114 protein-coding genes, 1 tRNA gene and 2 riboswitches (1 of these 117 cut by a window edge) are annotated in these 112,698 nt (G+C 60.1%); of the genes, 54 read left to right on the top strand and 61 right to left on the bottom strand.

The window, feature by feature from the left end:
• The 3 genes in view from pth to PM04_RS10655 are tightly spaced (at most 18 nt apart) and all read left to right on the top strand, a layout consistent with a single transcriptional unit that may run on beyond the window.
• On the top strand, positions 1 to 451 hold the 3' portion of the coding sequence (pth, locus tag PM04_RS10665; protein ID WP_038006474.1) for an aminoacyl-tRNA hydrolase. The gene continues 242 nt to the left of window position 1, outside the view; 451 of the gene's 693 nt are visible here — the last part of the coding sequence; its start codon lies off the left edge, out of view; its stop codon occupies positions 449 to 451.
• Positions 448 to 1,494, top strand: coding sequence for a DUF2332 domain-containing protein (locus PM04_RS10660; RefSeq protein ID WP_038006472.1), 1,047 nt, complete (start codon positions 448 to 450; stop codon positions 1,492 to 1,494). Before pth ends, PM04_RS10660 begins: the two co-directional genes overlap by 4 nt.
• A gap of 18 nt (positions 1,495 to 1,512) precedes the next feature.
• The gene (locus PM04_RS10655; RefSeq protein ID WP_038006470.1) at positions 1,513 to 1,896 is read left to right on the top strand and encodes a DUF2237 family protein; all 384 of its coding nucleotides are present in this window, start codon (positions 1,513 to 1,515) and stop codon (positions 1,894 to 1,896) included.
• Positions 1,897 to 2,032: 136 nt separating this feature from the next.
• On the opposite strand, the gene trpB is transcribed toward PM04_RS10655, so the two are convergent.
• The 16 genes from trpB to PM04_RS10575 all read right to left on the bottom strand — a co-directional run bounded on the left by trpB (position 2,033) and on the right by PM04_RS10575 (position 20,272).
• Positions 2,033 to 3,265 carry a tryptophan synthase subunit beta gene (gene trpB, locus PM04_RS10650; RefSeq protein ID WP_038006468.1) on the bottom strand — a complete coding sequence of 411 codons (1,233 nt, stop codon included), beginning with the start codon at positions 3,263 to 3,265 and terminating at the stop codon, positions 2,033 to 2,035.
• A gap of 106 nt (positions 3,266 to 3,371) precedes the next feature.
• On the bottom strand, positions 3,372 to 4,019 hold the full coding sequence (locus PM04_RS10645) for a phosphoribosylanthranilate isomerase (RefSeq protein ID WP_038006466.1): 648 nt from the start codon (positions 4,017 to 4,019) through the stop codon (positions 3,372 to 3,374).
• 8 nt (positions 4,020 to 4,027) lie between these two features.
• Positions 4,028 to 4,378: a lipopolysaccharide assembly LapA domain-containing protein gene (locus tag PM04_RS10640; protein WP_038006464.1), complete on the bottom strand. Its 351-nt coding sequence runs from the start codon at positions 4,376 to 4,378 to the stop codon at positions 4,028 to 4,030.
• A gap of 3 nt (positions 4,379 to 4,381) precedes the next feature.
• The gene (gene ihfB, locus PM04_RS10635; RefSeq protein WP_038006462.1) at positions 4,382 to 4,669 is read right to left on the bottom strand and encodes an integration host factor subunit beta; all 288 of its coding nucleotides are present in this window, start codon (positions 4,667 to 4,669) and stop codon (positions 4,382 to 4,384) included.
• A 293-nt stretch (positions 4,670 to 4,962) separates the two neighbouring features.
• Positions 4,963 to 5,994 (bottom strand): fatty acid desaturase, encoded by a 1,032-nt coding sequence (locus PM04_RS10630; RefSeq protein ID WP_038006460.1) that lies wholly within the window; start codon positions 5,992 to 5,994, stop codon positions 4,963 to 4,965.
• Positions 5,995 to 6,188: 194 nt separating this feature from the next.
• A complete protein-coding gene (gene rpsA / locus PM04_RS10625; RefSeq protein WP_038006458.1) occupies positions 6,189 to 7,868 on the bottom strand; it encodes a 30S ribosomal protein S1 in 1,680 nt (559 codons plus the stop codon).
• Between the two features lie 229 nt (positions 7,869 to 8,097).
• Positions 8,098 to 9,507 (bottom strand): UDP-N-acetylmuramoyl-L-alanine--D-glutamate ligase, encoded by a 1,410-nt coding sequence (murD, locus tag PM04_RS10620; protein WP_038006456.1) that lies wholly within the window; start codon positions 9,505 to 9,507, stop codon positions 8,098 to 8,100.
• Positions 9,508 to 9,615: 108 nt separating this feature from the next.
• Positions 9,616 to 10,698: a phospho-N-acetylmuramoyl-pentapeptide-transferase gene (gene mraY, locus PM04_RS10615; RefSeq protein WP_038006454.1), complete on the bottom strand. Its 1,083-nt coding sequence runs from the start codon at positions 10,696 to 10,698 to the stop codon at positions 9,616 to 9,618.
• 5 nt (positions 10,699 to 10,703) lie between these two features.
• Complete coding sequence (murF, locus tag PM04_RS10610) at positions 10,704 to 12,119, bottom strand: UDP-N-acetylmuramoyl-tripeptide--D-alanyl-D-alanine ligase (RefSeq protein ID WP_038006452.1); 1,416 nt, start codon at positions 12,117 to 12,119, stop codon at positions 10,704 to 10,706.
• Entirely contained in the window at positions 12,116 to 13,564 is a 1,449-nt protein-coding gene (locus PM04_RS10605) for a UDP-N-acetylmuramoyl-L-alanyl-D-glutamate--2,6-diaminopimelate ligase (RefSeq protein ID WP_052068291.1), read from the bottom strand. Before PM04_RS10605 ends, murF begins: the two co-directional genes overlap by 4 nt.
• Before the next feature lie 60 nt (positions 13,565 to 13,624).
• Positions 13,625 to 15,478, bottom strand: coding sequence for a penicillin-binding protein 2 (locus PM04_RS10600; RefSeq protein ID WP_081945968.1), 1,854 nt, complete (start codon positions 15,476 to 15,478; stop codon positions 13,625 to 13,627).
• The gene (locus PM04_RS10595; RefSeq protein ID WP_072936665.1) at positions 15,475 to 15,900 is read right to left on the bottom strand and encodes a hypothetical protein; all 426 of its coding nucleotides are present in this window, start codon (positions 15,898 to 15,900) and stop codon (positions 15,475 to 15,477) included. The genes PM04_RS10600 and PM04_RS10595 overlap by 4 nt, the downstream gene beginning before the upstream one ends.
• Positions 15,901 to 15,903: 3 nt before the next feature.
• On the bottom strand, positions 15,904 to 16,875 hold the full coding sequence (gene rsmH, locus PM04_RS10590; protein ID WP_038006448.1) for a 16S rRNA (cytosine(1402)-N(4))-methyltransferase RsmH: 972 nt from the start codon (positions 16,873 to 16,875) through the stop codon (positions 15,904 to 15,906).
• A 3-nt stretch (positions 16,876 to 16,878) separates the two neighbouring features.
• Positions 16,879 to 17,325 (bottom strand): division/cell wall cluster transcriptional repressor MraZ, encoded by a 447-nt coding sequence (locus PM04_RS10585; protein WP_139278629.1) that lies wholly within the window; start codon positions 17,323 to 17,325, stop codon positions 16,879 to 16,881.
• 585 nt (positions 17,326 to 17,910) lie between these two features.
• Positions 17,911 to 18,993, bottom strand: a complete 1,083-nt coding sequence (locus PM04_RS10580) for an Mrp/NBP35 family ATP-binding protein (RefSeq protein WP_038006443.1) — start codon at positions 18,991 to 18,993, stop codon at positions 17,911 to 17,913.
• A 94-nt stretch (positions 18,994 to 19,087) separates the two neighbouring features.
• Positions 19,088 to 20,272, bottom strand: a complete 1,185-nt coding sequence (locus PM04_RS10575) for an MFS transporter (protein ID WP_152593984.1) — start codon at positions 20,270 to 20,272, stop codon at positions 19,088 to 19,090.
• Positions 20,273 to 20,436: 164 nt separating this feature from the next.
• Between PM04_RS10575 and PM04_RS10570 the strand changes: the two genes are divergently transcribed.
• Positions 20,437 to 20,667, top strand: coding sequence for a hypothetical protein (locus PM04_RS10570; protein ID WP_038006438.1), 231 nt, complete (start codon positions 20,437 to 20,439; stop codon positions 20,665 to 20,667).
• Between the two features lie 209 nt (positions 20,668 to 20,876).
• Here PM04_RS10570 and PM04_RS10565 read toward each other — a convergent pair whose 3' ends face one another.
• The gene (locus PM04_RS10565) at positions 20,877 to 21,434 is read right to left on the bottom strand and encodes a 5-formyltetrahydrofolate cyclo-ligase (RefSeq protein ID WP_038006676.1); all 558 of its coding nucleotides are present in this window, start codon (positions 21,432 to 21,434) and stop codon (positions 20,877 to 20,879) included.
• Between the two features lie 62 nt (positions 21,435 to 21,496).
• Here PM04_RS10565 and PM04_RS10560 point away from each other — a divergent pair, with 62 nt between their 5' ends.
• From PM04_RS10560 to PM04_RS10540, 5 genes are read left to right on the top strand one after another with little or no spacing between them, the layout of a single operon-like run.
• Positions 21,497 to 22,099 carry a VOC family protein gene (locus PM04_RS10560; protein WP_038006436.1) on the top strand — a complete coding sequence of 201 codons (603 nt, stop codon included), beginning with the start codon at positions 21,497 to 21,499 and terminating at the stop codon, positions 22,097 to 22,099.
• Positions 22,096 to 22,581 carry a GNAT family N-acetyltransferase gene (locus PM04_RS10555; protein WP_038006434.1) on the top strand — a complete coding sequence of 162 codons (486 nt, stop codon included), beginning with the start codon at positions 22,096 to 22,098 and terminating at the stop codon, positions 22,579 to 22,581. Before PM04_RS10560 ends, PM04_RS10555 begins: the two co-directional genes overlap by 4 nt.
• 12 nt (positions 22,582 to 22,593) lie before the next feature.
• Positions 22,594 to 23,280: a molecular chaperone DjiA gene (locus PM04_RS10550; RefSeq protein ID WP_038006432.1), complete on the top strand. Its 687-nt coding sequence runs from the start codon at positions 22,594 to 22,596 to the stop codon at positions 23,278 to 23,280.
• 3 nt (positions 23,281 to 23,283) lie between these two features.
• On the top strand, positions 23,284 to 24,282 hold the full coding sequence (locus PM04_RS10545) for an endonuclease/exonuclease/phosphatase family protein (protein WP_038006430.1): 999 nt from the start codon (positions 23,284 to 23,286) through the stop codon (positions 24,280 to 24,282).
• Between the two features lie 25 nt (positions 24,283 to 24,307).
• On the top strand, positions 24,308 to 24,661 hold the full coding sequence (locus tag PM04_RS10540) for a hypothetical protein (protein WP_038006428.1): 354 nt from the start codon (positions 24,308 to 24,310) through the stop codon (positions 24,659 to 24,661).
• A 4-nt stretch (positions 24,662 to 24,665) separates the two neighbouring features.
• Here PM04_RS10540 and bhcD read toward each other — a convergent pair whose 3' ends face one another.
• The 4 genes from bhcD to bhcA all read right to left on the bottom strand — a co-directional run bounded on the left by bhcD (position 24,666) and on the right by bhcA (position 29,049).
• Positions 24,666 to 25,631, bottom strand: coding sequence for an iminosuccinate reductase BhcD (gene bhcD, locus PM04_RS10535; protein ID WP_038006673.1), 966 nt, complete (start codon positions 25,629 to 25,631; stop codon positions 24,666 to 24,668).
• Between the two features lie 31 nt (positions 25,632 to 25,662).
• Entirely contained in the window at positions 25,663 to 26,823 is a 1,161-nt protein-coding gene (gene bhcC / locus PM04_RS10530; protein ID WP_038006426.1) for a 3-hydroxy-D-aspartate aldolase BhcC, read from the bottom strand.
• A gap of 61 nt (positions 26,824 to 26,884) precedes the next feature.
• Entirely contained in the window at positions 26,885 to 27,853 is a 969-nt protein-coding gene (gene bhcB / locus PM04_RS10525) for a beta-hydroxyaspartate dehydratase BhcB (protein WP_038006424.1), read from the bottom strand.
• A 5-nt stretch (positions 27,854 to 27,858) separates the two neighbouring features.
• Positions 27,859 to 29,049 carry an L-aspartate--glyoxylate aminotransferase BhcA gene (gene bhcA / locus PM04_RS10520; protein ID WP_038006422.1) on the bottom strand — a complete coding sequence of 397 codons (1,191 nt, stop codon included), beginning with the start codon at positions 29,047 to 29,049 and terminating at the stop codon, positions 27,859 to 27,861.
• Between the two features lie 178 nt (positions 29,050 to 29,227).
• On the opposite strand from bhcA, the gene bhcR reads away from it, so the two are divergent.
• Positions 29,228 to 30,046 carry an HTH-type transcriptional regulator BhcR gene (gene bhcR / locus PM04_RS10515; protein ID WP_038006420.1) on the top strand — a complete coding sequence of 273 codons (819 nt, stop codon included), beginning with the start codon at positions 29,228 to 29,230 and terminating at the stop codon, positions 30,044 to 30,046.
• Positions 30,047 to 30,403: 357 nt separating this feature from the next.
• A complete protein-coding gene (locus PM04_RS10510; protein WP_038006418.1) occupies positions 30,404 to 30,733 on the top strand; it encodes a TfoX/Sxy family protein in 330 nt (109 codons plus the stop codon).
• Positions 30,734 to 30,790: 57 nt separating this feature from the next.
• Here the strand turns inward: PM04_RS10510 and ndk are convergent, their stop codons facing one another.
• Positions 30,791 to 31,213, bottom strand: coding sequence for a nucleoside-diphosphate kinase (ndk, locus tag PM04_RS10505; RefSeq protein WP_038006416.1), 423 nt, complete (start codon positions 31,211 to 31,213; stop codon positions 30,791 to 30,793).
• Between the two features lie 124 nt (positions 31,214 to 31,337).
• On the opposite strand from ndk, the gene PM04_RS10500 reads away from it, so the two are divergent.
• From PM04_RS10500 to PM04_RS10490, 3 genes are read left to right on the top strand one after another with little or no spacing between them, the layout of a single operon-like run.
• Positions 31,338 to 33,197 (top strand): ABC-F family ATP-binding cassette domain-containing protein, encoded by a 1,860-nt coding sequence (locus PM04_RS10500; protein ID WP_038006670.1) that lies wholly within the window; start codon positions 31,338 to 31,340, stop codon positions 33,195 to 33,197.
• 7 nt (positions 33,198 to 33,204) lie between these two features.
• Positions 33,205 to 33,819 (top strand): MarC family protein, encoded by a 615-nt coding sequence (locus tag PM04_RS10495; RefSeq protein ID WP_038006414.1) that lies wholly within the window; start codon positions 33,205 to 33,207, stop codon positions 33,817 to 33,819.
• A 23-nt stretch (positions 33,820 to 33,842) separates the two neighbouring features.
• Positions 33,843 to 34,430: a TIGR02281 family clan AA aspartic protease gene (locus PM04_RS10490; protein ID WP_038006412.1), complete on the top strand. Its 588-nt coding sequence runs from the start codon at positions 33,843 to 33,845 to the stop codon at positions 34,428 to 34,430.
• Here the strand turns inward: PM04_RS10490 and PM04_RS10485 are convergent.
• From PM04_RS10485 to metZ, 4 genes are all read right to left on the bottom strand, one after another.
• Positions 34,427 to 35,875 carry a TrkH family potassium uptake protein gene (locus tag PM04_RS10485; RefSeq protein ID WP_052068293.1) on the bottom strand — a complete coding sequence of 483 codons (1,449 nt, stop codon included), beginning with the start codon at positions 35,873 to 35,875 and terminating at the stop codon, positions 34,427 to 34,429. The two genes, PM04_RS10490 and PM04_RS10485, sit on opposite strands and share 4 nt — an antisense overlap.
• 48 nt (positions 35,876 to 35,923) lie before the next feature.
• Positions 35,924 to 37,177, bottom strand: a complete 1,254-nt coding sequence (chrA, locus tag PM04_RS10480) for a chromate efflux transporter (protein ID WP_038006408.1) — start codon at positions 37,175 to 37,177, stop codon at positions 35,924 to 35,926.
• Positions 37,178 to 37,210: 33 nt separating this feature from the next.
• Complete coding sequence (gene folE2 / locus PM04_RS10475; RefSeq protein ID WP_038006406.1) at positions 37,211 to 38,308, bottom strand: GTP cyclohydrolase FolE2; 1,098 nt, start codon at positions 38,306 to 38,308, stop codon at positions 37,211 to 37,213.
• A 174-nt stretch (positions 38,309 to 38,482) separates the two neighbouring features.
• Entirely contained in the window at positions 38,483 to 39,694 is a 1,212-nt protein-coding gene (gene metZ / locus PM04_RS10465; RefSeq protein WP_052068294.1) for an O-succinylhomoserine sulfhydrylase, read from the bottom strand.
• A 53-nt stretch (positions 39,695 to 39,747) separates the two neighbouring features.
• Positions 39,748 to 39,824, bottom strand: a riboswitch (SAM riboswitch).
• A 118-nt stretch (positions 39,825 to 39,942) separates the two neighbouring features.
• Here metZ and PM04_RS10460 point away from each other — a divergent pair.
• From PM04_RS10460 to dtd, 8 genes are all read left to right on the top strand, one after another.
• A complete protein-coding gene (locus PM04_RS10460; RefSeq protein WP_038006403.1) occupies positions 39,943 to 40,656 on the top strand; it encodes a glutathione S-transferase N-terminal domain-containing protein in 714 nt (237 codons plus the stop codon).
• Between the two features lie 195 nt (positions 40,657 to 40,851).
• Complete coding sequence (locus tag PM04_RS10455; RefSeq protein WP_038006402.1) at positions 40,852 to 41,736, top strand: 5-bromo-4-chloroindolyl phosphate hydrolysis family protein; 885 nt, start codon at positions 40,852 to 40,854, stop codon at positions 41,734 to 41,736.
• Between the two features lie 9 nt (positions 41,737 to 41,745).
• Positions 41,746 to 42,939: a toxic anion resistance protein gene (locus PM04_RS10450; protein ID WP_038006401.1), complete on the top strand. Its 1,194-nt coding sequence runs from the start codon at positions 41,746 to 41,748 to the stop codon at positions 42,937 to 42,939.
• The gene (locus PM04_RS10445) at positions 42,936 to 43,922 is read left to right on the top strand and encodes a DUF2927 domain-containing protein (protein ID WP_052068295.1); all 987 of its coding nucleotides are present in this window, start codon (positions 42,936 to 42,938) and stop codon (positions 43,920 to 43,922) included. Before PM04_RS10450 ends, PM04_RS10445 begins: the two co-directional genes overlap by 4 nt.
• Before the next feature lie 23 nt (positions 43,923 to 43,945).
• Complete coding sequence (locus PM04_RS10440; protein WP_038006400.1) at positions 43,946 to 45,064, top strand: SPFH domain-containing protein; 1,119 nt, start codon at positions 43,946 to 43,948, stop codon at positions 45,062 to 45,064.
• 21 nt (positions 45,065 to 45,085) lie between these two features.
• Positions 45,086 to 46,180, top strand: a complete 1,095-nt coding sequence (locus PM04_RS10435) for a TFIIB-type zinc finger domain-containing protein (RefSeq protein ID WP_038006399.1) — start codon at positions 45,086 to 45,088, stop codon at positions 46,178 to 46,180.
• 3 nt (positions 46,181 to 46,183) lie between these two features.
• Positions 46,184 to 47,083 (top strand): carbohydrate kinase, encoded by a 900-nt coding sequence (locus tag PM04_RS10430; protein ID WP_038006398.1) that lies wholly within the window; start codon positions 46,184 to 46,186, stop codon positions 47,081 to 47,083.
• Complete coding sequence (gene dtd, locus PM04_RS10425) at positions 47,080 to 47,517, top strand: D-aminoacyl-tRNA deacylase (protein ID WP_038006397.1); 438 nt, start codon at positions 47,080 to 47,082, stop codon at positions 47,515 to 47,517. The genes PM04_RS10430 and dtd overlap by 4 nt, the downstream gene beginning before the upstream one ends.
• Here the strand turns inward: dtd and PM04_RS10420 are convergent.
• The 5 genes from PM04_RS10420 to otnK form a co-directional block, all read right to left on the bottom strand.
• Positions 47,495 to 49,378, bottom strand: coding sequence for a glycosyltransferase family 2 protein (locus PM04_RS10420; protein WP_052068296.1), 1,884 nt, complete (start codon positions 49,376 to 49,378; stop codon positions 47,495 to 47,497). The two genes, dtd and PM04_RS10420, sit on opposite strands and share 23 nt — an antisense overlap.
• A gap of 3 nt (positions 49,379 to 49,381) precedes the next feature.
• Complete coding sequence (locus PM04_RS10415) at positions 49,382 to 51,415, bottom strand: cellulose biosynthesis cyclic di-GMP-binding regulatory protein BcsB (protein WP_038006395.1); 2,034 nt, start codon at positions 51,413 to 51,415, stop codon at positions 49,382 to 49,384.
• A gap of 97 nt (positions 51,416 to 51,512) precedes the next feature.
• Positions 51,513 to 52,736 carry an NAD-dependent epimerase/dehydratase family protein gene (locus tag PM04_RS10410; RefSeq protein ID WP_038006393.1) on the bottom strand — a complete coding sequence of 408 codons (1,224 nt, stop codon included), beginning with the start codon at positions 52,734 to 52,736 and terminating at the stop codon, positions 51,513 to 51,515.
• Between the two features lie 204 nt (positions 52,737 to 52,940).
• Complete coding sequence (locus tag PM04_RS10405; RefSeq protein WP_038006391.1) at positions 52,941 to 53,591, bottom strand: aldolase; 651 nt, start codon at positions 53,589 to 53,591, stop codon at positions 52,941 to 52,943.
• On the bottom strand, positions 53,591 to 54,856 hold the full coding sequence (gene otnK, locus PM04_RS10400; protein WP_038006389.1) for a 3-oxo-tetronate kinase: 1,266 nt from the start codon (positions 54,854 to 54,856) through the stop codon (positions 53,591 to 53,593). Before otnK ends, PM04_RS10405 begins: the two co-directional genes overlap by 1 nt.
• A 171-nt stretch (positions 54,857 to 55,027) precedes the next feature.
• Here otnK and PM04_RS10395 point away from each other — a divergent pair, with 171 nt between their 5' ends.
• Positions 55,028 to 56,398, top strand: coding sequence for an aminotransferase (locus tag PM04_RS10395; protein ID WP_038006387.1), 1,371 nt, complete (start codon positions 55,028 to 55,030; stop codon positions 56,396 to 56,398).
• Between the two features lie 48 nt (positions 56,399 to 56,446).
• On the opposite strand, the gene phaR is transcribed toward PM04_RS10395, so the two are convergent.
• The 3 genes from phaR to PM04_RS10375 form a co-directional block, all read right to left on the bottom strand.
• Positions 56,447 to 57,019 (bottom strand): polyhydroxyalkanoate synthesis repressor PhaR, encoded by a 573-nt coding sequence (phaR, locus tag PM04_RS10390; protein ID WP_038006385.1) that lies wholly within the window; start codon positions 57,017 to 57,019, stop codon positions 56,447 to 56,449.
• 200 nt (positions 57,020 to 57,219) lie between these two features.
• The gene (locus tag PM04_RS10380) at positions 57,220 to 57,663 is read right to left on the bottom strand and encodes a hypothetical protein (protein WP_038006382.1); all 444 of its coding nucleotides are present in this window, start codon (positions 57,661 to 57,663) and stop codon (positions 57,220 to 57,222) included.
• Between the two features lie 150 nt (positions 57,664 to 57,813).
• On the bottom strand, positions 57,814 to 59,634 hold the full coding sequence (locus PM04_RS10375) for an alpha/beta hydrolase (RefSeq protein WP_038006380.1): 1,821 nt from the start codon (positions 59,632 to 59,634) through the stop codon (positions 57,814 to 57,816).
• Between the two features lie 118 nt (positions 59,635 to 59,752).
• Between PM04_RS10375 and phaZ the strand changes: the two genes are divergently transcribed.
• From phaZ to PM04_RS10345, 6 genes are all read left to right on the top strand, one after another.
• Positions 59,753 to 61,105 (top strand): polyhydroxyalkanoate depolymerase, encoded by a 1,353-nt coding sequence (phaZ, locus tag PM04_RS10370; RefSeq protein ID WP_081945969.1) that lies wholly within the window; start codon positions 59,753 to 59,755, stop codon positions 61,103 to 61,105.
• Positions 61,106 to 61,699, top strand: a complete 594-nt coding sequence (locus tag PM04_RS10365; RefSeq protein ID WP_038006378.1) for a DUF6151 family protein — start codon at positions 61,106 to 61,108, stop codon at positions 61,697 to 61,699.
• An 88-nt stretch (positions 61,700 to 61,787) separates the two neighbouring features.
• Positions 61,788 to 62,336 (top strand): hypothetical protein, encoded by a 549-nt coding sequence (locus PM04_RS17390; RefSeq protein WP_052068297.1) that lies wholly within the window; start codon positions 61,788 to 61,790, stop codon positions 62,334 to 62,336.
• Positions 62,333 to 63,082, top strand: coding sequence for an SDR family oxidoreductase (locus tag PM04_RS10355; RefSeq protein ID WP_038006376.1), 750 nt, complete (start codon positions 62,333 to 62,335; stop codon positions 63,080 to 63,082). Before PM04_RS17390 ends, PM04_RS10355 begins: the two co-directional genes overlap by 4 nt.
• Complete coding sequence (locus PM04_RS10350; protein ID WP_038006374.1) at positions 63,079 to 63,393, top strand: hypothetical protein; 315 nt, start codon at positions 63,079 to 63,081, stop codon at positions 63,391 to 63,393. Before PM04_RS10355 ends, PM04_RS10350 begins: the two co-directional genes overlap by 4 nt.
• Before the next feature lie 91 nt (positions 63,394 to 63,484).
• On the top strand, positions 63,485 to 64,471 hold the full coding sequence (locus tag PM04_RS10345; RefSeq protein WP_038006371.1) for a P1 family peptidase: 987 nt from the start codon (positions 63,485 to 63,487) through the stop codon (positions 64,469 to 64,471).
• Between the two features lie 3 nt (positions 64,472 to 64,474).
• On the opposite strand, the gene betA is transcribed toward PM04_RS10345, so the two are convergent.
• From betA to PM04_RS10320, 5 genes are all read right to left on the bottom strand, one after another.
• The gene (gene betA, locus PM04_RS10340) at positions 64,475 to 66,133 is read right to left on the bottom strand and encodes a choline dehydrogenase (RefSeq protein WP_038006370.1); all 1,659 of its coding nucleotides are present in this window, start codon (positions 66,131 to 66,133) and stop codon (positions 64,475 to 64,477) included.
• A 2-nt stretch (positions 66,134 to 66,135) separates the two neighbouring features.
• Positions 66,136 to 66,369 carry a DUF6552 family protein gene (locus PM04_RS10335; RefSeq protein WP_038006368.1) on the bottom strand — a complete coding sequence of 78 codons (234 nt, stop codon included), beginning with the start codon at positions 66,367 to 66,369 and terminating at the stop codon, positions 66,136 to 66,138.
• Positions 66,369 to 67,826: a betaine-aldehyde dehydrogenase gene (gene betB, locus PM04_RS10330; RefSeq protein ID WP_038006366.1), complete on the bottom strand. Its 1,458-nt coding sequence runs from the start codon at positions 67,824 to 67,826 to the stop codon at positions 66,369 to 66,371. Before betB ends, PM04_RS10335 begins: the two co-directional genes overlap by 1 nt.
• A gap of 3 nt (positions 67,827 to 67,829) precedes the next feature.
• Positions 67,830 to 68,807 (bottom strand): cupin domain-containing protein, encoded by a 978-nt coding sequence (locus tag PM04_RS10325; RefSeq protein WP_200880347.1) that lies wholly within the window; start codon positions 68,805 to 68,807, stop codon positions 67,830 to 67,832.
• 128 nt (positions 68,808 to 68,935) lie between these two features.
• Positions 68,936 to 69,760, bottom strand: coding sequence for a hypothetical protein (locus PM04_RS10320; RefSeq protein ID WP_152593986.1), 825 nt, complete (start codon positions 69,758 to 69,760; stop codon positions 68,936 to 68,938).
• 188 nt (positions 69,761 to 69,948) lie between these two features.
• On the opposite strand from PM04_RS10320, the gene PM04_RS10315 reads away from it, so the two are divergent.
• The 11 genes from PM04_RS10315 to PM04_RS10265 all read left to right on the top strand — a co-directional run bounded on the left by PM04_RS10315 (position 69,949) and on the right by PM04_RS10265 (position 80,845).
• Entirely contained in the window at positions 69,949 to 73,197 is a 3,249-nt protein-coding gene (locus tag PM04_RS10315) for a chemotaxis protein CheB (RefSeq protein WP_052068298.1), read from the top strand.
• Positions 73,198 to 73,263: 66 nt separating this feature from the next.
• Positions 73,264 to 73,363: riboswitch (TPP riboswitch) on the top strand.
• A gap of 70 nt (positions 73,364 to 73,433) precedes the next feature.
• The gene (gene thiD / locus PM04_RS10310; RefSeq protein ID WP_038006362.1) at positions 73,434 to 74,231 is read left to right on the top strand and encodes a bifunctional hydroxymethylpyrimidine kinase/phosphomethylpyrimidine kinase; all 798 of its coding nucleotides are present in this window, start codon (positions 73,434 to 73,436) and stop codon (positions 74,229 to 74,231) included.
• The gene (thiO, locus tag PM04_RS10305) at positions 74,232 to 75,230 is read left to right on the top strand and encodes a glycine oxidase ThiO (protein ID WP_038006361.1); all 999 of its coding nucleotides are present in this window, start codon (positions 74,232 to 74,234) and stop codon (positions 75,228 to 75,230) included.
• Complete coding sequence (gene thiS / locus PM04_RS10300; protein WP_038006360.1) at positions 75,214 to 75,411, top strand: sulfur carrier protein ThiS; 198 nt, start codon at positions 75,214 to 75,216, stop codon at positions 75,409 to 75,411. The genes thiO and thiS overlap by 17 nt, the downstream gene beginning before the upstream one ends.
• A gap of 1 nt (position 75,412) precedes the next feature.
• A complete protein-coding gene (locus PM04_RS10295) occupies positions 75,413 to 76,186 on the top strand; it encodes a thiazole synthase (RefSeq protein WP_038006359.1) in 774 nt (257 codons plus the stop codon).
• Positions 76,183 to 76,779, top strand: coding sequence for a thiamine phosphate synthase (locus PM04_RS10290; protein WP_038006358.1), 597 nt, complete (start codon positions 76,183 to 76,185; stop codon positions 76,777 to 76,779). Before PM04_RS10295 ends, PM04_RS10290 begins: the two co-directional genes overlap by 4 nt.
• A complete protein-coding gene (locus tag PM04_RS10285) occupies positions 76,776 to 77,738 on the top strand; it encodes a HesA/MoeB/ThiF family protein (protein ID WP_038006357.1) in 963 nt (320 codons plus the stop codon). Before PM04_RS10290 ends, PM04_RS10285 begins: the two co-directional genes overlap by 4 nt.
• Positions 77,735 to 78,670, top strand: coding sequence for an ABC transporter substrate-binding protein (locus PM04_RS10280; protein WP_038006356.1), 936 nt, complete (start codon positions 77,735 to 77,737; stop codon positions 78,668 to 78,670). The genes PM04_RS10285 and PM04_RS10280 overlap by 4 nt, the downstream gene beginning before the upstream one ends.
• Positions 78,667 to 79,359 carry a thiaminase II gene (tenA, locus tag PM04_RS10275; protein ID WP_038006355.1) on the top strand — a complete coding sequence of 231 codons (693 nt, stop codon included), beginning with the start codon at positions 78,667 to 78,669 and terminating at the stop codon, positions 79,357 to 79,359. The genes PM04_RS10280 and tenA overlap by 4 nt, the downstream gene beginning before the upstream one ends.
• A complete protein-coding gene (locus tag PM04_RS10270) occupies positions 79,356 to 80,099 on the top strand; it encodes an ABC transporter ATP-binding protein (protein WP_038006354.1) in 744 nt (247 codons plus the stop codon). The genes tenA and PM04_RS10270 overlap by 4 nt, the downstream gene beginning before the upstream one ends.
• Complete coding sequence (locus PM04_RS10265; protein ID WP_038006353.1) at positions 80,096 to 80,845, top strand: ABC transporter permease; 750 nt, start codon at positions 80,096 to 80,098, stop codon at positions 80,843 to 80,845. The genes PM04_RS10270 and PM04_RS10265 overlap by 4 nt, the downstream gene beginning before the upstream one ends.
• Here the strand turns inward: PM04_RS10265 and PM04_RS10260 are convergent.
• From PM04_RS10260 to PM04_RS10250, 3 genes are all read right to left on the bottom strand, one after another.
• A complete protein-coding gene (locus PM04_RS10260) occupies positions 80,842 to 81,264 on the bottom strand; it encodes a CoA-binding protein (RefSeq protein ID WP_038006351.1) in 423 nt (140 codons plus the stop codon). The two genes, PM04_RS10265 and PM04_RS10260, sit on opposite strands and share 4 nt — an antisense overlap.
• A gap of 177 nt (positions 81,265 to 81,441) precedes the next feature.
• The gene (locus PM04_RS10255) at positions 81,442 to 81,741 is read right to left on the bottom strand and encodes a hypothetical protein (protein ID WP_038006349.1); all 300 of its coding nucleotides are present in this window, start codon (positions 81,739 to 81,741) and stop codon (positions 81,442 to 81,444) included.
• 1 nt (position 81,742) lies between these two features.
• Complete coding sequence (locus tag PM04_RS10250) at positions 81,743 to 82,528, bottom strand: RNA methyltransferase (RefSeq protein ID WP_038006650.1); 786 nt, start codon at positions 82,526 to 82,528, stop codon at positions 81,743 to 81,745.
• A 137-nt stretch (positions 82,529 to 82,665) separates the two neighbouring features.
• Here PM04_RS10250 and PM04_RS17880 point away from each other — a divergent pair.
• Positions 82,666 to 82,749 (top strand) — tRNA-Tyr (locus tag PM04_RS17880).
• A 165-nt stretch (positions 82,750 to 82,914) separates the two neighbouring features.
• Here the strand turns inward: PM04_RS17880 and PM04_RS18330 are convergent.
• From PM04_RS18330 to PM04_RS10215, 8 genes are all read right to left on the bottom strand, one after another.
• Positions 82,915 to 83,040 (bottom strand): hypothetical protein, encoded by a 126-nt coding sequence (locus tag PM04_RS18330; protein WP_255347911.1) that lies wholly within the window; start codon positions 83,038 to 83,040, stop codon positions 82,915 to 82,917.
• Between the two features lie 12 nt (positions 83,041 to 83,052).
• Positions 83,053 to 84,246, bottom strand: coding sequence for a formate dehydrogenase subunit gamma (locus PM04_RS10245; protein ID WP_038006348.1), 1,194 nt, complete (start codon positions 84,244 to 84,246; stop codon positions 83,053 to 83,055).
• A 231-nt stretch (positions 84,247 to 84,477) separates the two neighbouring features.
• A complete protein-coding gene (gene fdh3B / locus PM04_RS10240; protein ID WP_038006347.1) occupies positions 84,478 to 85,071 on the bottom strand; it encodes a formate dehydrogenase FDH3 subunit beta in 594 nt (197 codons plus the stop codon).
• Positions 85,072 to 85,083: 12 nt separating this feature from the next.
• On the bottom strand, positions 85,084 to 87,981 hold the full coding sequence (locus PM04_RS10235) for a formate dehydrogenase subunit alpha (protein ID WP_038006345.1): 2,898 nt from the start codon (positions 87,979 to 87,981) through the stop codon (positions 85,084 to 85,086).
• A gap of 150 nt (positions 87,982 to 88,131) precedes the next feature.
• Complete coding sequence (locus PM04_RS10230) at positions 88,132 to 88,317, bottom strand: twin-arginine translocation signal domain-containing protein (protein ID WP_038006343.1); 186 nt, start codon at positions 88,315 to 88,317, stop codon at positions 88,132 to 88,134.
• A 70-nt stretch (positions 88,318 to 88,387) separates the two neighbouring features.
• Positions 88,388 to 88,993, bottom strand: a complete 606-nt coding sequence (locus tag PM04_RS10225; RefSeq protein WP_038006342.1) for a molecular chaperone — start codon at positions 88,991 to 88,993, stop codon at positions 88,388 to 88,390.
• A complete protein-coding gene (locus PM04_RS10220; RefSeq protein ID WP_038006340.1) occupies positions 88,993 to 89,598 on the bottom strand; it encodes a DUF3306 domain-containing protein in 606 nt (201 codons plus the stop codon). Before PM04_RS10220 ends, PM04_RS10225 begins: the two co-directional genes overlap by 1 nt.
• Complete coding sequence (locus PM04_RS10215) at positions 89,595 to 90,161, bottom strand: DUF3305 domain-containing protein (protein ID WP_038006339.1); 567 nt, start codon at positions 90,159 to 90,161, stop codon at positions 89,595 to 89,597. Before PM04_RS10215 ends, PM04_RS10220 begins: the two co-directional genes overlap by 4 nt.
• Positions 90,162 to 90,386: 225 nt before the next feature.
• Here PM04_RS10215 and PM04_RS10210 point away from each other — a divergent pair, with 225 nt between their 5' ends.
• Genes PM04_RS10210 through PM04_RS10190 form a run of 5 tightly spaced genes read left to right on the top strand, consistent with a single transcriptional unit; the run spans position 90,387 to position 94,861 of the window.
• Entirely contained in the window at positions 90,387 to 92,333 is a 1,947-nt protein-coding gene (locus PM04_RS10210) for a 4Fe-4S binding protein (RefSeq protein ID WP_038006337.1), read from the top strand.
• A 51-nt stretch (positions 92,334 to 92,384) separates the two neighbouring features.
• On the top strand, positions 92,385 to 92,573 hold the full coding sequence (locus PM04_RS10205; RefSeq protein ID WP_038006335.1) for a DUF6494 family protein: 189 nt from the start codon (positions 92,385 to 92,387) through the stop codon (positions 92,571 to 92,573).
• A 1-nt stretch (position 92,574) separates the two neighbouring features.
• Entirely contained in the window at positions 92,575 to 93,657 is a 1,083-nt protein-coding gene (locus PM04_RS10200) for an Mrp/NBP35 family ATP-binding protein (protein WP_038006333.1), read from the top strand.
• Positions 93,654 to 94,373 (top strand): biotin/lipoate--protein ligase family protein, encoded by a 720-nt coding sequence (locus tag PM04_RS10195; RefSeq protein WP_038006332.1) that lies wholly within the window; start codon positions 93,654 to 93,656, stop codon positions 94,371 to 94,373. The genes PM04_RS10200 and PM04_RS10195 overlap by 4 nt, the downstream gene beginning before the upstream one ends.
• Positions 94,370 to 94,861, top strand: coding sequence for a DUF6505 family protein (locus tag PM04_RS10190; protein WP_038006331.1), 492 nt, complete (start codon positions 94,370 to 94,372; stop codon positions 94,859 to 94,861). The genes PM04_RS10195 and PM04_RS10190 overlap by 4 nt, the downstream gene beginning before the upstream one ends.
• Positions 94,862 to 94,880: 19 nt before the next feature.
• Here PM04_RS10190 and PM04_RS10185 read toward each other — a convergent pair whose 3' ends face one another.
• Genes PM04_RS10185 through PM04_RS10175 form a run of 3 tightly spaced genes read right to left on the bottom strand, consistent with a single transcriptional unit; the run spans position 94,881 to position 97,107 of the window.
• On the bottom strand, positions 94,881 to 95,696 hold the full coding sequence (locus PM04_RS10185) for a substrate-binding domain-containing protein (protein ID WP_038006329.1): 816 nt from the start codon (positions 95,694 to 95,696) through the stop codon (positions 94,881 to 94,883).
• Positions 95,693 to 96,406 carry an ATP-binding cassette domain-containing protein gene (locus PM04_RS10180; protein ID WP_369793308.1) on the bottom strand — a complete coding sequence of 238 codons (714 nt, stop codon included), beginning with the start codon at positions 96,404 to 96,406 and terminating at the stop codon, positions 95,693 to 95,695. The genes PM04_RS10185 and PM04_RS10180 overlap by 4 nt, the downstream gene beginning before the upstream one ends.
• Positions 96,403 to 97,107 (bottom strand): ABC transporter permease, encoded by a 705-nt coding sequence (locus tag PM04_RS10175; RefSeq protein WP_038006327.1) that lies wholly within the window; start codon positions 97,105 to 97,107, stop codon positions 96,403 to 96,405. The genes PM04_RS10180 and PM04_RS10175 overlap by 4 nt, the downstream gene beginning before the upstream one ends.
• 254 nt (positions 97,108 to 97,361) lie before the next feature.
• Between PM04_RS10175 and PM04_RS10170 the strand changes: the two genes are divergently transcribed.
• The 7 genes from PM04_RS10170 to PM04_RS10140 all read left to right on the top strand — a co-directional run bounded on the left by PM04_RS10170 (position 97,362) and on the right by PM04_RS10140 (position 103,233).
• Positions 97,362 to 98,144, top strand: coding sequence for a hydroxypyruvate isomerase family protein (locus PM04_RS10170; RefSeq protein WP_038006326.1), 783 nt, complete (start codon positions 97,362 to 97,364; stop codon positions 98,142 to 98,144).
• Entirely contained in the window at positions 98,141 to 98,482 is a 342-nt protein-coding gene (locus tag PM04_RS10165) for a RidA family protein (protein WP_038006324.1), read from the top strand. The genes PM04_RS10170 and PM04_RS10165 overlap by 4 nt, the downstream gene beginning before the upstream one ends.
• A gap of 101 nt (positions 98,483 to 98,583) precedes the next feature.
• On the top strand, positions 98,584 to 99,567 hold the full coding sequence (locus tag PM04_RS10160) for a tripartite tricarboxylate transporter substrate binding protein (RefSeq protein ID WP_038006322.1): 984 nt from the start codon (positions 98,584 to 98,586) through the stop codon (positions 99,565 to 99,567).
• 78 nt (positions 99,568 to 99,645) lie between these two features.
• Positions 99,646 to 100,086 (top strand): tripartite tricarboxylate transporter TctB family protein, encoded by a 441-nt coding sequence (locus PM04_RS10155; RefSeq protein ID WP_038006320.1) that lies wholly within the window; start codon positions 99,646 to 99,648, stop codon positions 100,084 to 100,086.
• 12 nt (positions 100,087 to 100,098) lie between these two features.
• Entirely contained in the window at positions 100,099 to 101,604 is a 1,506-nt protein-coding gene (locus PM04_RS10150) for a tripartite tricarboxylate transporter permease (RefSeq protein WP_038006319.1), read from the top strand.
• Positions 101,604 to 102,941, top strand: coding sequence for an acyclic terpene utilization AtuA family protein (locus PM04_RS10145; protein WP_234702834.1), 1,338 nt, complete (start codon positions 101,604 to 101,606; stop codon positions 102,939 to 102,941). The genes PM04_RS10150 and PM04_RS10145 overlap by 1 nt, the downstream gene beginning before the upstream one ends.
• On the top strand, positions 102,934 to 103,233 hold the full coding sequence (locus PM04_RS10140) for a DUF4387 family protein (RefSeq protein WP_038006647.1): 300 nt from the start codon (positions 102,934 to 102,936) through the stop codon (positions 103,231 to 103,233). Before PM04_RS10145 ends, PM04_RS10140 begins: the two co-directional genes overlap by 8 nt.
• Position 103,234: 1 nt before the next feature.
• Here the strand turns inward: PM04_RS10140 and PM04_RS10135 are convergent, their stop codons facing one another.
• From PM04_RS10135 to PM04_RS10120, 4 genes are all read right to left on the bottom strand, one after another.
• Positions 103,235 to 104,020 (bottom strand): IclR family transcriptional regulator, encoded by a 786-nt coding sequence (locus PM04_RS10135; RefSeq protein ID WP_038006316.1) that lies wholly within the window; start codon positions 104,018 to 104,020, stop codon positions 103,235 to 103,237.
• A gap of 15 nt (positions 104,021 to 104,035) precedes the next feature.
• A complete protein-coding gene (locus PM04_RS10130; RefSeq protein ID WP_038006315.1) occupies positions 104,036 to 105,403 on the bottom strand; it encodes a TRAP transporter large permease in 1,368 nt (455 codons plus the stop codon).
• The gene (locus PM04_RS10125; protein ID WP_038006314.1) at positions 105,403 to 106,071 is read right to left on the bottom strand and encodes a TRAP transporter small permease; all 669 of its coding nucleotides are present in this window, start codon (positions 106,069 to 106,071) and stop codon (positions 105,403 to 105,405) included. The genes PM04_RS10130 and PM04_RS10125 overlap by 1 nt, the downstream gene beginning before the upstream one ends.
• A 139-nt stretch (positions 106,072 to 106,210) precedes the next feature.
• The gene (locus PM04_RS10120; RefSeq protein WP_038006313.1) at positions 106,211 to 107,440 is read right to left on the bottom strand and encodes a TRAP transporter substrate-binding protein; all 1,230 of its coding nucleotides are present in this window, start codon (positions 107,438 to 107,440) and stop codon (positions 106,211 to 106,213) included.
• Positions 107,441 to 107,571: 131 nt separating this feature from the next.
• Here PM04_RS10120 and PM04_RS10115 point away from each other — a divergent pair, with 131 nt between their 5' ends.
• Positions 107,572 to 109,170 carry a GMC family oxidoreductase gene (locus PM04_RS10115; protein ID WP_038006312.1) on the top strand — a complete coding sequence of 533 codons (1,599 nt, stop codon included), beginning with the start codon at positions 107,572 to 107,574 and terminating at the stop codon, positions 109,168 to 109,170.
• Positions 109,171 to 109,174: 4 nt separating this feature from the next.
• Here PM04_RS10115 and PM04_RS10110 read toward each other — a convergent pair whose 3' ends face one another.
• The 4 genes from PM04_RS10110 to PM04_RS10095 are packed head-to-tail and all read right to left on the bottom strand — an operon-like array spanning position 109,175 to position 112,641.
• On the bottom strand, positions 109,175 to 109,636 hold the full coding sequence (locus PM04_RS10110) for a DUF2059 domain-containing protein (protein ID WP_038006311.1): 462 nt from the start codon (positions 109,634 to 109,636) through the stop codon (positions 109,175 to 109,177).
• 42 nt (positions 109,637 to 109,678) lie between these two features.
• Positions 109,679 to 110,872: an L-2-hydroxyglutarate oxidase gene (lhgO, locus tag PM04_RS10105; RefSeq protein WP_234702835.1), complete on the bottom strand. Its 1,194-nt coding sequence runs from the start codon at positions 110,870 to 110,872 to the stop codon at positions 109,679 to 109,681.
• Complete coding sequence (locus PM04_RS10100; RefSeq protein WP_038006309.1) at positions 110,869 to 111,933, bottom strand: saccharopine dehydrogenase; 1,065 nt, start codon at positions 111,931 to 111,933, stop codon at positions 110,869 to 110,871. Before PM04_RS10100 ends, lhgO begins: the two co-directional genes overlap by 4 nt.
• A gap of 57 nt (positions 111,934 to 111,990) precedes the next feature.
• Positions 111,991 to 112,641 (bottom strand): histidine phosphatase family protein, encoded by a 651-nt coding sequence (locus tag PM04_RS10095; RefSeq protein WP_038006308.1) that lies wholly within the window; start codon positions 112,639 to 112,641, stop codon positions 111,991 to 111,993.
• Between the last annotated feature and the right edge of the window lie 57 nt (positions 112,642 to 112,698).

Below are 112,698 nucleotides of genomic sequence, written 5' to 3'. Positions count from 1 at the left end.
AGAGCCCGGTGATGTGACGGTGTTTCATGATGAGCTGGACCTTGCGCCCGGAAAAGTGCGGGTCAAGGTTGGGGGCGGACATGCGGGGCACAATGGGCTGCGGTCGATCCATCAACATATTGGGCCCGAATATGAGCGTGTGCGGATGGGGATTGGCCATCCGGGGCACAAGGACCGTGTGTCGGGCTATGTGTTGTCGGACTTTGCCAAGGCCGAGGCGGATTGGCTGGATGATGTCTTGCGTGGATGCTCCGACGGGGCGGCTGCGTTGGCGGGGGGCGATCCTGCGCGGTTCTCAAATGCGGTGGCTTTGCGTGTGGCACCGCCGCGCTCCTCAACCGGCTCGAAGCCGAAACAGGTCAGTGATGCGCCAACTGGTGTGCAAGCGAAGGCTGAGGAGGATAGCCCAAGCGCCTCTCCTTTGCAGCGGCTGATGGACCGCTTCAAGTGACACCGCTGAACGCCGCATTCGCCGCACAGGCGGCGCATTGCAGCGCATTGGGGTCGCCGTTTATGGCGCGCCTCATGACGATACTCAGCGAAAGATTAGCGCCAGAAACATCGCCTATGACGGCTAGGCTGTACGCTTGGCCGGGTGATGTGGGGCCCGCGGGAGCGTCCATTCCGTTGCGGCTGGCGGGTGGCTTGCATGCGCTTGTTTTGCGCGGGATTGCCCCGGAATTAGAGGCGGTGTACCCGCCCCACGAAGTGGCCGATAGCACGCTTTGGGCCGCTGTTTTTGCGGCACTTCAGGGGCATGATGCGTGGTTAACCGACTGGATGAAGTCTGCTCCGCAAACCAACGAAATCCGCCGTGCAGCTGTTGTAAGGGCCGCGGGCCAGTGGGCAGCCGCCCGCTTTGGCCTGCCACTGCATTTGTTGGAATTGGGCGCGAGCGCGGGTTTGAACCTGCACTGGGACGCATACGGGTTAGAGGCGCAGAATGTACGCTTTGGCCCACTAGGGGCCCCTGTTGAGTTGGCCCCCGATTGGCGCGGCGCGCTGCCGCCAAATGCAGAACCGATTGTTATGGCGCGACGAGGTGTGGACCTTGCACCACCCAACCTGCACGAGGCCGACGATCGGTTGCGACTGTTGGCTTACCTCTGGCCGGATCAGCCCGAGCGACTGACCCGCACCCGCGCGGCAATGGCGTTGCCCCCTGCCCGCGTGGACGCAGGCGATGCCGCAGATTGGATAGAGGCGCAACTGGACCTGCCCGCCCCGGCGGCTACACGGCTGATTTTTCACACGATTGCTTGGCAATATTTCCCTGCACCTGTTCAACACCGCGCGCGCATCGCGATTGAGGCTGCGGGCGAAAAGGCCACGGCTGCGGATCCGCTTATCTGGTTCACAATGGAGGCTGATGGCTCAGAGGCGCCGGGGGCCTGCCTCACGCTACGCTGCTGGCCTGGGAATGAGACTTATGCCGCCGGACGGGCATGTTTTCACGGCCGTTGGGTGGACTGGGCCCTGCCGTCGCCTACCTGAGACAAAAAAGGAAATACTATGGTAAATCAAACCGATCCATTTCCCTCGACCAACGTCTTGGGAGAGACATTGCAGGCCTGCTCACTTGACCCTGTGACCGGGTTCTATCGCAACGGGTGCTGCGATACGTCTTTGCTGGACAGAGGCAGCCATACGGTTTGTGCCGTGATGACAGATGCGTTTTTGGCCTATTCGAAATACCTTGGAAATGATCTGAGCACCCCACGCCCAGAGTTCAACTTTCCCGGTCTCAAAGCCGGTGATCAATGGTGCTTGTGCGCTACGCGGTTCATGCAGGCACACGATGAAGGCGTTGCACCGCACGTAAAACTAGCAAGCACGCACCTGGCCGCGACGGAAATCGTGCCCCTTGAGATTCTCGAAAGATATTCGATTATTTGATTTTGAAGGATTGCAACCTTGGGTTGCGCCGGTACAGTCAAAAGTATCAGCCGGGATAGCCTGGTTTGATATCTGAGGCTTGCGCCTGTTGCAGGGTCCATCACTCGCCTGAAGGACCCTGCAATTCGTTTGAAGCCTAGGCGCCGTTGTTCATTTCCATGCCCAAGGCGGCAGCTACCGTAAAGATATCCTTATCACCGCGACCGCACATGTTCATGACCAACAGGTGGTCTTTGGGCAGGGTCGGCGCAATCTTGAGGACGTGTGCTAAGGCATGAGAGGGCTCAAGCGCGGGAATAATACCCTCTTGCGCACAACACACTTGGAACGCATCCAGCGCCTCAACATCCGTGATCGACACGTATTGCGCGCGACCAATGTCATGCAGCCAAGCGTGCTCTGGTCCGATGCCGGGATAATCCAAACCCGCCGAGATCGAGAACCCTTCGAGAATTTGGCCATCGTCATCTTGCAGAAGGTATGTCCGGTTGCCGTGCAAAACGCCGGGACGTCCACCAGTAAGCGACGCGCAATGCTCCATCTTTTCGTTGACGCCTTTGCCGCCGGCCTCAACCCCGATAATCGCAACATCTTTGTCGTCGAGGAACGGGTAGAACAGGCCCATCGCGTTCGAGCCACCACCGATGGCCGCGATGATCGTGTCGGGCAGACGGCCCTCGGCTTGCATGATCTGTTCACGCGTTTCCTGACCAATAATGGCCTGAAAATCGCGAACCATGGCGGGGTACGGATGCGGCCCCGCGACGGTACCAATGCAATAGAACGTATCGGCCACGTTGGTCACCCAGTCGCGCAGCGCGTCGTTCATCGCGTCCTTGAGCGTGCCACGGCCAGAGGTCACTGGGATGACTTCTGCTCCCAAGAGCCGCATGCGGAACACGTTTGGTGCCTGACGCTCCACGTCGTGCGCACCCATGTAAACCACACACTTGAGACCAAATTTCGCGCAGACAGTCGCAGTCGCCACACCGTGCTGACCCGCGCCCGTCTCGGCGATGATACGTGTCTTGCCCATGCGACGGGCCAGAATGATCTGCCCCAAGACGTTGTTAATCTTGTGCGCGCCGGTGTGGTTCAGCTCATCCCGCTTGAGGTAAATCTTGGCCCCGCCCAGCATCTCGGTCAGCCGCTCTGCGTGATAGAGCGGGCTGGGCCGACCCACGTAATGGGTCCAAAGATGGTGCATCTCGGCCCAGAAACTGTCGTCCGTCTTGGCGTGCTCATACTGAGCTTCCAACTCTAGGATCAGCGGCATCAGCGTCTCGGATACGAAACGCCCCCCAAAGTCGCCAAAGCGACCATTTTCATCAGGTCCGGTGAAGTAGGAATTCACGAAATCTTCGGCCATGGTCGTCTCCCCGTTGCGCGTTAAATTGGGTGTAGGGCAGCGGGCACGAGGGGGCAAGGGACCAGCGGTGAACTGGCCGCAATATTCCGAAGGATTGTGCCTCGGTTTAGGCCTGTGCGGCGGCTACAAAAGCAGCGATTTGCGCGGCATCTTTGACGCCCGGGGCACTTTCGACACCGGATGATACATCCAACTGCCGGGTGCCTGTCCGCAAGACGGCTTCGGCGGCGTTGTCAGGCGTCAGCCCTCCGGCCAGCATCCATGGCACGGACCAGTACTTGCGCCCCGCAAGCAGTTGCCAATCAAACGCCAGACCATTGCCACCCGGCAGGTCCGCCCCCTTGGGCGGCTTTGCGTCGATCAATAACTGGTCGGCCACTTCGGCATAAACGTCGATCGCCGCTAAATCTTCGGGACCACCGACGCCCACGGCTTTCATTACAGGCAGACCATAGCGCGCCTTGACCTCGGCCACGCGCGCGGGGCTTTCGGAGCCGTGTAATTGCAACATATCCAGCGGCACCTCTGCGGTGATCGCGTCCAACGTGGCATCATCCGCGTTCACCACCAAGGCAACCTTGGCCAAGCCCACCGGCGCACCCAAGGCGAGGTCCCGCGCCTGAGCGATTGAAACGTTCCGCGGCGATTTGGGAAAGAAAACGAAGCCACCATAAGAGGCGCCTGCGTCTGCCACGGCAGTCACGTCCTCGGGGCGGCACAAGCCGCAGATCTTTACACGAATGTCAGTTGGCATGGCCCGGCCTAGCGCGTCCCGTCCACGATGGCCAGAACGTCATCTGCCGTCGTGCCGTCGGTCTTCTGGACTTTCTTAATCTCACGCTGAAGCTTCGCAGCTTCTTTCTTGGCGCGAGAGGCTTCTGCGCGGTGCTTGTGCTCACGCACCCACTCCCAAACAAAGCCCAAAAGCACACCCATCGCGATGCCCGCAAATATCACCGCATAGAGCGGGACTGTGACAGAGTTCGCGAAGGGCCAGAATTGCAACAATTCGCCAGGCAGCAGGTTGAGGGTCACTTCCCCCCGGTTCGCAAGCGCGATCACCAACAGGCAAATCGCGATAACGGCCAACACTGCGTAGCGGATTAGGCGCATATCTTAGTCCTCATGTCCGTTCAAACGATCGCGCAACAGCTTGCCGGTTTTGAAGAATGGCACATGCTTTTCTTCGACCTCGACGGCGTCACCGGTCCGGGGGTTACGCCCCAAACGTGCGTCGCGCTTTTTCACAGAGAACGCACCAAAGCCACGAAGCTCAACCCGATCACCCTCGGCCATAGCCTCGATGATTTCTTCGAAGATCGTGTTCACAATGCGCTCCACGTCCCGCTGGTACAGATGGGGGTTTTCATCTGCAATTTTTTGAATGAGCTCAGAGCGTATCATGTGGTGTGTCCTCCCAAAGTCACCCCAGGCGAGGTTCGATCAATAGAACCCGTCCTGCTGCAACACTTTAGACATTATTGACGTGTTAACGGAACGCCCTAATGGAAATTTAGGGCTGAAAAATTGCCGTTCCGCAGGGGTTTGCCTGCAAATACAACCACTAGGGGAGCAAATCTAGGCATCTCAGTGGACGCTGAGGCGTCAAAAGGGAGAATCACAGCCATGTGAGTCGCCCTCCAGTTCACCGCTCAGCAGGGGCCGCGCGACGACAGCGCGCAGCCCAAGGCACTTACCTAGGCGGCTGCGCGAACCTGTGCAAAGGACACAAGACGCTTCGCCTTTTCATCCCACAGGTGCAAACGCACGCAAGCTAGGCTTTCGCGGATTGTCATACGGTTGATCTCAGCCAGTTCACCGTGATCTCGGATGACTTCTGGGAGCCTGTAGAACGGGATGCGGCTATAAAGGTGATGCACGTGGTGGATGCCGATGTTCGCACTCAGCCACTGCAAAACCGGGGGCAACATGTATTGCGAGCTGCCATGCAGGGCTGCGTCGTGCAGGTCCCAGCTTTCTTCAGCTTCCCAATGTGTCGTCTCAAACTGGTGTTGGACGTAGAACAGCCAAACCCCTGCCGTTGCAGCCAGAAGTGTCGACGGCAAGAAGATCAGAACCACCGGAACGAGCCCGCCGAAATACACCAAAAGGGCAACCCAAGCGACAATCGCTAGGTTGGTGAGCATCGCGCTCACCCAGTATTTGACGTGCCCCATCAGCCCCAGTGGCAGCCGGTTTTGGATAAAGAACAAATACCCAGGCCCAAGGCAGAACAGAACAATGGGGTTCCGGTACAGACGATACATCATCCGGTTCAACGGCGGCAGCGCGTGGTATTCAGCGACCGTCAGAGTCGCGACATCCCCGATACCGCGGCGCGCAAGGTTACCTGCCGCGCTATGATGGATGGAATGCGACCGGCGCCACACATCATAAGGCGTCAGCGTAAACACCCCGATCACGCGCCCCAGCCAATCGTTTACAGTGCGGTTCGCAAAGAACGAGCCATGCCCGCAGTCGTGTTGAATACAGAACAACCGCAGCAGAAACGCGGAATTTACCAACGAAATCATCAACGTCAGCCAATAGCTGTAGGACATTGCGTACCACGCAAGAACCCACAGCATCAAAAACGGACCCACCGTCACCGCAAGTTCAAAGGAACTGCGCGACATGTTCGGCTCGCGATATTTGGCAAGTGTTTTAACCCAGTCCCGGGCCGGCTTTGTTTCGGTCTGGGGGCGCGACGTCTCAGCGGTATTTAACATGTGCCTGCTTTTTTTAGTGCTTCGGTATGCTGCATATAGCATCGATTTATTATCTAAAAGCGAATTGGCCCAGCCGCGTCAATTCATGATTGTATTCGCATCACGCACCCGCGCCGCAAATCCCTCATTTTTCAAAGAAAAAGGGCCCCGCTGTTACCAGCGGGACCCCTCTAATTTCTTCAGTCCGGTAGGACTTACTCGTCGCCCTTGAGGGCTGCGCCGAGGATATCGCCGAGCGATGCACCGGAGTCGGAGGAACCATACTGTTCGACGGCCTCTTTCTCTTCTGCGATTTCGCGGGCTTTGATCGACAGACCCAGACGACGGGACTTGTTGTCCACGTTGGTCACGCGCACGTCGAGCTTGTCGCCCACGCCGAAACGCTCAGGGCGCTGCTCAGCACGGTCACGCGACAGATCCGAGCGGCGGATGAAGGACGTCATGCCTTCGTACGCAACTTCGATGCCGCCTTCTTCGATCTTGGTCACTTCGACAGTGATGATCGAACCGCGCTTCACGCCGCCAACAGCTTCCGCAAAGGGGTCGCCATCCGCTGCTTTGATCGAGAGCGAGATGCGCTCTTTCTCAACGTCGACTTCGGACACAACTGCATTGACCATGTCGCCCTTGCGGTAATCGCCGATGACGTCTTCGCCACGGCCTTCCCACGTGAGGTCGGACAGGTGAACCATGCCGTCGATGTCGCCGGGCAGACCCACGAACAGACCGAATTCGGTGATGTTCTTGACTTCGCCTTCGACCTGCGTGCCCTCAGGGTGTGTTTCAGCGAACACTTCCCATGGGTTACGCATTGTCTGCTTGAGACCAAGCGAGACGCGACGCTTCGCGCTGTCGATTTCCAGCACCATGACTTCGACCTCTTGCGAGGTGGAGACGATCTTGCCGGGGTGGACGTTCTTCTTGGTCCAGGACATTTCGGAGACGTGCACGAGGCCTTCGACACCGGGCTCCAGCTCGACGAATGCACCGTAGTCGGTGATGTTCGTGACGCGGCCAGTGTGGTTGGATTCCAGTGGGTACTTGGCTTCCACCAGGTTCCATGGGTCCTCTTGCAACTGCTTCATGCCGAGGCTGATGCGGTGCGTGTCTTTGTTGATCTTGATGACTTGCACCTTGATCGTCTCACCGATGGAGAGCACTTCGCGTGGATCGTTCACGCGGCGCCATGCCATGTCGGTGACGTGCAGCAGGCCGTCAACGCCGCCAAGGTCGACAAATGCGCCGTACTCGGTGATGTTTTTGACGACACCATCAACCGCTTGACCTTCGGCCAAGTTGCCGATGACTTCTGCGCGCTGCTCGGCACGGGATTCTTCAAGGATTGCACGGCGCGAAACAACGATGTTGCCACGGCGACGGTCCATCTTGAGGATTTGGAACGGCTGCTTGAGACCCATCAATGGGCCAGCATCACGCACGGGGCGCACGTCAACCTGGGAGCCGGGCAGGAATGCCACTGCACCGCCGAGGTCAACCGTGAAGCCGCCTTTGACGCGACCGAAGATTGCACCTTCGACACGCTCTTCGGCGCCGTAGGCTTTCTCCAGACGATCCCAAGCTTCTTCGCGGCGCGCCATTTCGCGGGACAGAACTGCCTCACCACGAGCGTTTTCCACGGTGCGCAGGTACACTTCCACTTCGTCGCCAACAGCGACTTCGGGTGCTTCACCGGGGTTTGCGAATTCTTTGAGGTCGACGCGACCTTCCATTTTGTAGCCCACGTCGATGATGGCTTGGCCCGCTTCAACTGCGATAACCTTACCTTTGACAACAGAACCCTCTTGGGGTGTGTCAATTTCGAAGCTTTCGTTAAGGAGGGCTTCGAATTCCTCCATCATTGCATTAGTGGCCATGTGGCTCTCGGTTCCTATTCATCTGGGTTTACTGGCCGTGCGGTTGTCTCCGCCGGTCTTTGGGGTTGGTCTTGGCACCCTATACTCGTGATGCCGTTAAGATTTGACATCAGGGTGCAACGATAAATGGGCCAGAAAACTCCTGACCCAAAGACCCTCGCCGTATAGCGGCGCTAGGGATCAGGCGCAAGAGGTCCCGCGCCCGCCTTTTTGGATGGCGGATCGCGGCCTATTCGGCCTGCGGTGTTTCGCCCAAAACAAGAGCGGTAAAATGCGCGCCCCGGCGTTCAAAGCTGTCATATTGGTCAAAGCTGGCCGCTGCCGGCGCAAGGAGCACGACCTCACCCGGTTGGGCCTCGGCGCTGGCACGGGCCACTGCCGTTTCCATGTCACCACAGATATCTTGCGGCACATCCCCCAGCTGCAACGCAAACGCCGCAGCCTCCCGCCCAATGACATAGGCTTTGACGACATGACCCAGATGCGGCCTGAGAACATCAAGCCCGCCTTCCTTTTGCAGCCCACCACAAATCCAACGCACCTTTGGAAAAGCCGCAAGCGCTTGGGCGGCGGCATCAGCGTTGGTGGCCTTGCTGTCGTTAACAAAGGTCACACCGTCCCGCTGCGCGATCACCTGTGAACGGTGTGGCAGGCCCGGATAACTGTGCAGCCCCTTTTCAATGTCGCGTGGCCCAAGCCCCAACGCACGCGCAGCCGCATAGGCCGCACAAGCATTTTGATGGTTATGCGCGCCAGGCAAGCCCGCGATTTTACGCAGATCAATCGAGGCGACCTGCCGACCTTTGCGCATCTCGCTCAGGAACCCTTTGCGGGCCGTCACCGTCCACCCCGGACCGCCCAGCTTTTGGGTGTTTGAGATACGGATCACCCGATCATCAGCGGCACCTTCGGCCAGTTGCCCCGCCAAAAACAGGCCTTCTAGATCATCAACGCCAATAACGGCCCGGTCCGGCCCACCTTCGGCAAACAAACGACGCTTGGCCGCGAAATACCCGCCCATGCCGTAATGCCGATCAAGGTGATCGGGCGACAGGTTGGTAAAGACCGCAACGTCCGGTGTCAAAGAGCGCGCAAGCTCGGTTTGATAACTCGACAGCTCCAGCACAATGACCGCGCCGTCCGCGGGCGGGTCCAGATCCAACACGCCACGCCCGATGTTACCTGCCAGTTCCGCCGGGCGACCGGCCTCCGTCAGGATGTGATGGAGCAGCGCCGATGTCGTGGATTTACCGTTCGAGCCCGTGATTGCGACGACGCGAGGGGGCTGTTCCATCTCGCTCCAAGTGCCTTGCCCGAGGGAGCGGAAAAACAGGCCGATGTCATTGTCCACCGGCACCCCTGCGCGCAAGGCGTTGGCGATCGCAGGGTGCGGCGCGGGATAGAGGTGCGGAATGCCCGGTGACGTGACCAGCCAAGTCACAGCATCCAAAGCGCCCTGCTTGGACAGATCGCGCAGGACAAAGCCCTCGGCCTCTGCGGCGGCGCGCCCGGCTTCGCCGTCGTCCCACGCGATGACCTCAGCCCCCCCAGCCCGCAGCGCGCGCGCCGCAGACAGGCCCGACCGGCCAAGGCCAAGAACCGCAACCGTTTCGCCCACAAAACCAGTGACCGGGATCATGCGCGCGCACCTTTGGCTGTATTGGAAATCATGTCAGGGGACCCTCTAGATGTAGGCGCAGATTGGCCCGGGAAAGGCGTTGGATCAAGTCGGCCGCAAACGCCAATCCTAGCGGATTTTGAGCGTCGCCAAACCGATCAGCGCGAGGATCAGCGAGATGATCCAAAACCGGATCACAACCTGCGGCTCGGCCCAGCCCTTTTTCTCAAAATGGTGGTGGATCGGAGCCATCAGGAAAACGCGTTTACCGGTGCGCTTGAAGTAAAGCACTTGGATGATGACCGACAAGGCCTCAATCACGAACAGACCGCCAATGACTGCCCAGACCAGCTCATGCTTGGTGATAACGGCGATGGTTCCCAGCGCGCCACCAAGGGCCAGCGAGCCTGTGTCGCCCATGAACACGGCGGCAGGCGGGGCGTTGTACCACAAAAACCCAAGGCCCCCGCCAATCAAACCAGCGGCAAAAATCAACAACTCACCCGTGCCCGGCACATAATGCACATCAAGGTATGAGGTGAAATCGACCCGGCCGACCGCATAGGCAATCACGCCCAGCGTGCCCGCCGCAATCATCACCGGCATAATGGCAAGCCCGTCCAAACCGTCCGTCAGGTTCACCGCATTGGCGGAGCCGACGATCACGATCATCACGAATGGCACAAAGAACCAGCCAAGGTTCAAGAGCACGTCTTTGAAGACGGGCACGGCCAGATATCCCGACAGCGTTTCGGGGTGCAGCAGCATCGCGCTGACGGCTGCGACAGCGGCGATGGTAAACCCAAGCGCCAGCCTGATTTTACCAGAAACGCCCTTGGTGTTGCCCGCTGAGACCTTGGCGTAATCATCCACAAAACCAATCGCGCCAAACGCCATGGTCACCAACAGCGTGATCCAAACATAGGCATTGTCCAACCGTGCCCACATCAGCGTCGACAGGCACACCGCGCCCAAGATCAGAACGCCGCCCATCGTCGGAGTGCCCGCCTTGGCAAAGTGGCTTTCGGGGCCATCGTCGCGGATCGGTTGGCCATTGGATTGGCGGCGGCGCAGAAGGTTGATCAGCGGCCGCCCGAACAGGAACCCAAAGATGAGCGCCGTAAAGAACGCGCCCCCGGCCCGGAAGGTAATATAGCGAAACAGGTTGAAGACGTCTCCGCCGTCGGAAAACTCAGTCAACCAGAATAACATCGCATCTACCTCTTTGAATTAGCCCCTTCGGAGTGACCCAATTCCGCGATGGCGTCAACAAGAAGGGCCATATTCATGGACAAAGAGCCCTTTACCAACACGATATCGTGGGGGCCAACGAGATGATGGGCCTGCCCCGCAAGCGTGGCCGCATCTGGTGTATGCTGCCCCTGTTGATCGCCCGGCAGCTCCGCATGGAGCGCGCCCATCAACGGACCGACGCAATGAACGGTGTCGATTGCGTCCATCGCAGGGTGGCGAGCCAAGTCGGCGTGCATCGCGACTTCGGTTGGGCCAAGCTCTTTCATATCCCCAAGGATTGCGATGAGCCGCCCGCCCGGCCCCGGCGTGCTCGCCGCCAAAAGCGCAAGCCCCGCACTGACCGAGGCCGGATTGGCGTTGTAGGCGTCATCAATCAGGTCAATGCCCAGCTCTGGATGTGCCGGATCAAGCGAGACAAATATGCGCGCGCCGCGCCCCGCAGGCGGTGTCCATGAGCCAAGCGCGAGGGTGCATTGCGCCAAATCCGCCCCCGCAGCGTGGCAAGCCGCCAGAACGCTCAGCGCATTTGTACCAAAGTGTACGCCCTGCGCCGCCAATTTGAAAAGTATTTTTCCTTCAGGTGTTTGCGCAACGCAGTTAATGCCAGATTTACTCGCCGTTAGGGCGGTCAGACGCCAATTGCACCTCTCGCTTTCGCCAAAGGACACGGCCTCAGGGCCTGCGATCTGCGCCAAAATCGGGCTGACGTCCAAGTCCGCATTATAAATCGCGACGCCGCCCTCAATCAGGCCACTAAAGATTGCGGCCTTTTCACGGGCAATCCCCGGCACGCCGTCTTCAAATGCCTCTAGGTGCACAGGGCCAACCGTCGTCACGACGGCCACGTGCGGGCGGGCCAAAGCCGACAAAGGCGCGATTTCGCCGGGGTGGTTCATCCCGATCTCGATCACGGCGAAGGCGGCGTCGCGCGGCATCCGCGCCAGTGTCAGCGGCACGCCCCAATGGTTGTTATAGCTTTTCTCCGCCGCGTGAACCTTGGCCTGCGGACGCAGCGCATGGGCCATCATGTCCTTGGTCGAGGTTTTGCCAACCGACCCCGTGATCGCAATGACCTTGGCCGATGTGCGCGCCCGCGCAGCGCGCGCCAAATCCTCTAGCGCGGATTGCACATCCGCCACCAACAAAAGGGGAGCGTCATCCGCCACACCCTCTGGCACACGCGACACCAATGCCGCCCCCGCCCCTTTGCCAAGTGCATCGGCCACGAAATCATGCCCGTCGCGCGCCGCCTTGAGCGCGATGAACAAATCCCCCGGCTCAAGCGTGCGGGTATCGATCGACAGGCCGGAAACGGCCCAATCACCGCGCGCCTCGCCGCCAGTTGCGGCCGCTGCCTCTTGGGCGGTCCAAAGTGTCATGCCAGCCCCCCATCAAGCGCGGCCACCGCCACACTTGCCTGTTCCACATCATCAAACGGCAAAACGTCGTCGCCAACGATTTGTCCGGTTTCGTGCCCCTTGCCCGCGATCAACAGCGCGTCGCCGGGGCCAAGCGCATCCACGCCGCGCAGGATCGCCTCAGCCCTGTCCGCAACCTCAGTCGCCTCGGGCGCGCCTTCCATTACGGCGGCACGGATCACCCCAGGATCTTCGGAGCGTGGGTTGTCATCGGTCACAAAGACCACATCCGCATGAGCAGCGGCCGCAGCCCCCATCAAGGGCCGTTTGCCGGTATCACGGTCCCCGCCCGCGCCCACAATCGCAATGATGCGCCCCATCACGTGGGGCCGCAGTGCGCGAAGCGCGGTTTCAACGGCGTCCGGGGTATGGGCGTAATCGACAAATACCGCCGCCCCATTTCCACGCACCGCCGCCTTTTGCATCCGGCCCCGTACAGTGCCCAGCTTTGGCAAGGCTGCGAACACCTCAGCGGCGGGTTCACCACCCGCAATCACCAAAGCCGCGGCCATCAGCGCATTTGCCGCTTGGAACCCGCCAATCAGATTGAGCCGCACTTGATGCGAGGCCCCCTGCCAGTCAAACAGCACCTCTTGGCCCGTCGCATCAAACCGCTGTGCCCGCAGGCGCAGCCGTGCATCAGGCCCATGCCCGACGCCCAGAACCTCTTGGCCGCGTGCCTCAACCTGCGCGACAAGTGTCGCGACCTTTGGGTCATCAAGGTTCAAAACAGCCACGGCATTTTCGGGCAGCACCCGCATGAAAAGACCCGATTTGGCCGCGAAGTACGCGTCAAACGTGCCGTGGTAATCCAGATGATCTTGGGTGAAATTCGTAAATCCCGCCGCCGCCAAATGCACCGCATCCATGCGCCGCTGGTCCAGGCCGTGGCTTGATGCCTCCATCGCGGCGTGGGTCACGCCTGCGCGAGCCATCTCGGACAACACCCGGTGCAAGGTGATCGGTTCGGGCGTAGTGTGCACGCCGGGGGCGGAAAACGCGCCCTCAACACCGGTGGTGCCGATGTTGGCCGCTGACAGGCCCAAGGCCTCCCACAATTGGCGGGTAAAGCTTGCGACCGACGTTTTGCCATTGGTGCCGGTGATCGCGACCATCGTTTCGGGCTGGCCACCGAAAAACAGAGCCGCTGCCCCTGCAAGAACACCACGCGGGTCCTCAGCGATTACCACCGCAGGGTCATGTTCCGCGATCTCGGCGGCAGCGATCTGCGCCCCCTTCGCGTCCGTCAACACGGCCACTGCCCCCATCCGCAATGCGTATTGGATGAACGTCGCACCATGCACTCGACTGCCTGGCAATGCCGCGAACAGATGCCCCGGCTTGACCGTCCTGCTGTCTACCGAAATCCCGGTGATCACAGGGGCCGCGCCACCACGTGCCTGCATCCCTAAATCCGAGAGCCTCTTGCCCTTGTCGTGTGCCACAAGCCGCCCCTTGTCGTGCGTTCAGTTCGCCGCCACTGGTAGCGCGAATGCCCCGGAGGGTTCAATATCCGGCCGCAGCCCCAACAGGGGCGCGACGCGCGAAATAATCGCCGCAGCTACGGGCACGGCCGTCCAGCCAGCGGTGCGGCGCGGCTCGGGCCCGGTGCGATCCTCTGGCTCATCCAGTGTGACGACCAGCACATATTTCGGTTCCAGCGCAGGAAAGACCGATGCAAAGTTTGTGATCACCTTGTCTTCGTAATAGCCTCCGCGCGGATTGGGTTTGTCCGCCGTCCCGGTTTTGCCACCCACAGTATAAAGAGGCATACGCGCCATCGAGGCCGTCCCCTTTTCGCTGACAACAACGTCGCGCAGCATTTCGCGGGTCGCGGCGGACACTTCCTCCGAGATCAGGCGCTCTCCGTTTTGGGGGCCGTCTTGGCGCAGAAGCGTCGGTTTGATCAGCGTGCCCCCGTTCAGCGTGCTGGCATAGGCCGCCGCAAGGTGCAAAGGCGACGCAGACAAGCCGTGCCCATAGCTGATCGTCATCGTGTTCACTGTGCGCCACGGATTGGGCAACAGCGGCCGGCCTGTCGCGGATTCGATCAGTTCAAAATCCGTCGGTTCAAAGAACCCTAGACGACGCAGGAAATCTTGTTGCCGGTCCGGGCCGATCTCCATCGCGATCCGAGCGGTGCCGATGTTTGAAGATTTCACGATGATATCCGACACCGAGAGTTCATTGCCGTAGTTGCGATAGTCTCGAATGCGGAACCCGCCAACCCGAATGGGCCCCTTGATGTCGATGATCGTCTCGGGCGCGACCATGCCCAGTTCCATCGCCTGCGCCACTGGGAAAATCTTGAAGGTCGAGCCAAGCTCATAAACCCCCTGCACCGCGCGATTAAACGTCGGATCAAGGGATGGATCCGTACCCTGCACCGGACCGGGCCGCGCGTTGGGATCATAGTCCGGCAGGCTCGCGATTGAGATTACTTCGCCAGTGTGAATATCCATCAAAATGGCCGACGCGCCCTTGGCGTTCAGCAAGCGCATACCACCATCGAGGACTTCTTCGACGGTGTGTTGGATGGTCAGATCAAGGGATAATTCGAGCGGCTTGCCCTCATTGATCGGGTCCCGCAGGTAGGCGTCAAACGATTTTTCGATACCCGCACGGCCCACAACTTCGGCGGCGCGCACACCTTCGCGCCCGTAACCTGCGCCGCCCAAAACATGCGCGGCCAAGCGCCCGTTGGGATACAACCGCATCTCACGGGGGCCAAACAGCAGGCCCGGCTCACCCAGGTCATGGACCGCTTGCTGTTGCTCGGGCGAGATATTGCGTTTGATCCATAGAAATTTGCGGTTGCCGGTGAAGCGCTTTTGCAGGTCCTCGACATCAAGGTCGGGGAAAATCCGGCCAAGTCCCTCGGCGGCGGCAACCGGGTCGATCATGTGATGTGGCTGCGCATAAAGCGCGTTGGTGATCAGATTGGTGGCCAGCACGCGGCCGCTGCGGTCCACGATATCGGCGCGGGCGGCGGTGATCGACGCGCCGGAATTATCGGCAATGCGCGGCTCTTCGGCCTCGGTGGAGGCGATTGCCCCCATCCGGACCGCGACCACCAGAAAGCCGATAAAAAATGCCATACCCACCACGAACAACCGCGTTTCGGCGCGGGCACGCAGGGTATCACGCATGCTTTCGTGCCGGGAACGGATGTTCTCACGCTCGATCGCATCGGGGTTTTGGCCTCGGTCCCGGGCGCGCAAAATCCGCGCAAGAGGCCGCAAAGGCGTACGCCGCTCAAACGGTTCAGCCTCGGGCGTTTGCCCATGGGTGTCCCCGGCTTCGCGGCGGTCGTCGGTCATGGAAACTGCTCTGGCTGGGTCACGGGCTTTTCTGGCGCGATCAAGCGGTGATCGGCACCGTGCACTTGCTCAAGACCCGCGCGCGGCGCACTTGGGCCCGACGAATTTGCCATCAACGTTTCGACCGGTGGGGCGACGGGCGGATAGGCCACCTGCGCGATGGTCCCGAATTGATCAGCGGACAGCGGCATCAGTTCTAAACGCTCAAAGTTCATCTCAGCCAATTCACGCAATCGGTCAGGCCGGTTGAGATAGGCCCATTCGGCGCGCAAAACGGCCAACCGCTCATGCGCTTTGCCGATGTCACGTTGCAGCTGTTGAACCTCGCGGGCGGTCTGCCGGGTCTCATAGCCTTGGTGGTAGGCCCAATAGGCCAGCCCAACCACGCCTAAGATCGACAGAATGTAGAACAGCCCGCGCATCGCCTAGAGCCCCTGTGTTTCGGTAATTTTCGGCAGCGCCATCTTGGAGACATCCAGCGGCCCAGGCATTTTTTCGGTACGCTTTGCGACCCGCAACCGGGCGGAGCGGGCCCGCGGGTTGCGCGCGACTTCATCTTCACGCGGGGCGATGGCCTTGCGTGGGGTCAGGATGAACTCAGCCTCACGTGCTGCGGTCTCGGGGGCGTAGCGGCTACCGCCACCGCCCGTGTCAGAGCGTGCGGTAAAGAAGCGTTTGACCACGCGATCCTCAAGCGAATGAAACGTCACTACGGCAAGTTGACCGCCTGGCTTCAACACACGCTCAGCGGCGGCTAGGCCACGGATCAGTTCACCGAACTCATCGTTCACCGCGATGCGCAGCGCTTGGAAACTGCGAGTGGCGGGATGGCTTTGCCCGGGCTTGCTGCGCGGCAGGCATTTTTCAATTGTTTCCGCGAGTTGCGCAGTGGTCTTAAACGGGCGATCCCGCACCAAGGCGCGTGCGATGCGGCGCGCCGCGCGCTCTTCGCCATAGTGGTGCAGAATGTCGGCCAGATGGGCCTCATCGCTTTGGTCGATCAGCTCAGCCGCCGTGATCCCGTCCCGCCCCATGCGCATATCCAACGGGCCGCTGCGCATAAAGGAAAAGCCACGCTCAGCCATATCCAACTGCATGGACGACACCCCAAGGTCCAACACAACGCCGTCAACAGGCGCGCTGACCTCATCCATCTTGGAAAACACCGTCTCAACCATCTTGAGACGGTCGCCATAGTCCGCAGCCCATGGCTTGGCCATTTCAAACACCATCGGGTCACGGTCCAGCCCGATGACCTGATCGGCACCCGCCTCAAGCAAGCGGCGCGTATAGCCGCCCGCGCCGAACGTGCCATCAATCCAAACGCCCGACACGGGCGCAGTCGCCTCGATCAGGGCATCGATGAGGACGGGGATATGGGGGTCGGCAGTGGCCATGAATTACTCAGATGCGGGAGGGAGAGGGGGAAGCAACGACGCAGGATCAAATGTATCAGGCTGCGCCAAAAGCCAAGCGTCCAAATCGTTTTGGGCGGGGGCGTCGGCCTCGGGGCGCATGATCTCAAAGGTGTCGCCGGCTGCGTTGAATGCGGCACTGTCGGTGATCTCAACCCGGTCGCGCAGCTCTTTGGGCAGGGTCAGACGGCCACTGTCATCCACGGTCGTGTGGTACGTCATCTTATAGTATAGTGTATTGAGCCTGCGACGATCCTCAGACCCACGGGGCAAAAGGTCGATCTGCTTCCAGATCTCCAGCATTGCGGCGGCGGAATACGCTGTCAGGTGTTTGGCGCGGGGATCACCCCAAAAAAGGTATACGCTGGGCTGCTTGCCCTCGGACCATTCGGGATCAAGTGCCTCTAGCACACGACGATAGGGCGCAGGCACGGAAACCCGCCCCTTTGCGTCCACCTTATTGGTGGATGTCCCTGTGAACCGCCGGATCACTGTCCTCGCGCGCCCCTCAATCAAATGTTTCGGCCCGCCGGGCCTTGAATGAAAACGGCGGATTGAGCTGCTGCCACTGCCCGATCCGCCGTCACTGTCCCGTCTCCGGGTCTGACCTATGCGCTGCCACCTGGGGGGATGTCTGCTCGCTGCGCGCGGGTCTCCATTTCAGAGCGTATGGGGATTGCCTGTATGAACCTGCCTTTTGGTCTTTGGTCCTGCGATCTGCGCCGCGTTCTTGGCCCTGCTCTGCACGTATGGTGTGCCATGGAAGAGCATGCCTAATCAAGGTTTTTTATGCCAATTCTTGCCACAAAGACACACTCGCGCTTAGCGCATAGCCCATATAGTCGTATAGATCGACGGAATACCGATATGTTGTGTCCAGATGGACTCGGACGTCTGAGGTTTTTTCATCGAATTTCTACGCGCGCCCGTGGCGCGCCTGCACCGCCGCCCAAAAATGGCAAAAGCGGCAAGGTTTCCCCCGCCGCTTTTGCTGTTTGATTCGGATGTTTAGGGGCGTCAGGCCATGCCGCCATCAATCAGCCGCTTGGCCAGCGCGCCAAAGGCGTCAGCCACTGGTCCCTCGCCTGCCGCGATTGGCGTACCACCGTCGCCCGCGATGCGCGTGTCCAGATCCAACGGCAGCGCCCCTAGGTAAGGCAGACCCAAACGCTCGGCCTCAGAGGCGACACCGCCCTGCCCGAACGGATGGCTTTCGCCACCGCAGTGCGGGCAGGTGAAGGTCGACATATTCTCAATCAAGCCCAGCACCGGCGTTTTGAGCGTCGCGAACATATCAAGCGCCTTGCGCGCATCGAGAAGTGCCACGTCCTGGGGGGTTGAAACAACAACAGCCCCTGTCAGTTCGGTCTTGGTGCAAAGCGTCAACTGCACGTCGCCCGTGCCGGGCGGCAGATCGACCAACAGGACATCCAATTCGCCCCATTCGACCTGCCCCAGCATTTGTTGTAACGCGCCCATCAACATGGGCCCTCGCCAGACCACGGCCTTGTCCTCGGCCAGCATCAAGCCGATCGACATCATGGTCACCCCGTGTGCTTTGAGCGGGATGATGGTTTTGCCATCCGGAGATGCGGGGCGTTTATTGACGCCCATCATGCGCGGCTGTGAGGGGCCATAAATGTCGGCGTCCAACAAGCCGACCTTGCGCCCCTGCCGAGCCAGCGCCACCGCGAGGTTGGATGAAACCGTGGATTTACCCACCCCGCCCTTGCCCGAACCGATCGCCAAAATCCGTGCCACCCCTTTGACCCTTTGGCCGTCCTCTTGGGGTTTGGCATGCCCCCCGATCTTTAGGCTGGGCGGTGATTTTGCCTTGGCGCCCACGCCACCGGGCGCAGGGGCCGTCAGGCTAACCTGCACCGTGCCCGCGCCGGGCAAGCGTGCCACGGCGGCCTCTGCAGCTTTGCGCAGCGGCTCCATCATCTTGGCGACCTCGGCCGTGGGGGCCTCGATCACAAAGCGCACGTCGCCCCCCGCGATCCCCAGCGCGCGGATCATATCGCGGCTGATCAAGGTGCCACCGTCAGGAAGCGTAATGTCCTCAAGGGTGCGGTGGATGTCTTCTTTGGTGAGTGGCATTGCAGGCTCCGGTAACTGGCGTGCGCCTTAGGTGGGCGCGTGAAACGAAAAGACAAGAAAGTCGGCGGATTTAGCGCACGGGTTCATTGGGGGTTTAGACGCTCCGCAGGCTAAGCACAGCCATCAAAAACGCGCCAATCAGCCCCGCCCAGATCAGCGTCGCGGACAGGCCGATCAGGTCCGAGATCACCCCCAGCCCCAGCGCACCCACCGCCACAGCACCAAAGCCCACGACGACCCAAAGGCTCATGACGCGGCCCCGGAAATCATCGGGCACATTAGACTGCACCACGGATTGTAAAGTCACACCGCAGTAAGTTGAGGCAAAGCCAAGGATCATCACAACGCCCACGGCCACGTCCCAGCGTGGCACGAGGCCAATTGCACTCATTGCGCCAACACCCGCGACCAGCATGATCTTTAGGCTTGGTGTGATCCGGTCCGCCACTACACCCCAGCCCGCCGTCTTGGCCGCCGCCGCGAGCAAAGCCCCGGCACCCGCGGACGCCGTCAGCACGCCAAGGCCCGTCGGCCCACGGCCATGCACACCCTCCGCCAAGACGGGTAGAATTTCGAGAAACCCCCGCAGGATCGTCGCAAAAGCAGCCGTCAGCATGATGGCCTGCAACACCAGCGGCGCGCGCCACACATACGCAATACCATCGCCAAGGGCGCGCAGAATGCTGGGCTGTTCACTACGGGTTGGTAGGGACCGCGCCGTCAGGCCCGGCAAGACAACAATCATCGGCAGGTACAACACCGCCGCCGCCAACAGGGTCCAGCCCGGATCGGCAACCGCCAGCAACACCCCTGCCCAGACCGGGGCAATCAGACGTGCGGTGTTAAAGTTAACCGAACTCAAGGCAACGACACTGGCCACCAGATCATACGGTACAAGGCGCGGCGCCAGTGACATGCGCACCGGGTGATGCGCCGAACTAATCACCCCAATTAACAAAGCCACCACCGCCAGCGACACCAACCCAAAGCCCCACACCGCCTGCCATAGCACCGCAACGAACAACACAACTGCCATCGTCAGTGTGGTCCACCGCGCCGCGCGCAGGATATCTGCGCGGTCCACTAGCACGCCGAACACCGGCCCCGAGATTAACGTCGGCGCCATCGACAACGCGGCCACTGCACCGACATACGCGGGTGAGGCACTGACCTCCCACGCGAGCCACCCCAACGCCACTCGTTGCGCCCAAAGCGCTTGGACCGAGGCGGCCGACGCCGCGTAGTAGCGGCGGAACATGGGTGAGCGCAAAGCCTGCAAACGTGTGTTCTCCCTAAGTCAACTCAACCGAAAGTTGATCGCCCTGCAACCCATGCAATTGCTGCATAGCGGCATTCGAAAAACGTGTGTTGTGCGCCTGCAGCAATTCGGGGCATTGTCACTCCAAGGCAAGGGTGCACAACTCAGGTACGAGGATCATCACGATGGTCACTTTCAGAGAAACGCGCCCAAAGCTCTCCGGGTTTGGCGGATTTATAGCCCGCCTGTCGGAAATCGTGGCAGAGGCGCGTGTCGATTACGCACGCTGGCGTCTCTATCGCGGCAAGGTGAAAGAACTGCAAGCCCTCGGTGCGGACGACCGCAACCTGACGGGCACCAGACGCAGGAACATTCGCCGCCTCTCTCAGGTGGCCGGGAACGGTCATCAGGTCTGAGGCAACCACAGAGATACCGGGGTTCTCCTCCCATTGCCCCGGGATAGCAGCAAAGCGAGGTTCTCCTCCCTTTACCACGCGGCGCTGTACACATTTGGCCCGATTTCCTCCCATTTGGGGCCAATCGGATGGTACTCTCCCTCCTCCCTGAGGGTCCCGTCCAAACCTAAAGTGGCGACCCCTCCTCCCTGGGGTCGCCATTTTTTGATTCAGAGGCAGCGTGTTGGAGTGATCAGGGCATCCAACGGCTGATCCGTCGGCTCAAGCGGAACATGGGATACCTGTTGAGCATCATAGGCAAAACCAACCACCCGCAGCTTGGCATGAACCGCGCGCAATTTTTCCAGCGTTCGATCATAGAATCCGCCGCCATAGCCAAGGCGCCCCCGGCTCAGATCAAAGGCCACAAGCGGAACGATCACGATGTCTGGGGTCACGACCTCAGCTGATTTGGGCACCGATGCACCGAACGCGCCGGGGATCATTTCGGCCTCCGGCGACCAGCGGTGAAATACCAGCGGCAGGCCCGCCCCCTGCACCACAGGCACGCACAGCGTGTTATCTTGCGACAGTGCGGACATGGCGCTGAGCGGCGAGATTTCGGTCCGGATGGGCATGTAACCCGCGATGACGGCGCCCTTGATGGGGCCGATCCATTCCAACAACCGCGTGACGGCCGCCGCGTCATAGCCCTTGCCATGATCCTCGGCGCGTTTAGCCATGGTGGCACTGCGCAATTCGGCCTTTGCGGGCTGCTGTGATGTCATGGTCTTCTCTCCCTTGCGCCAATCTGCTTTCTCATGCCCCGACAACGTGCTTTTGTGCAACCATGCTTAGTCTTGATCATATCGCCATCACAGCCCCCGACCTTGCAACGGGTGTCGCACATACCGAAGCACAATTGGGCATGCCACTGGGCCCCGGGGGACAGCACCCCGACATGGGCACGCACAATCGCTTACTGTCGTTGGGCCCTGATTTTTATATGGAAGTCATCTCGATTGACCCCAACGCACCAGCACCCGCGCGCACCCGCTGGTTTGACCTTGATAGCGGGCCAGAGGCCCACTCGCTGAGCCATTGGATTTGCCGCACGCCCGACCTGCCCGCAGCCCTTGCGCGGGCACCTGCGGGCACAGGCACGCCCCTGTCGTTATCGCGCGCGCATTTGCGGTGGCAAATGGCCGTGCCTGACACTGGGCGTTTGCCGTTTGATGATACGCACCCGGCGTTGATTTCATGGCAAAGCGCGCCGCCCGTGCTGCCCGACAGCGGCGCGCGACTGGCAGAGTTGGTCATCACGCACCCGCAGGCCGACGCGCTGGCCGCCCAGCTGGCCCTGAACGACCCGCGCGTGCGGTTTGAAACAGGCCCGGCCAAAGCCCTGCGCGCAATCATCGACACCCCCAACGGGCAACGGGTCCTACAGTGATCCGGCGCGCGACACCCTCGGATCACGCAGCCCTTATGACGTTGATCAACGACGTGATTGCGCAGCCGCATATAACCTTTCGCGCGGCCCCCAAAACCGACGCCGAGATTGAGGCCCTTATTGCGGGGCCTGCTTGGGTCGCAGAGCGAGATGGCCATGTTGCGGGCTACGCCGCCTACGGCCCCTTTCGCGGCTCGGACGGGTATCGCCACACCGCAGAGCATTCCATCGCCATCGCGGACGCGGCACATGGGACCGGGCTGGGCCGCGCATTGATGTCCACGCTTGAGGAGGCCGCACAGCGCGATAACATACGCACCCTCGTGGCCGGAATTTCGGGCAGCAACCCGGCGGGCATCGCCTTTCACACCGCAATCGGGTTTGTCCCGGCAGGAACCTTGCCAAATGTGGGGCACAAGGCAGGCGCGTGGCATGATCTGATTTTCATGACCAAAGCCCTTGCCCCCGCCCAAGGCGCGTAGTTTCATACCGACATGTCGATTTGGTCCCGCATCGCCGACACGCTTGCCGCCCTCGCCTCTGGCGAGGGGCTGCGCGATGTGTTGGATCGCCTGCGATCCCCGCCCGAGATGTCCGTGGCCTTTACCATCGCCACAATCGCGCTGGGGGCCAAGATGGCTAAGGCCGACGGCCAAGTGACCCGCGATGAGGTCGCCGCCTTTCGCGCCGTGTTCACCATCCCGCCCTCACAGATGGATCACGCGGCGCGCGTTTTTGACCTCGCGCGCCAAGATGTGGCGGGGTTTGACGCATATGCTCGCCAAATCGCACGCATGTTCACCACCGGGTCCGAAACGCTGCGCGATCTGCTAGAGGGGTTGTTTTACATCGCCATGGCCGACGGCCAGTACCATCCGCTGGAGGATGAGTTTCTGGCCGCTGTGTCCAACATCTTTGGCCTGACAGAGCGTGAGTTTACCGCAATCCGAGCCCGTTTCGTGCCGGGCGCCGAACCTGATTGCCACGCGGTTCTGGGTGTAGACCCCGACACCCCCCTGCCCGAAATCCGTGCGGCATGGCGCGCCATGGTACGTGAAAACCACCCCGACCGGATGATGGCCCGTGGCCTGCCGGAAGAGGCGATCAAACTGGCCGAAAACCGGCTGATTGCGATCAACGCCGCGTGGGAGAAAATCTCAAACTCCCACCCCGACGCCTAAGCGATGCGGCTGGCCACTTATAACATCGAGTGGTTTTCCAACCTGTTTACCGATGCAAATAAGCCTGACCCATCTGAGGAATGGTCCGGCAGATGGAACATCACGCGCGCGGCACAACTGACGGCTTTGAAATCCGTTTTCCACGCGATGGACGCCGATGCGGTGATGGTGATCGAGGCCCCTGATCAGAGCCCCTCTCGCAATTGCACCCAAGCGCTGGAACGTTTTGCGGAATGGGCCGGGCTGCGCACCACCCGGGCCGTGACCGGGTTTGAAAGCCATACCCAGCAAGAGATCGCCCTGCTTTTCGACCCCACTGTGCTGAGCGCCCAGCATGATCCCCGCGAAAGCGAGGCCGCCCCAAGGTTTGACAAGAAATTCAAGCGCGATCTGGATGTGGACGACAGGCCCGAAACCGTCGTTTGGTCAAAACCACCCTGCGAATTGGCCCTGACAACTGCACGCGGCACGGCGCTGCGGCTGATCGGGGTGCATGCCAAATCCAAAGCCCCCCACGGCGCGCGAAATGATGCGGACGCCATGCGGCTCAGCATCGCCAACCGGCGCAAGCAGCACGCACAGTGTCTTTGGTTGCGTGCCCGGCTGGATGCGGATTTAGCAGCCGGGGAGGATATGATTGTTCTGGGTGATTTCAACGATGGCCCGGGCCTTGATCAGTTCGAAGAGCTGTTTGGCCGCTCGGGGGTTGAGATCGTTTTGGGCGCGGACGGGCCGCACCCGCTGTATGACCCCAACGCGCTGCTTCCCCTGCGACCCGGCGCGGCACAGGCCAGCTCTGCGCGCTTTTACAACAGACAAACCAAGCGCTATTTCAATGCGTTAATTGACTTCGTGATGGTGTCACAGCGCCTACGCCCGCTTACAACATGGCGCATACTTCACCCTTTTGACGACCCCGCGTGTTTTGATGATGCGGAATTACGCGATGCGCTGCTTCTTGCCTCTGACCACTTTCCGGTTGTGGTGGAAATTGACATCTGACCCACCCAGACCCACCTTTTGGGGTATGAGGCACCTTATTCTAATCGCCGCACTCAGTTGCGCCAGCCCAGCCATCGCCCAAGATGCCGACGACCCGATGCAAGAGGGGTTGGACCGTTTAAGCGAAGGCAGCCGCCTGTTGATGGAGGGATTGATGGGCGAACTGGCGCCGTTGTTGGACGACGTAGGCGAGTTGGGCGCACAGATGGCCCCCTTTGTGGAAGACTTGCGAGAGCATCTTGGCGATGCTTTTGAAGGCCTCAACGCCTATCACCCGCCCGAAATCCTGCCCAATGGCGATATTATCCTACGCAAAAAGCAAAAGACGCCCCAACCCGAAGGGGATGAGGCGCCGATTGAAGCTCCGATTGAGCTGTGAACTTTTAGAACGGCACGCGGGTCGCGACCCCGGTCTTGAGCGCCAGATCCACCACGGCCTCGGCCACCGCCAAATCCTGTAGACCCACGCCAGTGCCGTCGAACAACGTCACCTCTTCGGCTGAGGTGCGACCCGGATGGGTGCCGTTGATCACAGCGCCAATCTCGGTGATCGCGGCCTCGGTGATCAGGCCGCTTGCAATGGCGTGCTGCGCCTCACCGATGGTGGTGCTTTGGGCGATTTCATCCGTAAACACGGTCGCGCGGGCCACAAGAGCGGCCTCGACCTCTTGCTTGCCTTTGGTGTCCGTGCCCATGCAGGCAACGTGGGTGCCTGCGGTGACTTGGGCGTCCTGCAGGATGGCATCAAAGCTGGACGTGATTGAGATAATCACATCTGCTTCCGCGCCTAAACGGTCCAGATCGACCGCCTCAAACGGCAAGCCCGCCTCAGTCGCGACGGCCTCCAGCCGGCTGAGCATCTCAGGGTGGTAGTTCCAGCCGATGACCTTTTCAAACGGGCGCTGCGAAAGGGCCGCGCGCATCTGAAATGCGGACTGATGGCCTGCGCCGATCATACCCAACACTTTGCTGTCCGCGCGGGCCAGATGTTTGATCGACACCGCAGACGCGGCAGCCGTACGCAACGCAGTGAGCAGGTTGCCCCCCACCATCGCCTTGGGCCGTCCGGTATCCCGGTCAAACAGGATCACGGTGGATTGGTGGTTGGTCAGGCCCTTCGCCTCATTGCCCGGCCAATAGCCACCGGACTTGAGGCCCAGCGCCCCACCTGCCCGATCAAAGCCCGACTTAAAGCCATAAAGCGCGTCGGCATGACCAATGGCCTCGCGGATGACGGGAAAGTTGTAGGCATCTTTGCGCGCCATCGCGCCAAAAATAGCCTCAACTGCGTCAAACGCTGCCTCTGGGGTCATCAGCCCGGCGATCTCTGCCTCCGGGACGATGATGATTTCATGCGATTTCATAGGGGAGCCGTCCATTCTAGAATGCCTTCCCGCGCGCGGAGATCGGCCAAAGCGTTTCGACCTTGCCGTTGCGCACGCCAACGTACCAATCGTGGACGTTGCAAGTCGGATCACAATGACCCGGCACCAGTTTCAGCTTGTCATTGACCTTGAGCAGCCCATCGGGATCCGCCACAACGCCGTGTTCGTCCGAGCATTTGACGTATTCTACGTCATCGCGCCCAAAAATCACCGGCAGGCCGCTGTCGATGGATTGCGCCTTGAGGCCCGCATCAACAATCGCCTTATCGGCCTTTGCGTGGGACATCACGGACGTCAGGATGAACAGCGCGTTTTCCCACTCACCTTGGTCAATCCGGTTTCCATCGGCGTCCAGAATGCGGCCATAGTCCGCGTCCATAAACGCGTAAGAGCCGCATTGCAGTTCGTTATAAACGCCTGATGTGCCCTCAAAATAATAGGAGCCTGTGCCACCGCCACCAACGATATCACACTCCAGCCCCTCGGCCTTGAGCGTATCGACCGCATCCTTGACCTGTGCCACGGCGATCTCGATCTTGGCTTTGCGATCGGCGTAGCTATCCATGTGCTGCATCGCACCTTGATAGGCTTGCAGGCCCGCAAATTTCAGCCCCTCGGCGGCATCAATTGCCTTGGCGATTTCCACAACGGCGGGGGTGGTTGTCACACCACAGCGGCCCGCGCCACAGTCGATTTCCACGATGCACTCAATCTGGGTCCCATGCTTGACGGCGGCGGCAGATAGGTCCGCGACGTTGGCCACATCATCCACACAACAGATCGCACGGGCGCCCAACTTGGGCAGGCGCGCTAGGCGGTCGATCTTTTGCGGGTCGCGCACTTGGTTCGAGACCAGCACATCCTTGATCCCGCCACGGGCAAACACCTCCGCCTCGGACACCTTTTGGCAGCACACACCTACGGAGCCGCCCAAACATTCCTGTAACAGCGCCACATCAACGGATTTGTGCATCTTGCCGTGGACCCGGTGGCGCATGCCATGCGCCTTGGCCCAATCGCCCATCTTTTTGATATTCCGCTCGAGCGCGTCCAAATCCAGCACAAGACAAGGCGTTTGAATGTCCGCCTCATCCATACCGGGCAGCGCGGGCACGTCGTATCCAACCTCTAAGTCGTTTACGTTCATATCTTTCATCTGATCTCTCCCATAACTCATGACGGGTGGGCGGGGGCCGCACCCAGAAATCCACTGGTGCTCAGAGCATCCAGGGCAGTTTGTCCATATCCACGTTGCCACCGGTCACGATGACACCAACGCGTTTGCCCGCAAAGCGGTCTTTGTTCTTGAGGATCGTGGCCAGAGGCACGGCGCACGACGGCTCCATCACGATCTTCATCCGCTGCCACGTCAGCTTCATCGCATCGATAATTTCCTGCTCCGAGGCGGTTTGGATTTCGGTGACGTGGTTGCTCACGAAGTGCCAAGTCAGTTCCTTGAGAGGCACCTTCAGCCCATCGGCAATCGTGACCGGCGCATCGTCGGCAATAATGTGACCTGCTTTAAAGCTGCGATAGGCGTCATCGGCCTGCTCGGGCTCCGAGGCGATGATCTCGACCTCGGGAGCGATGTTCGACAAGGTCAGGCAGGTGCCTGAAATCATGCCACCACCACCGATGGGGGCCACCATCATATCAACGCCGCCTGTCTGCTCCATAAATTCGACCGAGCACGTGCCCTGCCCCGCAATCACGCGCGGATCATTGTATGGATGCACAAAGTTGCCACCCGTTGCGGCCTGCACTTCGGCGAACACGGCCTCTCTTGATGTGGTCGAGGGTTCGCATTCCGTGATGATCCCGCCGTACCCACGCACAGCGGCTTTTTTCGCCTCCGGCGCGGTGCGGGGCATCACAACGTTGCACGGGATGCCACGGCGGCCCGCCGCATAGGAAAGCGACAAGGCGTGGTTGCCGGAGGAATGCGTGCACACCCCCTTGGCCGCGTCTTCCTCGCTCAGTCCGAACACCGCATTCGTGGCACCGCGTACTTTGAACGCGCCCGCTTTTTGAAAGTTCTCACATTTAAAGAACAACTCCGCACCGACCAGCTCATTGAAATAGCTTGATGTCAGGACAGGCGTGCGATGGATGTGCGGTTTGATCCGCTCATGCGCGGCCTTCACATCATCGAACGTCGGGATCACAAGTTCTGCCAAGTCTTTCATCTGAATTACTCCGCCGCCATGGCCTGTTGGCGTGTCCCATGACGATACACACCCTGCGCCGCAGCAACGCCGCTGCCGAGCTGAATATCAAGCCCCAGATCCACCATACACATTTCAACTGTGGCCAAACCGCAAAGCGCTTGCGCCTCGGTCAACATGCCCAAATGGCCGATGCGGAACACTTTGCCCGCGACCTCGCCCATGCCGACGCCAAAGGCCATGTCGTAGACCTCGGCCGCGTGGGTGACGATTTCGCCCGCATCAAAGCCTTCGGGCGTGCGCACGGCGCTGACAGTGTCGGACTGCCATTCAGGCCGCTCGGCGCACAGCTCGAGACCCCAAGCGGCAACTGCGGCCCGAACCCCATCAGCAATGCGGCGGTGGCGGGCAAACACGTTTTCCAAGCCCTCTTCCAGCAGCATGTCACAGGCCAGTTTGAGGCCGTTCAAAAGGCCTACGGGCGGCGTGTAAGGATAGCCGTTCACGGCGTAGCCCTTTTGCATATCGCGCAGATCAAAGAACGTGCGGGGCAGTTTGGCCGTTGCCATCGCCCCCAAAGCCCGCTGGCTCACCCCAACGATCGCCAAGCCCGCTGGCAGCATAAAGCCCTTTTGCGAGCCGGTGACCGCGATATCCACGCCCCATGCGTCCATTTCAAAGTTCATGGACCCGATGGAGCTGACCCCATCTACCAACAACAACGCAGGGTGGGCGGATGCATCCATCGCCGCGCGCAGCCCCGCAATGTCGGACACAACGCCGGTCGCGGTCTCATTGTGGGTGGCGAGCACGGCTTTGATCCGGTGTTCAGTGTCTTGTGCCAAAACCTCGCCGTAGCGATCGACCGGCAGCCCCTGCCCCCAAGCGGTGTCCAACACAATCACATCCAGCCCGTGGCGTTCGCACATATCAATCCAACGGTGCGAGAACATACCGTTGCGACCCACCAGAACCGTATCACCGGGGCTGAGCGTGTTGGTCAGCGCCGTTTCCCAGCCGCCCGTCCCAGTCGATGGAAACACGAACACTTCAGCCGAAGTCGTCTTGAGCACCTTTTTCACGCCCTCAAGCGCGGGGTGCAGAATGTCAGCGAATGCCGCGGACCGGTGGTCCAGCGTGGGCATGTCGCAGGATTTACGCAGAACTTCGGGCATGTTCGTCGGGCCCGGAATGAAAACAGGGTTTTGGCTAATCATTGAAAATTCCTCCACTTCCCTTTCCGTTCTAAAGACCTGCACAGCATCGGTCTATTTTTTTGAAAAAGTATTTCATTTATGCGTGGTGGGAAATTATCATTCAATTTTAGAGGCTTGTATTTTTCAAATTGCGGTATACTTTTTCATTAAGCGAAAAATAATCATTGGACCCCATCAAATGAAGTCGAAACGCGGACGCCCCAAGGCCTTTCACGACACCACAGAGCAGAACACCATTCAGTCGCTGGACCGTGCCCTGCATGTAGTGAATTACGTCGCCCAAAGCCCGGATCGCAGCCTGACCGAGATCGCCACAGCCCTCGAGCAATCACCAGCCACGGTTTACCGCGTGCTGGTAACACTCGCGGGTCATCAGATGGTGGAAATGGACCCAGCCGAGCAGACTTGGCACATCGGCGCCGGTGCATTTCGGCTCGGATCCGCGTTTTTGCGGCGCAGTTCGCTGGTGGAACGGGCCCGTCCTGTTATGCGCCACCTGATGGAGCGCACCGGCGAGACCGCCAATATCGGAATTGAAAAAAACGGCCGCGTTCTGTTTTTGGGGCAAGTCGAAACACACGAAAGTATCCGAGCATTTTTTCCGCCGGGCACGCAGGCGCCGATGCACACATCGGGCATCGGCAAAGCAATCCTGTCGCATTTTGGACCGGAGCGCGTACACAAAATCTTTGAGAGTGAGGCAGAAACGTATTTCACAGCCCATTCCCTCGGGACATTAGACGCGCTGACAGATGACTTGGCGCTCACCCGGACGCGCGGGTTTGCCGTGGACAATGAGGAGCGGACATTGGGAATGCGCTGCATTGCAGCACCAATTTTCAATTCTGAGGGCGAAGCTATCGCCGGTTTGTCCATTTCGGGCCCAGTGGTGCGGATATCGCAGGACCGTGTGCCTGAGATCAGCCGCGCCGTCACCGAGGCCGCACACAAACTGACCGAAGCCATCGGTGGACCAGCCATACCGGTCGAATCGTAGGGCAACCAGCGGTTAAGATTAGGTAATATTCTGGGCACGCCGTGTGATTTAGCTGCTTGCTTTGGGCGCATCTCGCCCGAATATTGAGCATCCACACGGGGCAGAATGCGGTACTGTGCAATTGCAGCAAAATTCTGCAAAAATTATGCAGTCGCAGCATTGACCCACATGCACCGAGACCCAATATTGATGTTATCAAGCACGGAACAGCTTCTCCTCCTCCCTTGCCTGTTCTTGTGTCTTGCAGGACTACGCGGCTCCTTCGAACGCATATTGAGCGCTTCGTCGGAGCCGCATTTTTCCCCGCATCGCTATTTCAGCATTGGCAAATGTAAGTAACGGCCTCTAGGCTCACGCATGTCTACGCCTCTAACAAACCTGCCAAACATTGGCCCCGCAATGGCGGATATGTTTGTGAAAGCTGACATTCATGACGCCGAAACCTTGCGCGATATGGGCACTGATGCCGCCTACGGGGCACTCTTGCGCACTGGCAAGCGCCCACACTTCATACCGTTCTACGTGATTGAAATGGCGTTACAGGGCCGACCTTGGAACGATTGCAAAGGCCGCGAAAAGGAAGCCCTGCGCGTTCGTTTCGAAGCTGTGAAAGCCGCCAACCATGACACCGACCGCGCGGCCTTTGAGGCCATCATGGACGCCATCGGCGTGCTCGACCGACCCTAAAATGCAAAACGGCGCCCAAAGGCGCCGCTTTTATTCGGTTATAAAGCGTCAGGCGCCTTAGCCAACCAGCTCAAGACCTGAGAAGAAATATGCGATTTCTTCTGCGGCTGTGTCTTCGCCGTCGGACCCGTGAACCGAGTTTTCGCCGATCGACAGCGCGAACTCTTTGCGGATTGTGCCTTCGGCAGCTTCGGCTGGGTTTGTTGCGCCCATAACTTCGCGGTTTTTCGCGATAGCGTCTTCACCTTCGAGAACCTGAACAACGATCGGCTCAGAGATCATGAATTCACACAGTTCGCCAAAGAAGGGGCGCTCTTTGTGTACGCCGTAGAACGTCTGAGCTTGGGCCAGCGTCATTTGGATACGCTTGGATGCAACGACGCGCAGGCCAGCGGCCTCGAACTTGGCGACGATTGCGCCAGTCAAGTTGCGTTTGGTGGCGTCGGGTTTGATGATGCTAAAAGTGCGCTGAATGGCCATGGGTCATACTCCGGGGTTAATTGTCTCGCGCGCCTTAGCACTGGCGGACGCGGATGGAAAGCCAGATGAAATCACCTGCGCGCCTGCAATTGACAAGCCCACGCGCCCGCGTCACACCGCCCCCATGCTCCAAATCTCCGATCTTTCGTATTCTATCGCTGGCCGCCCCCTGTTTGAGGGCGCGACCGCGACCATTCCCGCTGGTCACAAAGTGGGCCTCGTTGGCAAAAACGGCGCGGGTAAAACCACGCTGTTTCGTTTGATCAGGGGGGAATTGGCGCTCGATTCTGGCGCGCTGTCATTGCCCAGCAAGGCCCGTATTGGCGGCGTCGCGCAGGAGGTCCCCTCCTCATCCACGTCGCTGATCGACACGGTGCTGGCCGCCGATACCGAGCGCGCGTCGCTCATGGCAGAGGCCGACACAGCGACCGACCCCGGCCGCATCGCAGAAGTCCAGGCACGTTTGGCCGACATCGATGCATGGTCCGCCGAGGCACGCGCCGCAACCATTCTGCGCGGTCTGGGCTTTTCGCCCAGCGACCAGTTGCGCCCTTGTTCGGATTATTCGGGCGGCTGGCGGATGCGCGTGGCCCTTGCGGGTGTTCTGTTTGCCCAGCCGGATTTGCTGCTGCTCGATGAGCCGACCAACTATCTCGACCTTGAGGGCGCGTTGTGGCTTGAGGCGTATCTGGCCAAATACCCCCACACAGTGCTGATCATTTCGCACGACCGCGGCCTGTTGAACCGCGCGGTTGGCGGCATTCTGCATTTGGAAAACAAAGAGCTTACCTATTACCAAGGCCCCTACGATCAGTTCGCGCGCCAACGTGCTGAGCGGTTGTTGATCCAAGCCGCAGAGGCCAAGAAACAAGCCCTGCGCCGTGACCACCTGCAAAGCTTTGTGGACCGGTTCAAGGCCAAGGCATCCAAAGCGAAACAAGCCCAGTCACGGGTCAAAATGCTGGAGAAAATGACCCCCATCACAGCGCCGGAAGAGGCGCGCCAGATGGTGTTCACTTTCCCCACACCCGAAGAGCTTTCCCCCCCGATTGTGCGGCTTGAAGGAGCCTCAACCGGGTATGGCGGCGTTGAGATTTTGCGCCGTATGGACCTGCGGATTGACCAAGATGACCGCATTGCCTTGCTGGGCAAGAATGGTGAAGGAAAATCCACACTTTCCAAGCTGTTATCCGACAAACTTAGCGTGATTGAAGGCAAGCGCACGGCGTCGTCAAAACTGCGGATCGGTTATTTCGCGCAGCACCAAGTGGATGAGCTGCACATCGAAGAAACCCCGCTTCAGCACATCCAACGTGTCCGCCCCGGCGAGATGCCGCCAAAGCTGCGCGCCCGGCTTGCGGGCTTTGGTCTCATGGCCGACCAAGCCGACACCGAGGTTGGCCGCCTATCTGGTGGGCAAAAGGCACGTCTGTCCTTGCTGCTGGCCACGATTGATGCCCCCCACCTGCTGATCCTCGATGAGCCGACAAACCACCTTGATATCGAAAGCCGCGAGGCGCTTGTTGAAGCGTTGACCGCGTATTCAGGCGCTGTGGTTTTGGTCAGCCACGACATGCACCTGCTCAGCCTTGTTGCGGACCGGCTGTGGCTCGTCAAAGACGGCAATGTCGCCCCTTATGAGGGCGATCTGGAAAGCTACCGCGCACTTTTGCTGCAAAAAGACACCAAGCCGCAAAAGCCCAACAAAACGGACAAGCCCAAGGCGCCCAAACCGTCGCGCGATCAGATCCTCGCGCTAAAGTCCGAGCTGCGCAAATGCGAAGAACGGGTCAGCAAGATTGGCCAGATGCAGGACAAACTTGCCAAAAAGCTTGCCGATCCCGCCTTGTATGAGGACGACAAAAAGGGTGAGCTGGAGACATGGAACAAGAAATACGCCGAAGTCATGGACGGGCTTGATCGTGCGGAGGCCATGTGGCTTGCGGCGCAAGAAAAGCTAGACGCCGCGCAGAAGCGCGCGTGACGGGGCCATGACCCAAGCCGAAGCCATCACAGCCTTTGTGGCATTGTTCGTCATCATCGACCCCATTGGGTTGGCCCCCTTGTTCATCGCGCTGACCCGTGGCGCGGCACCCCGTGCACGGTTCATCATCGGCGCCCGCGCTGTCGCAGTGGCTGCGGCCCTCTTGCTACTGTTCGGCCTCGCGGGTGAGGCGGTGCTTGATTTCCTTGGGATATCTTTGCCCGCATTTCAGATCGCAGGGGGCATTTTGCTGTTCCTCACTGCGCTCGACATGTTGTTCGACCGTCGCACCAAGCGGCGCGAGGATCAGGCGCATACGCTGGAAGAAGACCCCTCGATCTTTCCCCTCGCCATGCCGCTGATCGCAGGCCCCGGTGCGATTGCAACGGTGATCTTGTTGTCCGGTCAGGCGCAGGGTGATCCGCTTTATTTGGCGCAAGTCATGGGGGTCGCGGCCTTGGTTCTTGGCGGTGTTTTGCTGCTCTTTAGCCTTGCTAGCCCGGTGGAACGGCTTCTTGGACCCACTGGCATTAACGTGGTGACACGCCTTTTGGGCATGCTTTTGGCCGCACTTTCGGTGCAATTCGTGCTGAACGGCATCCTCGCCATTTGGCCAAACTGATCTGCGGCCCTATATGATGGGTCATGACTGGCGACGATATTGCAAACCTCATCTACCTGTCCGTTCTGATCCTTGTGATCGGCGGCTATTTCATTGCGGTCAGCCGCACGAACCTGCCTAAAATGCTGCAGCAAGGCGCCATTTGGGTGTTCATCTTTATCGGGGCCATCACGGTCGCGGGCCTTTGGAGCGAGATGGGCACAACGTCATTATCACGCCAATCCGTGATCCAAACGGATGGTAGCACGATCGTATCCGCCCCTAGGGATCGTGATGGCCACTACTACTTGTCGCTTATCATCAATGACGCGCCCATCCGCTTTGTTGTGGATACTGGTGCCACGGATTTGGTCCTGACTAAAGAAGACGCCGCACGCGTTGGGCTGGACCCCAAACAACTTGCCTATCTGAGTATTGCGAACACCGCGAATGGCCAAGTTCGTCTGGCCCGCGTGCGCCTAGACAGCGTGCAACTAGGTGATGTCACGGATCAAGACGTTCGCGCCGTTGTCAACGAAGGCGACATGCGGGAAAGCCTTTTGGGCATGACCTATTTGCAAAAATTCGGGCGCATTCAGATTGAGGGCAATCGCCTGACGCTGATCCGTTAACGCCGCCAGAATTGCAGCGTAAAGAGCGCGTAAACCACCATTAACTCAAGCCGTCCGACCAGCATACCTGCGGCCAACAGCCACTTGGCCGTGTCGTTGATGCTCGCAAAGGATCCCGCCGGGCCAATGGTATCCCCCAAGCCGGGGCCCACGTTCGCAAGGGCGGTCGCAGCGCCCGACAGCGAGGTCGTGAAATCAAGGCCCGTCATGCCCAGCAGCACCGACAGCACTCCGATGGACACCACAAACACGACAAAGAACGCCATGACCGAGGACAAGACATCCGGCCCCACACGCCGCCCGTCATAGCGGATCGCAAATATCCCATGGGGGGAGTGGATTTGCCGGATTTGCATCACGATAGCTTTGAACAGTAACTGGTAGCGAAAGACCTTGATCGAACACGCCGTCGACCCAGCGCAGCCGCCTATCAGCCCTGCAAAGAACAGGATCACCACCGCGAGGCTGCCCCACTGCATATAGTCCGCGCTTGCGTAGCCCGTCCCAGTTAGGATCGAGACCGAATTGAACAATGCAGCGCGAAACGCGGCCTCAGACAGTTGGCCTTGGTCCAGCAAACGCACCCCGACCATGACCGCGACCAACACCCCCGCGATCCCAAAGAACAAACGCACCTGACTGTCTTGCAACAACGGCTGCGCCGTACCGGCCGCCAATTGTACGAACCGCACAAACGGCAAAGCCGCCAGCGCCATGAAGACCACCGCCACATATTGTACCAACGGCCCAAACGCGCTGAATGAGGCATCTGTGTTCGCAAACCCGCCCGTGGCCACGGTGGTCATGGCATGGACGATGGCGTCAAACGGCTCCATGCCTGCGGCGGCATAGGCCAGCGCGCAGGCAGCCGTAATCCCAAGATAAATCACCGAAATAGAGCCCGCGATTTGCGTAGCCCTCGGTAGGATTTTACCAAACGTATCAAACCCTTCCGAGCGAAAGATCTGCATCCCCCCAATCTTGAGTTCGGGCAGGAACACCATCGCGACCACGATCACCCCGATGCCTCCAAACCACTGCAACATACCGCGCCACAACAGTAATCCCCGGGGCAATGCCTCAAGCCCTGTGAACACGGTGGAGCCGGTGGTAGTCAGTCCCGACATCGCCTCAAAGAAGGCATCCACGATGCGGGCCTCTGTGGCGCCCATCCAAAACGGCAGAGCCGCGAAAATCGGCAGGACGAACCAGACGCCCGTCGTCAGCAAAAAGGTTTGTTGCAGGGACAGGCGGGCGCGTTGCGCATTCGCACAAGCCAACGCCATGCCGACCCCGATCAAAAACGTCACGGTTGCGGACTCGAGGAAAACGATCCAATGGCCGTTTTCTTCCCACAGGTCGAGCATCATCGGCGCCAGCATCGCAAGGCCGAAGACAGCCAAAAGCTGGCCAATGACATATCCAACCGGGCGAACGTCTACCATGCGCGCAGCTTTGGGGCGGGGCCGCGAGGGTGTCAAGCCGAGGCTCTTCTAGCCGACGACCGCGCCCAAGGCCCAGCCCGCAGCAGCACAGGCAGGCAGCGCCCGCGCCAACCCCCACCCACGCCACATCATCAACACAGCCGCAAAGCCCGCCAACACAAGAGCAAGTGGCACGAACGCGGCCCAATCAGGCACCCACACCCGGACCAGCCCCCATTGCAGGCGTTCGCCGCCCGCAAACACCACATTCAGCGCGAACCACAACGATAGGTTCGCGATTACCCCGACAACGGCGGCTGACACACCCGCCAATGCGCCCTGTAATCGCGGCGCATGGGCGAGCCGTTCGATGTATGGCGCGCCCGCAAATATCCATAGAAAACAGGGGGCAAAGGTCGCCCATAGCGTAACCAAACCCGCCGCAAACCCCATGCCCCATGTCTGTGCACCCGCCATGATGCCCACAAACAGCGTCACAAGGATCAACGGGCCCGGTGTCGTCTCCGCAAGGCCCAAGCCATCGACCATTTGCGCCGCGCTCAGCCACCCCTGCCCCTCAACCGCGACCTGCGCCATATAGGCCAGCACCGCGTAGGCGCCGCCGAATGTGATGACGGCAAGCCAGCTGAAAAACACCGCAATCTCGGGCAGCACCGTCTGTGGAAATGCCAACGCGACAGCCCCAAGCGGCAAAAGCCAAACCGCCCCCCATGTGACGATGCGCACCGCGGTCCCCTGCCACGGGATGGCCGGGGATGCGGGTGCCGAAACGTCCGAGGGCGCGCACCAAATCGCCCCGACGCCCGCGGCTACGCCCAAAATCACAGGAAACGGCACTTGAAAGACGAACAGGGCCGCAAAGGCCCCGAACGCGAGCAGATAGGCCGCCGCGCTCTTCAACGCCTTGGCCGCAAGCCGCCGAAGCGCCAGCGCGACAATGACCAGAACTGCCGCCTTGATGCCCAAAAATGCAGCCTGCACGTCGGGCAGCGCGCCAAATGCAATGTAGATCGACGTCAACGCACCCACCACCACGGCCCCGGGCAGCACAAACAGCAGGCCCGCGATAACGCCGCCCAATGTGCCCCGCAGCCGCCATCCGGCATAGGTACACAGCTGCATCGCCTCCGGCCCCGGCAACATCATGCAAAAGCTTAAGGCGCGCAGAAACTCCGCCTCCGTCAGCCACTGTCGATCTTTGACAAGCGTGTCGTGCATCACCACAATCTGCGCCGCTGGCCCGCCGAACGACAACAGGCCAATGCGCAAAAAGGCCCGCGTAAGATCGGACATCGGGATCATGGCAGTATCAACGCAGCACGGCAAATGCGCCGATTAGCCGACGTGAAACAGCGATTGGAACAAGCGCGGGTCAAGCGAGCGGGCGGCGAACGTATCACCCTCCGTCAGGACCGAAATCGCGTCATGGCTATGCAAGCTCTCTTGGTGGCTGGCGACAACGCGGAAATCCCCGATGCGCGGATCGGCCTTCAGTTGCGCACAAAATGAGCGCGCCGCGTCTTCGACAAAAATCGGGTTGGCAGCGTTTAGTTCGGCAAAGGCCTGCTCATCCTCACGCTTGACCATCACTTGCGTTTCCGTGGGCACGCCCGCGCGACACATCTCGATCAGGTCCTCAAACCAAAGGCGGGATGGCCCTGTCACCTCAACGGACACACGCGCCACGGAACGTTGCGAATGGGGTGTTGCCAACTGACCACGGGCCTGACGTGCATGCTCCGATAGCTCAAGCGAGCATGGGCAGGTGCTGGAGTATACGTAATCGAGGTGCATGAATTTCTGGCGCACGCCACCAGTGTCCACGACCTCCATGGCGATGTCGTAATACTGATATCCCGACAGGCCGGACCGCAGGCTATCCACCTTCATCGGAAAGCTGAACCGCATCTGAATACGGGCGTCAAAGCTTTCGAGGTCCGTTTTGTAATCGCTCAACGCGGCTTCGATCACACCGAGCGAAAATCGCTCTTCGGAGCGGGCATAGAACGTGCGCATGATGCGCGACATGTTGATGCCCTTTTTCTCCGCCTCAAGACTGACGGACCCCGTGACCGACGTCTCAAGCGTCAGCTCGGCGCCTTCACGGGTGTGATAGCGGATCGGCAGGCGAAAGTTAGAGATACCAACGTGTTGGATCAGCGCCTTTTCCCCACGGATCAGGCTAGATGGCCCGTTTTGCAGGTCCGGAAGGGTGGCGCGGTACGCATCATCCACGCGGAAATCATCGGGATACGTGCGGCTCAAGGCCCTACCTGTAGCCTCAGCACCGGGCAAAAGCTGCGCAATTTTGGGATCAAGAGCGGCAATCTCAGCCTCAGACGCCGCAGCGGCCCAGCGCTGTAGCGTTGCAAGCGCCTCAGCGGCTTGATCATCATTCGGTTGGCGGTCAATTTCCGGTGCGTGGATGTTCATGCCATCCCCCCTTGTGGTTCGCGCGATCAGCAGTGCGGGCACCCCCCGCTTTTTGCGATGGTGTGATATATACGACCAAGTGTCAGAGTTGGTTTACAATTTTACGACACTTTTCCGAGAAAAACGCACCTTTGGCGGTATTCCCCATAAAAACAAGGGAACCCCGGTTGCGCTTTAAACCGCCTCTAACGCGCCCATAATATCCGCAATCAGGTCCTCAGTGCCCTCAAGCCCCACCGAAAGCCGCACCAAACCGTCTGTGATGCCCAAGTGCGTCCGCTGATCCACACTAAGCCGTTGGTGAGTCGTCGTGGCCGGGTGCGTCGCGATGGATTTCGCATCGCCCAAGTTGTTTGAGATAATCACGATCTCAAGCGCGTTCAGGAACCGGAAAGCCGCCTCTTTGCCGCCCTTGATATCGAGCGCCAGAACAGTGCCGCCCTTTTCCATCTGACGCATCGCAAGCGCGTGTTGCGGGTGGCTCGGCAGACCGGGGAACAAGACGTTTTCAAGGGCTGCATGCCCCTCAAGCGCCGATGCAATCGCCAACGCCGTGTCGGCTTGGGCATTCACCCGCAGGTCGATATGCTCCAACCCCTTGAGCATCACCCAGGCGTTGAACGGGCTCATCGCGCCGCCCGTATGTTTAAGATATGGCTCCGCCGTTTTGCGCACGAACTCTTGGGTGCCACAGATCACGCCCCCAAGGCAGCGCCCCTGTCCGTCGATGTGCTTGGTCGTGGAATACACAACCACATCGACGCCCATCGCCACCGAATCCTGAAAACAAGGCGTGGCAAAGACATTGTCCATCACGACAGTGGCATCATGGGCGTGCGCCAGATCACAGACCGCCTTGATATCAATGACTTCTAACGCGGGGTTCGAGATCGATTCAAAAAACACCACCTTCGTGTCCGGGCGGATCGCGGCCTGCCATGCGGCAAGGTCTGTCCCATCGACGAACGTCACCTCAACTCCAAAGCGGGTCAGGATTTCTTCGAGGATATACAAGCAGGACCCAAACAGCGCCTTGGCCGAGACCACATGATCCCCGGCTTTCAACAGGCTCATCATCGCGCCGTTCACCGCGGCCATGCCGCTGGCCGTAGCAAAGGCGTCTTCGGTGCCCTCCATCGCGGCGATCCGGTCCTCAAACATCGCGACGGTTGGGTTGCCGTAGCGGGCGTAGATGAACTCTTCACGCCCGCTTTTGATGAAGCGCGCCTCTGCTGCTTCAGCCGATGGATAGACGAAGCCTTGGGTCAGGAACATCGCCTCTGACACCTCGCCATATTGGCTGCGGCGGGTGCCTGCGTGCACAGCACGGGTACGCTTGGACAGCGCGCGTTTGGACCCTGCGGCGGTTTGAGGTGTGTCTTTCATGGCATCGCTCCTGCATCTGGCCTAAACCGGCAATTGGAGGTGCGGGTGGAGCCATCGCTCCATGACCAACCTCTTTAGCGGCATATTTATAGAGGGCCACAATCCGGTACAAATCCCCTCTCTGACCGCTGGCATAAAGCGCTGGGGCGTCGGTGTCAATTTGCCTGCAATGTCCCACTCGCACAGCACCTAGCCCTTGCGGCGCAAGTGAATTCGGGCAACCCTCCGCCCCAACAGGAGGAACTGCCATGACCACGCCCCAAGACCCGATTGAGTTGTATTTCTGGCCCACACCGAACGGTTGGAAAGTCTCTATCGCGCTGGAGGAAATGGGCCTACCCTACACGCTCAAGCTGATCAACATCGGCGCCGGTGAGCAATTTGCGCCGGAGTTCCTCAAGATTGCGCCCAACAACCGTATGCCCGCCATCGTGGACCCGCAGGGACCGGACGGCAGCCCCATCTCGATCTTCGAATCCGGCGCGATCCTGCAATACCTTGCGCGCAAAACCGGTCAATTCGGCGGCACGACCGAACGGGAACGTATTGCCGTTGAGCAATGGTTGATGTGGCAAATGGGCGGGCTGGGGCCAATGGCGGGTCAGGCGCACCACTTTATGAAATATGCCCCCGCGATGGACCCGCCCAACGACATTCCATACGCCAAAAACCGGTACGGCGCGGAAACGGCACGGCTTTATGGGGTGCTGGATCGTCAGCTTGCCAACAACCGCTACGTGGCTGGCGAGTTTTATTCGATTGCGGACATGTCAATCTGGGGGTGGGCATCCCTGTGGGAGGGGCAGCAGCAAACTCTAGACGACAAACCCCACTTTGCCCGCTGGCTCGCAGAGGTTGGCGCGCGGCCCGGTGTGATCGCAGGACGCGCACTTGCGGCCGAAAAACGCGGGGCGGCCAAAGACCTTGCACGCAGCAAGACGCTATTCAAATCGGCAAAGTGAGGGGAAAGTTGCCCACGCTACGTCACAATCGCCCGGGGGGACTCGCAAAACGGCGGCGCGCTGATTAAACTTTGTTAAGGTATTTTAAGTGGGGCGCATTATGCAGTCAGAGAGTTTGCAGAAATTCGGCTTTGTGGCGTTGATGATCCTGATGGGTTTGGCGTCATTTGGCGTGCTGGATGGGCAGATCTGATCATGGCGAAACGCTTTGGTGGAGAATTCAGCCCCGATGGGCGCAGCCAACCGGGGGCTAAGCCCAGCCCGCTGGCCAGCGTCAAGCCGAGCCGCCACAGATTGCGACTGCTGATCCTGTTCCTCCTGCCGTTACCGCTGTTGTTTCTGGGCTTGGGCAAACCACCGCTCGCGATGGCCGTCGATTTCACCGCTGCCGCCACGCTGATCCTTGCCGCTTGGCTGTTGCAAGAGGGGCTAAAAGCCGAAAACGCGTTCAATGATCGTAAAATCGCGCGCCGCCCTTCCTTTCCACGAAAAATATGCGCCAGTGTTCTAACAGGCATCGGCATCGCCTTGGCCACGATGGACGGGCTGTCTGGCATCCCCGGCGCCGCCCTTTACGGAATTGTTGGCGGAATTTTGCACAGCTTTTCGTTTGGCATCGACCCCCTGCGCGACAAAGGCATGGAGGGGATCGATACCTTTCAGACCGAGCGCGTGGCCACCGCCCTCGACAAAGCCGAGGGCTATCTGGCCGAGATGAAAGATGCCGCCCTACGCGCCGGTGATCGCGGTGTCATGGCGCGGGTGGATCGGTTTCAAACCACGGCCCGCGTGATGTTTCGCACCGTCGAAGAGGACCCGCGCGACCTATCTGCTGCACGCAAGTTTCTGGGCATCTACCTCGTGGCGGCCCGTGATGCGACGGTCAAATTCGCGGATCTGTTTGCCCAAACACGCGACGCGCAAACCTTGGCCGACTACGATGCTTTACTTACCGACCTAGAGGCCAGCTTTGAAGCCAAACGCGAAAAACTTTTAGTGGCGGATCGCAGTGATTTAGATATTGAAATTGAAGTATTACGAGACCGTCTTAAGCGTGACGGCCTACTTATTAACGATTAGGAATTTATCATGGAAAAATCAGTACACGAACAAGCAAAAGCCGCCCTCAAAGAGGTCGAAGCTATAAGTGCCGTGGTCCTGCCCGAGCCCACCGCCGAGCTGATCCCGCTAGCCACCGCCGAGGCCCCCGTGGCCGCTGACATCCGCAAGCGCATGGATGAAATCGACCTGAACAATACCGACAGCATCATCGCGTTTGGCTCTGCCGCGCAGGTTGAGCTGCAAGAAATTTCCCAAGCCATGTTGGCCGACGTCAAGAACAAGGACGTTGGCCCCGCCGGCGACAGTCTGCGGACGATGGTGACCACGATCCGGGGCTTCTCGGTGAGTGAACTGGACGTGCGGCGCAAACGTTCGTGGTGGGAACGGCTCACCGGGCGGGTCGCGCCCTTTGCCAATTTCCTTGCGCGCTATGAGGACGTGCAGGAACAGATCGACAAGATCACCGAGACCCTTGAAGGCCATGAACAGACGCTTCTGAAGGACATTAAGTCCCTCGATAAACTCTATGAAAAGACGTTGGATTTTTACCGCGAGCTCGGTCTGTATATCACCGCCGGTGAGGAGAAAATCAAAGAGCTGGACACCAACGTCATTCCTGCCAGGGCCTCTGCGGTCGCCGCCGCCGACCCCGATGACCAAATGATCCTCGCGCAGGAATTGCGCGATATCCGGGCGGCGCGCGATGATCTGGAACGCCGGGTGCATGACCTGAAACTGACCCGGCAGGTGACGATGCAATCCCTGCCCTCGATCCGGTTGGTGCAAGAAAACGACAAATCGCTGGTGACCAAGATCAACTCGACCCTCGTGAACACCGTGCCCCTATGGGAAACCCAACTGGCGCAGGCCGTCACGATCCAACGCTCCCGCGAGGCGGCCGAAGCCGTGCGCGAGGCCAACGACCTGACCAACCAACTTCTCACGCAAAACGCGGCCAACCTGCGCGAAACCAACAAAATCGTGCGTGAGGAAATGGAACGTGGTGTGTTTGATATCAACGCCGTGAAACAGGCCAATGACGATCTGGTCGCCACAATCAACGAAAGCCTCCAGATCGCGGATGAGGGCAAAGCCCGCCGCGCAGCCGCCGAAGTGGAGCTGCAAAAGATGGAGGCAGAGTTGCGCGACACGCTCGCTTCGGCCAAGGCGCGCAAGGACGGCGTGGGCGACACCGCAGGGACTTCGGTGCCCATCGAATGATCCTAACGCGCCGCTCTTTTTCGATGACCATGACGCGGCTTGCCGCGGGGTTTGGGCTATGCGCCCTGATGTGCGCCTGTGCAGTTGCCCCGCCCGAGCCGATCGCTGCCAGCCCTATGGTGGCCCCCGGCACGATCCCGGCGATCCCCGCCGTGCGCGGCCCCTCGTACGAAAGCAAATCGGCCCGCAAATATTATACCCGGATCGAAAAAGAGCAGGTTGCGCGGGGGTTGATGCGCGTGGACGGCGGTGGGCCGGATGTGCCCTATGACGCCGATGATCTGAGCCGCAATTTTGAACGCGTGGCTTTGTTCAATGAATACACACAAATCGGCGGTCGGTTTGTGGCGGCGCAAACGGCGGCTCAATTGCGCCGCTGGGAGGGTCCTGTGCGCATCGCCCTTCACTTCGGGCCAAGCTTACCAGAGGCCCAGCAGGCGCGCGACAAAACCCTTGTCCAGAACTACATCAAACGCCTTGCGCGTGTCACCGGCCACCCGATCAGCCTCGTGTCCAACCCAAAGCGCGCGAATTACCACGTGTTCGTGGTCAGCGTGGATGAACAGCGCAACCTTGGCCCTCTGATTAAGGCGGTTGAACCCAAACTGGGCGCGGCAACCATCAAGGAAATGACGAGCCTGACGCGCAACAATTTCTGCGCGGTCTATGCCTCCTCCACGCGGTCTGCGCCCTATGTCTATGCCTCAGCCATCGCCCTGATCCGGACGGAACACCCCGATCTGATGCGCGACGCGTGCTATCATGAGGAAATCGCCCAAGGCCTTGGGCTGGCCAACGACAGCCCCAAGGCACGCCCCTCTATTTTCAACGACGACGAAGAATTCGCCTTTCTGACCTCACATGATGAACGGCTTTTGAGCATTTTGTATGACCCCCGGCTTCGCCCCGGGATGACCCCTGACCAAGCCCGCCCCATCGTCGCGCGCCTTGCAAGCGAGCGTGCGCCCAGCGGCTCCATCTGATTTTCCCGCCTCAGGAGGCACGCATGCCCATTTTCGATTTTCTAAGCGGCCAGTTTATTGACGTTATTCATTGGACCGACGACAGCCGCGACACCATGGTCACCCGGTTTGAACGCGAGGGCCATGAGATCAAATACGGCGCCAAGCTGACCGTTCGCGAAGGCCAAGCCGCTGTTTTCATTCACGAAGGTCAGCTGGCCGACGTGTTTACCCCCGGGCTCTATATGCTGGAAACCAACAACATGCCGATCATGACCAGTCTTCAGCACTGGGATCACGGCTTCAAATCGCCCTTCAAGTCTGAGATTTATTTCGTCAACACCAACCGCTTTACCGACCTGAAGTGGGGCACCAAAAACCCGATCACCCTGCGCGATCCTGAGTTTGGCGCTGTGCGGTTGCGGGCCTTTGGCACCTATACCGTTAAGGTAACCGACCCTGCCCGGTTCCTGACGGAAATCGTGGGCACGGATGGCGATTTTACCACCGATGAGATTACCTTTCAGATCCGCAACATCATTGTCCAAGAAGCCTCGCGCGCGTTGGCCAGCTCGCGCATCCCGGTGCTTGATATGGCGGCCAATACCCGCGATCTGGGCAAGCTGATTGCCGAGCAGATCAGCGAAACCATCACCGGCTATGGGCTGACCCTGCCGGAGCTATACATCGAAAATGTCTCGCTTCCTGCGGCGGTGGAAAAGGCGCTTGATAAGCGGACCTCGATGGGTGTCTTGGGCGATCTTACGGAATACCAACGCTTTGCCACCGCTGAGGCGATGCAATCGGCCGCGACCACGCCGAACTCTGGCATGGGTGCGGGGCTTGGAATGGGGATGGGCATGGGCATGGGCATGGCGCAATCCATGGCCCAACCGCGCAGCGGCCCGTGGGGGGCTGTGCCGCAGGCAGCGCCACCACCGCCGCCCCCTCCGGTCGAGCATATCTGGCACATCGCCCGCAATGGCCAGACAACCGGACCGTTTTCAAAGGCAGCGATGGGCAAAATGGTGACCGAGGGCAGCCTCACTCGCGATACGCATATTTGGACACCGGGCCAAGATGGCTGGCTGCGCGCCGAGGACGTGCGCGAACTGGCGCAACTGTTTACCGTGATGCCGCCGCCTCCGCCCCCCGGCGTCTAGGGTGGCTTTACGCAGCCACACATGACTGACGTTCTCGACCACCGATTTCCCTGCGACGCCTGCGGGGCGGACCTGCGGTTTACACCCGCCGCAGGCCAATTGGTCTGTGACCACTGCGGCAATACCGCCCCGATGGAGGGTCGCCGCGTCGCGACATTGCAGGAAATCGACTTGCGCACAGGCCTCAGCCAAGGTGGCTCTGACCTGATGGAGGAAACGCGGGTTTCCACCTGCTCCAATTGTGCGGCTCAGGTCGAATTCGATCCCGACATCCATGCCGCCGAATGCCCGTTTTGCGCCACACCAGTGGTCACCGATACGGGCGCGCACCGGCATATCAAACCGGCGGGCGTCCTGCCCTTTGCACTTGAGGAAAGCGCCGCCAAAGAGGCCATGTCAGATTGGTTGGGCGGCCTTTGGTTCGCGCCGAACGGGTTGCAAGCCTATGCCCGCAAGGGGCGCAAAATGCAGGGCATCTACGTGCCCTACTGGACGTTCGATACGGATACGACGACGGATTACACGGGCCAACGCGGCACAGTTTACTATCAAACCGTGACTGTCATGCGTGATGGCAAACCTGTGCGCAAACAGGTGCCGCGCACGCGTTGGCGTACGGTCTCGGGGCGGGTGGCGCGGTTTTTTGATGATGTGCTTGTGCTGGCCTCTCGCTCGCTTCCGGCGCGGTTTACCAAGGCGCTTAGCCCGTGGGATCTGTCCGCGCTGACCCCATATACGCCCGAGTTTTTGGCCGGGTTCCGCGCCGAAGGATACACCGTCACGCTTGAGGACGGTTTCGAGGACGCCAAGCAGCAAATGGATGCCGTAATCAACCGTGACATCCGCTTTGATATCGGCGGTGACAAACAACGGATCGACCACGCCCGCACACAGATGCGCAATGTCACGTTCAAACATGTCCTGCTGCCGGTTTGGCTGGCCGCCTACAAATACAGGGGCAAAAGTTACCGCTTTGTGGTGAATGGCCAAACAGGCCGCGTGCAGGGGGAACGTCCCTATTCAGCGTGGAAAATCGGCTTTGCGGTGCTGGCCGGGCTGGTACTTGCGGCGGCAGTGGGCTACGCGATTGCCCTAAGCGAACAGGGAAGGTTTTAAGCGATGATACTTTGTGCGGGCGAAGCCTTGATCGATATGTTGCCGCGCCAGACGGCGTTGGGTGAGGCCACATTCATGCCGTGCACGGGCGGGGCTGCATTGAACATGGCGGTGGCTTTGGCACGGCTCGACACCCCGGTGTCGTTGTTCACGGGGCTTTCGACGGACATGTTCGGCAACCAGCTGCGTGCCACTTTGGCGGCGGCGGGTGTGGGTGCCCGCGCCGCGACATCTGACCGGCCAACAACGCTGGCCTTTGTCGAGCTGGTCGATGGCAGCGCGCGCTATGCGTTTTTTGATGAGAACACCGCCGGGCGGATGCTGACTGCGGATGATCTGCCCGCGCTGGACGATGTCCAAGCCGTTGCACTCGGCGGGATTTCACTGGCGGTTGAGCCGTGCGCCGACGCGTTTGAAACATTGTGCACCCGTGCCGCGCCCAACAAGCTGGTCATGATTGATCCCAACATTCGCCCCCTGTTTATCAGCGATGAGGCCCGCTACCGCGCGCGGCTGACCCGCATGATGGCTGTGGCCGATATCGTCAAGCTGTCGGACGAAGATCTGGACTGGTGGAACGGCGGTGATATCGACGCGCTTTTGGCCTCGGGCCCCAAGATGCTGGTGATGACCAAGGGCCCGGAGGGCGCTGTTGCGATCCGCGCCTCGGGAATGGTTTCGGTGCCTGCAACGCGGGTGGATGTCGTCGACACCATCGGCGCGGGCGATACGTTTAACGCGGGCTTCATGGCGGGGCTTTCGGATGCCAACGCTCTGTCCAAAGCGGCGCTGGCCACGCTAAGCGATGACACCCTCCGCAACGCTCTCACCCTTGGGGTGCAGGCAGCCGGCATCACGGTATCGCGCGCAGGCGCCAACCCGCCCCACCGGTCCGAGCTATGAGGGCCGTTGTTCAACGCGTCCGCCACGCGCAGGTTCATGTGGACGGCGCGCTGATCGGTGAATGCGGTCACGGCGTGATGATCTTGGTCTGCGCGATGCAAGGCGACACGACCGACAACGCCAATGCACTGGTCGACAAAATCGCCAAGCTGCGCATTTTCAAGGACGACGCAGGCAAAATGAACCGCTCGCTTTTGGACGCGGAGGGGAGCGCGCTTGTGATCAGCCAATTCACGCTGGCAGCCGATACATCGCGCGGCAATCGCCCCGGATTTTCAGCAGCCTCCGCCCCGGATGAGGGCGAAAAGCTGTACGAATACTTTGCCGCACAGCTCGCGGCGCAGGGGGTTCCGACACAAACCGGCCAGTTCGGCGCAGATATGGCCGTGAGCCTCGTGAATGACGGCCCCGTTACGATTCAGATTGAGCGTTAGGCGCGGGCCGTCGTCCAAACCATCCCCGGATTGTGGCCACGTCCAGCACCGGTTCATCCAGACTTTCCGCATAGCTCTTGATTGAGATTGAGAGCATGGACTCTAGCGTGAAATACGCCCGGAGGATGCGAAAGACCAAATACTCCGGCAGGTACAACAGCGCCATTGGCTTCCCGTTGATCAAACACGCGAAACATGCCACCAACGCAGGTGCGCCCACCGCAACGGCGATCACCGCCTGCACCTCAAGCGGGCGCAGCGTGTGAAACCCGCCAAAGTATTCGATCAAGCCAAACAGCACGAGCGGGACAACCATCGCACGGCGGCCAGAATTCACGAGCATATAGGGCAGAACGACCTTGCCCCGCACCGTAGCGCGCGCCGAAAAGATCAACGCTCGGCACCGCGAAGAGATATGATAGACGGATCGAAACCACCGCATTCGCTGCTCACGCATATGGTGGTATGTACCGGGCACTTCGCTTTCGAATTGCACGTCCGGGTCGCACACAAGGCGGTAGCCCAATTCCCCGATCCGCAGGGACATATCGGTGTCTTCCCCGTTCATGCCGTTCACAAAGCCACCCAGTTTGCGCGGCAATTCCGTGCGGTAGGCCGCGAACATGCCAGGCACACCGACGACGGAATTGATCGTTGTAAAGCCCACCGAATAGAAGCCATGTTTGACCAATGCCTCTAGGAACCGGGCGCGGTCGAACAGTCCTCCGCCGGGCGAAAATGGCAGCCCGCCCACCGCCCCGCAAAGAGGGTCGCGAAAGTGGCGCATGACCTTGACCAACGCATCAGGGAACATGATGGTGTCCGCATCGAGCCGGATCATATACTCGGTCTGCACCCTATCGATCGCCGCATTCAGCGCGTGGGATTTTCCGGCCCGTGTCTCCAGAAACACCTCGCCAGTCATATGCGCACACGCGCCCAGGGCGCGGTCCGCAAGGGCGTGGGTATCGTCGGTTGAGTTGTTGTTGGCGATGATCATATGCACCGCACCCGCATACTGCGCGGCGGCGGCATCGGCGGCGGCGATCACTCGCGCGATGATGTGGGCTTCGTTATGGGCGGGCACAAAGATCGTGACCGGTGGCATGAACGTCCGGTGCCTGTCGCGCAATAGCATCAGGCTGGACACCAGATAGAGCGTCACGAAAAAGCTGGGCAGAAACAGAAAAACCCCCGGCCCGATCCCGCCCAGCAGCGCAATATTGCGCAGCGCGTGCACAGCATTCAGATCCAGCAGTGTCACCCAAACCGAAAGCCCCGCGCATAGCAAGGCCACGCACCCCACGGTCGCCATGGTTTGCCAGTTGCGGCGGGTGTCGATCTCCATTGCGATGGGGGGCGGCATGCGGCCCCGTTCCAACAGCTTGAACGAATAGATCGCAAAGCCCGCAACACCCGACACAATGGCAACGACGTTGACGTGCAACGCCACGCCCAACCACAAGTGTATCACGGCTGAAGCCCCGTCGAGTAGGACACAGAACGCCAAATAGCTAAGGCACATGTCCACCATCATGCCCAGCATGTGGCTCGGGCGGCGGTCCATGAAGACAGCGAACGAGATGTAGAAGCATAGGATGAACGTCCGCACCGAAACGGTGTAGTACCCCTGATATCCTTGAAAAAAATAGATGTCGTGTTGCGGAAACAGCGCCACCAGCAAGGGGATATTTCCCAGCCCCCAAAGCGACGCGGTGGACAGGACACAAAACACCACCAACAACAGTGGTGCGCGGCTTTGAGGCACCCGATGCGAAAACTGCTTGGGCGCGCTGTCCACGGACCAAAACTCATGGGTTGAGCGTTTGGCAGGGGCATCTTTGGGGCGCTGAGCGGTCATGGTCTAGTTCACCACGGGCTTCGTGCGCGGTGTCGCGACGGTGGCCATGACCGCAGGCCCTTGCGGCTGCAATGGCCCCTGAAGCGGCGCGATCAGATGCGGGCGTATGGGGTTTGGCATGGGGACCAAATCAGGCACAGCAATCATGCTCTTTGTGGCCAAGATATCGGGCCGAGGAACCGGCCGATTGCCCGGCCCAAGCGCCCGCGGGCGGCGTGTGTGTGCAGTGGTCTTAGGGGCGAAGTTAGACGCGAGCACAGCCATCACAGGCCGCTTGGGGAATACGCCGCCAATAGACGCACCTGCACCTGCAACGGCAACAGGCGCACGAGGGGCCAAGCCGGTTGATGGCGCCAAAAGGCGCGCCACCTGCGTGCTCAGCACCACCCTTGGGGGCGTGTCAGCGGTTTGCGCAGGGTTTGCCGTTTGCGCCACAGGCCGCAAAGACACAAGCGCCGCAATCCGCCCCCCATCCGCACGGATATGTGCCCCAAGATCGGTTTCCGGCGTTATCCGCATCAAGGCGTAAGGCGCGTCCGTCTCATCGCCCAAGCGCGGCCACAACACCCACAGATCGTGGGCTCCAGCATCGCGGGCCTGCGCGACGGCCTGCCCTAAAGTATTGCGCAGAATTAACTGTACCGTTCCGGGCGCGTGCCGTTCAGAGGCTGCCCCCAGTGTCCAACGCGTCGCTGCGCCGAACGCCTCGGACAGGAACTGCACAGCACTCGTCGCCTCAGCGGCGTTGAACGCAGATGATACCACCAGCGATAGATCATCCGGCAACGCGGCACCAAAATCGGCGACGTCTGCATCCGCAGACAACGCCCCACCACGCAGGCGGGTCCCGGCCTCTAACTGGGCCATCACAGGAGTGCCCGACAAGCATGTCACCCCACTGCGCGGCTCATCATTCATGACCCGCAGCTCTAACACATTCGCATAACCCTGATGCTCCGCTGGAAGGGGCACACTGCGGGCAATCCGTGTAACGTTTTCACTGAGACGTTCGGTATGGATCGCGCGGCCATTCAAGACCACCGACAGCATCCAGCGGTCGGCCTGATCCAGACCCACAAGCGACATATCAAAATCGAAATGCGTGGGCAGCATGCCATTCGGGGTGCTGCGCAGATCATAGGGAATGCGCCAGTTGGTCCGATATTCAAAGAACTTCGCATCCCACAGGGACGAGCCCGCCGGAGGCTGCATGGGCCACTGGTGCGGCGCAGGGGCGATGGTCGCCGCGACCTGTTCATCGGCGACATCCAGATCATCCGGGCTGAGCACTACGGCACCGCCCTCTGCAGCCTGTGGTGCAACAAATTCAACATCCCCGCCCAGCGTACCTTTGTGAACTGCAAACCGCAGCATCCGCGCCATGATGTCTGGCTCAAGCCCCGCGCCCCACACAACATGCGCCGGATCGCCAGAGACCCGCATACGATCCCCAAGGGAGGTCAGAGGCGCCTCAGTCGTGATGTCCAAATGGCTTGTGGGCTCGACCCGCAGGACCATCCCGCCCGACCACCGCGCCGTACACACAGCCGTGGGAAAACGGCCATTGGCGGCAAGCGTCACCTCAACCACGGATTGGGTCAGATCGGCGGGCAAAAGGTTCAGCGTGACGCGGTGCTCGGACTTGCCTTCGGGCAAAACCAATTCACCCCGGCGCTGACCGTTAATGTTGATTTTCAGCCGGGCCACGCCCTCCTCTTGCAACTGCGCAGTCAGATCAAGCGTCAGGGTGCCGGCCTCAACTCGCGCCTCACGCGGCAGGTTAAACCGCGCGCGATGATACCCCGGTGACCCAGCCAGCGCGCCCCAAGTGTCTTCTTCGCGAACAACAATCGTATGATGACGGCTGCCGGGCCGCGCATCGCGCCCGCCCACGTCGGAGGCAAAATCGTGCAGCACACGGTCCGCCTGTGCCAATGGCCCGAGCCCACGCGAGGTCGTGTCCCGATCCGTCCACAACGCAAACTGGATCAGCCCCATCACAAGGAGCGTGAAAAGCGCTAAACCCAAAAGCCTCATCTGCGTTTCCTTTCATGCGCCTGCCAGCCCGCCCCTGCCCTGTTACGCAGAGCGTGATTGCCTGTTGGGGCAGGGCTGACAGAGCGATCCTTGGTCTCTACTCCGCCGCGATCTGACGGTGCAGTGCCTCTTCAGTGACGATCCCGGCCTTTTGTTGACCCGTCCAAGTGGAGACACACGGCACAGCGTCGACATCGAAGCGGTGCAAATATTTCTGCGCGATCTCAACGGTTTCGGCCATCAACCCTTCGCGGAGGGTTGTCGGGTTCAGCCCCAGTTTGAGAAAGCTGTCGTTGCAAACGACCAAATCGTTCTCAGCGGCCTCTTTGCGCGGATTGTCCACCATCGCAATTTGGGCCCCTGTCAGATCAGCCACCAAATGGGCCAAATCTCGTACCCGGTGCTGTTCGGTCACTTGGTTCATGATTTTGACCGGCGCGCCCTTTTGGGGGGGATGCGCCACGGCCAAAGCCACACAGCGCACCGTGTCGCGGATATGAATGAAAGCGCGCGTTTGGCCCCCGGTGCCGTGCACCGTCAACGGATGACCAACGGCCGCCTGCATCAAAAAGCGGTTCAGAACCGTGCCGTAGTCTCCGTCGTAATCAAAACGGTTGATCAGCGCGGGATGCAGACGTGTTTCATCGGTTTGCGTGCCCCAAACGATGCCTTGATGCAGGTCCGTGATCCGAATTTCATCATTACGCGCATAGAATTGAAACAGCAGCTGATCCATCGACTTAGTCATGTGATAGACCGAGCCAGGATTGGTGGGATACAGGATCTCACGCTCGGACCACTGCCCCTCATCGTTGGCGACCTTTACGGGCAGATACCCCTCGGGGATGGTAAAGCCTTCGCCCGCGTAGCCATAAACCCCCATTGTGCCGAGGTGGACAACATGCGTGTCCAACTCAAGGCCCGCGATAGCAGCCATCAGATTGTGCGTACCCCGGATATTGTTGTCCACCGTGTAGCGTTTTGCCGACACGTTTCGCATGGAATATGGGGCTGCGCGTTGTTCACCGAAATGCACAACCGTATCGGGTTTGAGCATCGCCAACAGATCCTCAAGCGCGCCATAGTCCCGCGCCACGTCGATCTGGAAAAAGTCGATCCGGTTGCCCGTGACTTCCTTCCACGCCTGAACACGCTCCGAGATATGAGCGATGGGCGTTAGGCTGGACGCGCCCAACTCTCGGTCAACCTTGCGCCGGGACAGGTTGTCCACAATCGCAACCCGATGCCCCTGTGCCGACAGGTGCAGCGCCGTAGGCCAGCCGCAAAACCCGTCTCCCCCGATAATGACTACGTTCTTCATACTGCTGCCTTTCATTGCAGAGCGCCCCCAGTGGTCAGAACATCCCTCGATGCCCTTGCTGAGATCAGTATGGTTAACGAATTTTGAATTTATTCGGCCAAACTATGGCCTTTTCAGACGCCCACGCCTCACGCCCGCCCTAATCGGGCGGCACGCACTACATGTGGGGTTTTCATTGCACCGGACGGCTAGAGGTGGACTTGATTAGTCCCAATCAACGTTAAATTTTGTCACCAATCCGTTGATTTCAGCCGCATTGAGCACCTTTGGCGACAGCCCACGGGTCAGGATTGCCAGCTTGGACGCCTCTTCCAATTCTTCCATCGCGTAGCACGCAGCCTCAAGCGATTTGCCCGCGACAACAGGACCGTGATGGGCCAAAACCACGGCTGATCGTTTGCCCGCAAGCCCGCGGATCGCGTCTCCCATGGCCGGGTCTCCAGGCATGTAATAGGGCAGCAGTTTCACCTTGCCGAGCCGCATGATCCCGTAGGCCGTCAGGGGGGGCAGCATATTGTCGGGGTCCGTTTCCGGCAAAAGCGACAACGCGACGGAATGGGTCGAATGCAGGTGCACAACCGCGCCGGTCTGCGCGGCACGTGTTTCATAGAATGCGGTGTGCAGCGGGACCTCTTTGGTGGGCGCATCACCGTCCAGGTGTCGCCCGTCCGCGTCAATCACCGACAATGTGGCGGGGTCCAACCGGCCAAAACAATGCCCCGTCGGCGTCACCAACAGGCGGCCGTCCTCTAACCGTGCCGAGATGTTGCCCGAAGACCCCGACGTCAGCCCCCGATTGAACATCGAGGCCGCGAGCGTGCATATATCTTCGCGCAGTTTGGCCTCTGCCGACATTATACGCGCTCCAAAAGCGCAAGCGCCTCTGCAAAGAAGTTGGGGCTGCCAAAGTTGCCAGACTTCAGCGTAATCGCGAGGTCTTTGTCATCACTTTTGCAGAACGTCCACGGCACGCCCGGTGCGATCTCGGGGCCAATGGCCAAGCGATCAATGTCCAGTTTGCGGGTCACAGCCCCAGAGGTTTCACCCCCCGCGACCACGATGCGCCCCACCCCAAGGTTACGTGCATCCAGCGCCAATTGCGCCAGCGCGTCCTCAACCAAAACGCCGGCACGCGCGACGCCCAATTTTTCTTGGGCCGCGGCCACTGTGGCCGGTTCCGCTGTGGCGTAGATGATCTTTGGGGCGTCAATGTCCTGCGCGGCCAACCAACGGCGCGCGGGCAGCACGCCTTCGCTGGCCAATTCCAGCGGGTCCAACCGAAAGCCCTTGGCGTGGTCCAGATAGGCGCCGACTTGCACCCGGGTCATGGCCGAACAACTGCCTGACAAAACCACCGACCCCGCGCTCAAACTGGGCGGAGTGGCGGGTGCGGCGGGACGCGAAAGCGCCCCGGCCTGCGCGTACAATTCCGGCAGGCTCTGGGCAATCGCGCTGCCCCCGGTCAACAGTGGCAGGTCATGAACGGCTGCGGATATCGCACTCAGATCCTCGGACGCGATTGCATCCATTACGACGTGAGCCACATTCGCCTCAGCCAGACGCATCATCGCGGCCTCAATCGCCTCGGCCCCGGCGCGAATGGTTGGCAGGTGAATTGCGCCGACCTCACGACGGACCTGCGGGCGCAGAAGCCGTGTGAGGGATGCGTCGCGCATAGGGGTCAGCGGGTGGTCCTTCATCGGCGACTCGCTCAGCAGCTGGTCGCCCACATGCAAGTAGCCGTTATAAACAGTCCGGCCATTTTCGGGGAACGCGGGACAATACACTGTCTGGCTCACGCCCATGTCGGTCATCAGCGCCTCGGCCACTGGGCCGATATTGCCCTGTGCCGTGCTATCAAAGGTTGAGCAATATTTCCAAAATATCCGCTCAGCCCCCGCACCGCGCAGCCACTTAAGCGCGGCGCGCGCTTGGCTGACCGCGTCTTCGCGTGGAAGGGTCCGGGACTTGAGGGCGATCACCTCAAACGGGGCCAAATCATCGGTGCTGTCTGGGATACCAATCCGCAAGTTTACTGCCACACCGGCCCGCGCCAACATGGCGGCCAAATCCGTAGCACCCGTAAAATCATCCGCAATCGCGCCAAAAAACACTGACATAAGACCCTCCCAAGGACGCACAAATTGTAGTCTGGCACGCGCCAACCACAAGCACTGTCTTTTGCTCACGCCTGCGATTGTGACAAGTGATGCAGAAATGCAAAGTCGCGTGAGATTGCTCGCGGCGCAGGTTGGGCGTAGCATCTCCGCGAATCCGATCAGGAGCGTATCATGCCCGACACCACCATTCCCCAAAGCTGGGAGGCCCGCGCTGAGGCCGCCTCATTCTTTGGTTTCACTGACCTGCCTTCGATCCATGCGCGTGGCACCGTTGTGCTGACCCACGGCACAGGGCCGTATGTCCATGACACGAACGGCAAGACATATCTGGACGCGAATTCAGGGCTTTGGAACATGGTCGCGGGGTTTGACCACCCGGGCCTAATCGAAGCCGCCCAAGCGCAATATGCCCGCTTCCCCGGCTATCACGCCTTCTTTGGACGGATGTCGGACCAAACGGTGCAACTGTCCGAAAAGCTGGTTGAGGTGTCACCCTTTGAGCGCGGCAAGGTGTTCTACACCAACTCCGGGTCTGAGGCGAATGACACAATGGTCAAAATGCTGTGGTTCCTATGGGCCGCAGAGGGCCAGCCGGAACGCCGCAAAATCCTGACCCGCAAGAACGGCTATCACGGGGTAACGGCGGTGTCGGCCTCCATGACGGGCAAGCCCTACAACTCCGTTTTCGGCCTGCCCTTGCCGGGATTTGTTCACCTCAGCTGTCCGCACTATTGGCGCGAAGGTCGCCCGAACGAAACCGAGGCCAAGTTCACCGCCCGCATGGCCCAAGAGCTAGAGGACACAATCGCGCGCGAAGGCGCCGACACTATCGCGGGGTTCTTTGCCGAGCCGGTGATGGGCGCGGGCGGCGTGATCCCCCCATCCGAGGGGTATTTTCAGGCCATCGTCCCGATCCTGCGCCGTCATGGTATCCCGATCATCAGCGATGAGGTCATTTGCGGCTTTGGCCGGACGGGCAACACATGGGGCTGTGAAACCTATGACTTTATGCCCGACGCGGTGATCTCCTCCAAAAATCTTACGGCTGGGTTCTTTCCTATGGGGGCGGTCATCTTGGGGCCTGAGCTATCCGACAGGATGCAAAATGCGGCCGAAGCGATTGAGGAATTCCCCCACGGGTTCACCGCATCCGGCCACCCTGTGGGCTGTGCCATCGCGCTCAAGGCGATTGACGTCGTAATGAACGAGGGCTTGATGGAGAACGTCCGCACCCTAACCCCTCGGTTTGAGGCCGGAATGGCCGAATTGGCCAAGCATCCTCACATCGGAGAATGGCGTGGCAAGGGGTTGATGGGGGCCCTAGAGGCTGTGCGCGACAAGGACACACGCACGCCGTTTGCCGCCGACTTGTCGATCTCAGAGCGGATCGCGAACACCTGCACCGATCACGGATTGATCTGCCGCCCCTTGGGCCAAAGCATCGTGCTGTGCCCGCCGTTCATCATGACCGACGCGCACATGGATGAGATGTTCGAAAAGCTAGAAGGCGCGCTGACCCAAGTATTCAAAGAGGTCGGCTAGCGCTGCAAAGGGGCGGATTTCGTGATCCGAAGACCGCCCCAAACCTGACTAGGTCTTGTTCATTTTGGACAGAATGGCCTGCATGTCTGCCAGTTGTTTCTTGATCGCGTCCAACTCTTCGGCGGCGCTTTCGTCCTCAGCGGCCGGTTGAGGTTTGGCCTCGGCTGCGGGTTCATCACCCGGGGTCCAGCCGCCAGTCATCGCTGCAAAAAACGCCTTTTGCTGCGCCTGCATCACTTCGAACCCCGGCATTTTGGCCAATGGGTTCATCACGCTCGCGTTCTCAATCATCTTGGACTGGCCCGAACGAAGCATATCAAAACTTTGCGCTAAGAAGTCCGGCACAACCGATTGTGCCTGCGTCGTGTAGCTGCGCACCAAGTCCGTCAGAACCGACAGCGGCAGAACGTTTTCGCCCCGGCTTTCATGCTCTGCGATGATCTGAAGAAGGTACTGGCGGCTTAGATCATCCCCGGATTTCAGGTCGACAATCTGCACTTCGCGCCCTGCACGGATAAAACCCGCGATATCCTCTAGCGTCACGTAATCGGACGTCTCGGTGTTATACAACCGACGGCTGGCATAGCGTTTGATGAGGAGCGGTTTGTCCGTTTCGGCCACGATGTGCCTCCCAGGCTTCTTTGCGGTGCAGCAACCCTACGCTGCTGCATCGCAAAAAGGCAAGCGCACAATCGATTGCCCCCAACGGGCCGCGCCGCCCGCATCTGGGCGCACAAACGAAAAAGGCGAGGTGCTAATAACACCCCGCCCCACTTTTTTTGCCGACAGGGAGGACGTCGGCAGAAGTGTTCTTGCGTCGCTTATTTAGCGGCGGCTTTTTTCGTCGCGGCGGACACGTCAGCTGTGGCTTTTTTAACAGCTGCGGTTGCGTCTTCGGTGGCTTCTTTGCCAGCAGCCAGCATCAGCTCAACAGTTTCCATCTGCACTTTTTTCGCGATTTCAGCGAAAGCAGCCATGTTTTCAGCAGCAACTTCGGCTGTCGCGGATGCGAAGTCGGTCATTGCTTTTGCGTAGTCAGCAGGCTCTTCTTTTGCAGTCGTAACTGGTGCGATTTTCGCCAGTGTTTCTTTGGTCCATTTGTTGGAAATCTCAGCGGATTTCTCAGCGGCTTCCAGAGCCAGCTTGGACATTTTTTCTGCCATGGCCGTTTGCGACTTCATCGCGTCCGTAACGGCAGCGGTGTCTACGGGGAATGAACCCATCATGTCGGTCATGTATTTTGTAAAATCTTGTGTGTTAGCCATTGTCTCTACTCCTTGAATATTCACCCGGACCACCCGAGTTATTCGCTGTGTCTGGAATATAGATACACGCTGCACTGCAGCATTTCAAGTTTTTTCTGCACCGCAGCATGCGACAAACCGACAGGCTGCGGTGCAGGGCTAATCCATCAATTATTCCGCAGGCTTAGCGACCACATATGTCCCGGGCGCTGGTCCCAAAACCTTGTGCGCGCCCTCTCCGGGCACCCGTGCCGGCACTTTTTTGCCTGACCGTTTCTTGAGCCAGCCATCCCAACGTGGCCACCAGGACCCCTCATTAAAGGTCGCGTCCTCTAACCATGCATCCGGATCATCGATCATCGGACCGTCGTTGGTATAATGGCCATACTTATTCTTGCTGGGTGGGTTCACGATGCCCGCGATGTGCCCCGATTGGGATAGAATGAACGTCTTGTTACGCGACCCCATCTGGCGAACGCCCGCATAGCTGGATTTCCACGCGGCGATGTGGTCGGTTTCACAGGCAATCGCACAAACCGGCACGGTCACATCCTTCAGTGAGAGCGTCTCACCAAAGTATTCAATCGTCCCTTCGGCAAGGCGGTTACCGGTGCACAGATCGCGCAGATATTGCACCACCATCTTGCCCGGCAGGTTGGTCCCATCCCCGTTCCAATACAGCAGATCAAAGGCGGGCGGCGCCTCGCCCAGCATGTAGCTTTTGATCGCTGGGCCATAGACAAGGTCGTTGGACCGCAGGTAGCTGAATGTGCGCGACATGAAGAATTTGCTCAGATAGCCGCGCTTTGCGGCCTCACGCTCAATCCCGCCAAGGAAATCATCATTCAAGAAAACGCCCATCTCACCGGGGTCCGAGAAATCCGTCATCGTGGTGAAAAATGTCGCGGATTTGATCGAAGTATCGCCCCGCTTTTTCATGAGCGATAGCGTCAGCGACAGCGTGGTCCCTGCAATACAATACCCAACCGCGTTGACCTCTTTTTCGCCCGTGATCTCTTTGACCACGTCAACGGCGGCCAGATACCCGTGCTCAATGTAGTCTTCCATGCTAACGTCGGCATAAGTCTCATCCGGGTTCACCCACGACACGACAAACAGCGTGTAACCCTGATCCACGATCCATTTGATCAGCGAATTCCGCTCTTTTAGGTCCAACACATAAAACTTGTTGATCCACGGCGGAAACAGGATGAGCGGGGTGCGGTGCACTTCGTCCGTTGTGGGCGCGTATTGGATCAGCTCAAACATCTTGTTGCGAAACACGACCGAGCCTTCGGTCGCGCCGATGTTTTTGCCAACCTCAAACGCCTTGCGGTCCGCAAGGCTGACGAGCCAGTCCCCATTGTTCGCCTCAATATCGGCCACAAGGTTCTCAAGCCCCTTCACAAGTGAGTCGCCCTCGGTTTCAACCGCACGCTCAAGCGCATCAGGGTTCGTCGCCAGAAAGTTGGTGGGCGAAAACAGGTCGATGATCTGTTGGCTAAAGAACTCGACCCGCGTTTTATCTGCTGGGTCCAGCCCCTCCAGGTCACGCACGATATCCGAAATCGTTTGCGAACTGATCTGATACTGCTGTTTTACAAAGTTAAAATAGGGGTGAGAGGACCACAAAGGGTTCGAAAAGCGTCGGTCCGCCGGCTGTTCATCGTGGGGCGCTTTGGGCGTGCCCTCAGCCAATGCGGTCTGCGCTTCGACAGCGTGTTTCAGGCTTTGACCCCAAAAATTAACCTGCCGCTCAATCAACTTGCCGGGGTTTGTCATCATCTCGGCCATGTAGGCCGCAGCGGCCTTGACATAGACATCATTGCCCGGTCCCTGCAGCCCCTGATCGGAGCTTTGCCGCGCCGACAAAGCAACTGCCAACCGCTTGGACAGCTCCTCCATCTTGTGGATATTCTCGTTCAAACGGGACAAAGCCGCATGATCTTGTGTGTCGCCGGTTTCGGTGTCGGCTGATGAATCGTCAGTCATGACTTGCTTTTTTTCCCCAATGCTGCGACTGCTAACTAGCAGAGCCTTGGCGAGGGGGCAAAGCGACGAATTAACCCGGGGTAAAGAAGATGGTGCCCCATAAGCCGGAGTCCCCTTGATGAAGTACCTAATTCCCTACGAAATGATGGAAACCATGCGCAACACCAACGCATGGATGGGTGCATCCGCACGGGCGATGGCCTCGTACCCCGCGCTCGCAATGGTCCCCAACCCAGCGTTCAAAATGATGGCTGCGTGGGGTGAAGTCACAGAACGCAGCTTTGACCGCATGGTCGTCAAGCCCGACTGGAATATCGGTTCCGTTGTGGGCACCGACAACCGCGACCACCTTGTGGATGTCGAAACTGCCGTGGCCAAACCCTTTGGCGACCTGATCCATTTCCAAGTGCAGGGCCGGGCCGAGATGCCCCGCAAGGTCCTGTTGGTCGCGCCCATGTCCGGCCACTACGCGACGCTCCTTCGGTCCACCGTTGTGTCCCTGCTGCCCGACGCAGAGGTCTATGTGACCGACTGGCACAATGCGCGCGATATCCCGGTGTCTGCGGGTAAATTCGATGTTGAGGATTATACCCTCTATCTCGTTGATTTCATGAAACACCTTGGCCCCGACGTGAACGTGATCGCCGTGTGCCAACCCGCCCCCCTGACGCTGGCCGCGACCGCCTACCTAGCCGAAGAAGAGCCCGCTGCGCAGCCCCGCACCCTGACCCTTATCGGCGGGCCAATCGACCCTGATGCCGCCGCAACCGACGTGACCGACTTTGGCCGCCGCGTGACGATGGGCCAGCTCGAAGAAAGCATGATCCAACGGGTCGGTTTCAAATACGCAGGCGTCGGCCGCAAGGTCTATCCCGGCCTGCTACAGCTTGCGTCCTTTATGTCGATGAACGCCGAGACCCACTCAAAAGCATTCTATAATCAGGTAATGCGTGTGGCCAACGGCGACGCCGCCGAGCATGACAAGCACAACAAGTTCTACGACGAATACCTTGCCGTGATGGACATGACCGCCGAGTTCTATCTCTCAACGGTTGAGCGTATCTTTAAGGGCCTAGAGATCGCGCAAAACAAATTCACCGTTAAGGGTAAGCGGATCGACATCGGCAAAATCACCACCGTAGCGGTAAAAACGGTAGAAGGTGGCAAAGACGACATCTCTGCCCCGGGCCAATGTGTGGCCGCCCTCGACATGCTGACCGGCTTGCCCGATAGCAAGAAAGCCTCCTACCTTGAGCCTGAGGCCGGTCACTACGGCATCTTTGCGGGCAAAAGCTGGCGCAACAACATCCGCCCGCTCGTGCTGGATTTCATCGACGCAAACGCCGCGGATGCTGCCAAGCCCGCGGCCAAGGCAAAGGCCAAATCAAAGCCCGCGCAAGCCGCAGGCAATGAGGCCACCGCCCCAGAGCCCGCAACGACCGACAAGCCGACCCTGAAGGCCGTCAAGTAAATGAGCGGCGGCCGCACTCTCCACTTCGCCTGCTCTTGCGGCGAACTGGCGGGGCGGCTGGTCGACGTGGACGCGCGCGACGGCACACACATCGTGTGCCATTGCGACGATTGCCGCGCTAATCTGGTCGCGCTGGGGCACACCGATCCCGGCGCGGAAGGTGTTGAGTTGTTTCAGACCACCCCGGACAAAATCAAAATCGATCAGGGCGGCGAAAACCTCGCGCTCCTGCGCCTGTCGCCCAAAGGGTTGATGCGCTGGTACGCCAAATGCTGCTCGACACCACTGTTCAACACCACAAACCGCCGGGGCATGGCGTTCACCGGCGTCTCTGCCGAGATCATCAAAAACCATGAGGCAGAGCTAGGCCCGGTTATCGCTCGCGGCTTTATCAAAACCCCGTCCGGCAAGGTCACACACGAAGGCCTGCGCCCAATGCTGACTTCGATGATGGGGCGGATGGGCAAATCCTGGATCAAAGGGACATGGCGTGACACGCCCTTTTTCGATGAAACCGGCACCCCCGTCCGAGAAGCCCGCGTCCTGACCCGCGAAGAACGCGCCGCCGCCTTCATGGGCCTGTCACAAACCTGATTTTGCCCGCCAAACCTGACCCACAGTTTTGCCCGATTGCCCTAAACGTGGGGCCTTGCTAGCGTGAACGGCGTAGACGGGGGGGATTATGTCCAAGCAAACACCGGGTGGTAAGATCGGCGCATTTGCCGTGTTGATGCTGTTGGCGGCCCTATCAGCAGGCGTCTTTGGCGCCGTCCACAACCAGCTTAGCTATTCTGTCGGCCCGGGCTACTTCACCGACTTCAAATTCGTTCAATTCGGAACTCCACCCGATCTTTCGCCTCGCGCTGGGGCCGCCCTCGTCGGATGGCAAGCCAGCTGGTGGATGGGCCTCATCGCAGGACTTCCGGTGCTTGGCTATGGGCTGATGCGCGCCCCCACCGCCGGCGCGCTTTGGGCAGGCGGCATCGGCGCCATCATCACCGTTATGATGACCGCCGCAATCTGCGCGCTACTGGGCTTGGGCGCGGGCTTCGCCTACGTCGCGACTGGGTTCGATCTGTTGATCCCACAGGCCAATGTCCCTGCGGCGGAGTACTTCCGCGCGGGTTTCATGCACGATGCCAGCTACTTGGGTGGCATTCTCGGCACCCTCTTCGCCTTCTTCCCAATGGTCCGCGCTACACGCTTACCCACCGCCGGAACGCCCACATGAGCGGTCGTCTCAGTGGCAAAACCGCCCTCGTCACCGGCGGCGCCTCCGGCTTTGGCGCAGGCATCGCGCGCACATTTGCCAAAGAAGGCGCGCGCGTCCTCATCGCCGACGTCAACCTCGATGGCGCACACAGCATTGCAGAACAAATCAACGGCATCGCGGCTCAGGCTGATGTGACCCTTAGTGATGATTGGACAGCCCTCCACACCCTTGTGGCACAGCACTGGGGGCCCCACCTCGACATCCTCGTTAACAACGCAGGCATCACCCACCTACCCGCCCCGATGGAGACGATAACCGAGGATGACTTCGACCGTGTCCTCGCAGTAAACGCCAAATCCGTCTACCTCAGCGCGCGCACCTTCGTCCCCGATATGAAGGCCGCAGGCACAGGCGCAATCCTCAACATTGCCTCCACCGCAGGTGTCTCGCCGCGGCCGCACCTCAATTGGTACAACGCCTCCAAGGGCTGGATGATCACAGCAACCAAGGCCATGGCCGTCGAACTCGCCCCCTTCGGCGTCCGGGTAAACTGCCTAAACCCAGTGGCAGGCGATACCCCGCTTCTGGCCAGCTTCATGGGCGAAGACACCCCCGAAATGCGCGCCAAGTTCCTCGCCACAATTCCCCTAGGTAGGTTCTCAACACCACAAGACATGGGCAACGCCGCTGCATTCCTCTGCTCCCCCGAGGCAAGCATGATCACCGGCGTCGCACTCGAAGTCGACGGAGGACGCTGCATATGAAACTCGACTGTGACATCACCCTCATGGGCGGCACCTTCGCCTCCCAACCCCTTGCCTTTGCCCACCTTTTGGACGCCGCACAGGCCCAAGGCATCAGCCTCGATCTCGACCATGTCGAAGTGATCCAATCCAACCAACCGGCCCGCCTCGCTCAGTGGTTCACGCCTGACACGTGCCAAAGCATTCCAACAGCCCAAACCCTCATCGCCTTTTTGCCCGCATCCGGCGGGCCCCTCGCTCCCACAGACCACCTGCGCCCCTTGGGCACATTCCCTGCCCAAATCACTCGCGCGCCGCTCCCCAAAGACTGACGCAAACCCCTCTTTGGTTCCGAAATATCCTCGGGGTCTGGGGGCGAGCCCCCAGTTCCGGCCTATCACCCACGACAAGGATCCGCCCATCATGCGCCCCGGCCCCAAAAACTCCATCACCGATATCCAGGGCCTCACAGTGGGCCACGCGCAGGACGCAGAGCTTAAGTCCGGAGTAACCGTCCTCCTCGGCGCGCAGCCCTTCGTAGCCTCGGTGCACGTGATGGGCGGCGCTCCCGGCACGCGCGAAACGGATCTCCTTGCACCGGATAAGATGGTGCAAGAGGTTGACGCTCTTGTGCTCTCGGGCGGTTCGGCCTTTGGCCTCGATGCCGCATCCGGCGTGGCGGACGCCCTGCGCGCAAAGGGCCGGGGCTTTGACGTGGGCGGGCAAAAGGTGCCGATTGTGCCCGGAGCGATCCTGTTTGATCTCCTTAACGGCGGCACCAAGGACTGGGCTGAAAACCCCTACAAGGCCCTCGGCCGCGCAGCCCTCAACGCCGCCTCCAATGGCCCAGTTCCCATAGGTACCGTTGGCGCAGGCACGGGCGCTACGACCCAAACGCTCAAGGGCGGCTTGGGCACGGCGTCACTTATTCTGGAATGCGGCGCGACCGTCGCAGCCCTCGTGGCGGTCAACGCATTGGGCTCTGCAACCCTACCGGGCACGCGGCACTTTTGGGCCGCCCCGTGGGAGATGGGCGCCGAATTTGGCGGCTTGGGTCAAGGTCCCCTGCCCGACCCAACCCAAGAACCCTACCCCGAGACCCGTTTGGGCGAAAACACCACCATCGCAATCGTGGCCACGGACGCGGTCCTGACCCAAGCACAGGCCCAGCGCATGGCCACAGCCGCCCATGACGGAATGGCCCGCGCGCTTGTACCCAGTCATACGCCGATGGATGGTGATCTTGTGTTTGCGGCCGCCACAGGCACGCACCCCTTGCCGGACCCAGTGTGGGATCCGCTCCGGCTGGGTCACGCGGCCGCCACATGCCTTGCGCGCGCGATTGCACGTGGCGTACACGCGGCCACGCCCGCGCCTAGCGACACGCTCCCGTGTTGGAGCAGCCTTTAGCCCCTAGCGCTGCGCGGTTTTCCAATCGGGATGCACCCAAGGCTCTGCGTTCGCGCGGGGCAGCGGGTCGCGGCCAAGAATCAAATCACTCGCCTTTTCCCCCACCATGATCGAGGGCGCATTCAGGTTGCCGTTGGTAATCCGCGGGAAAATTGAGCTGTCGACCACGCGCAAACCATCGACCCCGATCACCCGACATGCCGGATCAACTACGGCCATCGGATCATCCACCGCACCCATCTTGCAGGTGCCACAGGGGTGATAAGCGCTTTCAACGTGTTCGGCGATAAAGGCATCCAATTCGGCGTCCGTCTGCGCGGCTTCACCGGGCTGGATCTCATGCTTTACAAAGGGTTTGAACGCGTCTTGGCCAAAAATCTCTCGGGTCAGGCGGATACAGGTGCGGAAATCCTCCCAGTCTTGCGGGTCCGACATGTAGTTGAATTGGATTTTTGGCGCCTGCGCGGGATCACTGCTCGATAGCGTCACCGCCCCCCGAGAGGCAGAGCGCATTGGCCCCACATGGGCCTGAAATCCGTGCCCCTCTGCCGCGGCTTGGCCATCATAGCGCACCGCAAGGGGGAGGAAGTGATACTGAATATCAGGGTACTCAACGCCTGCGCGCGACCGAATAAACGCGGCCGACTCGAACTGGTTCGACGTGCCCAAACCCGCCTTCCACAGCAACCATTGCACCCCGATGCCCGCCTTGGACACAAGGTTCCAATACCGATACAACGTAATCGGCTTGGAGGCCGCCATTTGGATATACAACTCCAGATGGTCTTGCAGGTTTTGGCCCACCCCGGGGCGGTCCGCGACCACCTCAATCCCGTGCTCGGCCAGATGCGCCGCAGGCCCAATACCCGACAACATCAACAGCTTGGGCGAGTTGATCGAGGACGCCGACACAATCACTTCACGCCGAGCAGAGATCACTTCGATCTTCCCGCCACGCTCAATCTCAACACCAACGGCGCGGCCGTCTTCCATGATGATCCGGCGGGCCAATCCACTCACAAGGTCGCAGTTTTCGCGTTTAAGAGCGGGCCGCAGATACGCATTCGCCGCCGACCAGCGCCGGCCCTTATGCACGGTCTGCTCCATCGGGCCAAAGCCCTCTTGCTGCGCGCCGTTGTAATCACCCGTTGTCTCATAGCCCGCTTGCCGTCCCGCCTCGACAAAGGCGTGAAACAGCGGATTGCGGCGTGGCCCTCGGCTCACGTGCATCGGGCCATCCGTACCGCGCCAACTGGCGTCGCCGCCATGGCCGCCGTCGTGCCATGTCTCCATGCGTTTATAATAAGGGGCGACGTCGGCATAGGCCCAGCCTTGCGCGCCACTCTCTTCCCAATGATCAAAGTCCCGCGCGTGCCCGCGCACATAGACCATCCCGTTGATCGAGGAAGAGCCCCCGATCACCTTTCCCCTCGGGCAGGCCAGCTTGCGCCCGCCCAAATGCGGCTCCGGCTCGGACTGATAGCCCCAATCGTAGCGCGACATATTCATCGGATAGCTCAGGGCGGCGGGCATCTGAATAAACGGCCCGATATCTGTGCCGCCATATTCGATAATCAGAACGGAGGCCCCTGCCTCTGACAACCGGTACGCCATCGCGCACCCCGCCGAGCCCGCACCGACAATAACGTAGTCGGCGATCATGCTCATGCGCTCAGGTACCCGGCCACAAGCGACACGAACGCGCCCACATGCACAACCATAATGGCGCGATCCTTCCACATGACACCCACAGCGAACCACAGCGCGATGCCCACGATAAAGGCGTACACATTCCATGGCGCAAGGTTCATTCCCGTCAGCCCATAGCCCACCAATTGGACAGCCGTCGCCACCCATTTGACGGCATCAACTGGTGCAAACCGTTTCACATTTTCCATCAGTATGGGGCCTCTACATCGTTCATCGCCACATAGACCGAGCGCATCTCGGAATAGTGATCAATCGCCAGCTTTGAGTTTTCGCGCCCCACACCCGATGCTTTGGTGCCGCCAAACGGGGCCTCAACTGGCGCGAGGTTATAGGTGTTGATATAGCCTGTGCCCGCCTCTAGGGCCGCGATGACACGGTGGCCGCGCGTCAGATCCTGGGTAAACACCCCTGCGGCCAAACCAAAGGGTGTGTCGTTGGCGCGGGCAATGGCCTCGGCCTCATCCTCGAAATCCAACACCGCCATGACGGGGCCAAAGATTTCTTCGCGCGCGATGGTCATATCATCCGTGACGTCGGCAAAAACCGTGGGGGGCAGATAGAACCCCTCCTGCTCAAGCTGTTTGCCGCCGGTCACAAGGCGCGCGCCTTCGTTCAGGCCCGCGTCAATATAGCCTTCGACGATCCGCATCTGCCGTTCCGACACCATTGGGCCAAAGCTGACGTCCTCATCCATCGGGTCCCCGATCTTGGCGCCCGCGAGGCGTTCGCTGAGCCGGGTCAAAAACGCCTCCTTGATGCCCTTTTGCACGAACACGCGGGTGCCGTTGGAACAGACCTGCCCCGAGGAATAAAAGTTGCCCAATATCGCGCCGGAAACAGCGTTTTCGAGGTCTGCGTCATCGAAAATCAGCATGGGGGATTTGCCGCCCAGCTCCATCGTGACGTGCTTCATGCCCTCAGCGGCAGCAGCATAGACCTTGCGGCCCGTGGGCACCGACCCGGTGAGCGAAACCTTGGCCACGCGCGGGTCCGTCACGAGCGCACCGCCGACCTCACCCATGCCTTGGATCACGTTATAGACCCCTGCGGGCAGGCCCGCTTCGTGCAGGATTTCGGCAACCTTAAGCGCGCACAGCGGCGTCGTCTCGGAGGGTTTGAACACCATCGCGTTGCCGCAAGCCAGCGCAGGCGCGCCTTTCCAACAGGCAATCTGGGTGGGATAGTTCCATGCGCCGATCCCAACACAGACCCCCAAGGGGACGCGGCGGGTATACACAAAATCCCCCCCCGCCAGTGGGATATGTTCGCCCGTCAGGCTTCCGGCCAAGCCGCCGAAATATTCCAACGCATCCGCGCCCGAGGTCGCATCGACCACGAGGGTTTCTTGCATGGGTTTACCGGTGTCCAAGGTTTCTAGCTCGGACAGGGCGCGGTTGCGGTCGCGCATCATATCGGCCGCACGGCGCAAAATACGCCCCCGCTCTGTCCCGGTCATGGCGGCCCAGACCTTTTGGCCTGCGGCCGCGGCATCAAGGGCTGCATCAATCACCGCCGGAGTGGCCGCATGAACCTGTGCAATGACCGCTCCCGTGGCCGGATAGACCACGTCGATCAGGGTGCCTGCGGTGTCTTCTAGATAGGCGCCGTTGACGAAGTGGCTCGCGGTGGGCTGTGGGTCTTGCATATATCAGGTCCTTAACGTTGCGCCCGCTGGATCATCCGTGGCCCGCACACGATAAAGGCTCGCCTCGCCGGTGACAGCGGGGGCCACGTGGTGCAGCAAACCCGGTGGCAACAGGCACGTATCCCCGGGGTTCAGCACATCTGTGCCACCATCCCACGTCAGACGCCAGTGCCCACGCATCGGCATCAACACGGTGTGGGTATCATGGGTTTCGGCCGCGTCGGGCGCGGAGCCACGGGTCAGGAAATCAACCTCAAACCCGGGGCGGTCACGCAAGCAAGCGTCGGCGCCAATCACCTTGGCAGGCTGCCGATCCGCCAGCGCCATCAGATCCCAGTAACGCGCGACGTGATGGGGCACGACCTCAGCGGTTGTAGGCTCAGGGAAGGACTGCAATTCTGCCTCACTCAGCAGGGGCATGGGTGATACGCCCTCGGGCAAATCTTGACCCTTGTGGCTGTCATAGAGCGCGCCGTTGTCGCCCAAAACAAGCCCGTGATCCTTTGCGTCCTCAATCACTTGAGGGGCCCAAATCACACCACCGCCTGCATCATCACCGCCCAGAACGGCCATGATCATCCCGTAATCCGTGCCAATGTTTTCAAACCCGCGAAAGATGCCCGTGGGAATGTTGATGATATCACCTTCTTCAAGAACGACCTCACCGGCAGTGCCCCAACGGCCCCAGAAAAACCGCCACCGCCCCTTGAGCACAAAGAATACTTCGGCCGTGCGGTGGGAATGGAGCGAGTTGCGGCATTTGGGCGGCTGGCCCGCCGCGCCAATGTTAAAGCCCGGCGTGTCGTTGATATGCACGTGCTGGTCCGGGCTTTCGGACACACCGCCGCCGATGATCGTAAAGTTTTCTTTCTGATCAGATCCGGGGGTATGGGCGTCAATGAAGGCGGTTTTGCAGGGCCGCAACTCGCCGTAACGAACGATGCCCGCAGACATTTGCGCAGGCGAAAGAGAGGGCGTCATGAAAAAGCTCCGGCTGGGCGTGCGAAATTACACGAGGATAAACCCGACCGATTGGCAGGGCGTTGCCGGTAGATTAGCTATTTTGAGGAGCTATGCAATCGTATGCAAAAAACAATGCCGAGGGGGTATTAGTTGCCGGAGGGGCGCGCCTCAACATAGGCGATATCATCGTCGGGCTTCTGGCTGCTGGCATTAGTCTCTTTCGGAGGCGGCCCGGTTTTGGCCACGCTTGAAGCCGCATCATGCGCGTTTTGCGAAACGCCATCGGCAGGAAGTTCCGCAATCGTCTCGAAGGTCCCGCTTACGCCGACACGCGAGCGTGCGGTTGGAGCCCGCCGGGATGCCTCAAGCCGGGCGACGTGGCGTTTGATCAATTCAATCTGAAACCGCAGAGCATGGCTTTGTTCGGTCAGCTGGGCAACGACACGCTCTGCGTCCTCTTGCCCCAAAACGCCACCAACCTCGTCCAGCGCGAGGAAGTTCAGAAGCGGCATCGAAATATCCATCATGATCCGGTCCGCCAGATCCAGCGTTGCATCCGGCAAACCGTTAACCAAATCCACGTGCGGTTTGAACACGGTCGACAGGCTGCCAATAAAGGTTTTAAAACGTAGAATGATCGCCAATTTGCCATGATCGTCCTTGGACGAGATGACATGAGCATGACTGAGCAAAAGGCCCTGTTGTTCGTGCAACAACGACGGCAACGAGACGACCCCAGAGGTGCCTGAGATTTTTGCAAGGCAATTTCGAATGGTTTCGGCGATGGGGGGTTGCATCACCTCATCGATCAAGCAGGGTCGATACCAAGAGGTTCTGTTGCGGTACGAGTCGCCCAGTACCTCACACGATGCGATCCGCGGGGTGCCATCAGCCTCTACCGTCAACGACATCATGAGTTTACGACTGGTAAATGCTCGCTCTGCGATCTGGTTTGCGGATATCATCGCCACAATCCCTCCCTTCAATAGCGTTAGATTAAGACAGTATGAGTAATACGTTAATAAACTGTAAACTGTTGGCACTTTATAGTTAACAAACTGTATCCAGTAACTGCACACAGCAATACCATTACGCATTAAAATTGTTGTGTGCCGCGAGCGCTCCGCCTTAGGATGTGTTCATAAGGATTATTGTGACCATGACTTTAGACGATACTAGCCCAATGCGGGCCGTAAAAATGCTTATCGGGATAGGCTCCTCTGCGGGGGGGCTAGAAGCTGTGCGCGAATTGGTTGCGGCTTTGCCGATGGATGTGCCCGCCAGCTACGTGGTGGTGCAGCACATGTCGCCAAGCTATAAGTCGGTGATGACCGAATTGGTGGCCCGGCAAACCCAGCTAGAGGTAGAAAAGGTCACTGACGGCGTCGTACCCCGGCCGAACGTGATCTACATCACGCCCCCCAACAATGACATTATCATCGCCGATGGCAAACTGCGCCTCTTGCCTGCCAGTGTGGAACCCGCAGCGCCCAAACCCTCAGTGAACCGCTTTTTAATGAGCCTGGCCGAAAGCTATGGTGAGAACGCGATGAGTATTATCTTGTCGGGCACCGGCAGCGATGGCGCCAACGGATTGCAGGCCGTCCATGAGGCCGGGGGCATCACCATCGCGCAGGACAACGATAGTGCCAAGTACGACGGCATGCCCCGTGCGGCCGTTCAAACCGGCTGCGTTGATTTGGTTATGGAACCAAAGGATATCGGCAAACATTTGGAAAAAATCCTCGCGGTGCCGCGTGATTTTGACGGGCTTCGCTCGAACCGCGAACCCCTACAAACCAACTCAGACGTGTTGAAAATTGTGCAAGCGCGCACGCGGATGGATTTCCGTGAGTATGCGCAAACCACGGTATCGCGGCGGATTGGGCGGCGTATGATGGCTTTGGGCATTCCGACCAAAGAAGAATACGCCACTTTCCTGCGCAACACGCCCGAGGCGGTGGATGATCTATTCAAGGATCTGCTGATCTCGGTCACGCGGTTCTTTCGCGATCCGGAGGAATTTGAATCGCTGCGCCGCCTGTTGCCCGCAGTGTTGGCCACCCGCGATGTAGGTCCACTGCGGGTTTGGATTGCTGGCTGTGCCACCGGTGAGGAGGCCTATTCCGTCGTTATGATGCTGGCCGAAGCGCTTGGCGTACAAGACGACGCGCTAAAATCCCATATCCAGATTTTCGCCACAGATATTGATGTTGATGCTCTCAAAGTCGCACGACGCGGCGTCTATAACGCTAGCGTGCTTGACGATATCCCCAAGGATTTGGCCGACAAATACATCACGCAACACCCCGACGGGGTTCAAATCATTGAGCCTCTGCGCGGCGTCATTCTGTTTTCGGAACACAACGTGGCGCAGGATCCACCGTTCCAAAAAATTGACCTGCTTTGCTGCCGCAACATGATGATATATTTTGGGGCGGCTTTGCAGGCCAAGGTCATGTCGCGCTTTCACTACGCGCTCAAGGACAATGCGTTGCTGTTCGTGGGCAAGGCCGAAACGGCGGGCGGCTCGGACCATATGTTCATGCCCGACCGGACCTCTTCGCATATCTTCCGCAAACGTGGGCTGCGGCTGACGGGGGCCATGCAATACGCGTCCTATCAGGGGGAACCATCGCGGCGCAAAACCCGCACCAAGCCCGCCCCCCCACCAGAGGACGCGAAAGAGAAGGCTCTGTTCGACGGCTTGGCGCAATCGCTGGGCAAAGACGCGCTACTGGTGACCCGCGATTTCAGCATTGAACGGGTCTATGGTGACGTCAGCGGCTATGTGCAGATGACCGAGAAATCGGCGCTCAAGATGCACCTTGACCTGTTGCGCCCGCCCTTGCGGGAAGAAGCGCGGTCACTGGTGACAATTGCATTTAAAAACAACCAGCAACGGACAGGTGTGCGCCATTTGCTGGACACCTCTGGTGAGAGCGATGTGCGCCTTGATGTCTATCCCATCATCTCGGACGCGCTGGAGGAAAACGTAGCACTACTGACGTTCACCCCCGTGGAGCCGCCCGAAGAAAACGTGACCGACGGCCACCCGTCAGAACCCGAAACCAGCGTTGAGCAGCGGATCAAACTGCTGGAACGTGAGGTCGACACAACCCGCGAGGCATTGCAGCAAAGCAACGAGGAGTTGGAGAATTCCAATGACGAATTGCAATCCCTCAACGAGGAACTGCGATCCACGAACGAGGAGTTGCAAGCCACCAACGAAGAGCTGGAAACCTCCAACGAAGAGCTGCAATCAACAAACGAAGAATTAATCAGTGTTAACGAAGAGTTAGAGGTCACGGCCTCTGAATTGCGGGACCGTACCTCGGAACTGACAAGCGTGCTCGAAAACGCACCGATTGCCGTACTCGTGATGGACACGGCGCTTCAAATTACCCAAGCCACCTACAAGGCACGGGACCGATTTGGCCTGCGCCGCCCGCTCAGCACACCCCACATCAGCCAATGCACCCTGCCTGATGGCTTCCCGGCACTGGGGCCGATCTGCCTTGAATGTTTGGGCACGGGCCTTACAGACACCCGCGAATTTACCGCCGGGACCGACCGGGTTGTCCTGACCTGCGCCCCCTATTTTGACACCAACGGGCAGATCATGGGTGTGACGCTGTGTGTCTCCGAATACACTGGCCTTGCGCGGGAAATGGAAACGATCCTCGACAGTTCTCAGCTGCTCGTGATCCACCGCGACGCGAATGGTGAAATCTTGCGCCTAAGCCAGCAAGTCGCAGAAATGCTGGGCGTGGACCGCCACCAAGCTGTCGGCAAAAACGTGGCCGACGTCATGCCGCGAAAAGCCGCCAGGCGCTTTTTGGAAACGACCAAAGAGGTCCTTGAGAAGGACTCAGATGAGCCCATCCGCGAAGAAAGCGAAGTACAGTTTCACGAAGATGCCGCCCCACTCTGGCTGTCGATGGAACGGTTCCGGTTCCGGCGCGGCCCAGAGGAAGCGCCCTCTGTCATCTCGGTCGGCACGAATGTCACTGAGCGGCGGCGCGCGACTTTCCAAGCGCAATCGCGCCTCAGGCAGCTAGAACTGTTGCAAGACCTTGCCGGCATTGGATATTGGAGCCTCGATCTGGTCACCAAAAAGGTCACGTGGTCAGAAGAAGTGTATCGCATTCATGGCGAAGACCCCGAAACATACAGCCCGATGTTAGAAGAAGGCATCCAGTTCTATCACCCTGATGACGTGGCCCATGTGACCTCCTGCGTTGAGAACGCCATCAGCATGAATGAACCGTTTGATTTTCAACTGCGCATTGTCCGGCGGGATGGCACAATGGTGCCTGTCGCGGCAAAGGGGATACCCATTGCCAACGAAAAGGGCGTTGTTGATCAAATGATTGGTGTCTTCCGCGAAGTGGAAGCGCACGAATAGCCCCAGCCTGGCTGCAAAGCCACGACCGTTTGCCATTGATCCCCTGGACGGGTTGCCCTAGGTATAGAGCATCCGTCGGGGGGCCCATTGGGCTGAGAGGTGCTTGCACTGACCCGTCGAACCTGATCCGGGCAATGCCGGCGTAGGGAACGGGTACATATGGCCAGATCAATGGCCCGACACACCCACCTCCCGAACCGACCGTAACGCCCCCAATTCTTGAGGAGGCGTCGTTCATGCCCACCGCCATCGCATTGACCATCGCAGGCTCCGACAGTGGGGGCGGCGCAGGCATTCAGGCCGATCTAAAGGCGATGTCCGCGCGCGGTGTTTACGGCGCCAGCGTGATCACTGCGGTCACCGCGCAAAACACCACCTCCGTGACGGCGGTGCATGAAATCCCTGCTAATGTCGTCGCGGCCCAAATCGACGCAGTCCTCAGCGACCTTGACGTCAAAGCGATCAAACTGGGCATGCTGTTTTCCCCCGCCATCATTGACGTTGTCGCAGACCGGCTTTCGGGTTTTTCGGGGGCCATCGTGTTGGACCCGGTGATGATTGCCAAATCCGGCGACGCCCTGTTGCAAGAAGCCGCCGTAGATACGCTTTTGCGCCGCTTGATGCCGCTGGCCACTTTGGTCACACCAAATTTGCCCGAGGCCGCGCAAATGTTGGGCACCACACAGGCCACCGATCATGAAACGATGGTCGCCCAGTGCAAGGCCCTGCGGGACCTTGGACCCGGTGCCGTTTTGCTCAAAGGCGGGCACAGCACCGGCGCCACATGCACCGACCTGTTATGGAGCGATGCCGCCCCCCTGCCCCTAGAGGCCGCGCGCATCGACACCCGCAACACCCACGGCACCGGCTGCACCTATTCCGCCACCATCGCCGCCGAACTGGCCAAGGGCGCGGCCCTGACCGACGCCGTGACCACGGCGCACGCCTATCTGCACCAGGCGATTGTGGCGTCCGACACGCTTAGCATCGGGGCGGGCCACGGCCCTGTGCATCATTTCCATGAGGTCTGGTAGATGACCGAAGTCACCGTCATCGGCGCAGGTGTTGCGGGGCTTGCCGTTACACGCGCGCTCTTGGATCGCGGCGCACAGGTGCGACTGGTTGACCGCAACGGCCCACCCGGAGCACATGGCTGTTCGTGGTGGGCGGGCGGCATGCTTGCCCCGTTTTGTGAGGGCGAAAGCGCCGAAGAACCCGTCGTGCGTCTGGGCCAGCGCGCCGCCGATTGGTGGGACAAACACACTGTTCTGGTCCAGCGCCACGGCTCTTTGGTCGTGAGTGCGGCCCGTGACCATAGTGACCTCAAGCGCTTCGCCCGGCGCACAGACCATTTTCGTGAGGTTTCCGGCCCCGAAATCACGGCCCTCGAACCCGATCTGGGCACGCGGTTCAGCCGGGGCCTGTTCTTTGATACTGAGGCCCACCTCAGCCCCCGCGCGGCCCTTGCGGCCCTCTTCGAAAGCGTCACCAAGGACGGCACGCAGTTTGAGGTGGCGGAAGTAGCCCCTGAAGCACAAGACGGCCTCGTCGTGGACTGCCGGGGCTATGCCGCGCGCGACGCGACCCCGGAATTGCGCGGTGTAAAGGGCGAAATGCTCGTGCTGCGCTGCCCGGACGTCGACCTGACCCGCCCCGTGCGCCTGCTGCACCCACGTATCCCGCTGTATGTTGTGCCACGTGGCGATGGCATCTTTATGCTGGGTGCAACGATGATCGAAAGCTCTGCCAGCGACCATGTCACTGCCCGGTCCTTGCTGGAGCTGCTCAGCGCGGCCTACGCCCTCAACCCCGCCTTCGGCGAAGCCGAGGTGGTCGAGGTCGGTGTGGACCTACGCCCGGCCTTTCCCGACAACCTGCCCCGCATTCGGCGCGATGGCCCGGATGGCCGGGTGATCCGCGCCAATGGGCTGTTCCGCCACGGCTACCTGCTTGCACCCGCCTTGGGCGAGATGGTGGCCGACGTAATTTTTGAAAACGCCACTCCGGAGATGATGGATGAAGCTATTGCTTAACGGCACCCCCCGCGAGATCGACGCGCGCACGCTGACCGATGTGCTGCTCGCGGAAGGTTTGGGCACCGCCAAGGTCGCCACGGCGGTCAACGGCAGCTTTGTGCCCGCAGGGCTACGCGCCACGACCGAGCTGCGCGACGGTGACGCCGTTGAAATCGTCGCCCCCATGCAAGGAGGATAAGATGCGCGCATTTTACGGCACCCACCTTCCTAATGGGTTCATGCTGGGCACGGCGCAATATCCGTCCCCCGCCATTCTCGCGGATGCGTTCCAACGCTCAGGCGCGTCAGTGGCCACCGTATCCTTGCGCCGCGAAAGCGGTCAGGACCGCGCGGGCCAAGACTTTTGGCAGATGATCCAAGGCTTGGGCGTGCACGTCCTGCCCAACACCGCCGGATGCCACACCGTGAAAGAAGCGGTCACCACCGCCCATATGGCCCGCGAAGTGTTTGATACCAAATGGATCAAGCTTGAGGTCATCGGCGAGGAAGACACGCTACAACCCGACGTCTTTGGCTTGGTCGAGGCTGCGCGCATCCTGACCGAGGACGGCTTCCAAGTATTCCCCTACACGACCGAGGATCTTGTGGTGGCCGACCGCCTGCTGCACGCGGGCTGCGAGGTTTTGATGCCTTGGGGCGCACCCATCGGCTCGGGCAAGGGGTTGAACAACGTCTTTGGCCTGCGTGCGATGCGGGCGCATTTCCCGGACGTGCCTTTGGTGATCGACGCAGGCCTTGGCCTGCCGTCACAGGCGGCCGCCGCAATGGAAATGGGCTTTGACGCGGTCCTGTTGAACACGGCGGTAGCCAAGGCAGGCGACCCGGCCGCAATGGCGTTGGCCTTTGCACAGGCCGTCGCCGCAGGCACCCTCGCGGCTGAGGCAGACCCAATGGAACCACGCGACATGGCTGCCCCTTCGACACCCGTCATCGGAAAGGCGTTCCTGTCATGAGCCTGCCGCGATTTTACCCCATCTTTGACAGCGCCGATTGGATTGAGAGGTTGGTGCCACTCGGCATCAAACTGGTCCAGTTGCGCGTTAAGGACCGCACATTGGATGAGGTCCGCGCCGAAATCCGCCGCGCCAAAACCATCTGCGCCGCCCATGATTGCCAGCTGGTGGTGAACGACTATTGGCAGCTCGCGATTGAAGAAGGCTGCGCGTGGTTGCACCTTGGTCAAGAGGACCTCGATACCGCCGATCTGGACGCAATCCGTGCTGCAGGCTTGCGCCTTGGGCTCAGCACCCATGATGGGCCAGAGCGGCGGCGCGCCTTGGATCACAAACCAGATTATCTGGCATTAGGGCCAGTTTACCCGACGATCTTAAAGCAGATGAAGTGGGATCCCCAAGGCACCGAGCGCTTGACCCGCTGGAAATCAGAAATGGGAGACGTACCCTTGGTCGCCATCGGCGGGATGAGTGTTGAGCGCGCGCCGGGGGCCTTTGCCGCCGGGGCCGACGTCGTCTCAGCGGTGACGGACATTACCCTGAACCCCGACCCAGAGGCCCGCGTGCGCGCGTGGCTTGAGGTCGCGAAATGAGCCGCTACGCCCGCCAAATGCAATTGCCCGCCGTGGGGGCCGGCGGCCAACAGCGGCTGGCTGCGGCGTCCGTGTTGGTAGTGGGCGCAGGCGGGCTGGCCGCGCCTGTGTTGCCGCTGTTGGCGGGCGCGGGCGTGGGGCGGATCACGGTGCTGGACCCCGACACAGTCGCGCTCAGCAACTTGCACCGCCAGACATTATTTTCCGAGGCCGACGTCGGCGCCCCCAAGGCCACAATCGCCGCCGCGCGGATGCGGGCCTTGAACAGCGAGATTACGGTCACAGCTCTGCAGGACGCCTTTGCCCCCGACATGGCCCCCGCCCTGATCGCTGATCATGACATCGTGCTGGATTGCGCCGACAGCTATGCGGCAAGCTACCTCGCCTCGGACCTGTGCCTTGCAGCAGGGGTGCCTTTGATCTCAGCCTCCGTGCTGGGCCACGGCGGGTACGTCGGTGGATTTTGCGGTGGCGCGCCCAGTCTGCGCGCCGTGTTTCCAGATGCGCCCGACAGCGGCGCGTCCTGTGCAACTGCGGGCGTTATGGGCCCCGTTGTCGCGCAAATCGGTGCGATGCAGGCGCAAATGTCTCTACAGGTTTTGCTGGGTGCGGGGCCGTCTCCGCTGGGCACATTGGTACAGGTCAACACGACCGGCTGGCACCATGCGCGGATGGATTTTCACGACGCGCCGGAACCCACCCGCGCATTTGCCTTCGTCACCCCCGGCCCCAGCGACCTAATCGTTGAGCTGCGCCCCGAGGCTGAGGCCCCGACCCCGATCCACCCCAGCGCGCGGCGCACCTTGCCCGACGCGCCCGACCCACGCCGCCTTGTTTTGGCCTGTGCCACGGGATTGCGCGCTTGGCGCACCGCCGAAGAATTCTCCAAAACGTGGCCGGGCGAAATCGCCCTCGCTGCGGCCACCACAACACACGTCACTAAGGACACATCATCATGAAACACCTCCTGACAGCCGCCGCATTCTTGGCGGCAACACCTGCCGTTGCGCAGGATCAAATGACCCTCCTTCTGGACTGGTTTGTGAACCCAAACCACGGCCCCATCGTGATCGCCGAAGAGCGCGGCTACTTTGCCGATGCTGGTCTTGAGGTTGAGGTGATCCCCCCGGCGGACCCCTCGGACCCACCCAAACTGGTGGCTGCGGGTCGCGGTGATCTGGCCCTGTCCTACCAGCCGCAACTGCACCTTCAGGTCCATGAAGGCCTGCCCCTGCAACGGGTTGGCACACTGATCGCCACGCCCCTGAACTGCCTTTTGGTGCTAGAAGACAGCCCCGTCCAAACCCCCGGTGACCTAAAGGGCAAAAAGATCGGCTTTTCCGTGGGCGGCGTAGAGGAAGCCATGCTGGCTGCGATCCTCGCCGAGGACGGCGTTGCATTGGATGAAGTCGAGCTGGTCAATGTGAACTGGTCGCTGTCGCCCTCGCTGATGTCGGGTCAGGTGGATGCCGTCTTGGGCGCCTATCGGAACTTTGAGCTGAACCAGATGGATATCGAAGGCGTGGCGGGCCGCTGCTTTGCGGTTGAGGAAATCGGGCTGCCTGCCTACGACGAGCTGATCTTTGTGGCCAATCCTGACACGATGGATGCCGACAAAATCACCCGCTTCTTGGGCGCCGTGGAAAAAGCCACGCAGTACATCGTGAACCATCCCGAGGCTGCATGGGATATTTTCCGCAGTACATCCAAAGAGTTGGACGACGAACTTAACGCGCGCGCATGGGTCGATACGCTGCCCCGTTTCGCCACCCGTCCCCAAGCCATGAGCGCAGGCCGCTACGCCACATATGAGCAATTCTTGTTCGAGGCAGGCCTGATCCCCAGCGTGAACCCAGTTTCCAAACTCGCCATCGATGTGACCGCACAATGACACCAGATTACGGAAAAACCTTCAAACACTGGCGCGCAGGCGCCAGTGAGACCCCCGATGCCCCTTGGCACCAATACACGCGGCACGCCTTTGTCGAAGGTCTCCGGGATGGGTCCCTGCCACATGCGTCGTTCCTCCAATACCTCGTGCAGGACTACGTTTTCTTGGTCCACTTTGCGCGGGCGTGGTCGCTCGGCGTGGTGAAATCAGAAACCCTCGAAGAGATGACCGTCTGTGCGAACACTGTTGATGGGCTCGTCAATCACGAGATGGCCTTGCACGTCAAAACATGTGCCGCTGTGGGGATCTCCGAGGACACGTTGTTCAACGCCACCGAGGCCCCCGAGAACCTTGCCTACACCCGCTATGTAATGGACGCGGGCCTACAAGGGGATTTTTTGGACCTCATGGCAGCACTGGCCCCATGCGTTATGGGCTACGGCGAAATCGGCCTGCGGCTCAAGGCAGAGGCTGCCCCCAACACGCCCTATACCGACTGGATCGACACCTATTCAGGTGCCGAGTACCAAGGCATCTGCACCACAGTGGGTGGGATGTTGGACGCCGCCGCTGCACGGCGTTTGGGGTCGTTGGACGCCAGCCCCCGCGCAAATGCTCTTCAAGCGCGGTTCACATTAGCCACCCAACTTGAGGTCGGCTTTTGGGGCATGGGGTTGCGCGGCGCATGACGCGCAACCCCGACCCCACGGCCCCCGGCATCAGGCTGTGCGGCACCCACAGCATCGCGCAAAGCGTGCTGTTCGACGCGGATATCGCGCTAGGGGCTGCCGAATGGACCTGTTTGCTGGGGCCGTCTGGGGTTGGGAAATCTACGGTCCTGCGCCTGATTGCGGGCCTCGACACCGGGGGCGTGTTTGACGGCACGATCACCGCAAGCGACGCGGCCCCCATCCAAGGGCGGCTTGGCTATATGGCGCAATCGGACCTTTTGATGCCGTGGCTTTCGGTCATGGATAACGTCGTGATCGGTGCCAAGCTGCGTGGTGAGGCACCGAACCACGCGCGCGCTCGTTCCCTTTTGGACCGCGTCGGCCTACGCGCCCACGCCGACAAAACACCCGCGGCTTTGTCTGGCGGGATGCGCCAACGCGCGGCCCTTGCCCGTGTCTTGATGGAGGACCGCCCCATCGTCCTTCTGGATGAGCCGTTCTCAGCGCTTGATGCCGGGACCCGTGCCGATATGCAAGAACTGGCAGCCGAGGTTTTGCACGGCAAAACCGTCCTGCTTGTGACCCATGATCCCGCAGAAGCGGCGCGCCTTGGCCATCAGATCTTGGTGATGTCGGCGCAAGGAGCCACCCCGTGGCCCGCACCTAGCACGCCCCCAATCCGCGCCATCGAAGCGCCAGACACCCTTGCCTGCCAGTCCGCGCTCTTGGCCCACCTACGGGAGGTCCAAGCCGCATGAGAAAGCGCGATATACTGGCCGCCCTCGCCGTCGGGCTTGGGCTGTGGCAAGCGCTCGTCTGGATCACCGGAGCGCCCCATTTCATCCTGCCCTCGCCCCTGCGAGTGGCCAACGCCCTGATCCACAGCCGTGAGGTTATCGCGGAAAACGCACTTGTGACCCTGCAAGAAATCATTGCGGGCCTGATCCTTGGCACCCTTCTGGGCGTGGCCACGGCCATCCAACTGACCCTGTCCAAAACGGCGGAACGGTTGATGTTGCCGATCCTTGTGTTCACCCAAGCCGTGCCGGTCTTTGCCCTTGCCCCCGTGCTGACGCTTTGGTTCGGCTATGGGATGGCCTCCAAGATCGTGATGACGGTCTTGATCATCTATTTCCCCGTCACGTCCGCCTTTCACGACGGCCTGACGCGGGTGGATCGGGGGCTGCTGGATCAGGCCAAGATCATGGGTGCGCGCCCCTTGCAGACGCTTTTGCGGATCCAAGTGCCCCACGCCCTGCCCTCGCTTGGCACGGGCCTACGGCTGGCTGCGGTCTATGCGCCCATCGGCGCGGTAATCGGCGAATGGGTTGGGGCGTCGAAGGGCCTTGGCTATTTGATGCTGCTAGCCAATGGCCGTGCCAAGATCGACCTGATGTTCGCAAGCCTCATCGTTCTGGCCTGCCTGACGGTTCTTCTGCACACGGCCATTGGGGTGCTGTCGCGCCAACTTGTGGCCTATTCAGAAGGCCGCCGCCTGCGTTAGAACAACCGGCGGTATTCGATGACGGGGCAGCGGTCTTGGATGACCATAAGCCCTGCGGCACGCGCACGTGCGGCGGCCTCTTCATGCACAACATCAAGCTGCGTCCAGATCACTTTGACCGATGGCATCTGCGTGATCACCGTCTCAACAATGGCAGGCAACGCGTCGCTTTGGCGAAAGACATCCACCATGTCGACGGGTCCGGGCACGTCCTCTAGGCGGGCGACGATGGGCTGACCAAACAGGGGCGTGCCCGCATGACAGGGGTTTACGCCCACGACATGGTGCCCGCGCCCCGCCAGCATGTTCCCCACGGAATGGCTGGCCCGCGCAGGATTGAGGGACGCCCCAACAAGGGCGATGCGGAGCGGTGTGGCCAGCAGATCATAGATCTCGGCGTCTGAGGGGTTTTCTAACATGGCGCGACCGTCCCAAAAAAAAGCCCGACGCGCAAGCATCGGGCGGATAGGTGCGGAACGAGGGACAGTGAAGGTGTGACGAACGTTCCAGTCTCGTCGCTTCATATCCAATACATAGGCACGCAGGGCGTGGTTTAAAGGCTTGGCTCACGCAGCCGTGATCGCCCCCCCTATACGTCAGTCAAACACGTCCTCGACCACATCCCAAACCTCCTCCAAGGCTTTGCGCCACAGAGGTTTGCTTTTCTTCGGCTTCTTGCGTTTCTTGCCGGATAGGCTGAAGCCCGGTGTTGGCTTGGGCACTGATGCCTTTTTGCGCGAAGCCCCCACCTGAGGGTCAAGCGGCATCGCCTTCATGTTGTGCAGGGGCGCGCCGCAGGCACCGCAGGCCAGTTCATGCCCGTCACGTGCCGTTGGGCGCAGCGCAGTACGCCGCCCACAATAACAACACGTGGCGAGTTTGATCTGATGGGCCATGCTAGCTTCCTTGTGTGCCCAATGCATATAGGGACACTGCCGCCGCATTTGAAACGTTCAGCGAGCCAAAACCGCCGGCCGGGTCGATCCGCACCAAATAATCGCATAGCGATTTGGTCCGGTCGCGCAGGCCGGGCCCCTCGGCGCCCAACGCAATCGCGACGGGTCGGTCGGACATCTGCGGCGCAAGGGCGGCCAATGTCTCGGGCGCTTCGCCGTCCATGCCGATGATGGTGTAACCCAAGTCCTTCAGGGCCTCCATCGCGTCGCCCAAGTTGCCGATCCGCAAATAGGGCTGGCGTTCCAGCGCGCCGGAGGCCGTTTTTGCCAAAGCCCCGGTTTCGGGGGCCGAATGGCGCGAGGGAGCGATAACCGCACGCGCGCCAAACACCTCAGCCGAGCGTAGGATCGCGCCCACGTTATGTGGATCAGACACACGGTCCAACAACACCACGCGTGGCGATTGCCCCGCACCGGGGCGGCACACATCACGTAACGCGCCCCAATCCAGCGCCTTGACCTCTAGGGCCGCACCTTGGTGCACCGAGCCGGGATCAAGCGGCACAGGGAATTTGCGCGGATCGGCAATTTCAGGCTCCATGCCCGAAGTCGCAATCGCTTCGGCCAGTTTATCGGCCGCGTTTTTGGTCACAACTAGGCGCAGACGATCGCGCGCCGGGTTTTGCAGGGCATCACGCACAGCGTGCAGGCCGAACAGCCAAACCGTTTCCGCTGCCGCCGCACGCTTGCTGCGTTCTTTCTCAACAACCCACTTGGGCTTTTTCATCGTGGTATCCTTCTGTTGCCCCCTCATGCGCCAGACGGGCGTTTTTGGCAAGGTGACGAAAAAATCGACCCGCCCCAAGAAAAGACCCGAAACACCATTGACGCCCCCCGCCCCGCTTTGTATCTGACCCGCAGGATGGGCGACGGGCTGCAAGGTGCGGCAGCGGACTGTAACTCCGCCGGGGAGACCCACGCTTGGTTCGATTCCAGGGTCGCCCACCATCCTCCCCCTTTTCAGGTTAATACCGCGAAAAAGACGACCGAGGTCGGCTGTGGGGGTTTACCCTTTTTCGCAAGCCTGTCCACTTATCCGGTACGACCATACGAAAAAGCGCGGACCTCCTGAGAGACCCGCGCCTTTGATTTTTCGTCTTGATCGTGGCCCGTTTAGTCGAGGCGCACGTTCTCGCTGCTATAGACGTCCTGCGACGACCAGCCTGCGTTGTTGAGGCCGTAGTAGGCCACAACACCGATCACGCAGGTCGTCAATACGCCGAGTAAAAGTGCTTTCATGGATCTGTCTTTCTACTCTGCGAGCGTTGCACTTTTGGGTGCCGCGCCTTCTTTTTCTTTTACTTCTTCGAGCCAGAGCGAGTGGTGTTGATGGGCCCATGCCTCATCGACTTCACCCGAACCCATCGCGTCATACGCGCCCTGCATCCCCACCGTACCGATGTAGATATGGGCCACGATGATCGCCATAAGAACCAATGCAGCGCCTGTGTGCATCATCTGCGAAGCTTGCATTTCTTGGTGCGGCAGCGGTGCCTCGGGCAGAGTGGTGCCCCAGATCAACTCAGCCAGACCCAACTGGTTCATCAGCGGGTTGAACTGCGCAAAAATTTGCACCTCGTAGGGGAACAGCAGCGACACACCCGTCAGCGAGATCACGGAGCCAAAGACAATCACAGACCAGAAGATGATCTTTTGACCGCCATTGAACTTTTTCGCGGGGGGGTGGTTCTTGCCGACGATCCCGCCGAACTGCGCGAACCATTTGATGTCTGTACGGTCAGGCAGGTTGTGCGCAACCCAGAACACAAAGATCATCACCAGCGCGACCATAAAGGCCCAGCCAATGCTGTTGTGCACCAGCTTGGAATAGCCCAGCAGCAGCGCGTTGGTATCTTTGCCAAGGTAGGGCGCAATGTAGAGCCGCCCGAACAGCACCAACAACCCGGTGATACCCAGCGCGATGAACGAACTGGCCAAGAGCCAGTGCGCGAACCGCTCAACCGCCTTGAAGCGCGTGACGGTCCGGCCCGTGAAGGGCTCATCCACTTTGACGGGGCCACGCAGCAGGTAAAACACCAACAGCGCCAGAAGCGTGCCGCCAAGGATGTAAGCGCCATAGCTCAGCAGCGGGCCTTCGCGGAACTGCAACCAAGCAGAGCCTGTGTCCTGCATGATGACCTCTGCCACCTCACCGCCTGAGCTGACGGTGACGTCGGCACTGCCAAAGCGGAGCGCACGCCACAGTTCGGGGTCCGACTGGCCGCCAAGTGTGCCAAGATTTTCGGTGATCGGTGCCGCGATCGCCGGATCACCCGTCGCCTCGCTGCGGAATGAGTTGTCGACTTTCTCTGCGTTTTGACGCGCGAGAATGTCCTGAAGAGTTTGCGCGCCGCCAGTCGACGTGCGGTCAGTATCCTGCGCCCAAACGCCGGTGACCGACACTGTCATAACGAGCAGCGCAATCGATAGTAATCGGTTCAGCATGTCTGTCTCCTTGGGGTCATCCACCCCTATTTTTATCCAAACAACCTAAGCGGTCGGCTCCGTGTATGAGCACCACAAGACCCCGCAAAGGCTGCGAAAGCAGAGCGACGCCAGATCGATAAGGCGCGCCACGCTCCTGCATGAAACAGCGAAAAAAGGCCGCACGGTTGTGTGCGGCCTCTCCAATCTCAGAGCCCGGCCCGAACGAAGCGGGCCGAACGTCTGAGCGGCTTAGCCGCCTTTACGCTCGTAGGCTGTACCCCAGCCCCAAGCACCGGAACCGAAGCCGCGCGCCACGATACGCTCACGGTAGATGTTCGACACTGTGTCGCCATCGCCCGCCAGAAGCGCCTTAGTGGAGCACATCTCGGCACAGATAGGCAGTTTGCCTTCTGCAATCCGGTTACGACCGTATTTGCCGAACTCGGCTGTGGAGTGTGTTTCTTCTGGGCCACCGGCACAGAATGTACACTTGTCCATCTTGCCGCGCGAACCGAAGTTGCCAGCCTGTGGGTACTGCGGCGCGCCGAAGGGACACGCATAGAAGCAGTAACCACACCCGATGCACAGGTCTTTGGAGTGCAGAACCACACCGTCATCGGTCTGGTAGAAGCAATCCACAGGACATACAGCCATACACGGCGCATCCGAGCAGTGCATACATGCGACCGAGATGGAACGTTCCCCGGGCTTACCATCTTCGATGGTCACCACGCGGCGCCGGTTGATGCCCCAAGGCACCTCGTGCTCGTTCTTACAGGCCGTCACACAGGCGTTGCATTCGATGCAGCGCTCGGCGTCACAGAGAAATTTTGCTCTTGCCATTTTTCTCTCTCCTTACGCAGGCATGATTTTGCAAAGCGTGGACTTGGTCTCTTGCATCTGAGTGACCGAGTCGTAGCCGTAGGTTTGCGCGGTGTTACACGATTCACCCAGAACGTAGGGGTCTGCCCCTTCTGGATATTTCGCGCGCAAGTCTTGGCCTTGGAAGTGACCGCCGAAGTGGAACGGCATGAAGGCAACGCCCTCACCCACCCGCTCGGTGACCATCGCCATGACTTTGACTTTGCCGCCCTCTGGGCCTTCGACCCAAACCTGAGACCCATCCCGCACACCAAGGTTGTTGGCGTCACGTGGGTGGATTTCAACGAACATGTCTTGCTGAAGTTCAGCCAGCCAGGGGTTCGAACGGGTTTCATCACCGCCACCTTCATATTCCACAAGACGACCAGAGGTCAGGATAATTGGGTAATCCTTGCTGAAGTCGTTCTTTTGGATCGAGGCGTACATCGTCGGCAGACGATAGAACTTACGGTCCTCATAGGTGGGATAATCCGCAACCAGATCACGACGTGGCGTGTAGAGCGGCTCACGGTGTGTTGGTACCGGATCAGGGAAGGTCCACACGACGGCACGGGCTTTTGCGTTCCCGAAGGGCGCACAACCATGCTTGATCGCAACCCGCTGGATCCCGCCCGAAAGGTCGGTTTTCCAGTTGGTCTTGGGGCCTGCAACAGCGTCGATCGCGGCACGTTCGTCCGCAGTCAGATCGCCGTCCCAACCAAGGTCCATCAGCATCTGCATGGTGAACTCTGGGTAGCCGTCCTTGATCTCACTGTCTTTGGAGTAGACGCCTTCGGCCAACAGGTTGTCGCCGTCCCGCTCAACGCCGAAACGTGCGCGGAAGGTGAGACCACCATCAGCAACCGACTTCGACATATCGTAGAGGTTGGGCGTACCGGGGTGCTTCATGTCGGCAGTGCCCCAGCAAGGCCATGGCAGACCGTAGTAGTCCCCATCAGCGGGTCCACCAACGGCTTTGAGCGTCGTGCGGTCAAAGGTGTGCTGGTTGGCCATGTGGAGTTTGATCCGCTCAGGGCTTTGACCCGTGTAGCCGATTGTCCACAAACCGCTGTTGAACTCACGCGTGACGCTTTCAACGTTTGGCGTAACTTCGTCTTCCATCTCGATGTTGCGGAAGAAACGGTCGGCAAAGCCGAACTTCTTCGCCAACAAACCGATGATTTCGTGGTCTGTTTTGCTCTCGAAGAGAGGGTCCACAACCTTGTCACGCCACTGAAGCGAACGGTTGGAGGCCGTCACCGAGCCGCGTGTTTCGAACTGCGTACACGCGGGCAGCAGGTAAACACCATCGGTACGGTCGTGCAGAACGGCAGAGACGGTGGGATACGGATCGATAACGACCAGCATGTCCAGCTTCTCCATCGCGGTCTTCATCTCGACCTGACGGGTTTGCGAGTTAGGCGCGTGGCCCCAGAGCACCATGGCACGAACGTTGTCGTTCTGGTCCATGTTGTCCTTTTCTTCGAGGACACCATCGATCCAGCGCGACACAGGAATACCCGTGAGGTTCTGAAGCGACTTTTCCTTGCCGTCGGCGCCGGTGATGGAACCGAACTGACCTGCAAGCCACTCGGGATCTTCACCCCAAACGCGGGCCCAGTGACCCCAAGCGCCGTTGGACAGACCGTAGTAGCCTGGCAGCGTGTGCGACAGAACACCAAGGTCGGTTGCGCCTTGCACGTTGTCGTGGCCACGGAAAATGTTGGTACCGCCACCCGACGTGCCCATGTTGCCCAGCGCCAGCTGAAGCACGCAATATGCACGTGTGTTGTTGTTACCGTTGGTGTGCTGCGTGCCACCCATACACCAAATCACGGTGCCGGGGCGGTTGTTTGCGAGCGTTTTAGCAACGCGGCGCAGCTGCTCACCGGGGGTGCCGGTTACGCGCTCAACTTCCTCGGGTGTCCATTTGGCCACTTCGTCACGGATCTGGTCCATGCCCCAAACTCGGGTGCGGATGAACTCTTTGTCTTCCCAACCGTTTTCGAAGATGTGGTACAAAATACCCCAAACCAGCGCCACGTCGGTGCCGGGACGGAAGCGAACATACTCATCAGCGTGTGCGGCGGTCCGCGTGAAGCGCGGGTCGCAAACGATTACGGGTGCGTTGTTTTCTTCCTTCGCCTTCAGGATGTGAAGCAGCGAAATCGGATGCGCTTCGGCGGCGTTGGAGCCGATCATGAAGATTGCTTTGGAGTTGTGGATGTCGTTGTACGAGTTCGTCATGGCGCCGTAGCCCCATGTGTTCGCAACACCAGCCACAGTCGTGGAGTGACAAATACGGGCTTGGTGATCCACGTTGTTCGTGCCCCAGTAGGCTGCGAACTTACGGAACAGGTAAGCCTGCTCGTTGTTGTGCTTGGCGGAGCCGAGCCAGTAAACGCTGTCCGGGCCGCTTTCTTCGCGGATGGACGTCATGCCGTCGCCGATCTCATTGATCGCCTGTTCCCAGCTAATGCGCTTCCACTCACCACCCTCTTTTTTCATAGGGTATTTGAGGCGGCGTTCGCCGTGGGCGTGCTCACGAACCGAGGCCCCCTTGGCGCAATGCGCACCGAGGTTGAAGGGGCTGTCCCAGCCGGGCTCTTGCCCAGTCCACACGCCGTTGGACACTTCGGCCACAACGGAACAACCCACGGAACAGTGGGTGCAGACCGATTTAATGGTTTCAACGTTGCCTGAAACTGCGCCCGCTGCTGCGGATGCGGGTTTCACCGCACCACCAGTGGCTGCGATGGCCGCCAGACCGCCGATGGCCAGACCCGAACCGCGCAAGAAAGCGCGCCGGTCTACCGTGGCGTTGGCTGCTTCAGACAGGAGAGTGGTCCGCTGGGGGCGTCGCGCAACCCCATTGGTCTTTTTCCTAAGCATATTTCATTCCTTCCGTGCTTGTTCGACCCCGTTCGAGGGCCTCACGCGCTTGGTGTTTAAGTGTGATCTGTCGCAGTCGGGCGTCACGCAACCAGTCGCTTGGATCGTTTCCTCCCACGCCCGAAAACCGGACGCCGAAATCATCTGCGCCTAGAAACGGGCGCTTTCAAAATAGGCACGCGTGTGTGCAGTATCCTGAATGGTCTCGCTGGTCAGGTCGGGTGCCGCGGCTTCGGCCGTGTCCCCTGCTGCCATTGCAACCGCAGCAACGGGTGCCGCAGTGCCTGCAAGTTTCAGAAAGTCGCGGCGCGATGCCTTTGTGGCTTTCTCTGTCATGAAATCTCCGTGGGTTTCATGGGGTTCTGACGCCAGCCCCTTGCGGTGCTCGCGCCACTCGAAATGCGGATTACTCCGCGCTCATCCGGAAGGCTTCGGCCTCAATCTCCATGAACACACGCCCGATCGTTCCGACCGGTGTGTAAAAGAGTGAGGTTTTCGCACCTTCCAAATCACTAAAGAAGTGAGGGGCCCAAGGGCCGATGTGTTTGTTGAAGAACTCTTTTTGCTCGTTCAGCGGTACGGGCTTGCCAAAGCGGCCCGCAACCATCGCGCCCATCATCTCCATCATGCTGGCGATGTTGTCTTCGGGCTCGAACACTGTGTCCGACCGGCCAATACCCTTGCGCGCCATGTCTTGGCGCAGCGCGGCCAGCGGTTTTTCGTTAAGAAAGCCCGTGAGGTAAAAGCTCGCGTAGGGCAGCAATTCGCCCCGGCCCAGACCGATGAACAATGCGTTGAACTCACGCTCAATCGCGGCGGGTTTGGTGATGCGCGCCAGCTTGGCCAACGTGTTGATCGCCGCCCCTAGATCCCCCTCATCGCCAGCGAGGCTTGCGGTTTGGTCCAACAACGTTTGATCGGGTGGCGCCGACAGGATCAGCCCAAGGTAGTTATAAAGGTCCGCGCGCAGGCGGTCCTCCTCGGGCAGGGTGACATCGGCGGCGGCGTTCATCAGGCGGTCTCCTCGAAGGTGAATTTCATGCGGCGCCACAACGGAGGGGCCACAGCGGCGGCATCATCCTCAAGGACATCTGCCGCAGAATATACGGGTGCGGGGGTGTCTTCGGCGGGTGCCACAGGATCGGTAGCTTCGCCGGTTACGTCCTCGAGTGTGTCTTCGGCGTCCGCCTCGGCCACCTCGGGCGCGGCGGCATCAGCTTCAGACTGCTCGGCCAACGCCTCGATATGCTTCAGCATGCCTTTTCCGACCTGATAGGCGGTTTGCATACCCTCAATGACGCAAGCGGCGTCGGTGTAATCCTCGCCGTAATCGACCAAGCCATCAACATTCGCCAAAACGGGGTTCAGCCGCCAAAGGCGTCTGAGCGCGCGGGTCTTGATCCGCTCGGGGACGTTTTTATTCAGGAAGCCCTTAAAATCGGCCCCCTCCTCCAGTGTGTCGGGATCAGGCAGGCCGAGCTCCTCAAGGATCTCAGCATCTGTGCGCTCGGCCTGTTCAGCCTCAAACGCCTCAACCTGTGCGGCCTCTTCGGCAGCAACCTCAGCCTGCGCCTCTGCGGCGACGGCGGCCTTACGATCCGACCAAGAGCGCATCATATCAGACGCTCCCGCTTGCGCGCAGGGGATGCATAGACATCCGTCATGCCCGCGATGCGCCGATCCCCGATGCCGTCGGCCTTCAGGTCAACGCGCTGCTTGTCGCGCTTACGCTTCTTGAATGTTTCTTCGGCGTGGAAATCTTCGATAAAGGCCTCAACGGCCACGCGAACAGACGGGGGCATTGCGATCTTCTCAACCAGCTCTTCGCCGCTGTCACAGTAATCTTGCGCCTCATAGGGGCTGAGCGTGGCCAGAACCGCCTCGGGCGCGTCGGCGGGCGTGTCGCCCTCGCGCAGAATTACGTACACGCTGGGCACTTCTGCCTGTAACTCGTGCACATAGGCTTCCGTCTCGGCGCCGTGCATTTCAAGGGTAACGGTGGCCGCATGAACCTCAACCGCATCACCCTCGGACCGCAAAACCTGCCCGGCAGCAGGCCCGGCACCCGGAAGGACACCACTGACTCGCCAGTAGTACTTAGCCCAGCGCGTCTGGCCGGGCGTTCTACGCAGCACGATTCCCAATGGTAACGCGCAATACTGGTCAGGGTTGTATATCATGGACCCTCCCGATCCTAACCGCCGCCCCCTCCCGGGACACAACGGCATACCAGATTGTTTAGCCCATATATCCAGAAACCAGAAGCCTCAATTTGCATTGAATGCAAAATTACAAACAACTGCAAATTGCGAAAGCGGTTGTAGACCCCTGCGCAACACGTCTAAACTGCGCGAACAAATCGGGCGCCCAACTGGCCCCACAGGGACGGATCTGGGAGGATTAACGTGATCAAGTCATTGATAACGTGTGATTGTGGCGGCAGCCAAACCGTAGACAGCGACGCACTTGCACAAGCGACCGGACTTTCGGCGCCGCGGACCTGCACGGCGCTTTGCACCTCACAGTTGCAAATTGCGGCGGACGCATTGCAGGCCGGAGACACCGCAATCTGCTGCACCCAGCAAAGCGCGATTTTCGACGCTTTGGCCGATGAGCTGGAGGTCGCATCAGCCCCATTGATCGACATCCGCGACCGGGGTGGCTGGACCGAGGATACAACCTCAACGGGTCCCAAGATGGCCGCTTTGGTGGCCGAAGGCTTGCTACCGACCCACCCAGACAAGACCATCGACGTGGTGTCCGACGGATTATGCCTAATTGTCGGGCCCGCTGCAACCGCACTTGCCGCAGCCGAGGCGTTAACACCTTACCTATCGGTAACGGTTTTGCTCGCCCCTGGCGAAGAGCATCCCGGCACGACCGAGGCTGACATCATCTTTGGCACGCTGCGGCGGGCCACAGGCTCGTTCGGGCAATTCTCGGTCTCAATCGACGCACTACAGCAACCCGCCCCCGAGGGGCGCGGCACGCCAACCCTGTCGCCTGCTCGCAACGGCGCACAGTCCGAGTGTGATATTCTGCTCGACCTAACCGGCGGCACGCCGCTATTCCCCGCCCCCGAAAAGCGGGACGGCTACCTGCGCGCAGACCCATCCCATCCCGGATCGGTGTCCGCCGCGATATTGGCCGCCAGCCACATGGTCGGCACTTTTGAGAAAACGCTCCATATCAAATCCGAGCCCCTGTTGTGCGCCCACAGCCGCGCTGAGCAAACCGGCTGCACCCGCTGTCTCGACCTGTGCCCCACAAGTGCGATCCAATCCGCGGGTGAACATGTGGTCATCGACCCGCTGGTCTGTGCCGGGTGTGGCGCGTGTTCCGCCGCCTGCCCCTCTGGCGCGATCAGCTTTGACGCGCCCGCCGCATCCCACACGTTTGTCCGCATCAACACACTGGCCAAGGCCTATTCGGATGCAGGCGGTGCAACGCCCCACCTGTTGGTGACCGGCTCCAACGGGTCCGAAATGATCCGCATGGCCGCACGGTTTGGGCGCGGTCTGCCCAGCCATGTCATCCCGATGGAGATCACCGCGCTAAACGGGTTTGGTCATGCCGAGATGGTCGCCGCCCACGGTGCCGGATTTACACGCGTCAGCATCGTACCAGAGCCAAACTCAGACCGTGATGCGCTGGACACCCAGATGGAGCTGGCTCGCGCGATTGTTGGCGCGGAGACGATCACCCTGATCGATACGCCAGACCCCGACGCCATGAGCGACGCATTGTACGACGCGCCTCGGTCCGACGCGGCCCACAGCCCTGTCCGCCCCATGGGCACACGGCGTCAGATCACCCGGCAGGCCGCGCGCGCCACACTCGGCTCGGACACAGTTCTGCCCCTGCCCGAAGGCGCGCCCTACGGTGCGGTTCTGGTCGACACCGACGCCTGCACCCTGTGCCTGTCGTGTGTTTCGCTTTGCCCCTCGGGCGCGCTGGGTGACAATCCGGATCTCCCACAACTGCGTTTCCAAGAGGATGCTTGCCTGCAATGCGGGATCTGCGCCTCGGCCTGCCCCGAGACGGCCATCACGCTGGAACCTCGTCTGGACCTGACGGACGCCGCGTTGGAACAACGGGTGATCCACGAAGAAGAGCCGTTTGCCTGCGTCGAGTGCAACAGCCTGTTCGGCGTCAAATCCACCATCGACAAGATCACAGAACGGCTGGCCGGGCATTCCATGTTCGACGAAGATAAGTTGCGCCTGATCCAGATGTGTGATGACTGCCGTGTGCGCGCGCAGATGCACAGCCAGAACAACCCCTTCACCAGTGCGCCCCGGCCCAAGCCACGCACGACCGAAGACTATCTAAGCAAACGTCGTGACCATTGATATTCTGGGCCACACCAGCGGCCAAACACCAGATCACCAGGGAGAGAGCGAATGAGTGATGCGTTCAACATGTCGATGCGCAAGTTCCTCAAGCAAGTCGGCGTAACAAGCCAACAAGAAATTGAGGCCGCGTTGCGCAACAAAGGCGAAGCGGGCAAAAGCTACACACTGAAGATGACACTCACATGCGAAGAGTTGGGGCTGGAACACACAGTCACCGGCGACGTTTCGGGAGAATAACGTGACAATTACAAGAGACGCCGTCCTTGAGGCCCTCAAGGGTGTCAGCACCCCAAGCGGCACAGATTTGGTAGAGTCAGGCGTCGTTCGGGCGTTGAACGTGGATGAGGGCAATGTCCGCTTTGTGATGGAAATCGCACCATCGGATGCCGAAGCCTATGGCGCGGTCAAAACCGCTGCCGAAACCGCCCTGCAAGGGATCGGGGTTGAGGCCGTGCAAATCGTGATGACGGGCCACAGCGCGCCGTCAAAACCTGCCGCCCCGACAGGCGAAGCCCCCCCCGACCTAAAGCCGCAAAAAACCGCACCCGCCGGGCCGCAGCCTGTACCGGGCGTGGCACGCATTCTAGCGATTGCATCGGGCAAGGGCGGTGTGGGCAAATCCACTGTGTCTGCCAACTTGGCCGTGGCGCTTGCGCAGCAAGGCCGCCGGGTCGGGTTGCTGGACGCCGATGTGTATGGCCCCTCGCAGCCTAGGATGCTTGGCATCACGGGCCGTCCCGCCAGCCCGGATGGCACCACCATTCTGCCCCTGCGCAACCATGGCGTGACCTCCATGTCGATCGGCTACATGACCAATGACGACCAAGCCGTTGTCTGGCGTGGGCCGATGCTGATGGGCGCGCTCCAGCAGATGATGACGCAGGTCCAATGGGGCGCGCTGGATGTGCTGATCGTGGATCTTCCACCCGGCACCGGTGACGTGCAGATGACCCTTGGCCAGAAGTTCAAGGTGGATGGCGCTGTCGTGGTCTCAACCCCACAGGACATCGCATTGATCGACGCCCGCAAGGGTCTGGATATGTTCAACCAGATGAATATCCCCGTTGTCGGGATGATCGAAAACATGTCCACGCATATCTGTTCGAACTGCGGCCACGAAGAACATCTGTTCGGGCATGGCGGCGTCGCAAGCGAGGCCGAAAAGCTGGGCATCGACCTGCTGGCCGAAGTGCCGCTGCACATGTCGATCCGCCAAGCCGCAGACGGCGGCGCACCCATCGTCGCCAGCGCCCCCGACAGCCCACAGGCTGAGGTGTTCCGCACGATCGCGGCCACCCTCGTGGAGAAGGGCGTTGCATGAGCACGCTTGATGCCCCGCATACGCCGACCTTCCCGCCGCTGATGTACGGGGAGGCTGCGGCCGACCCCGTCACACACGCGCAGATGCGGGCCATTCAGGGCTGTGATGCCGGCCTTGTGGCCTATGACCTTGGGCAAAGCACCCTTCAGGCGGCGATTGTCTTCGCCCCTGACGTGACCTTGGCGGAGGCGGCGGTGATGTTGCCGCTGTGTGCCGTGGGCTTTCAGAACGCCCTTGGTGCGCTCGGCCCACCTGAAACCGCTGTGCAGCTGGAATGGGATGGCGGTATTCGCCTGAACGCCGCGCGCTGTGGCCGGTTTGGCATCCACGCCAGCACCGATAACCCCGCTGAAGTGCCCGACTGGATGGTCATTGACCTCACGCTGCCGCTTTGGCCGCTCAGCGATGCCCCCGGCGAGCACCCCGAGGATACCGCCCTCTATGCCGAAGGCTGCACCGATGTGCAGGCCCCGCAGCTATTGGAGTCGTGGTCCCGGCACACGCTCACATGGGTCCGCTCATGGGAAGATGACGGGATCAAACCCCTACACGAAGCGTGGCGGGGCTTGGCGTGGCAAATAGGTGAGGACGTCACCGTGCTTGGCACAAGCGGCACATTTTTGGGCGTGGACGAGAATTTCGGCCTGCTCTTGCGCGACGCCGATGGTGCCACGCAGCTTATTCCCCTGACGCGCTTGCTGGAGACAACACCATGACCGCTCCCCTAAAACTGGCCCGCGCCATTCACTTTGACGAAAGCGATCAGCGCGTGTTTCACGTACCTGCACGCACAGGCGAATGGTGTATTTCCGGCGGGTTTGAGTTCTCGAACTGGTCCGAGGGCGATCTGTCCGGCAAAAACCGTCAGGCGTTCTCGAACGGTTGGTTCGGCTTGGAAACCGGCGGGCGGGTCACGTTTGTGGCTGTCACCCAGGTAGAGCCCGGTGAAATGGCGTCATTGGCGCAAATGTTGGCGGAGCATTTTGTCACCTACTACGGCGCACCCAGCGTAGAAGCCGCCCTGCCCACCGCCCAAGAAGAGCTGGATCAGATGGCCGACCTATGCGCAGAGCACGGCCCCAACACCCTGCTCACGGTCCTGCGGGAGCTGTCTGACGTTGGTGTACGCGAAAGCTTTAGAATGATTGAGCCCAACGACGCCGGGCTCGACCAATTTGCCATTCACGGATCGCTGGACGAATAACCAGCGGTCCGTTGGGACATTACCCTTGGGGGCTGGCATCCGGCGTGGCGTTGAACACGAACAACTGCTCGCCCCCAAGACGGTAGCCATTGATCAGGTCGGCTGCGCGATCTGACACCAACCACCCCTCCAATTTCTGCGCCAAGCCATTGGCCACATGTGCATGAACCTCTGGGTTCACGGGCAAGAACGCGTATTGATTGAACAGCACCGGGTCACCTGAGAACAACAACGCAAGGTCGCCCTTGTTGCCAAAGTTCAACCAGCTGGCCCGATCCGACAAGATATAGGCGTTAAGCCCGGATGCCGTGTTGAGCGCGGCCCCCATGCCCGCACCGACCGCGTTATACCAAGCCCCCTCGGGCGTTTGGCTGGCTGCGGCCCACAGGCTGAGTTCCTTTTTGTGGGTGCCGCTGTCATCACCGCGGCTGACGAAACGCGCCTCGCTTGCGGCGATGGATTGCAAGGCATCCAGCACGGTTTCGGCGCTCGCCACATCCGCAGGATCCTCCGAAGGGCCGATCACAACGAAATCGTTGTACATAATTTCACGCCGGTGGGTGCCTGCCCCCTCGGCCACAAACGCCTCCTCTGCGCTGCGGGAATGCACAAGGATCGCGTCTACGTCGCCGGAACGGCCCAATTGCAGCGCTTGGCCCGTGCCAACCACCAGCAATTGCACCTCAAGGCCTAGGTCTTGTTCAATCGCGGGCAGCAAAATCTCAGACAGCCCCGAATTATGGAAGGACGTCGTGACAGCCATTTTCATGGTGTCAGCGGCACTGGCCGTGGCAGTCACAGCGAGGGCTGCAAGGGTTAGGACAAAGCGTTTCATTCGACGATATCTCCTTTCAGGAATGCACGGGCAGAGGCGGTTTGCGCCGCCTCAAAAAACGTATCGGCTGGGCCGAATTCATGGATTTTGCCGCCCAACATGAACAGCATTTCATCGGCAAGGCGGCGGGCCTGCCCCATGTCATGGGTCGATAGGATCAGCCGGGTCCCGTTTTGCTTGGCCGCTTGCAAGATCACCTCGACCTCACGGGTGGCGCGGCCATCAAGGGCGGCACAGGGTTCGTCCAGAAACAGAACCTTAGGCGCGGTGATCAAGGCGCGGGCCAGCGCAAGCTTCTGCTGCTCCCCCCCCGATAGAACCAACGCGGAGCGGTCGATCACGTCCGACAGGCCGATCTTGGCCGCCCAAGCCACAGCGGATTTGCGCGCCTCACGCTTGGAAGTGCCCCGCACCTTGAGCGGATAGATCAGGTTTTCCAACACGGTCCGGCGCAGCATCACGGGCCGCTGAAACACGAAAGCCTGATGCAATTGCGCCTCATCCATCGGACAGTTCCACGCGATCTCACCGCGTGTCAGCCGTGCCGCGCCGTGCAAAAGACGCAGCAGCGTGGTTTTGCCCGAACCGTTGGGCCCCACAATAACCGTAGCCCCAGCCCCTTCGATCGTCAGGTCAATCGGCCCCACAAGCCGCTTACCGCGGTGGGTTGTTTCGGCCCCCTGGACCATGAGTGGCAGAAGGTGGCTCACCAGCGGGCCTCCACTTCTGTGCGCGACAGCGCATGGATCGACAGATTCACCGCAATGGCCAATCCGATCAACACAAAGCCAAGGCCAAGGGCCAGTGCGAATTCTCCCTTGCCGGTTTCAAGTGCGATTGCCGTGGTCAGCACGCGCGTGACGTTGTCGATATTGCCGCCCACAATCATGATCGCCCCGACCTCACCAATCGCGCGACCGAACCCAGCCAGCGATGCCGTGAGCAGCGCACGGCGCGCATCCCACAAAAGCGTGGCGACCTTTTGGCCTTGGGTCACGTGCATGGAAATCAGCAGATCGTGATATTCGCTCCATAAATCGCGCAGAGCCTGATGCGCGACAGAGGCAATCAGCGGGACGATAATGATGACCTGCGCAATGACCATCGCTGTCGGCGTGAACAACAAGCCCAACACCCCAAGCGGGCCGGAGCGCGAGAGGACCACATACACGATCAGCCCCACCACAACCGGCGGCAGCCCCATCAGCGCATTCAAGATCGCAATCACCCAGCGCCGCCACCGGAACCGCCGAACGGCTAATAGGGCCGCAAGCGGCAGCGCAATGGCGCTTGCAATCACAAGCGCACTCAGGCTCACCATCAAGGAACGCAGAGTGATTTCCATCAACTCTGCGTCAAAGGTGATCACAAGCCAAAACGCCTGCGATAAGCCGAGCCAGATATCTGCCATGGGCGCGAGGGCCTCCATTTTGTTCTACACTTTATCCGAATGCGCAGCGAAGCCAACATCTACCATGGCGTGCGCCTGTATGGCTTACCGGATGCCACCTAGGTGGTGCGCTGGGAATATAGCAGCGGTCGCTGGTGTCCACCTCTCAACGGCGGAAACACCGGCAGAGACACGCGGTTTGGCCCGCTAGGTCGCCTTTGTGGATTGCCTCAGGGGCAAGCAAGCTTTACCCAGTTTTTCAGGGGGATACGCATATGACCAATCACACACAGCACCGGCGTTTTTCGGCCAACCTTGGGTTTTTATGGGCAGACCTGCCCCTACCCGATGCCATCCGCGCGGCTAAAGCCGCAGGGTTTGACGCGGTTGAATGCCACTGGCCCTATGAAACGCCCCCCTCTGATGTGTTGGCGGCTCTGAAAGAAACGGGCCTAACCATGCTCGGCCTGAACACCGTACGCGGCAATCCCGGTGAAAACGGGCTGTCGGCTTTGCCCGGCCGCGAGGATGAAGCCCGCGCAGCCATTGATCAGGCTCTAACCTATGGATTTGAAATTGGCGCCGGAGCGGTCCACGTGATGGCCGGTTTTGCCGAAGGCCCCGAGGCCGACGCCGCCTTTGCGGACAACCTGCGCTACGCCTGCTCCAAGGCTGCGGATATGGGCATGACCATCCTGATCGAGCCGCTCAACAGCTACGATGCGCCGGGATATTACCTCAAGACATCCCGCCAAGCCGTTACAATCATTGAAAGGTTAAACCTGCCCAACCTGAAATTGATGTTCGACTGCTACCACCTTCAGATCATGGAGGGCGACCTGAGCCGTCGGCTCACAGCATGTCTGCCGCACATTGGTCACGTTCAAATCGCCTCCGTGCCGGATCGTGGCGCACCCGATCACGGTGAGCTGCACTACCCCCACATATACGCCCACCTCGCGACCCTTGGCTGGGATCACCCGCTGGGCGCAGAGTACAAACCCAACGGACCAACGGACGCCACCCTTGCGTGGCTACAACAGGAGAAACGCACATGATCACCCGTCACCAATCCGGCCCCCGTATGAGCCAGATCGTTACTCATAACGGCACAGTTTACTTGGCCGGACAGGTCGCCAAAGGCGCAACCGTGGCCGAGCAGACCGCCGGGTGCCTTGCCCAAGTGGACGCCCTTTTGGCCGAAGCCGGATCGGACAATACCAACATGTTGCAAGTCGTTATTTGGCTCGCGGACATGGCGGATTTTGCGGAGATGAACGGCGTGTGGGATGCATGGGTCCCCCAAGGCCACACACCGGCCCGCGCCTGCGGCGAAGCCAAGCTGGCAACCCCTGAATATAAGGTCGAAATCATCGTGACTGCAGCGCAGGCCTAGGCGGCTTTGTTACCGCTAACAGCTTGACAAGGAGCGAGATCAATAGTCACCTTCCAGACGTCAAAAGGCGGGATCCACCCGCCAACATCTGGGAGGTAACTATGACCAAACGTCTTTTTAAGGCGGTGCTTACGAGTGCCGTGGTAGCCGCGTCCGCTGGCGGTTTGTTCACCGCTACCAGCGCACACGCCGCTGAATGTATTGCACCCGCCAACCCCGGCGGCGGCTGGGACTTTACCTGCCGTCAGATCGGCAAAATCATGTACGATATCGGTCTTGTCGATGCGCCCGTACAAATCACCAACATGGCCGGTGGCGGCGGCGGTCTGGCCTATGGCACCGTTGCCAATGAGCGGACCGATGATGCGAACCTGATCGTGGCCGCAAGCCAAGCCACCGCAACCCGTCTTGCGCAAAACGCCTACGGCGGCGCGACACCTGACCAAGTGCGCTTTTTGGGCGCCATCGGGGCTGACCCCGGCGTGATTGTTGTCTCTGCGGACAGCCCATTCCAAAACCTCGGCGATCTGGTCGCAGCTATGAAGGCTGATCCCGGCTCGGTGGCCTTTGCGGGCGGTTCTGCGGCGGGCGGCTTTGACCACCTGAAGGTGCTGCAAGTGGCCCAAGCAGGCGGCGTGTCTGACGTCACCAAAATCCGCTACATCGGCGTGGACGGTGGCGCAGACGCGATCACCCAAACTGTTGGCGGCTTTACCCAAGGCATGACCGGCGACATGTCCGAAATCGTAGGCTTCCTTGGTACCGGCGAAGTGCGTGCACTGGCTGTGCTGTCGAACGAGCGTGTGCCCGGTTTTGACGACATCCCAACGGCTGTTGAGCAAGGTTTTGACGTCGTCGCCGTGAACTGGCGCGGTCTGTACGTGCCAAAGGACATCTCGGATGAGCGGTTCAACGACTGGGTCGCAAAGCTGCAAGCCGTGGGCGAGTCCGACGAATGGCAAGCCGCAATGAAGGCAAATGGCCTTGCCCCGTTCACCGTGATCGGTGGCGACTTTGAAAGCTTCATCGCCCAAAACATGGCCGATGTGACCAAGCTGTCCAAAGAAATCGGCATCATCCAATAAGCACACGCTTATTCTAACGCTGGGCGCGCCTTCGTGTGCGCGCTCAGCCCCCCTCCTCCGACACTCTGGAGATATCCCATGCTTGCAAGCGACCGCATATTCGGTGCGGTGGTCGTGCTCGGAGCCCTTGGCTACGTCGCCACCGCCGCCCAAATCCCCGCCCCGTTTTTCTCTGACCCGCTCGGAACGCGTGCGTTTCCGATGATTGTGGGCAGTTGTGCAGCACTGTGCGGTGCGATGATGGTCTGGCGCCCGGACGCAGAGCCAGAGTGGCCCGGCCTTGCCTCTCTCGGGGCGCTGCTGGTCGCGACGATTGCGTTGGTGGGCTATGCCTACGCGCTCAAGCCCATGGGGTTCTTGCTTCCCACGGCAGTTGTTTCTGCAATCCTGAGCTATCAAATCGCGCCGCGCGTTGTGCCCGCGATCCTCGCTGGATTGGGCCTGTCGGTGGGGCTTTTTGTTCTATTTCGCTTCGTGCTGGGGTTGAGCCTGTTTGGCTTCCCGCGCGGCTGGTTTTAAGGGCGCGCACGCATGGACCTTTTAGCAAATCTCTCTCTCGGCTTTGGCATCGCGCTGTCGCCCTACACCTTGATGCTAGCCGTTTTGGGCTGCTTCATCGGCACGATCGTCGGCGCCCTGCCGGGCCTTGGCCCTGCAAACGGCGTGGCTATCATGATCCCAATCACATTTTCGCTGGGCCTTGATGCAGTCGCGGCGTTGGTCCTGCTGACCTCGATTTACTACGGCGCGATGTACGGCGGGCGGATCAGTTCGATCCTGCTGAACATCCCCGGCGATGAGCCCGCGATGATGACCTGTCTGGATGGCCACCCGATGGCTAAGAACGGCCGCCCTGGTGATGCCTTGGTGATCTCGGGCGTGGCGTCATTTGTCGGGGCATTCCTGTCAACCATCGGGTTGATGCTGCTGGCCCCCGCATTGTCGCGGATCGCCTATCAATTCGGTCCGGCAGAATACTTTGCCCTGTACCTGTTGGCGTTCTGCACACTGGGGGGCATTGCCTCGAACAACCAAGCCAAGGCCGCCTTTGCATCCTGCTTGGGGATTATGATTGCGATGATCGGGTTGGACCCGAACTCCGGCATGGCGCGGCTGACGGGGGGCAATTTGCACCTTTATGACGGGATCGATTTCCTTGTGGCCATCGTCGGCTTGTTCGCCGTGTCTGAGGTGTTCTTTTTTATCGAAAAGCACGGCAAACAGGGTGCGCTCAACATCAAGATCGACAAGGTCACTGTCCCGTGGCTAGAGATTTGGTCTACACGCTGGGTCATGCTGCGGTCCTCCGTCTTGGGCTTTATTGCTGGGGTTTTACCCGGTGCGGGGGCCTCGCTTGGCTCGTTCCTGACCTATGTGACCGAAAAATCCATCGCCGGTGAAAAGGGCAAGTTCGGGACCGGTGTGGCCAAGGGCATTGCCGCCCCTGAGGTCGGCAACAACGCGGCCGCCGGTGGCGCGCTGGTGCCCATGCTGACCCTTGGCGTGCCCGGATCTGGCACAACAGCCGTGTTGCTCGCGGTACTTGTCACCCTCAACATCACACCGGGGCCGACGCTGTTTACCGACCGGCCCGACGTGGTTTGGGGGCTGATCGCCTCGCTGCTGATCGCGAACTTTGTGCTACTGGCGATGAACGTGCCAATGGTAAAGGTGTTCGTAAAGCTGCTGGAACTGCCACCTGCCATCCTGATGCCCGGCGTGACGATGGTCAGCTTTGTGGGGATTTACTCGCTCACGGGCAGCTACTTTGATCTGCTTTTGGTCGTCCTGTTTGGCATTCTTGGCTACGTCCTGCGCAAGTTGGATATTCCGACAGTACCGGTCATTCTTGGCATTCTGTTGGGCGGCAAAATGGAGAAACAATTGCGCGACGCAATGGTCCTAAGCGACGGCGATTGGACATATCTGCTGTCGAGCGGGATTTCCATCGGGCTGTTCGTGGCCGCATTCCTTGGCTTCATCGCACCGATGTTCCTGCGCAAGTTCCTCAAAAAACCACAACTGCCGACTGACTGATGACACGCGTTCTGATCCCCTCCGGTGCCCTAGGGCTGAATTACGACCAAGCCGCGTTGGAGCGGGGTATCGCCAATCGCCCCGACATCATCGTCATCGACGGGGGCAGCACCGACAGCGGACCTGCGTATCTAGGCCGCGGTGTATCGAAATACGCGCGCGCCTCCACCAAGGTGGAATGGGCGGGGCTGATGGCGGCGCGCGCCAAGGCGGGTGTGCCGCTAGTGATCGGCACGGCGGGCACCTGCGGGGCCGACACGGCGGTCGATTGGATGCTAGAGCTGACCCAAGAAATCGCGGCTGAGCAAGGCACGCCCGTCAAGATCGCGACCCTGAAATCGGGCCAAGACCCGGAGGCCATCGCCAAGGCAAACCTAAGCCCCCTGCCCGGTGCACCCGACGTCACGGCCGAGGATATCGCCGCGTGCAGCAACATCGTGGCCCTAGCCGGGGCCGAACAGGTCACGCAAGCCCTGAACACAGGTGCGGATATCATCATCTGTGGCCGGGCGACGGACACGGCCATTATTGCAGCCCTGCCGTTGCAAAACGGCGACCACGCGGGCGCGGCATGGCATGGGGCCAAGATCGGCGAATGCGGCGCGCTGTGTGCGACCAACCCACAATCCGGTGTTCTTCAGGTGGATTTTGACGCGACGGGCTTCACCATTACGCCGCTTGCGGACGGGGCCCACGCCACGCCACACACGGTCTATGCCCATATGCTGTACGAAAATTCTGACCCCTTTATCCTGTATGAACCGGGCGGTTATTTGGATGTCCGTGACGCCACCTACACCGCGCTAGACGATCGCCGTGTCCGAGTCGAAGGCTCGGCTTGGGTCCCATCAGAGGACTACACCGTTAAGTTAGAGGGCGCGCGCGTGGCAGGCTATCAGGTCGTGGCCATGGCGCTGTTGCGCGACACCCGCTATGTCGCGAACGCGCAGGTCTGGGCCGATGACATCGCCACCAAAGCCCGCGCCAAAGTTGAGGCCCGCCTCGGCACCACCGATTTTCACATTGAGCTGCGCCTTATCGGCCAGAACGCCAGCTTTGGCCCGCTGGAAACCAAGGCCAGCACCCCGAATGAGATCGGCGTCACCGCCATTGTGACCGCCCCAACCGAGGCCCGCGCCGAAGAGATCGCCAAGATCCTCAACCCCTATCTGCTGCATCACCCGCTGACCCAAGAAGAAGAGCAGCCCACGTTTGCCTTCCTCTTCTCTCCTCCCGAAATGAAACGCGGCGCGACCTATGCGTTCACGCTGCATCACACGATGACGTTGAACGACCCAATGGAGGCGTTCCGCCTAGAGGTGCATGACCATGGCTGAATTACGCGCCCTCGTCCAAAAGGTCCGGTCCAAGAATGCAGGGCCGTTTTGGCTGACGATTGATATATTCTGCGGTAGTGCAGCCGCCTACACGGTGGTGCAGCCCCGGCTGGACACGGCGGCTGTGGCGCGGGTGTTTGGCAAAGATCCCGCAACCTTCAAACGCTTCGATATTCCAGACCTGCATGTGATTAAAATCAGCCTGCCACGCCCCACTATTCAGGGCGCGATAGAAGACCGCGATATGCACGGTGCCTCATGGGCCGCCCTTGTGGGTGAAATGCAGATTTAGCCTAAGCCTCAGACACAACAGACGCGAGTTCTGCGGCCCCGTCGATCAACCGATCGAGGTGGTGCATCAGATCATGCACCGATTGCCGTTGGGTCGGAGCGTGGATCGATAGGGTACATAGCAGCCGCCCCTGATCGCTTTTGATGGGCACGGCGATGGCGCACATGCCTTCCATGTATTCCTCATCATCGACCGAATACCCCTTCGCCCGAATTTGCGCCATGCTCGCCTTGAGCGCGGCTGGATCGGTGACGGTGTTGCCCGTATGCGCCTCAAGCGGTGCATTGCGCAGATAGCGATCCAGATAGTCCGGCCGAAGCGACGACAGATATAGTTTGCCCGATGCGGTGCAGTGGAATGGCACAATCGTGCCCACCGGCATAGCGATCCGAAGGGGCCACGCGCTTTCGATCCGGTCGAGGTAGTACATTCCGTCACGGTCGGCGATGGCGATGTTGCACGTCTCACCCACGGCATCGACGATTGAACGGAGAACGGCGATGCGCACGGTGCGCACCCTCTCCGAGCTGAGCGTATCCACCGCGAGGTGGCGCAGACGACGGCCAGGGCTATAGCTCCGCCCGTCGAGATCCCGTTGCAAAAAGCCTTCCTGTTCGGCGGTATGGAACAGCCTGTGCAGGGTGGGCTTGGGCAGGCCGAGGGTATCATTCACACCAGATGGCGTCACGGGCGTGCCCGCTTTGGCCACCTCCTCCAGCAGCCGAAGCAGCCGGAGGTTAGTGGGAATATGTTCGTCCGCATTCGATTTTGCGGTGTCCTCAGCCATACCTACGCGTCCCAGTTACCTGTTGGGCAGCAGCGACAGAGCCGTTGACGGCACCAGTGCTACGAAAATCCATACCGAGATCAGAGCGATAAGGTACGGGAAGATGTACCGCAAGATGCGGAAGTACTGCACCCCGGTCACTCCGGAGGCGACGTATAGGTTCAAACCATAGGGAGGTGTGATGAAACCAATCGACGCACCGACCAAGAAAATTACCGCAAAGTGGATCGGATCGACCCCCACGCTGGCCGCAATCGGGGCCAAGATCGGGGCAAGGATGATCGTGACCGGCAACGACTCGAGGATCATGCCCGAGATGAACACAATGATCATCGCCGTGAACAGAACCGCGTAGTAGCCGCCCATCGCCGTGAGAAATCCGCCGATGACCTCCTGTGCGCCCAACAGCGACAGGATCTGTTGCATCACCACCGACACCGCGATCAGCGGCGCCAGAATGCCGGTGATCTGGGCCGAGCGGATCACGATGGACGGGATGTCGCCCACATTGAAGCCTTCGACCACAAACATGGAGGCAAAGCTTTTCTGCTCAAGCGCTTGCGTGTTGTCCACGTGCAAGAACTTGGTCGCATAATAGCTGAGGATGCCTGCGATGATGCAGAAGCCCACTGTCACACCCGCCGCCTCGGTGGGTGAGAATTTGCCGGTGTAGATGCCCCAAAGCACCAAACCAATGGCAAAGAACCCAAGCCACGCGCCGAACGCCGTTTTCAGGATGCGGTTCAGTTGGATCGGGATCAGGTAGCCCCAGCCGTTTGCACGGCAGATCAGCCAGCAGGCGAACTGCATGCCAAAGACCATCAGCGCACCGGGCAAGATGCCCGCCACAAACAGGTCCGAGATGGGCAGGTTCATCAAGAAGCCATACACGATGAAGATGATCGAGGGCGGGATGATGATCCCGACCGTGCCGCCTGCCGCAGCAGTCGCGGCCGAGAAACGCTCATCATAGCCACCTTTGACCATTTCGGGGTGCAGCATCGAGCCGATCGTCGCCGTCGTCGCCGAGTTTGACCCAGAGATCGCCGCGAACAGACCACAGGCCCCAATCGCCGCCATCGCCAGACCGCCCCGCAGCCAACCAAGACAGGAATACGCAAAATCAGACAGCCTGCGCGCGATGCCTGATTTGTTGATCAGGTCCCCCGTCAAAATGAACAGCGGCATCGCCAGCAGCGCAAAGCCCTTGTTGAACACGTTCAACAGCTCAGCGCCCATGTTATCAAGCGTCAGGCCCAGCACGAACGAGCAGCCAATGATCCAATACGAGATCACCAACAACACCGGTACGCCGAGCATAAACAGGAACGTCACCGTCAATGAGATCAGCGTGACCCAGGTTCCATCAGTCCATTCAGCCATTACGTATCCCCCCCGATAACAGCTTGTTTGATCAGCGGCTCATTGTTGCGCCACGCGCGGATATCGTCGCTTAGGTTTTGGAAGACACGAGTGACCAAAAGCACAAATGCGATGGGTGCGGCGGTCAGGAACCACCACTGCATCACATTGTCGGTCCCCATCACGATGGCGAAGTTATCAGCCACAAGTGCGGTTTGCCGCGCCGTCGTCACAAAGACGATGACAGCAAAGACGAACCACAAAACCGCATCCAGCCACAGGCAGATGTACTGTGCGGCACGCGGCATGTTCATGCGGAATTCGTTAAAGCTAAGGTGGGTGCGCAGCCGCACATTATAGGACGCACCGAACCACGCCATGATCATGAACAGGAACGGCGGGATCGTGGTGGACCAAGGCTCTTGGTCGTTGAACACAAACCGCTCGATCACGCCCGAAAAGATAATGTAGGCAATCGCCAAGTAGCTGCCCACCATAACCGTGCGTTCCAGCTGACGCTCGATAACGGGCACCGCCCGGTAGAGCATCATCATCCCATATCCCGCGACGGTCACCGTAATGGCGCCCAGCGCATAGGCGGCATCCGCCCGCAGCGCCTGCCTGATCGCCCAGACATCCCCGGAGATCATCGCCGAGATGATGGTCCCCATATCCGACACCATTTCCATGGGTCGTCCCTCCTATTCCAACTCTAAAAAAGGCCCCTTTTCAGGGCCGAACCCGTCCGGTTGTCCGGATCATGGTTTTACCGAAAAAAAAGGCCAACCCCCGATACACGGGGATTGGCCCTTTGGCATATTTAGGCGATTACGCTTTCCACCAACGGCGGGGTTCGACGTTTTCGGCCAGTGTATGGGTGTTGGTGCGGACTTCGTTGTAGATGTCCTGGTATGTATCGATACCACCGGCCCAGCCGTTGATCCGCTCGCGCCACTGCTCCCAGAGCTGTGGTTGGAACTCGGGCGAGCACATTTCCTCGGCCATTTTGATCTCGCTGTCGGGCAGGAACACGTTGCGCACGTTGTTTTGTGCAAAGATCGTGTTTGGCAGCATCGGATCGGACTGACCCACGGTGTTCACGAGGGCGGCTTCGTTGGCCGCTTGGACGTGAACCTGCGTGAGGTAGGACGATTCCATCACCGCATCCTGCAGGTCGCCTGACAGACCGTCGAACGATTCTGCGTTCATGGCTGTGTGCTCGGTACCGCAGAAGAAGTTCAGGTTCACCGACTGAGACACAACAGGACCCATGTTGGCGTATGCCACGGCGGATGCCCATGTCTCAGCACCATCGATCAGACCCTGCTTGAGGCCATCGAGGGTTTCTTCCCACGCGATTGGCACTGGGTTGAGGTTCAGCGCCTGCATCGCGATCCGACCCAGCTGGGTGCCTGTCACGCGGTTTTTTGTGCCAAAGATCTCTTCCAGTTTGGTGATCGTGGGACGATCTTCCCATGCCAGACCCATCTGGATGCCGCGCAGTTCCGCGTGCGAGAACAGGAATTTCAGCCCGTGACGCTTTTCAAACGGCTCACGCAGGATGCGCTGCGATTCTGGCGAGTAGAGGAAGTGGTACTGATCCGCGCGGTTACGGAACATGTACGCGTAATCCAGAACGTTCAGATAAGGCGCACCACCGGCAGAGTTCTGCGTGGAGGCCGCGTAGATGTCGATGATGCCCTGCTGCGCTTTTTCAACGCAAGACAGCTGACCACAGATTTGGTTGTCGCCGATGAATTCAACACGGATCTCCCCATCCGTGCGGGATTCGAGGTCGCGTGCGAACTCAAGACAACCAGCCCGCTCGATGAGCAGGTTGCGCTGGTTAAAACCAGCCGCGCCAAACTTCAGCACGTGCTTGGCTTCTTTCGCAAAGCGCTTTTCATAGGTCGACTCAGCCGCTTTCGCCAGCTCAGCAACCGTCATTGCGCCACCGAAGGTCCCCGCCGCCAGCAGCGTGGAGCTCATACCGTAGCTCCCCGCGACCTTAAACAGATCCCGACGCGTCATGCGCGCGAGTTTATCGCTTACTTTCATGTGGTCCTCCCATTTGACCCATTATTGAGACTTATAGTTTCAAAAAAGGCTAGTATATGATTTTTGGTTTGTATAGAGATTTTTGACAGAAGGTCGCACTTTTAGGCGATTTTGAGGAGGGAAAGTTCTCAATGGAAGCAGATTATGTAGTCGTGGGCGCAGGCTCCGCTGGGTGTGTTGTCGCTAACCGATTGAGTGCAAACCCAAAAAATCGCGTGATTCTGCTAGAGGCCGGTGGACGTGATTTGAACCCGTGGATTCACATTCCCGTTGGGTACTTCAAGACAATCCACAATCCGGCAGTCGATTGGTGCTACAAAACCGAACCCGATCCGGGTCTGAACGGCCGCTCAATCGAGTGGCCTCGGGGCAAAGTGCTGGGCGGATCGTCCTCCTTGAACGGGCTTTTGTACGTGCGCGGCCAAGCGCAAGACTACGATCGCTGGGCCCAGATGGGCAACAAAGGCTGGTCATGGGATGATGTCCTGCCCCTGTTCAAACGCGCCGAAAGCAATGAGCGCGGCGCAGATGAATTTCACGGCAGCGATGGTCCCCTGTCCGTGTCCAACATGCGGATTGAGCGTCCTATCACCGACGCGTGGGTCAAGGCCGCGCAGGCCGCAGGGTATCCGTTCAACCCCGATTACAACGGCGCAAGCCAAGAGGGCGTAGGCTTTTTCCAGCTGACCGCGCGCAATGGGCGGCGGTGTTCGGCGGCGGTGGCCTATCTGAACCCGGCACGCAAGCGGCCCAACCTGCGAATCGTCACCCATGCGCAGGTTGACCGCGTCACGCTAGAAGACGGCCGCTGCACAGGTGTCGAATACACGGATCGCGGCGGTGTTGTGCATCATGTCAAAGCTGCGCGCGAAGTGATCCTCTCTGGCGGCGCGATCAATTCGCCCCAACTGCTGATGCTGTCGGGCATTGGTGAGGCAGCCCAACTGGCCGAGCACGGGATTGAGGTGCAGGCCGACCTGCCCGGCGTTGGCAAAAACATGCAAGACCACCTACAGGCGCGGTTGGTTTACAAATGCAACGAGCCGACGCTGAACGACGAGGTCCGCTCTCTTTGGGGGCAGGCCAAGATCGGGCTGCGCTATGTTGCTAACCGCACGGGACCAATGACGATGGCCGCAAGCCTTGCGACTGGGTTTTTGAAAACGCGCGAAACGGTGGAAACACCTGACATCCAATTCCACGTCCAACCCCTATCGGCCGAAAACCCCGGCAAGGGTGCGGACCCGTTTTCGGCCTTTACGATGTCGGTGTGCCAGCTGCGTCCCGAATCGAAGGGCGAGATTCGGCTCAAGTCGCGCAATCCGCGCGCATATCCCGCAATCATCCCAAATTACCTCAGCACCAAGACCGACTGCGATACCGTGGTTGAGGGTGTCAACATCGCCCGCCGCATCGCGCGCCACGCCCCCCTGACCGAGAAGATATCACAAGAGTTTCGGCCCAATGCCGACCTGCCGATGGATGATTATGACGCGACGCTTGATTGGGCGCGCTCAAACACAGCGTCCATCTATCACCCGACGGGCACCTGCAAAATGGGCACCGACAAGACGGCGGTGGTTGATGCGGCCTTGCGCGTACATGGCATCCACGGGCTGCGCGTGGCGGATTGCTCGATCATGCCGGAAATCGTGTCGGGCAACACAAACGCCCCCGCGATCATGATCGGTGAGAAATGCGCCGACCTGATCCTATCCGAGGTAAACTAAGCGGCTATTCGCGCAAGATCGCCTCAATCTGCGGGCCCAGCTCCATCTGGAGGGCCTGAATATTTGGGGCCATCTGCTGCATCGTAGACTGCATCAAAACAGGCATCTTCGCCATGATCTCTGCGCCATGTTCGGATTGGTAGAAAGCGATCAGCGCCTCTAACTCAGCGGCCGAAAACGTCGCGGCGGATCCGGCGATCATCAACTCCACCATCCGCGGACGAAGGCTCGCCATTGATTTGGCCATCGTCTCACCCAGCCGGGTCGCTTGGTCTTGGCTAACCTGCATACCGGGCGGCAATTGCGCCAAGACACCACCCGCAAGGGCCTCGGGGGCGAAAAGATCGTCCATCATTTTCTGCACAGTGGGCAGCTCAACATACTGCTGCGCGAGGGCCCGGTTGTCTTGCGACGCCGCGGGAAAAGCCATCACGGCAAATGCTACTGCCAAGGGGAAAAGCTTCATAAAATATCCTTTTTCGGTCATCAAATTGGGCCGTTGGGTTCGTCAGCCCGCCAGTGTTTCAACGATATGCGCGCCAATCGGTAACGCGGATGTGGCCGCGGGAGACGGCGCGTTGCACACATGCAGCATCCGCGCCGTCCGCTTGAGCAAGAAGTCATGCACCAACGTGCCGTCGCGCGCGACCGCTTGCGCCCGAATGCCCGCAGGATAGGGTTGTAAATCTTCTAGCTCCAGCCCCGGAGCATACCGCTGGCACAGTTTAAGGTACCGCTTACGGCTGAGCGAATTGCGCATTTCTCCTACGCCGTGGTTTAGGTTTTTGGCCATCACACGCCAGAACCCCGCGTAGCCCGCCATCGCGGCCATATCGCGCAAGGACACATCTGTCTTGGCATAGCCTTCACGCGACAGCCCCAGCACCGCGTTCGGACCGACCGTCACGTAGCCGCCGATCATCCGCGTCAGATGCACGCCCAAAAACGGAACCGACGGATCGGGTACCGGGTAAATCAGGCTGCGAACGATGTCGTCATGGCGTGGCGCGAGCCGAAAATATTCCCCGCGAAACGGCACAATCGCAAAGTCCGCGTCAAGGCCTGCCATGCGTGCCAAACGGTCCGCTTGCAGCCCGCCGCACACGACCAGTTGCCGGGTTTGATACGTGGCCATATCCGTCTCAACCGTGACGCTATCGGCCCGCTCCGCGATGGCGCGCACGGTTTGGCCAAGATGCAAATCGCCACCCTGTGCGGTGATTTCCCGCCCCATCGCGACCGTGATCGCGGGATAGTTTGCGATGCCCGTGACCGACACGAACAAGGCCCCGACCCCACGTACGTTAGGCTCTCGCTCCGACAACTCCTCGGCCCCGAGGCGCGTGATCTGAAGCCCGTTTTGCGTGGCGCGCTCGTGCAGGTCGGCCATGCGAGCCAGCTCACTGTGTTCAGTGGCGACAATCATTTTGCCGCATTGCTCTACCGGGATGTTGTGGGCGCGCGAAAACGCGAGGGTCGCATCCACACCCGCCCGGCAAAACCGCGCCTTCATACTGCCCGGCGCATAATAGACGCCTGCATGAATGACCCCGCTGTTGTGGCCCGTCTGATGTGCGGCCAGATCAGGCTCTTTCTCGATCAGGCCGATGCGCGCATCGGGGTATGTTTGCCCCAGTTGCATCGCGGTGGACGACCCAACTATGCCCCCGCCAATCACAAGATAATCGTACATCTGGCTCATTCCGCGCCCAGCCCCCCAAGTGCCTCGTGGAAGGCTAGTGCCGCCCGACCCCAGATGTCTACATCCAGCGCCTCCAACCCCATCAGGACCGGCAAAAGCTGTGCGGCAAAATCCTCAGAGGATTCGAGCGGCAGCATAGAGGGAAGGTTATCAATAGCCGTGACATCCAACGCCGGGGCATCGTGGACGCGCAGCGCAGGTGTTTCCCACGTGGTCACACGGTCATAGACCTTGATCGGGGAAAACGCGCTGTCCGGGTCGCAGGCAATGTCGCCGATGACCGACAATTCCCGTGCCGCGGCACCTGCGTCACTGGCCACAAAGATCGGCGTACCGGGCCGTGCAAGGATGCAATTCAGAAAGATGTTATGGGCCAAGACCTCTGGGAAGGGTCCGCCATGGGCGGTCTCATCCATATCCCATTTCGTCACGGGCACGCCCATCGCGGTGCACAAATCTGCGGCCCCTGTGCCCACACGCCCCAAGGCGCCAATGATCAGGGCGGTGGGCGGGGCTGCGTTGATGTCCGCCAAATCCGCGCGCAATGCGGCGCGCATATCGTCGGCGGTCGCATAGGCGCCCACGGGCCCACACAGAGCACCGCGCTGCTGCGCGACCCAGCACATCAAGGCCACGGCCGCCCCTGCGTACCCCGCCCAGTAGCCGAACGCCGCCACCCTGCGGCCTTGGGCATCGACCAAATATTCGAGGTCATAGAGCGCGCCGCCACCCGCACGAAAACGCTGCAACAGGACCTGCCCTGCGGGCTGTCCCTTGTAGGCGTGACCGAACATGATGTGGCGATGGATCAGGGGTGTCCCATCCTCGGGCAACTCCTTGAGGCCAAAGATAATCGCATCTTTGGGCGCCCCGGTCCAAGCCCCCTCGGGTGCGATGGCGCACCCGGCGGCGCGGTATGCTTCGGCCTCGATGATCCGGGTTGGGCTTTGCTCAACCGTGACCTGAAAACCGCGCGCGATCAGGGCTGCACAGCCCTCCGGCGTGATGCCCACGCGTTGTTCATGTGCGCGGCTCTCGGCGCGTACCCATAGATGTACCATGTGATCTCCTCCCCCAAGGCGTCCGCCTTTTGCAAAGGCGATCCGTTGCAGCCGTCGTTAGTAATGCGTGCGCGCGGCGCGCCGGTCTGGCGCATCCAAATGCGGCGTCGCCCCGTATTCGGCCACGTAAAACGTATCATGTAGCCGCTCGACCCGGTGCAGCGATGTGTTTGCAGTCTGCACGATCATCTTCATGTGGCCGTGGTGGCTTAGGTCCAGCACATGGCGCAACACCATCGCGATCACCCCCGTGGACGTCACCACCAAGCTCCGCCCACCCAGTTGTGCGGCATCCTCTAACGCGGCCGTCACGCGGGCATCAAAGTTGGCGTAGGTTTCGGGGACGTCGTCCAACCCATCGGCCTTCCAATGCGAAAACACCTCATCCACATGCGTGATAAACCCGCCCGTGTCGCCCGGATGGGGCGCGCCTGTTTTCCGCTCTAGGGCTTCGGACAGGGCGAAATAGCTCAGCTCATTCCAGCGCGCATCGACTTGGGGGTTGTCGAACCCGATGCCCGCAGCCGTTTCACGATGCCGCCGCATGTCGCCACAAATCACGTTGTCAAAATGCCCGTTGGTGGCGGACAAATGCTCTCCCAACCAACGCGCCTGCTGATGACCGAGATCCGACAACCTGTCGTAGCTCAGCTCATCTTTTGCCGCCGAATTCGCCTGACCGTGGCGCACCAACACGATTTCTGCCATCTTTTTCTGCCCTCTTTTGGCTCCCTTAGGGTCATGCCGTTTCTTATCGGAAAAGCC

The sequence above is a fragment of the Thalassobacter sp. 16PALIMAR09 genome (assembly GCF_000765485.1).
In the GTDB taxonomy this organism is placed as follows: domain Bacteria; phylum Pseudomonadota; class Alphaproteobacteria; order Rhodobacterales; family Rhodobacteraceae; genus Thalassobacter; species Thalassobacter stenotrophicus.
This window is presented reverse-complemented; position numbering and strand designations above follow the sequence as displayed.

Excerpts from the sequence above, each read along its gene's own strand:
- PM04_RS10655 (WP_038006470.1), top strand. The coding sequence starts at position 1,513 with ATGGTAAATCAAACCGATCCATTTCCCTCGACCAACGTCTTGGGAGAG.
- trpB (WP_038006468.1), bottom strand. The coding sequence starts at position 3,265 with ATGGCCGAAGATTTCGTGAATTCCTACTTCACCGGACCTGATGAAAAT.
- PM04_RS10645 (WP_038006466.1), bottom strand. The coding sequence starts at position 4,019 with ATGCCAACTGACATTCGTGTAAAGATCTGCGGCTTGTGCCGCCCCGAG.
- PM04_RS10640 (WP_038006464.1), bottom strand. The coding sequence starts at position 4,378 with ATGCGCCTAATCCGCTACGCAGTGTTGGCCGTTATCGCGATTTGCCTG.
- ihfB (WP_038006462.1), bottom strand. The coding sequence starts at position 4,669 with ATGATACGCTCTGAGCTCATTCAAAAAATTGCAGATGAAAACCCCCAT.
- PM04_RS10630 (WP_038006460.1), bottom strand. The coding sequence starts at position 5,994 with ATGTTAAATACCGCTGAGACGTCGCGCCCCCAGACCGAAACAAAGCCG.
- rpsA (WP_038006458.1), bottom strand. The coding sequence starts at position 7,868 with ATGGCCACTAATGCAATGATGGAGGAATTCGAAGCCCTCCTTAACGAA.
- murD (WP_038006456.1), bottom strand. The coding sequence starts at position 9,507 with ATGATCCCGGTCACTGGTTTTGTGGGCGAAACGGTTGCGGTTCTTGGC.
- mraY (WP_038006454.1), bottom strand. The coding sequence starts at position 10,698 with ATGTTATTCTGGTTGACTGAGTTTTCCGACGGCGGAGACGTCTTCAAC.
- murF (WP_038006452.1), bottom strand. The coding sequence starts at position 12,119 with ATGACACTTTGGACCGCCCAAGAGGCAGCGGCCGCAACTGGCGGCGAG.
- PM04_RS10605 (WP_052068291.1), bottom strand. The coding sequence starts at position 13,564 with ATGCAGGCACGTGGTGGCGCGGCCCCTGTGATCACCGGGATTTCGGTA.
- PM04_RS10600 (WP_081945968.1), bottom strand. The coding sequence starts at position 15,478 with ATGACCGACGACCGCCGCGAAGCCGGGGACACCCATGGGCAAACGCCC.
- PM04_RS10595 (WP_072936665.1), bottom strand. The coding sequence starts at position 15,900 with ATGCGCGGGCTGTTCTACATTCTGTCGATCTTAGGCGTGGTTGGGCTG.
- rsmH (WP_038006448.1), bottom strand. The coding sequence starts at position 16,875 with ATGGCCACTGCCGACCCCCATATCCCCGTCCTCATCGATGCCCTGATC.
- PM04_RS10580 (WP_038006443.1), bottom strand. The coding sequence starts at position 18,993 with ATGCCACTCACCAAAGAAGACATCCACCGCACCCTTGAGGACATTACG.
- PM04_RS10570 (WP_038006438.1), top strand. The coding sequence starts at position 20,437 with ATGGTCACTTTCAGAGAAACGCGCCCAAAGCTCTCCGGGTTTGGCGGA.
- PM04_RS10565 (WP_038006676.1), bottom strand. The coding sequence starts at position 21,434 with ATGACATCACAGCAGCCCGCAAAGGCCGAATTGCGCAGTGCCACCATG.
- PM04_RS10560 (WP_038006436.1), top strand. The coding sequence starts at position 21,497 with ATGCTTAGTCTTGATCATATCGCCATCACAGCCCCCGACCTTGCAACG.
- PM04_RS10550 (WP_038006432.1), top strand. The coding sequence starts at position 22,594 with ATGTCGATTTGGTCCCGCATCGCCGACACGCTTGCCGCCCTCGCCTCT.
- PM04_RS10545 (WP_038006430.1), top strand. The coding sequence starts at position 23,284 with ATGCGGCTGGCCACTTATAACATCGAGTGGTTTTCCAACCTGTTTACC.
- PM04_RS10540 (WP_038006428.1), top strand. The coding sequence starts at position 24,308 with ATGAGGCACCTTATTCTAATCGCCGCACTCAGTTGCGCCAGCCCAGCC.
- bhcC (WP_038006426.1), bottom strand. The coding sequence starts at position 26,823 with ATGAAAGATATGAACGTAAACGACTTAGAGGTTGGATACGACGTGCCC.
- bhcB (WP_038006424.1), bottom strand. The coding sequence starts at position 27,853 with ATGAAAGACTTGGCAGAACTTGTGATCCCGACGTTCGATGATGTGAAG.
- bhcA (WP_038006422.1), bottom strand. The coding sequence starts at position 29,049 with ATGATTAGCCAAAACCCTGTTTTCATTCCGGGCCCGACGAACATGCCC.
- bhcR (WP_038006420.1), top strand. The coding sequence starts at position 29,228 with ATGAAGTCGAAACGCGGACGCCCCAAGGCCTTTCACGACACCACAGAG.
- PM04_RS10510 (WP_038006418.1), top strand. The coding sequence starts at position 30,404 with ATGTCTACGCCTCTAACAAACCTGCCAAACATTGGCCCCGCAATGGCG.
- ndk (WP_038006416.1), bottom strand. The coding sequence starts at position 31,213 with ATGGCCATTCAGCGCACTTTTAGCATCATCAAACCCGACGCCACCAAA.
- PM04_RS10500 (WP_038006670.1), top strand. The coding sequence starts at position 31,338 with ATGCTCCAAATCTCCGATCTTTCGTATTCTATCGCTGGCCGCCCCCTG.
- PM04_RS10495 (WP_038006414.1), top strand. The coding sequence starts at position 33,205 with ATGACCCAAGCCGAAGCCATCACAGCCTTTGTGGCATTGTTCGTCATC.
- PM04_RS10490 (WP_038006412.1), top strand. The coding sequence starts at position 33,843 with ATGACTGGCGACGATATTGCAAACCTCATCTACCTGTCCGTTCTGATC.
- PM04_RS10485 (WP_052068293.1), bottom strand. The coding sequence starts at position 35,875 with ATGGTAGACGTTCGCCCGGTTGGATATGTCATTGGCCAGCTTTTGGCT.
- chrA (WP_038006408.1), bottom strand. The coding sequence starts at position 37,177 with ATGATCCCGATGTCCGATCTTACGCGGGCCTTTTTGCGCATTGGCCTG.
- folE2 (WP_038006406.1), bottom strand. The coding sequence starts at position 38,308 with ATGAACATCCACGCACCGGAAATTGACCGCCAACCGAATGATGATCAA.
- metZ (WP_052068294.1), bottom strand. The coding sequence starts at position 39,694 with ATGAAAGACACACCTCAAACCGCCGCAGGGTCCAAACGCGCGCTGTCC.
- PM04_RS10460 (WP_038006403.1), top strand. The coding sequence starts at position 39,943 with ATGACCACGCCCCAAGACCCGATTGAGTTGTATTTCTGGCCCACACCG.
- PM04_RS10455 (WP_038006402.1), top strand. The coding sequence starts at position 40,852 with ATGGCGAAACGCTTTGGTGGAGAATTCAGCCCCGATGGGCGCAGCCAA.
- PM04_RS10450 (WP_038006401.1), top strand. The coding sequence starts at position 41,746 with ATGGAAAAATCAGTACACGAACAAGCAAAAGCCGCCCTCAAAGAGGTC.
- PM04_RS10445 (WP_052068295.1), top strand. The coding sequence starts at position 42,936 with ATGATCCTAACGCGCCGCTCTTTTTCGATGACCATGACGCGGCTTGCC.
- PM04_RS10440 (WP_038006400.1), top strand. The coding sequence starts at position 43,946 with ATGCCCATTTTCGATTTTCTAAGCGGCCAGTTTATTGACGTTATTCAT.
- PM04_RS10435 (WP_038006399.1), top strand. The coding sequence starts at position 45,086 with ATGACTGACGTTCTCGACCACCGATTTCCCTGCGACGCCTGCGGGGCG.
- PM04_RS10430 (WP_038006398.1), top strand. The coding sequence starts at position 46,184 with ATGATACTTTGTGCGGGCGAAGCCTTGATCGATATGTTGCCGCGCCAG.
- dtd (WP_038006397.1), top strand. The coding sequence starts at position 47,080 with ATGAGGGCCGTTGTTCAACGCGTCCGCCACGCGCAGGTTCATGTGGAC.
- PM04_RS10420 (WP_052068296.1), bottom strand. The coding sequence starts at position 49,378 with ATGACCGCTCAGCGCCCCAAAGATGCCCCTGCCAAACGCTCAACCCAT.
- PM04_RS10415 (WP_038006395.1), bottom strand. The coding sequence starts at position 51,415 with ATGAGGCTTTTGGGTTTAGCGCTTTTCACGCTCCTTGTGATGGGGCTG.
- PM04_RS10410 (WP_038006393.1), bottom strand. The coding sequence starts at position 52,736 with ATGAAGAACGTAGTCATTATCGGGGGAGACGGGTTTTGCGGCTGGCCT.
- PM04_RS10405 (WP_038006391.1), bottom strand. The coding sequence starts at position 53,591 with ATGTCGGCAGAGGCCAAACTGCGCGAAGATATATGCACGCTCGCGGCC.
- otnK (WP_038006389.1), bottom strand. The coding sequence starts at position 54,856 with ATGTCAGTGTTTTTTGGCGCGATTGCGGATGATTTTACGGGTGCTACG.
- PM04_RS10395 (WP_038006387.1), top strand. The coding sequence starts at position 55,028 with ATGCCCGACACCACCATTCCCCAAAGCTGGGAGGCCCGCGCTGAGGCC.
- PM04_RS10380 (WP_038006382.1), bottom strand. The coding sequence starts at position 57,663 with ATGGCTAACACACAAGATTTTACAAAATACATGACCGACATGATGGGT.
- PM04_RS10375 (WP_038006380.1), bottom strand. The coding sequence starts at position 59,634 with ATGACTGACGATTCATCAGCCGACACCGAAACCGGCGACACACAAGAT.
- phaZ (WP_081945969.1), top strand. The coding sequence starts at position 59,753 with ATGAAGTACCTAATTCCCTACGAAATGATGGAAACCATGCGCAACACC.
- PM04_RS10365 (WP_038006378.1), top strand. The coding sequence starts at position 61,106 with ATGAGCGGCGGCCGCACTCTCCACTTCGCCTGCTCTTGCGGCGAACTG.
- PM04_RS17390 (WP_052068297.1), top strand. The coding sequence starts at position 61,788 with ATGTCCAAGCAAACACCGGGTGGTAAGATCGGCGCATTTGCCGTGTTG.
- PM04_RS10355 (WP_038006376.1), top strand. The coding sequence starts at position 62,333 with ATGAGCGGTCGTCTCAGTGGCAAAACCGCCCTCGTCACCGGCGGCGCC.
- PM04_RS10350 (WP_038006374.1), top strand. The coding sequence starts at position 63,079 with ATGAAACTCGACTGTGACATCACCCTCATGGGCGGCACCTTCGCCTCC.
- PM04_RS10345 (WP_038006371.1), top strand. The coding sequence starts at position 63,485 with ATGCGCCCCGGCCCCAAAAACTCCATCACCGATATCCAGGGCCTCACA.
- betA (WP_038006370.1), bottom strand. The coding sequence starts at position 66,133 with ATGATCGCCGACTACGTTATTGTCGGTGCGGGCTCGGCGGGGTGCGCG.
- PM04_RS10335 (WP_038006368.1), bottom strand. The coding sequence starts at position 66,369 with ATGGAAAATGTGAAACGGTTTGCACCAGTTGATGCCGTCAAATGGGTG.
- betB (WP_038006366.1), bottom strand. The coding sequence starts at position 67,826 with ATGCAAGACCCACAGCCCACCGCGAGCCACTTCGTCAACGGCGCCTAT.
- PM04_RS10325 (WP_200880347.1), bottom strand. The coding sequence starts at position 68,807 with ATGACGCCCTCTCTTTCGCCTGCGCAAATGTCTGCGGGCATCGTTCGT.
- PM04_RS10315 (WP_052068298.1), top strand. The coding sequence starts at position 69,949 with ATGACTTTAGACGATACTAGCCCAATGCGGGCCGTAAAAATGCTTATC.
- thiD (WP_038006362.1), top strand. The coding sequence starts at position 73,434 with ATGCCCACCGCCATCGCATTGACCATCGCAGGCTCCGACAGTGGGGGC.
- thiO (WP_038006361.1), top strand. The coding sequence starts at position 74,232 with ATGACCGAAGTCACCGTCATCGGCGCAGGTGTTGCGGGGCTTGCCGTT.
- thiS (WP_038006360.1), top strand. The coding sequence starts at position 75,214 with ATGAAGCTATTGCTTAACGGCACCCCCCGCGAGATCGACGCGCGCACG.
- PM04_RS10295 (WP_038006359.1), top strand. The coding sequence starts at position 75,413 with ATGCGCGCATTTTACGGCACCCACCTTCCTAATGGGTTCATGCTGGGC.
- PM04_RS10290 (WP_038006358.1), top strand. The coding sequence starts at position 76,183 with ATGAGCCTGCCGCGATTTTACCCCATCTTTGACAGCGCCGATTGGATT.
- PM04_RS10285 (WP_038006357.1), top strand. The coding sequence starts at position 76,776 with ATGAGCCGCTACGCCCGCCAAATGCAATTGCCCGCCGTGGGGGCCGGC.
- PM04_RS10280 (WP_038006356.1), top strand. The coding sequence starts at position 77,735 with ATGAAACACCTCCTGACAGCCGCCGCATTCTTGGCGGCAACACCTGCC.
- tenA (WP_038006355.1), top strand. The coding sequence starts at position 78,667 with ATGACACCAGATTACGGAAAAACCTTCAAACACTGGCGCGCAGGCGCC.
- PM04_RS10270 (WP_038006354.1), top strand. The coding sequence starts at position 79,356 with ATGACGCGCAACCCCGACCCCACGGCCCCCGGCATCAGGCTGTGCGGC.
- PM04_RS10265 (WP_038006353.1), top strand. The coding sequence starts at position 80,096 with ATGAGAAAGCGCGATATACTGGCCGCCCTCGCCGTCGGGCTTGGGCTG.
- PM04_RS10260 (WP_038006351.1), bottom strand. The coding sequence starts at position 81,264 with ATGTTAGAAAACCCCTCAGACGCCGAGATCTATGATCTGCTGGCCACA.
- PM04_RS10255 (WP_038006349.1), bottom strand. The coding sequence starts at position 81,741 with ATGGCCCATCAGATCAAACTCGCCACGTGTTGTTATTGTGGGCGGCGT.
- PM04_RS10250 (WP_038006650.1), bottom strand. The coding sequence starts at position 82,528 with ATGAAAAAGCCCAAGTGGGTTGTTGAGAAAGAACGCAGCAAGCGTGCG.
- PM04_RS18330 (WP_255347911.1), bottom strand. The coding sequence starts at position 83,040 with ATGAAAGCACTTTTACTCGGCGTATTGACGACCTGCGTGATCGGTGTT.
- PM04_RS10245 (WP_038006348.1), bottom strand. The coding sequence starts at position 84,246 with ATGCTGAACCGATTACTATCGATTGCGCTGCTCGTTATGACAGTGTCG.
- fdh3B (WP_038006347.1), bottom strand. The coding sequence starts at position 85,071 with ATGGCAAGAGCAAAATTTCTCTGTGACGCCGAGCGCTGCATCGAATGC.
- PM04_RS10235 (WP_038006345.1), bottom strand. The coding sequence starts at position 87,981 with ATGCTTAGGAAAAAGACCAATGGGGTTGCGCGACGCCCCCAGCGGACC.
- PM04_RS10230 (WP_038006343.1), bottom strand. The coding sequence starts at position 88,317 with ATGACAGAGAAAGCCACAAAGGCATCGCGCCGCGACTTTCTGAAACTT.
- PM04_RS10225 (WP_038006342.1), bottom strand. The coding sequence starts at position 88,993 with ATGAACGCCGCCGCCGATGTCACCCTGCCCGAGGAGGACCGCCTGCGC.
- PM04_RS10220 (WP_038006340.1), bottom strand. The coding sequence starts at position 89,598 with ATGATGCGCTCTTGGTCGGATCGTAAGGCCGCCGTCGCCGCAGAGGCG.
- PM04_RS10215 (WP_038006339.1), bottom strand. The coding sequence starts at position 90,161 with ATGATATACAACCCTGACCAGTATTGCGCGTTACCATTGGGAATCGTG.
- PM04_RS10205 (WP_038006335.1), top strand. The coding sequence starts at position 92,385 with ATGAGTGATGCGTTCAACATGTCGATGCGCAAGTTCCTCAAGCAAGTC.
- PM04_RS10195 (WP_038006332.1), top strand. The coding sequence starts at position 93,654 with ATGAGCACGCTTGATGCCCCGCATACGCCGACCTTCCCGCCGCTGATG.
- PM04_RS10190 (WP_038006331.1), top strand. The coding sequence starts at position 94,370 with ATGACCGCTCCCCTAAAACTGGCCCGCGCCATTCACTTTGACGAAAGC.
- PM04_RS10185 (WP_038006329.1), bottom strand. The coding sequence starts at position 95,696 with ATGAAACGCTTTGTCCTAACCCTTGCAGCCCTCGCTGTGACTGCCACG.
- PM04_RS10175 (WP_038006327.1), bottom strand. The coding sequence starts at position 97,107 with ATGGCAGATATCTGGCTCGGCTTATCGCAGGCGTTTTGGCTTGTGATC.
- PM04_RS10170 (WP_038006326.1), top strand. The coding sequence starts at position 97,362 with ATGACCAATCACACACAGCACCGGCGTTTTTCGGCCAACCTTGGGTTT.
- PM04_RS10165 (WP_038006324.1), top strand. The coding sequence starts at position 98,141 with ATGATCACCCGTCACCAATCCGGCCCCCGTATGAGCCAGATCGTTACT.
- PM04_RS10160 (WP_038006322.1), top strand. The coding sequence starts at position 98,584 with ATGACCAAACGTCTTTTTAAGGCGGTGCTTACGAGTGCCGTGGTAGCC.
- PM04_RS10155 (WP_038006320.1), top strand. The coding sequence starts at position 99,646 with ATGCTTGCAAGCGACCGCATATTCGGTGCGGTGGTCGTGCTCGGAGCC.
- PM04_RS10150 (WP_038006319.1), top strand. The coding sequence starts at position 100,099 with ATGGACCTTTTAGCAAATCTCTCTCTCGGCTTTGGCATCGCGCTGTCG.
- PM04_RS10145 (WP_234702834.1), top strand. The coding sequence starts at position 101,604 with ATGACACGCGTTCTGATCCCCTCCGGTGCCCTAGGGCTGAATTACGAC.
- PM04_RS10140 (WP_038006647.1), top strand. The coding sequence starts at position 102,934 with ATGGCTGAATTACGCGCCCTCGTCCAAAAGGTCCGGTCCAAGAATGCA.
- PM04_RS10135 (WP_038006316.1), bottom strand. The coding sequence starts at position 104,020 with ATGGCTGAGGACACCGCAAAATCGAATGCGGACGAACATATTCCCACT.
- PM04_RS10130 (WP_038006315.1), bottom strand. The coding sequence starts at position 105,403 with ATGGCTGAATGGACTGATGGAACCTGGGTCACGCTGATCTCATTGACG.
- PM04_RS10125 (WP_038006314.1), bottom strand. The coding sequence starts at position 106,071 with ATGGAAATGGTGTCGGATATGGGGACCATCATCTCGGCGATGATCTCC.
- PM04_RS10120 (WP_038006313.1), bottom strand. The coding sequence starts at position 107,440 with ATGAAAGTAAGCGATAAACTCGCGCGCATGACGCGTCGGGATCTGTTT.
- PM04_RS10115 (WP_038006312.1), top strand. The coding sequence starts at position 107,572 with ATGGAAGCAGATTATGTAGTCGTGGGCGCAGGCTCCGCTGGGTGTGTT.
- PM04_RS10110 (WP_038006311.1), bottom strand. The coding sequence starts at position 109,636 with ATGAAGCTTTTCCCCTTGGCAGTAGCATTTGCCGTGATGGCTTTTCCC.
- lhgO (WP_234702835.1), bottom strand. The coding sequence starts at position 110,872 with ATGAGCCAGATGTACGATTATCTTGTGATTGGCGGGGGCATAGTTGGG.
- PM04_RS10100 (WP_038006309.1), bottom strand. The coding sequence starts at position 111,933 with ATGGTACATCTATGGGTACGCGCCGAGAGCCGCGCACATGAACAACGC.
- PM04_RS10095 (WP_038006308.1), bottom strand. The coding sequence starts at position 112,641 with ATGGCAGAAATCGTGTTGGTGCGCCACGGTCAGGCGAATTCGGCGGCA.